Source organism: Edaphobacter sp. HDX4, assembly GCF_036877565.1.
Classification (GTDB): domain Bacteria; phylum Acidobacteriota; class Terriglobia; order Terriglobales; family Acidobacteriaceae; genus Edaphobacter.
In genome coordinates, this window is record NZ_JAEDXW010000001.1 from 457608 (window position 1) to 572950 (window position 115343).

The 115343-nt window shown below is 58.2% G+C and carries 99 protein-coding genes, 2 tRNA genes and 1 pseudogene (2 of these 102 cut by a window edge); 64 read left to right on the forward strand and 38 right to left on the reverse strand.

What is annotated here, in order from left to right:
• Both trpC and JAO29_RS01935 read right to left on the reverse strand, forming a co-directional pair.
• Positions 1 to 679 carry the 5' portion of an indole-3-glycerol phosphate synthase TrpC gene (trpC, locus tag JAO29_RS01930; protein WP_334266483.1) on the reverse strand. It extends 131 nt beyond the left edge of the window, so the window shows 679 of its 810 coding nt (coding positions 1–679); the start codon lies at positions 677 to 679; the stop codon falls past the left edge of the window.
• Positions 680 to 788: 109 nt separating this feature from the next.
• Positions 789 to 875, reverse strand: a tRNA-Leu gene (locus JAO29_RS01935).
• Between the two features lie 131 nt (positions 876 to 1006).
• Here JAO29_RS01935 and JAO29_RS01940 point away from each other — a divergent pair.
• On the forward strand, positions 1007 to 1273 hold the full coding sequence (locus JAO29_RS01940; protein ID WP_334266484.1) for a hypothetical protein: 267 nt from the start codon (positions 1007 to 1009) through the stop codon (positions 1271 to 1273).
• 50 nt (positions 1274 to 1323) lie between these two features.
• Here JAO29_RS01940 and JAO29_RS01945 read toward each other — a convergent pair whose 3' ends face one another.
• Positions 1324 to 1875 carry a response regulator gene (locus JAO29_RS01945; RefSeq protein WP_334266485.1) on the reverse strand — a complete coding sequence of 184 codons (552 nt, stop codon included), beginning with the start codon at positions 1873 to 1875 and terminating at the stop codon, positions 1324 to 1326.
• 343 nt (positions 1876 to 2218) lie between these two features.
• Between JAO29_RS01945 and infC the strand changes: the two genes are divergently transcribed.
• The 3 genes from infC to JAO29_RS01960 all read left to right on the forward strand — a co-directional run bounded on the left by infC (position 2219) and on the right by JAO29_RS01960 (position 4410).
• Positions 2219 to 2794, forward strand: coding sequence for a translation initiation factor IF-3 (infC, locus tag JAO29_RS01950; RefSeq protein WP_334266603.1), 576 nt, complete (start codon positions 2219 to 2221; stop codon positions 2792 to 2794).
• A 403-nt stretch (positions 2795 to 3197) separates the two neighbouring features.
• Positions 3198 to 3371, forward strand: a complete 174-nt coding sequence (locus JAO29_RS01955; RefSeq protein WP_334266486.1) for a hypothetical protein — start codon at positions 3198 to 3200, stop codon at positions 3369 to 3371.
• Between the two features lie 205 nt (positions 3372 to 3576).
• Positions 3577 to 4410 carry a hypothetical protein gene (locus tag JAO29_RS01960; RefSeq protein WP_334266487.1) on the forward strand — a complete coding sequence of 278 codons (834 nt, stop codon included), beginning with the start codon at positions 3577 to 3579 and terminating at the stop codon, positions 4408 to 4410.
• Positions 4411 to 4515: 105 nt separating this feature from the next.
• Here JAO29_RS01960 and JAO29_RS01965 read toward each other — a convergent pair whose 3' ends face one another.
• Positions 4516 to 6426 (reverse strand): 30S ribosomal protein S1, encoded by a 1911-nt coding sequence (locus tag JAO29_RS01965; RefSeq protein WP_334266488.1) that lies wholly within the window; start codon positions 6424 to 6426, stop codon positions 4516 to 4518.
• Between the two features lie 304 nt (positions 6427 to 6730).
• Between JAO29_RS01965 and JAO29_RS01970 the strand changes: the two genes are divergently transcribed.
• Both JAO29_RS01970 and JAO29_RS01975 read left to right on the forward strand, forming a co-directional pair.
• A complete protein-coding gene (locus JAO29_RS01970; protein ID WP_334266489.1) occupies positions 6731 to 7339 on the forward strand; it encodes an HIT family protein in 609 nt (202 codons plus the stop codon).
• A 41-nt stretch (positions 7340 to 7380) separates the two neighbouring features.
• Positions 7381 to 7674 (forward strand): hypothetical protein, encoded by a 294-nt coding sequence (locus JAO29_RS01975; protein ID WP_334266490.1) that lies wholly within the window; start codon positions 7381 to 7383, stop codon positions 7672 to 7674.
• An 82-nt stretch (positions 7675 to 7756) separates the two neighbouring features.
• On the opposite strand, the gene JAO29_RS01980 is transcribed toward JAO29_RS01975, so the two are convergent.
• The 3 genes from JAO29_RS01980 to JAO29_RS01990 form a co-directional block, all read right to left on the reverse strand.
• Complete coding sequence (locus tag JAO29_RS01980; RefSeq protein ID WP_334266604.1) at positions 7757 to 8269, reverse strand: nuclear transport factor 2 family protein; 513 nt, start codon at positions 8267 to 8269, stop codon at positions 7757 to 7759.
• 149 nt (positions 8270 to 8418) lie between these two features.
• Positions 8419 to 8706, reverse strand: a complete 288-nt coding sequence (locus JAO29_RS01985; RefSeq protein ID WP_334266491.1) for a putative quinol monooxygenase — start codon at positions 8704 to 8706, stop codon at positions 8419 to 8421.
• 8 nt (positions 8707 to 8714) lie between these two features.
• Positions 8715 to 10025, reverse strand: coding sequence for an adenylosuccinate synthase (locus JAO29_RS01990; protein WP_334266492.1), 1311 nt, complete (start codon positions 10023 to 10025; stop codon positions 8715 to 8717).
• Between the two features lie 138 nt (positions 10026 to 10163).
• On the opposite strand from JAO29_RS01990, the gene JAO29_RS01995 reads away from it, so the two are divergent.
• Positions 10164 to 10823 carry an NAD-dependent epimerase/dehydratase family protein gene (locus JAO29_RS01995; protein WP_334266493.1) on the forward strand — a complete coding sequence of 220 codons (660 nt, stop codon included), beginning with the start codon at positions 10164 to 10166 and terminating at the stop codon, positions 10821 to 10823.
• Between the two features lie 118 nt (positions 10824 to 10941).
• Positions 10942 to 13011, forward strand: coding sequence for a fused MFS/spermidine synthase (locus JAO29_RS02000; RefSeq protein WP_334266494.1), 2070 nt, complete (start codon positions 10942 to 10944; stop codon positions 13009 to 13011).
• A gap of 243 nt (positions 13012 to 13254) precedes the next feature.
• On the opposite strand, the gene JAO29_RS02005 is transcribed toward JAO29_RS02000, so the two are convergent.
• Positions 13255 to 14250, reverse strand: coding sequence for a YVTN family beta-propeller repeat protein (locus JAO29_RS02005; protein WP_334266495.1), 996 nt, complete (start codon positions 14248 to 14250; stop codon positions 13255 to 13257).
• 96 nt (positions 14251 to 14346) lie between these two features.
• Here JAO29_RS02005 and mutM point away from each other — a divergent pair, with 96 nt between their 5' ends.
• Together mutM and JAO29_RS02015 are read left to right on the forward strand one after the other, a co-directional pair.
• Positions 14347 to 15177, forward strand: coding sequence for a bifunctional DNA-formamidopyrimidine glycosylase/DNA-(apurinic or apyrimidinic site) lyase (gene mutM / locus JAO29_RS02010; RefSeq protein WP_334266496.1), 831 nt, complete (start codon positions 14347 to 14349; stop codon positions 15175 to 15177).
• A 39-nt stretch (positions 15178 to 15216) separates the two neighbouring features.
• The gene (locus JAO29_RS02015) at positions 15217 to 16281 is read left to right on the forward strand and encodes an SDR family oxidoreductase (protein ID WP_334266497.1); all 1065 of its coding nucleotides are present in this window, start codon (positions 15217 to 15219) and stop codon (positions 16279 to 16281) included.
• Between the two features lie 22 nt (positions 16282 to 16303).
• Here JAO29_RS02015 and JAO29_RS02020 read toward each other — a convergent pair whose 3' ends face one another.
• Positions 16304 to 17200 (reverse strand): ROK family protein, encoded by an 897-nt coding sequence (locus JAO29_RS02020; RefSeq protein ID WP_334266498.1) that lies wholly within the window; start codon positions 17198 to 17200, stop codon positions 16304 to 16306.
• Positions 17201 to 17244: 44 nt separating this feature from the next.
• Positions 17245 to 18642: a Si-specific NAD(P)(+) transhydrogenase gene (sthA, locus tag JAO29_RS02025; RefSeq protein WP_334266499.1), complete on the reverse strand. Its 1398-nt coding sequence runs from the start codon at positions 18640 to 18642 to the stop codon at positions 17245 to 17247.
• A 279-nt stretch (positions 18643 to 18921) separates the two neighbouring features.
• On the opposite strand from sthA, the gene JAO29_RS02030 reads away from it, so the two are divergent.
• Together JAO29_RS02030 and JAO29_RS02035 are read left to right on the forward strand one after the other, a co-directional pair.
• Positions 18922 to 19545 (forward strand): thiamine phosphate synthase, encoded by a 624-nt coding sequence (locus JAO29_RS02030; RefSeq protein ID WP_334266500.1) that lies wholly within the window; start codon positions 18922 to 18924, stop codon positions 19543 to 19545.
• A gap of 88 nt (positions 19546 to 19633) precedes the next feature.
• Positions 19634 to 21466, forward strand: coding sequence for a tetratricopeptide repeat protein (locus tag JAO29_RS02035; RefSeq protein ID WP_334266501.1), 1833 nt, complete (start codon positions 19634 to 19636; stop codon positions 21464 to 21466).
• 17 nt (positions 21467 to 21483) lie between these two features.
• Here the strand turns inward: JAO29_RS02035 and JAO29_RS02040 are convergent, their stop codons facing one another.
• Both JAO29_RS02040 and JAO29_RS02045 read right to left on the reverse strand, forming a co-directional pair.
• Entirely contained in the window at positions 21484 to 21999 is a 516-nt protein-coding gene (locus tag JAO29_RS02040; RefSeq protein ID WP_334266502.1) for a DinB family protein, read from the reverse strand.
• A 330-nt stretch (positions 22000 to 22329) separates the two neighbouring features.
• A complete protein-coding gene (locus JAO29_RS02045; protein WP_334266503.1) occupies positions 22330 to 22596 on the reverse strand; it encodes a hypothetical protein in 267 nt (88 codons plus the stop codon).
• Positions 22597 to 22641: 45 nt separating this feature from the next.
• Between JAO29_RS02045 and JAO29_RS02050 the strand changes: the two genes are divergently transcribed.
• Positions 22642 to 23835 carry an LssY C-terminal domain-containing protein gene (locus JAO29_RS02050; protein ID WP_334266504.1) on the forward strand — a complete coding sequence of 398 codons (1194 nt, stop codon included), beginning with the start codon at positions 22642 to 22644 and terminating at the stop codon, positions 23833 to 23835.
• A 106-nt stretch (positions 23836 to 23941) separates the two neighbouring features.
• Here the strand turns inward: JAO29_RS02050 and JAO29_RS02055 are convergent, their stop codons facing one another.
• Genes JAO29_RS02055 through JAO29_RS02065 form a run of 3 tightly spaced genes read right to left on the reverse strand, consistent with a single transcriptional unit; the run spans position 23942 to position 27352 of the window.
• Complete coding sequence (locus tag JAO29_RS02055) at positions 23942 to 24286, reverse strand: L-rhamnose mutarotase (protein WP_334266505.1); 345 nt, start codon at positions 24284 to 24286, stop codon at positions 23942 to 23944.
• Positions 24287 to 24300: 14 nt separating this feature from the next.
• Positions 24301 to 25689 (reverse strand): oligogalacturonate lyase family protein, encoded by a 1389-nt coding sequence (locus JAO29_RS02060; protein WP_334266506.1) that lies wholly within the window; start codon positions 25687 to 25689, stop codon positions 24301 to 24303.
• Between the two features lie 25 nt (positions 25690 to 25714).
• The gene (locus JAO29_RS02065; protein ID WP_334266507.1) at positions 25715 to 27352 is read right to left on the reverse strand and encodes a GH35 family beta-galactosidase; all 1638 of its coding nucleotides are present in this window, start codon (positions 27350 to 27352) and stop codon (positions 25715 to 25717) included.
• A gap of 202 nt (positions 27353 to 27554) precedes the next feature.
• Between JAO29_RS02065 and JAO29_RS02070 the strand changes: the two genes are divergently transcribed.
• From JAO29_RS02070 to JAO29_RS02100, 7 genes are all read left to right on the forward strand, one after another.
• Positions 27555 to 28124: a YceD family protein gene (locus JAO29_RS02070; RefSeq protein WP_334266508.1), complete on the forward strand. Its 570-nt coding sequence runs from the start codon at positions 27555 to 27557 to the stop codon at positions 28122 to 28124.
• 66 nt (positions 28125 to 28190) lie between these two features.
• Entirely contained in the window at positions 28191 to 28376 is a 186-nt protein-coding gene (gene rpmF / locus JAO29_RS02075; protein WP_334266509.1) for a 50S ribosomal protein L32, read from the forward strand.
• A gap of 39 nt (positions 28377 to 28415) precedes the next feature.
• Entirely contained in the window at positions 28416 to 29468 is a 1053-nt protein-coding gene (gene plsX, locus JAO29_RS02080; protein ID WP_334266510.1) for a phosphate acyltransferase PlsX, read from the forward strand.
• A 319-nt stretch (positions 29469 to 29787) separates the two neighbouring features.
• Entirely contained in the window at positions 29788 to 30639 is an 852-nt protein-coding gene (locus JAO29_RS02085; RefSeq protein ID WP_334266511.1) for a hypothetical protein, read from the forward strand.
• 47 nt (positions 30640 to 30686) lie between these two features.
• Positions 30687 to 33362, forward strand: coding sequence for a ribonuclease R family protein (locus JAO29_RS02090; RefSeq protein ID WP_334266512.1), 2676 nt, complete (start codon positions 30687 to 30689; stop codon positions 33360 to 33362).
• A gap of 58 nt (positions 33363 to 33420) precedes the next feature.
• Complete coding sequence (locus JAO29_RS02095) at positions 33421 to 33693, forward strand: oxidative damage protection protein (protein WP_334266513.1); 273 nt, start codon at positions 33421 to 33423, stop codon at positions 33691 to 33693.
• Between the two features lie 65 nt (positions 33694 to 33758).
• A tRNA-Pro gene (locus tag JAO29_RS02100) sits at positions 33759 to 33835 on the forward strand.
• 73 nt (positions 33836 to 33908) lie between these two features.
• On the opposite strand, the gene JAO29_RS02105 is transcribed toward JAO29_RS02100, so the two are convergent.
• Positions 33909 to 34598, reverse strand: a complete 690-nt coding sequence (locus tag JAO29_RS02105; RefSeq protein ID WP_334266514.1) for a tyrosine-type recombinase/integrase — start codon at positions 34596 to 34598, stop codon at positions 33909 to 33911.
• A gap of 348 nt (positions 34599 to 34946) precedes the next feature.
• On the opposite strand from JAO29_RS02105, the gene JAO29_RS02110 reads away from it, so the two are divergent.
• Entirely contained in the window at positions 34947 to 35552 is a 606-nt protein-coding gene (locus JAO29_RS02110; protein ID WP_334266515.1) for a hypothetical protein, read from the forward strand.
• 9 nt (positions 35553 to 35561) lie between these two features.
• On the opposite strand, the gene JAO29_RS23340 is transcribed toward JAO29_RS02110, so the two are convergent.
• The gene (locus JAO29_RS23340; RefSeq protein WP_442886291.1) at positions 35562 to 35843 is read right to left on the reverse strand and encodes a nuclear transport factor 2 family protein; all 282 of its coding nucleotides are present in this window, start codon (positions 35841 to 35843) and stop codon (positions 35562 to 35564) included.
• A 359-nt stretch (positions 35844 to 36202) separates the two neighbouring features.
• On the opposite strand from JAO29_RS23340, the gene JAO29_RS02115 reads away from it, so the two are divergent.
• The 5 genes from JAO29_RS02115 to JAO29_RS02135 all read left to right on the forward strand — a co-directional run bounded on the left by JAO29_RS02115 (position 36203) and on the right by JAO29_RS02135 (position 41503).
• Positions 36203 to 37516, forward strand: coding sequence for a Dyp-type peroxidase (locus JAO29_RS02115; protein ID WP_334266516.1), 1314 nt, complete (start codon positions 36203 to 36205; stop codon positions 37514 to 37516).
• Between the two features lie 39 nt (positions 37517 to 37555).
• Positions 37556 to 38575 carry a hypothetical protein gene (locus JAO29_RS02120; protein ID WP_334266517.1) on the forward strand — a complete coding sequence of 340 codons (1020 nt, stop codon included), beginning with the start codon at positions 37556 to 37558 and terminating at the stop codon, positions 38573 to 38575.
• A gap of 137 nt (positions 38576 to 38712) precedes the next feature.
• A complete protein-coding gene (locus tag JAO29_RS02125) occupies positions 38713 to 39537 on the forward strand; it encodes a SphA family protein (protein WP_334266518.1) in 825 nt (274 codons plus the stop codon).
• A 291-nt stretch (positions 39538 to 39828) separates the two neighbouring features.
• Entirely contained in the window at positions 39829 to 40887 is a 1059-nt protein-coding gene (locus JAO29_RS02130) for a metal-dependent hydrolase (protein WP_334266519.1), read from the forward strand.
• Positions 40888 to 40951: 64 nt separating this feature from the next.
• Positions 40952 to 41503: a DUF6580 family putative transport protein gene (locus JAO29_RS02135; protein WP_334266520.1), complete on the forward strand. Its 552-nt coding sequence runs from the start codon at positions 40952 to 40954 to the stop codon at positions 41501 to 41503.
• A 71-nt stretch (positions 41504 to 41574) separates the two neighbouring features.
• Here JAO29_RS02135 and JAO29_RS02140 read toward each other — a convergent pair whose 3' ends face one another.
• Positions 41575 to 42252, reverse strand: coding sequence for a YqaA family protein (locus tag JAO29_RS02140; RefSeq protein WP_334266521.1), 678 nt, complete (start codon positions 42250 to 42252; stop codon positions 41575 to 41577).
• Positions 42253 to 42267: 15 nt separating this feature from the next.
• Complete coding sequence (locus tag JAO29_RS02145) at positions 42268 to 42789, reverse strand: MogA/MoaB family molybdenum cofactor biosynthesis protein (protein ID WP_334266522.1); 522 nt, start codon at positions 42787 to 42789, stop codon at positions 42268 to 42270.
• A 171-nt stretch (positions 42790 to 42960) separates the two neighbouring features.
• Between JAO29_RS02145 and JAO29_RS02150 the strand changes: the two genes are divergently transcribed.
• Genes JAO29_RS02150 through hscB form a run of 4 tightly spaced genes read left to right on the forward strand, consistent with a single transcriptional unit; the run spans position 42961 to position 45802 of the window.
• Positions 42961 to 44025, forward strand: coding sequence for a TonB family protein (locus JAO29_RS02150; RefSeq protein ID WP_334266523.1), 1065 nt, complete (start codon positions 42961 to 42963; stop codon positions 44023 to 44025).
• Positions 44026 to 44034: 9 nt separating this feature from the next.
• Complete coding sequence (locus JAO29_RS02155; RefSeq protein ID WP_334266524.1) at positions 44035 to 44184, forward strand: hypothetical protein; 150 nt, start codon at positions 44035 to 44037, stop codon at positions 44182 to 44184.
• Positions 44178 to 45170, forward strand: a complete 993-nt coding sequence (gene miaA / locus JAO29_RS02160; protein WP_334266525.1) for a tRNA (adenosine(37)-N6)-dimethylallyltransferase MiaA — start codon at positions 44178 to 44180, stop codon at positions 45168 to 45170. The genes JAO29_RS02155 and miaA overlap by 7 nt, the downstream gene beginning before the upstream one ends.
• 23 nt (positions 45171 to 45193) lie before the next feature.
• Positions 45194 to 45802 (forward strand): Fe-S protein assembly co-chaperone HscB, encoded by a 609-nt coding sequence (gene hscB / locus JAO29_RS02165; RefSeq protein ID WP_334266526.1) that lies wholly within the window; start codon positions 45194 to 45196, stop codon positions 45800 to 45802.
• Between the two features lie 11 nt (positions 45803 to 45813).
• Here hscB and JAO29_RS02170 read toward each other — a convergent pair whose 3' ends face one another.
• On the reverse strand, positions 45814 to 46692 hold the full coding sequence (locus JAO29_RS02170) for a sulfurtransferase (RefSeq protein ID WP_334266527.1): 879 nt from the start codon (positions 46690 to 46692) through the stop codon (positions 45814 to 45816).
• A gap of 86 nt (positions 46693 to 46778) precedes the next feature.
• Between JAO29_RS02170 and JAO29_RS02175 the strand changes: the two genes are divergently transcribed.
• Together JAO29_RS02175 and ligA are read left to right on the forward strand one after the other, a co-directional pair.
• Complete coding sequence (locus JAO29_RS02175; protein WP_334266528.1) at positions 46779 to 47210, forward strand: hypothetical protein; 432 nt, start codon at positions 46779 to 46781, stop codon at positions 47208 to 47210.
• 48 nt (positions 47211 to 47258) lie between these two features.
• Positions 47259 to 49364: an NAD-dependent DNA ligase LigA gene (ligA, locus tag JAO29_RS02180; RefSeq protein WP_334266529.1), complete on the forward strand. Its 2106-nt coding sequence runs from the start codon at positions 47259 to 47261 to the stop codon at positions 49362 to 49364.
• Between the two features lie 36 nt (positions 49365 to 49400).
• On the opposite strand, the gene JAO29_RS02185 is transcribed toward ligA, so the two are convergent.
• Together JAO29_RS02185 and JAO29_RS02190 are read right to left on the reverse strand one after the other, a co-directional pair.
• Positions 49401 to 50279, reverse strand: coding sequence for an aldo/keto reductase (locus JAO29_RS02185; RefSeq protein ID WP_334266530.1), 879 nt, complete (start codon positions 50277 to 50279; stop codon positions 49401 to 49403).
• 84 nt (positions 50280 to 50363) lie between these two features.
• A complete protein-coding gene (locus JAO29_RS02190) occupies positions 50364 to 51260 on the reverse strand; it encodes an MBL fold metallo-hydrolase (protein WP_334266531.1) in 897 nt (298 codons plus the stop codon).
• Between JAO29_RS02190 and JAO29_RS02195 the strand changes: the two genes are divergently transcribed.
• On the forward strand, positions 51233 to 52519 hold the full coding sequence (locus JAO29_RS02195; RefSeq protein WP_334266532.1) for a YihY/virulence factor BrkB family protein: 1287 nt from the start codon (positions 51233 to 51235) through the stop codon (positions 52517 to 52519). The genes JAO29_RS02190 and JAO29_RS02195 overlap by 28 nt on opposite strands.
• Before the next feature lie 157 nt (positions 52520 to 52676).
• Here JAO29_RS02195 and JAO29_RS02200 read toward each other — a convergent pair.
• A pseudogene (locus JAO29_RS02200) lies at positions 52677 to 53837 on the reverse strand (alpha/beta hydrolase family protein); the annotation flags it as partial.
• Positions 53838 to 53842: 5 nt separating this feature from the next.
• Here JAO29_RS02200 and JAO29_RS02205 point away from each other — a divergent pair.
• On the forward strand, positions 53843 to 55288 hold the full coding sequence (locus JAO29_RS02205) for a sodium:solute symporter family protein (RefSeq protein WP_334266533.1): 1446 nt from the start codon (positions 53843 to 53845) through the stop codon (positions 55286 to 55288).
• A 159-nt stretch (positions 55289 to 55447) separates the two neighbouring features.
• The gene (locus tag JAO29_RS02210) at positions 55448 to 56716 is read left to right on the forward strand and encodes a diguanylate cyclase domain-containing protein (protein ID WP_334266534.1); all 1269 of its coding nucleotides are present in this window, start codon (positions 55448 to 55450) and stop codon (positions 56714 to 56716) included.
• A 15-nt stretch (positions 56717 to 56731) separates the two neighbouring features.
• Here JAO29_RS02210 and JAO29_RS02215 read toward each other — a convergent pair whose 3' ends face one another.
• Complete coding sequence (locus tag JAO29_RS02215; protein ID WP_334266535.1) at positions 56732 to 56932, reverse strand: allantoinase; 201 nt, start codon at positions 56930 to 56932, stop codon at positions 56732 to 56734.
• An 85-nt stretch (positions 56933 to 57017) separates the two neighbouring features.
• Here JAO29_RS02215 and trxB point away from each other — a divergent pair, with 85 nt between their 5' ends.
• From trxB to JAO29_RS02230, 3 genes are all read left to right on the forward strand, one after another.
• Positions 57018 to 57971, forward strand: a complete 954-nt coding sequence (gene trxB, locus JAO29_RS02220; protein WP_334266536.1) for a thioredoxin-disulfide reductase — start codon at positions 57018 to 57020, stop codon at positions 57969 to 57971.
• Between the two features lie 118 nt (positions 57972 to 58089).
• Positions 58090 to 58794, forward strand: a complete 705-nt coding sequence (locus JAO29_RS02225) for a YggS family pyridoxal phosphate-dependent enzyme (RefSeq protein ID WP_334266537.1) — start codon at positions 58090 to 58092, stop codon at positions 58792 to 58794.
• Positions 58784 to 59095: a DUF167 domain-containing protein gene (locus JAO29_RS02230; protein ID WP_334266538.1), complete on the forward strand. Its 312-nt coding sequence runs from the start codon at positions 58784 to 58786 to the stop codon at positions 59093 to 59095. Before JAO29_RS02225 ends, JAO29_RS02230 begins: the two co-directional genes overlap by 11 nt.
• 7 nt (positions 59096 to 59102) lie before the next feature.
• On the opposite strand, the gene JAO29_RS02235 is transcribed toward JAO29_RS02230, so the two are convergent.
• Positions 59103 to 60362 carry a glycoside hydrolase family 28 protein gene (locus JAO29_RS02235; RefSeq protein WP_334266539.1) on the reverse strand — a complete coding sequence of 420 codons (1260 nt, stop codon included), beginning with the start codon at positions 60360 to 60362 and terminating at the stop codon, positions 59103 to 59105.
• A gap of 246 nt (positions 60363 to 60608) precedes the next feature.
• Here JAO29_RS02235 and glpK point away from each other — a divergent pair, with 246 nt between their 5' ends.
• Genes glpK through JAO29_RS02250 form a run of 3 tightly spaced genes read left to right on the forward strand, consistent with a single transcriptional unit; the run spans position 60609 to position 64410 of the window.
• Positions 60609 to 62114 (forward strand): glycerol kinase GlpK, encoded by a 1506-nt coding sequence (gene glpK, locus JAO29_RS02240; protein ID WP_334266540.1) that lies wholly within the window; start codon positions 60609 to 60611, stop codon positions 62112 to 62114.
• Positions 62111 to 63670, forward strand: a complete 1560-nt coding sequence (locus JAO29_RS02245) for a glycerol-3-phosphate dehydrogenase/oxidase (RefSeq protein WP_334266541.1) — start codon at positions 62111 to 62113, stop codon at positions 63668 to 63670. The genes glpK and JAO29_RS02245 overlap by 4 nt, the downstream gene beginning before the upstream one ends.
• On the forward strand, positions 63670 to 64410 hold the full coding sequence (locus tag JAO29_RS02250; protein ID WP_334266542.1) for an MIP/aquaporin family protein: 741 nt from the start codon (positions 63670 to 63672) through the stop codon (positions 64408 to 64410). The genes JAO29_RS02245 and JAO29_RS02250 overlap by 1 nt, the downstream gene beginning before the upstream one ends.
• 248 nt (positions 64411 to 64658) lie before the next feature.
• Here the strand turns inward: JAO29_RS02250 and JAO29_RS02255 are convergent, their stop codons facing one another.
• The gene (locus JAO29_RS02255) at positions 64659 to 65786 is read right to left on the reverse strand and encodes an SIS domain-containing protein (protein WP_334266543.1); all 1128 of its coding nucleotides are present in this window, start codon (positions 65784 to 65786) and stop codon (positions 64659 to 64661) included.
• A gap of 319 nt (positions 65787 to 66105) precedes the next feature.
• On the opposite strand from JAO29_RS02255, the gene JAO29_RS02260 reads away from it, so the two are divergent.
• A complete protein-coding gene (locus JAO29_RS02260) occupies positions 66106 to 67626 on the forward strand; it encodes a diguanylate cyclase domain-containing protein (protein WP_334266544.1) in 1521 nt (506 codons plus the stop codon).
• A 140-nt stretch (positions 67627 to 67766) separates the two neighbouring features.
• Complete coding sequence (locus JAO29_RS02265; RefSeq protein ID WP_334266545.1) at positions 67767 to 69389, forward strand: FAD-dependent oxidoreductase; 1623 nt, start codon at positions 67767 to 67769, stop codon at positions 69387 to 69389.
• 103 nt (positions 69390 to 69492) lie between these two features.
• Here the strand turns inward: JAO29_RS02265 and JAO29_RS02270 are convergent, their stop codons facing one another.
• Positions 69493 to 72363, reverse strand: a complete 2871-nt coding sequence (locus JAO29_RS02270; protein ID WP_334266546.1) for a PIG-L family deacetylase — start codon at positions 72361 to 72363, stop codon at positions 69493 to 69495.
• 156 nt (positions 72364 to 72519) lie between these two features.
• Between JAO29_RS02270 and JAO29_RS02275 the strand changes: the two genes are divergently transcribed.
• The 4 genes from JAO29_RS02275 to JAO29_RS02290 all read left to right on the forward strand — a co-directional run bounded on the left by JAO29_RS02275 (position 72520) and on the right by JAO29_RS02290 (position 79842).
• Positions 72520 to 73755 (forward strand): ROK family protein, encoded by a 1236-nt coding sequence (locus JAO29_RS02275; RefSeq protein WP_442886292.1) that lies wholly within the window; start codon positions 72520 to 72522, stop codon positions 73753 to 73755.
• A gap of 174 nt (positions 73756 to 73929) precedes the next feature.
• On the forward strand, positions 73930 to 76836 hold the full coding sequence (locus JAO29_RS02280) for a TonB-dependent receptor (protein WP_334266548.1): 2907 nt from the start codon (positions 73930 to 73932) through the stop codon (positions 76834 to 76836).
• An 81-nt stretch (positions 76837 to 76917) separates the two neighbouring features.
• Positions 76918 to 78360: an argininosuccinate lyase gene (argH, locus tag JAO29_RS02285; RefSeq protein ID WP_334266549.1), complete on the forward strand. Its 1443-nt coding sequence runs from the start codon at positions 76918 to 76920 to the stop codon at positions 78358 to 78360.
• A 36-nt stretch (positions 78361 to 78396) separates the two neighbouring features.
• The gene (locus tag JAO29_RS02290) at positions 78397 to 79842 is read left to right on the forward strand and encodes an APC family permease (RefSeq protein WP_334266550.1); all 1446 of its coding nucleotides are present in this window, start codon (positions 78397 to 78399) and stop codon (positions 79840 to 79842) included.
• Between the two features lie 9 nt (positions 79843 to 79851).
• Here the strand turns inward: JAO29_RS02290 and JAO29_RS02295 are convergent, their stop codons facing one another.
• The 6 genes from JAO29_RS02295 to JAO29_RS02320 all read right to left on the reverse strand — a co-directional run bounded on the left by JAO29_RS02295 (position 79852) and on the right by JAO29_RS02320 (position 87413).
• A complete protein-coding gene (locus JAO29_RS02295) occupies positions 79852 to 80190 on the reverse strand; it encodes a cupin domain-containing protein (RefSeq protein WP_334266551.1) in 339 nt (112 codons plus the stop codon).
• Between the two features lie 97 nt (positions 80191 to 80287).
• Entirely contained in the window at positions 80288 to 83602 is a 3315-nt protein-coding gene (locus tag JAO29_RS02300) for an alpha-mannosidase (protein WP_334266552.1), read from the reverse strand.
• 138 nt (positions 83603 to 83740) lie between these two features.
• Positions 83741 to 84796 (reverse strand): HEAT repeat domain-containing protein, encoded by a 1056-nt coding sequence (locus JAO29_RS02305; protein WP_334266553.1) that lies wholly within the window; start codon positions 84794 to 84796, stop codon positions 83741 to 83743.
• 27 nt (positions 84797 to 84823) lie between these two features.
• Entirely contained in the window at positions 84824 to 86071 is a 1248-nt protein-coding gene (locus tag JAO29_RS02310; RefSeq protein WP_334266554.1) for a HEAT repeat domain-containing protein, read from the reverse strand.
• Entirely contained in the window at positions 86068 to 86844 is a 777-nt protein-coding gene (locus JAO29_RS02315) for a hypothetical protein (protein WP_334266555.1), read from the reverse strand. The genes JAO29_RS02310 and JAO29_RS02315 overlap by 4 nt, the downstream gene beginning before the upstream one ends.
• Positions 86841 to 87413 carry an RNA polymerase sigma factor gene (locus JAO29_RS02320; RefSeq protein WP_334266556.1) on the reverse strand — a complete coding sequence of 191 codons (573 nt, stop codon included), beginning with the start codon at positions 87411 to 87413 and terminating at the stop codon, positions 86841 to 86843. The genes JAO29_RS02315 and JAO29_RS02320 overlap by 4 nt, the downstream gene beginning before the upstream one ends.
• A 327-nt stretch (positions 87414 to 87740) precedes the next feature.
• On the opposite strand from JAO29_RS02320, the gene JAO29_RS02325 reads away from it, so the two are divergent.
• The 4 genes from JAO29_RS02325 to JAO29_RS02340 all read left to right on the forward strand — a co-directional run bounded on the left by JAO29_RS02325 (position 87741) and on the right by JAO29_RS02340 (position 91581).
• On the forward strand, positions 87741 to 89030 hold the full coding sequence (locus JAO29_RS02325; RefSeq protein WP_334266557.1) for a GRP family sugar transporter: 1290 nt from the start codon (positions 87741 to 87743) through the stop codon (positions 89028 to 89030).
• 61 nt (positions 89031 to 89091) lie between these two features.
• A complete protein-coding gene (locus tag JAO29_RS02330; RefSeq protein WP_334266558.1) occupies positions 89092 to 90120 on the forward strand; it encodes a LacI family DNA-binding transcriptional regulator in 1029 nt (342 codons plus the stop codon).
• A 49-nt stretch (positions 90121 to 90169) separates the two neighbouring features.
• Positions 90170 to 91285: a WD40/YVTN/BNR-like repeat-containing protein gene (locus JAO29_RS02335; protein ID WP_334266605.1), complete on the forward strand. Its 1116-nt coding sequence runs from the start codon at positions 90170 to 90172 to the stop codon at positions 91283 to 91285.
• The gene (locus JAO29_RS02340; RefSeq protein ID WP_334266559.1) at positions 91282 to 91581 is read left to right on the forward strand and encodes a MoaD/ThiS family protein; all 300 of its coding nucleotides are present in this window, start codon (positions 91282 to 91284) and stop codon (positions 91579 to 91581) included. The genes JAO29_RS02335 and JAO29_RS02340 overlap by 4 nt, the downstream gene beginning before the upstream one ends.
• A gap of 270 nt (positions 91582 to 91851) precedes the next feature.
• Here JAO29_RS02340 and JAO29_RS02345 read toward each other — a convergent pair whose 3' ends face one another.
• Entirely contained in the window at positions 91852 to 92403 is a 552-nt protein-coding gene (locus tag JAO29_RS02345) for a DinB family protein (RefSeq protein WP_334266560.1), read from the reverse strand.
• A 224-nt stretch (positions 92404 to 92627) separates the two neighbouring features.
• Between JAO29_RS02345 and JAO29_RS02350 the strand changes: the two genes are divergently transcribed.
• Entirely contained in the window at positions 92628 to 93146 is a 519-nt protein-coding gene (locus JAO29_RS02350) for a hypothetical protein (protein WP_334266561.1), read from the forward strand.
• 287 nt (positions 93147 to 93433) lie between these two features.
• Here the strand turns inward: JAO29_RS02350 and JAO29_RS02355 are convergent, their stop codons facing one another.
• Positions 93434 to 94696: a hypothetical protein gene (locus JAO29_RS02355; protein WP_334266562.1), complete on the reverse strand. Its 1263-nt coding sequence runs from the start codon at positions 94694 to 94696 to the stop codon at positions 93434 to 93436.
• A gap of 292 nt (positions 94697 to 94988) precedes the next feature.
• Here JAO29_RS02355 and bla point away from each other — a divergent pair, with 292 nt between their 5' ends.
• The 4 genes from bla to JAO29_RS02375 all read left to right on the forward strand — a co-directional run bounded on the left by bla (position 94989) and on the right by JAO29_RS02375 (position 102083).
• Positions 94989 to 95900, forward strand: coding sequence for a subclass B3 metallo-beta-lactamase (bla, locus tag JAO29_RS02360; protein WP_334266563.1), 912 nt, complete (start codon positions 94989 to 94991; stop codon positions 95898 to 95900).
• A 121-nt stretch (positions 95901 to 96021) separates the two neighbouring features.
• Positions 96022 to 96885 (forward strand): inositol oxygenase family protein, encoded by an 864-nt coding sequence (locus JAO29_RS02365; protein ID WP_334266564.1) that lies wholly within the window; start codon positions 96022 to 96024, stop codon positions 96883 to 96885.
• 450 nt (positions 96886 to 97335) lie between these two features.
• The gene (locus JAO29_RS02370; protein ID WP_334266565.1) at positions 97336 to 100827 is read left to right on the forward strand and encodes a TonB-dependent receptor; all 3492 of its coding nucleotides are present in this window, start codon (positions 97336 to 97338) and stop codon (positions 100825 to 100827) included.
• 92 nt (positions 100828 to 100919) lie between these two features.
• Positions 100920 to 102083, forward strand: coding sequence for a phosphatidylinositol-specific phospholipase C1-like protein (locus JAO29_RS02375; RefSeq protein ID WP_334266566.1), 1164 nt, complete (start codon positions 100920 to 100922; stop codon positions 102081 to 102083).
• Positions 102084 to 102117: 34 nt separating this feature from the next.
• On the opposite strand, the gene JAO29_RS02380 is transcribed toward JAO29_RS02375, so the two are convergent.
• From JAO29_RS02380 to JAO29_RS02390, 3 genes are all read right to left on the reverse strand, one after another.
• On the reverse strand, positions 102118 to 102870 hold the full coding sequence (locus JAO29_RS02380; RefSeq protein WP_334266567.1) for a LytR/AlgR family response regulator transcription factor: 753 nt from the start codon (positions 102868 to 102870) through the stop codon (positions 102118 to 102120).
• Entirely contained in the window at positions 102870 to 103961 is a 1092-nt protein-coding gene (locus tag JAO29_RS02385) for a sensor histidine kinase (protein ID WP_334266568.1), read from the reverse strand. Before JAO29_RS02385 ends, JAO29_RS02380 begins: the two co-directional genes overlap by 1 nt.
• A gap of 501 nt (positions 103962 to 104462) precedes the next feature.
• A complete protein-coding gene (locus tag JAO29_RS02390) occupies positions 104463 to 105602 on the reverse strand; it encodes a cellulase family glycosylhydrolase (RefSeq protein WP_334266569.1) in 1140 nt (379 codons plus the stop codon).
• A 293-nt stretch (positions 105603 to 105895) separates the two neighbouring features.
• On the opposite strand from JAO29_RS02390, the gene JAO29_RS02395 reads away from it, so the two are divergent.
• The 8 genes from JAO29_RS02395 to JAO29_RS02430 form a co-directional block, all read left to right on the forward strand.
• The gene (locus tag JAO29_RS02395) at positions 105896 to 106951 is read left to right on the forward strand and encodes a ComEC/Rec2 family competence protein (RefSeq protein ID WP_334266570.1); all 1056 of its coding nucleotides are present in this window, start codon (positions 105896 to 105898) and stop codon (positions 106949 to 106951) included.
• An 81-nt stretch (positions 106952 to 107032) separates the two neighbouring features.
• Positions 107033 to 107887, forward strand: coding sequence for an IclR family transcriptional regulator (locus tag JAO29_RS02400; RefSeq protein WP_334266606.1), 855 nt, complete (start codon positions 107033 to 107035; stop codon positions 107885 to 107887).
• Positions 107888 to 108083: 196 nt separating this feature from the next.
• Positions 108084 to 109343, forward strand: coding sequence for an efflux RND transporter periplasmic adaptor subunit (locus tag JAO29_RS02405; RefSeq protein ID WP_334266571.1), 1260 nt, complete (start codon positions 108084 to 108086; stop codon positions 109341 to 109343).
• A gap of 39 nt (positions 109344 to 109382) precedes the next feature.
• Positions 109383 to 110093: an ABC transporter ATP-binding protein gene (locus JAO29_RS02410; protein WP_334266572.1), complete on the forward strand. Its 711-nt coding sequence runs from the start codon at positions 109383 to 109385 to the stop codon at positions 110091 to 110093.
• 2 nt (positions 110094 to 110095) lie between these two features.
• A complete protein-coding gene (locus JAO29_RS02415; protein WP_334266573.1) occupies positions 110096 to 110488 on the forward strand; it encodes a hypothetical protein in 393 nt (130 codons plus the stop codon).
• A 42-nt stretch (positions 110489 to 110530) separates the two neighbouring features.
• Complete coding sequence (locus JAO29_RS02420) at positions 110531 to 113086, forward strand: ABC transporter permease (protein WP_334266574.1); 2556 nt, start codon at positions 110531 to 110533, stop codon at positions 113084 to 113086.
• A gap of 109 nt (positions 113087 to 113195) precedes the next feature.
• On the forward strand, positions 113196 to 113903 hold the full coding sequence (locus tag JAO29_RS02425) for an ABC transporter ATP-binding protein (RefSeq protein ID WP_334266607.1): 708 nt from the start codon (positions 113196 to 113198) through the stop codon (positions 113901 to 113903).
• Positions 113900 to 115343: the 5' portion of a TolC family protein gene (locus tag JAO29_RS02430; RefSeq protein WP_334266575.1), read on the forward strand. The gene runs 449 nt beyond the window's last position; the window shows 1444 of its 1893 coding nt (coding positions 1–1444); its start codon is at positions 113900 to 113902; the stop codon falls past the right edge of the window. The genes JAO29_RS02425 and JAO29_RS02430 overlap by 4 nt, the downstream gene beginning before the upstream one ends.

The window sequence follows — 115343 nt, forward strand, 5'->3', positions numbered from 1 at the left end:
CCTCAGCGGTGCGCAGTCCACTCTCGGCGACCTTTACGGTCTGCGCTGGCATATGCTGCACAAGCTCGAACAATAACTCCGGATGCATCTCAAAGGTTCGAAGATCTCGGCTGTTGACACCGATCACATCGAAACCTAACGCCATAGCTCGTTGGAGCTCTTCAGCGGAATGGACCTCGCACAGGACATCCATCTCCCAATTTCGTGCTTCGTTTCGGAGCGCATCCAAATCTGCGTCTGTGTGAGCCGCAACGATCAGCAGGATGGCGTCGGCGCCGAAGGCACGTGCCTCGACAATCTGAAAAGGATCGACGATGAAGTCTTTCCGCAGACAAGGGATTTGTACGGCGCGCGAAGCCGCCTCGAGATACTCGAGAGATCCCTGAAAGAACTTCTGATCCGTCAGGATGGAGAGAGCAGCCGCTCCAGAAGCCTCGAATGCCTTCGCCAGGGAAGGCGGATCGAAATCTTCACGGATAAGCCCCTTGGACGGAGAGGCTTTCTTGATCTCGGATAGGATCGCCGGCCCGCTGTGGCTCACCTCCGCAAGTCGCGCCTTGAATCCACGTGGACGATGGGCGGCAGCACGATGCTCAATCGAACTCAGGTTTGCGGAGGCCTTGCGCTCCTTTACCTCGTAAGAGGTATTCGCGAGAATCTCATCGAGTCGGGTCGGCATACTCTCATTCTAAGCTTGCAGCGGAGAGGTTTCTCTGGATGACGGCCAAAACAAAAGAGAAGCGCTATGCGCCTCTCTCGTCTCTTGCTCTCATGTCGATCTGAACCTTTGGTGCCGAAGGGGGGACTCGAACCCCCACACCCTTGCGAGTACATGGACCTGAACCATGCGCGTCTGCCAATTCCGCCACTTCGGCGACGGTCCTACACGTCCCGCCAATAAAGGCTGAACACCGTAACCGCGAGTCTTTAGTGTCGCAAAGCCAAGCCTGCGTGTCAATTTAAGCGATCGTCTAGACTTGTACCTGCAAGGAGCATCTCTATCGCCATGGAACAGTCCCTCAACAAGCCCTCCAAGCCTGCTAACGATGCATTCGACGCAATTCCAGCCGATGTTGCTATCGAAATACGAAAGATGGCGCACGAACTCAGTAATGCGCTTGAGATTATCGTGCAGACAAGTTACCTGTTGGGGACGGTAGGCCTGAAAGATCCAGGCTCCGAATGGCTCCGGATGCTCGACAACGGCGTGAACAAAGCCTTGGATATAAATCTTTCCCTGCGCAACTATGTAAAGGCGCACTCAGAAGCCTAACGCCACCCCAAGTACGCCACTGAGATAGGCCTTTGACTGGCAGCAGACAGTCAGGCCTTTGTCGCAGGTCGTTTGATCGCCTTCTTCGTGGTCTTCGACACAGACTTGTTCGCAGGGATCTTGGCTAAGGCTTTCTTCGACACAGACTTCTTCGCTGCCTTTGTGCCGGCAGCCACAGAGCGTGAAGAGACAGCTTTGCGCCCAACCGGCGTCGCGTTGCCGTTTTCATCGCGGCGAGCATCGTGCATCTTCATAAGCCGGTTAATCTGTTCCAGCAGCAGACGCGTATGCATCGGCTTAACCAGCATCCGATCTGCTCCCATCTCCTGCCAATCCTCTTCCGTTACCGGATAAGCAGTCAGAAGGGCGACCGCAGGCTTATAGGGAGCGGACCGTGCTGCTGCGATAACGGCGGCACCCGCTTGATCGCTCTCCATACGCATATCGCTGATCACCATGTGGTACTCGTTTGCCCGCAGCTTCAGCTTTCCCTCACGTCCCGACGCGGCTGTATCGACATCGAAACCATTGATTTCAAGGACAGCTTTCAGGGTCAACAATACTGCGACCTCGTCATCGACCAGCAAGATGCGCTTCTTCATCGTCTTTCTCTTCTCCCTGCCCTGGAAAACAAGTTGTGTCCCGTGAGGAACTTTCAACTCGCCTGTGATCGTCTCTACCATACACAAATCAACGCTGCGGAAACACTCCGCGGCGTATCTGCCTGACTGGAGGGGACCCCGCGTAAGATGCGGACGAAAGCCTCAAAGTTGGTTTCAGACGCGCCCTCGTGACCTCAGGCTGCATCCAAACAGGAGTGCTATACTTCAGCGTGCGACGCATTTTTATCGCACTAATCCAGACAGACACGCATGGCATGCCCCCGGTGGCCTGCTGTGGAGGCGACCTATTCCACCGATCGATAAACGTTCCGCTAAATCCTTCATCCGTACTAATGAGCGCATCCGTGCCCGCGAAGTCCGAGTCATCGACGAACATGGCGAACAGCTTGGCGTAATGGCTCCTTTTGAGGCCCTCAAGATGGCCCGCGAGAGATCGCTGGACCTTGTGGAGATCTCGCCCAACGCGGTTCCCCCTGTCTGCAAGATTCAGGACTACGGCAAGTTCCTCTACGAGAAGGATAAGAGCGATCGAGCTGCACGGAAGAAGCAGAAGGTCATCACTATCAAAGAGGTCAAGTTCTCCGTCACCGTTGACGAACATGACTATCAGACGAAAAAGAATCAAGCTGTTCGCTTCCTGAATGAAGGCGATAAGGTCAAGGCCTCTCTCCGCTTCAAGGGACGGCAGATGGCCCATCGCGACTTGGGTTACAAGATCATTAACCGCCTGATCACTGATATTGGAGAGGCCGGCCTGGTGGAATTCATGCCCCGCATGGAAGGAACCACCCTGCATGCGATTCTTGCTCCTTCAAAGAAGGCTGAACCAGCACCAAAGAAGCCGACCCCAACGCCTGTAAAGACTGAGACCGACGCTACAACGGCGGCTCAAGCCTGATCGAGGCTTAGTTTCATCTCAGAAGGTGAGACTAAGCCGCCGATTCTTCACCAGGGCCCTTTCTTCGAGATCCGCACTCGCGTTTGATCTCGGAAGTGACAAGCTCCCTTCTCTGCCTAATCCAATAGTTACTCCGGAATTGAATTAGTCCCTGCCTGCGCACCACCTTAGGGACCACTGTGCACTGCCTTGCAATTTTGCTTCCATGAGCAGGATTATTAGTGCACGTGTGTCGCTAATCCAGACCAGCCGATTCTGTTACGTCAGTAACTCAGGCCTATAAATACCCTTATATGTATCTCATTACATTGGACTTATATACGAGTCCATCTTATGTTTATCTCAGCTGATCTGTCCAGCGAAAAATTTTGCAACATCAGTAAATTTCTCGAGGTAAATACCCATGAAGACCATCGTTCGCACCGCCGTTGCCGCCCTCGTCCTCACCGGAGCCTTTGCTTCCACCCAGATCTCCTCCGCCACCACCAGCTCCAAGGTCGCCGTCGCCCGCAACAGCGCTATGCCTGTTCCCATGTGCGCTCCTGACGACCCCAACGCCTGCGGTATCGCTCGCTAAAAACTGCAAACAACTGCAGTTTTCGCAGAAAGTTTTGTTGTGCCCGCCCCGGAGTTGAGCTACGCTTTAAACGTCAGTCCGGGGATTGTAATCGATGACTCAAGACACGCTAGTTAGCACACTCTCCTATCTTGAACCAATTCTCTGCGGAATGGTTCTTACGCTTGTCTTGCGCAGTAAAGAAGCTAAAAGATACCGCTATCTTGTGGCGTTACTAGGCGTTAAGGTTCTTTCCTCTGCCACTTGCTTGGGGATTCTGTATTCGGCGGCAAGCTGGCGGCATGTTCTGGAGCCACATATTGCTTATCACATCTATTTTTACGTCTATTGGATAAGCTATGCTCTCGAGGCGCTCCTTTCTCTGCTGGTGATCTACAGCATCTTCAAGCTTGCGATGGCTCCATTGAAGGGCTTGCAGACCTTAGGAATACTTGTATTTCGATGGGTGGCTGTAATCTCGATCGCGGTCGCCATGGGTGTTGCATTTAGCCCACATTTGAATGGCATAAAATTCGTGGTCGCGATGATTACACAGCTTCAGCAGACGTCGAGCATTCTGACGCTCTGCCTTCTTCTGTTCGTTTGCTTTGCGATTCGCCCCATGGGACTGTCTCATCGAAGCCGTATCTTTGGCATCAGCTTCGGTTTAGGACTATTGGCTGTAACCAATCTTGTCCAATCGGCATGGCTGTCGCATGGCTCTGACATGAAAGCTACGTTCAGCATCGTCAACGGTATCGCGGTCTGCTTGACACTTTTCGTCTGGTCCGCATACTTCGCATTCCCAGAGCCCAAGCGCCGCCTCATTGTACTGCCCACAACCTCTCCATTCCTTCGCTGGAATCAGATATCGATGGCTCTTGGCGACGAGCCTGGCTATGTTGCGGTTGGTGGCATCCCCCCCGAGCTCTTTGCTCCTGCGGAGCTTGAGGTAATGAGGCGTGCTTCGTCGAAGATGGCTCCGCCGGAAGCGATCAATGAGCGTCAGTCTTCGCTTTCAGCAGGCTCCTCCGCCATCATCCACTCCATTCCTGCATAACTTGCACTCGCGGCCGATCGGAGAGTATCCTCCCGATCGGCTTTAGAAATGCAAATAAGAAGGGCCGCCCGGTAGGCGGCCCTTCTTATTTCCTGCTTATAATACTTACTCGCCGAACTCCGAACGCTTCCAATTGATCAGATCGCCAAGAGTCGTACCGCTTGAGGAAGAGGAGGATGATGAACCCTTGTGGTCACGCTCCTTATAGCTCTCCACCTCAGCACGGCTGGCCTCTTCTCCAACAGCGCGGATGCTCAAGCCGACCTTCTTCTCGTCCTGGTTCATCTTCACGATGCGGAACTCGTGCTCATCTCCTACCTCGAGCTTGAGCGGAACGTTGTTCTCGTCGACAGCCTCAGATACGTGGCAGAGACCTTCAACACCTTCGGCGATCTCAACGAAGGCTCCGAACTGCGCGGTGCGCAGAACCTTGCCCTTGACGACATCCCCTACGCGATGCTGCGCGAAGAACGTATCCCAGACATCGGGCTGGAGCTGTTTGACGCCGAGCGACAGACGACGATTCTCCGGCTCGACTCCCAGAACAACTGCCTTCACCTTCTCGCCCTTCTTCAGGACCTCGGAAGGATGCTTGATACGCTTGGTCCAGCTAAGGTTCGAGACATGGACCAGACCGTCGATCCCGTCCTCGATCTCGATGAAAGCTCCGAAGTCGGTCAGGTTGCGAACGCGTCCCTCGATCACAGCTCCGGCAGGGTACTTGTCTTCAAGCTGCTCCCAGGGATTTTCCTGAAGCTGCTTCATGCCCAGCGAGATGCGACGATCGTTCGGATTGACGCTCAGAATGATCGTGTCGACCTCATCACCCGGCTTTACCAGCTTCGAGGGGTGCTTCATGCGCTTGGACCAGGTCATCTCAGAGACGTGAACCAGACCCTCGATACCCTGCTCCAGCTCCACGAAGGCGCCGTAGTCGGTGACAGAGAGTACACGGCCGCGGACATGGGCTCCGATCGGATACCGCTCAGTAGCATCCAGCCATGGATCCGGCGTCAGCTGCTTGAAGCCGAGCGAGACGCGCTGCTTGTCCTTATCGAACTTCAGAACCTTGACCTGAATCTCGTCGCCGACATTGACCAGATCGCGAGGATGCGTCAAACGCCCCCAGCTCATGTCGGTAATGTGAAGCAGACCGTCCAGACCACCAAGATCGACGAACGCGCCGTAATCGGTCAGGTTCTTCACTGTGCCGGTCAGAACGCTTCCCTCTTCCAGGGTAGCGAGCGTGACAGACTTCTTGGCATTCTGATCTTCTTCGAGCATCTCCTTACGGCTGATGACGACATTTCCGCGCTTCTTGTTCAGCTTGATAACGCGGACTTCGATCTCCTGACCGATATAGCCGTCCAGATTGCGGACCGGACGAATCTCAACCTGAGATCCAGGCAGAAATGCCTTGATCCCGATATCGACAGTCAGACCGCCCTTGACACGGCTCAGAACCATGCCCTTGACGGGGACCTTGTCATTCGCCGCCGCTTCCAGCTTGTCCCATACTTTGTGCCGCAGAGCCTTCTCGTAGCTCACGAGGTAGCCACCTTCGGCCTCTTCGCGCTCTACAACAACCTCTACCTGATCACCGGCCTGGAACTTGGGCGCACCATTGATATCCAGCACCTGCTCCAGCGGAATGAGACCTTCAGACTTCAGCCCAATGTCAACAACAACATGCTTGTCCGTAATCTTGACTACGGTGCCGGTGACAATAACCTCTTCGGCTGTCAGGCTTTGCGCGGCGGCAGACTCGGCCGCTTGTTCACGGTCAAAGTTAGCCAATGCTTCGGCAAAGTCAGCGGAGTCGTAGTCGGGTTCCTCGGCGGTTTCATTCGCAACCGCTACAGGATGCTCGACGGGCAGGGCGGTCTCATGCTGCTGGTTAGTGGTGGATTCGGAAGACAGCTCGGCGTTCTCCGCTGTCGCTTCAGGCGCTAGGACATCCAATTCGGTGGTCAGGGGTTTGCTCTCGGTTTGATCGGGATTATGGTTATCTACCATTGATTGCGGACTCCGGGACCCAAGCCTCCGTTCCATCGCGGGTGGCTCTCTCTCGGAACCGCTCAGACCGTTTTAGGGACTGAGCTTCCATTCCTGATCGAGCGCGCAGGTAGGAACGAATTTTTACATCTTTCAAGAAGGAGCTGCTGCACTTGGGTCCCACACGCAGGGGCTCGTATTTAACGATAGAACTTCGCCGGGCTTCCGTCAACCGCAGGAACCCGCAAAATACCAGCTTTTACACGACTGTGACGCAACTCGCGGCTCCGCGCCTCACCCGTCGCCCCTTATACTCTGCTTTCATATGGATCATCTCTGGACTCCCTGGCGCTACGCATATATAACCCGCAGCGATCCGCAGGCACGCACCGGCGTCCCGGCCGAACTCGCGGACTGGCCGGCCGCTGAAGACAAGCACTGCGTATTCTGCAACATGATCGCAGCCACGGACTACGCCATAGCCCGTGGCATGCCGGTTGACATCGCCGAACGCGCATCGCATATCCTCCACCGAGGGCAGCACTGTTTCCTCTGCCTGAATGCCTTTCCCTACGCTACTGGCCATGTCCTCATCCTGCCCTACTTTCATACCGACTCCCTCGCCGCAGCGCCTCCCGAAGCAGCTCACGAGATGATCGAGTTCGCCCAGACCACTGAGCGCGCCCTCCGCTCCATCTACCGTCCGGATGGAATCAACCTCGGCATGAATCTCGGTGAGGCTGCCGGAGCCGGTGTCGCCGGTCACATTCACATGCACGTCCTTCCTCGCTGGGTGGGCGATACCAACTTCATGACGGTTACAGCCGAGACTCGGGTGCTCCCCGAAGATCTCGATTCAACATGGAGGCGACTTCGGCAATTCCTGCAGGCTCATGCAACATCCTGGAGCGGAGCAGCATCGAACCCAAGGTAACCCCTGAAAAGTCTGGGTAAATCGCCATTCGAGGGGCACTCATGAATGTTCTGAAAAAAATCCCGCCATCTTCTGTTCGGCCCGGGTCTCCGATGCCGCCCTTGTCTGCGACACGCTCCCCCGAGCCCCGCGTCCGCTCCAGCGCTGCCGGAGCCAAACTCGTCAGCAGCCCGATGAACTGCACCCTGTCGCTCTTCCCTCACGAGTCGGAGGATGCGCGACTGACCGGTGAAACGCGTTCTCTCTTCCGCAGACTTCTTGCTCTCAACCTTCCTGTAGTGCGAGAGTTGGACGCCAAACCCTCCAGTAACAGCAGCTTCGGAAAGATTGCCTGACGCAACAACTTTCCCTGCGTTTCCAATTTTCACAAAAAGACCCTGCCACGGCAGGGTCTTTCTCTTCTCTCGAATCTTCTCCCTAGCCGAACCTGGGCTCCTGGATTGACGTACGGGACGAAGAGGCGGGCGTCTCTCTGTGCTCCTTCGATCTGGAAGGCCGAATGTGCGTAGCCTCAAAGCTCGTGATCTTCCACTCTCCTGAGGGCAGCTTCTGATAGATGCGCGTATAGCGATACTTGCCCTTCACCGGCATTCCTTCGCTCGTCCCCTCTACCTCGGCCTGGCAGGTCACAATCGCGACAGAATCGACAAGCTTCACCTTCATGTCATCCAGGTCAATCCGAGTAAGCATCAGCCGGTGACTCCGGATGCGATCCAGTTGCTGGGCCTTGGTGTTCACCTGGCCTGACATCGACACCCCGATAAAGTCGTCCGCCAACATTCGGTCCATCGTTACGATGTCTCCGGCCAGCTGCGCGGTGCGCCACTTCTCCTCGAGCGTCTCGACTTCTTTTTTGGCATCGTGCTTGCGATGTTTATCCTGCTGTTGCTGGGCCGAGGCACACGCCAGAAAACAGGTCAACAGAACCACCGCCATCAGAGCGGTGCGAGAGGGTAAATCGTGTCGAAATGGATTCCCGTGGACCATAAGCGTACCGGATAGTAGACCGATTCAGGTCTCTGAGTCAAAAGAACTTTGAGAAACACTCAACGTCCGCCTGCAGTATTCCGGCAGAGCTCTTAACAGACTGCTGTAAGGTTCTCCATCTGGCGATCGAGCATCTTCTGATACAGGCCGCCCACCGCATACTGTTGGAAGTGGGGGGTGTTTCGGTGATGCTCCACGGCGGCGGCATCCACATACTGTTCGTAGATCACCACAGTGGCAGAATCGCCCTCTACGAAATGAGGGATATAGCTGACGCATCCCGGCTCTTCCCGGGATGCCGCCGTCAGCCTGCGAAGAATCTCCGCAATCTCATCATGCGCGCTCGGTTCAAACCGCATCCGTACCGTGAAACTAATCATCGCTGAATCTACCCCTTCAGTGCCGCGTCGAACTCCGGCAGCGTCATCGTCTGATCGCGATCCGGGCCGGTCGAAACCATTCCGATCTTCGCACGAGATTCTTTTTCGAGGAAACGAAGGTAGTCCTGCGCCAGTTGCGGCAGCTTCTCCCACTCCGTAATCCCTTCCGTCGATGCCTTCCAGCCCTTCAACGTGGTGTAGATCGGCTCGATCGAATCGAACCCGCGCATATCCGCTGGAATCACATCCGTCACTTTGCCGTTGATCTTGTAGGCCGTGCAGACGGGAATCTCGTCCAGCGCGTCCATCACGTCCATCTTCGTCACAACCAACCACTCCGTCGAATTGACCATGTTGCTGTAACGGAGCAGCGGAAGATCCAGCCAGCCACAGCGCCGCGGGCGGCCGGTCACTGCACCGTACTCCTGGCCGCGCGCACGCAGAACATCGGCTGTATCGTCGAATATCTCCGTCGGAAACGGACCTTCTCCAACGCGTGTCACGTAGGCCTTGGTCACGCCGATGACGGTATCGATGCGCGTGGGTCCAACGCCGGTTCCGGTTATCGCGCCGCCTGCCGTCGCCGACGACGAGGTCACAAACGGATAGGTTCCATGATCGATGTCGAGCAACGCGCCCTGCGCTCCCTCGAACATCACGTTGCCGCCATTATCCAGCTCCTGGTTCAGCAGGACCGCGGTATCCGTCACAAAGGGAGCCACCTGTTCCGCCGCACGCGCGTACTCCTCATACATGGTCTTGGGGTCGAGGGGTGCCGTGCCAAAGAGTGCGTGTGCAATCGTATTCTTCTCGTGGCAGGCGTTCTCGATATGCGTCCGCAGAAGAGCCGGGTTGAGCAGATCGATCACGCGAAGACCGCTGCGGTGCATCTTGTCTTCGTAAGCAGGACCGATGCCCCGGCTGGTGGTTCCGATCTTCGTTCGCCCCGGGGCATTCTCCGCCGCCAGCTCAATCATGCGGTGATACGGGAGGATTACCTGAGCGCGATTGGACACGAAAAGCTGCTGGTCTACCGGCAAACCGGCATCCCGTAGTTTTTTGACCTCATTGAGGAAGGCCATGGGATCCAGCACGACGCCGTTGCCGATCACGCCCTTGCACTCCGGCCGCAGAACCCCGCAGGGAATCAGCTGGAGCACGAACTTGCGGCCGCCAATGATGACCGTATGGCCGGCGTTGTGGCCGCCTGCGTAACGCGCTACGACGGAGAACCTCTCCGACAACACGTCCACAATCTTGCCTTTGCCTTCATCGCCCCACTGGGCACCCAAAATGACCGCAGATCTCGCTTGACTCACGACGGATTCTCTTCTCCAAAGATGCTTCTTAGTCTGGCCAGCCCCGAAGGGCGGTGTCGGAATGGACGCAACGTACGCAGATGGCTCCGGGACGAAGACGCGCCTCATCCATCATATCGTGTTCGGTAAGATCACCTCATGCGCGTCGTCCTCACTGGAGCCACAGGTATGGTTGGGCAGGGCGTCCTACGGGAGTGCCTCCTCGATCCTGAGATCACCGAAGTCGTCGCTGTCGGTCGAACTCCCATCCCCCAGCAACATCCCAGACTGCGCCAGCTGACCGTCTCCGACCTCGCCAAACCGTCCCTTCGCCCAGAGGAACTAGCAGGTTTCGATGCCTGTTTTTTCTGCGCCGGGGTCTCGTCCTTTCGGATGCCCGAGGAGCAGTACACCCACCTGACCTATGAGCTTACCCTCTCCTTTGCTCGAGCCCTGCTTCCGTTCAACCCTGCCATGACCTTCCTCTACGTCTCGGGAGCCGGAACTGATTCGACGGAGAAGGGACGCGTCATGTGGGCTCGGGTCAAAGGCCGCACCGAGAACGCCCTGCTTCACCTCGGCTTCAAGGATGCCTACATGTTCCGCCCCGGATTCATCCAGCCGCTCCATGGAATCCGCTCGAAGACCCGCCTCTACCAGTTCTTTTACGATCTGCTAACCCCAGTCCTGCCTATCCTCACACGTCGCCTGAAGAACAGCATCGTTACGACGGAACAGCTGGGCCGGGCGATGATCGCGGTAGGGCGGACAGGGTATGCCCGGTACATTCTGGACCCGGCCGATATCAACTCATTCTGATCGGTAACCCTTGAGGGCGTAGTCATCGCCTCTATCGTTCTTGCATTGTTGATTTAAAACTTGAGTATGAGTTGAGACACCAACGCTGTCAGAGACGTATTCTTGCTGCACCTTTCCCATGCCCTCAAGACGACTCCTCTACGGAACCACCGCCTTCCTGTCTGCGTTTCTGCTTTTTCTCATCGAGCCGCTCGCTGCCAAGCAGATCCTTCCCATCCTGGGGGGCTCGTCTGCTGTATGGCTTACCTGCCTGGTCTTCTTCCAGACCACCCTTCTGGTGGGCTATCTTTACGCACATTGGCTTACCCGGGGTCGGCGCAATTCCGACCTCAGGTTTCAGCGGCGTACCCACCAGGCGATGCTTACCTTTGCCTGTGTCGCGCTGACCTTCGGTCTACTCTTCGGTCCGGGGCTCAGCAGCTCGACGCATCCCGTCGCCACGATCTTCTGGAGCCTGACCCGAACGATCGGACTTCCCTTCCTGATGCTCGCCTCTACCAGCCCGCTCCTGCAGTTGTGGCTGTCGCGCTCTGAAGCGGATACATCCGGGCGTCCGGCGCCGGTCTGGTTTCGCCTCTTCGCTCTCTCGAATGTGGGATCGCTGCTGGCGCTGCTGGCTTACCCTGCGCTGATCGAACCTCATCTCACTCTCAGACTTCAGCGGGCACTGTGGGCTTTGGGTTTCTGTCTCTTCGTCGTTCTCTCATGGTTCGTCATACGAAGCCAGAGCTCCTCCGCAACGGTGTTCGCACCTGAGGCAGACTCCGCATCGGAGCCGAGCCCGCGCCACCACCGCTGGCTCTGGTTTCTTCTCCCTATGGCTGCGGCGATGCAGCTCTCGGCGGTCACTGCCCACCTCACCATCAACATTGCGGCGATCCCTCTGCTCTGGGTTCTTCCCCTCGCGGTCTACCTGATCACGTTTATCCTGGCCTTCGATCGTCCGGCTTTCTACCGGCGCCCCATCGTTGTTCGGCTTCTCGTCGTCATGCTGGCGAGCCTCGGATATGCGATGACCAAGACCGACTTCTCGCTTCCGATCACCCTGACCATCCTCTTCTTCCTCATCGAGTGCTTCGTAGCCTGCCTCTTCTGCCACGGCGAAACCTACTCTCTGCGCCCGCAGCGAGCCTCCGAGTCCACCCTCTTCTATCTCCTGATCGCCGGCGGCGGAGCCACTGGAACCTTCCTCGTGGGGATTGCCTTTCCCCTGCTCTTTGATGGCAACTACGATCTGGCCATCGCCTTTTTTGTCACCGCTTTGGTGGCCCTGGCGGCAACGTGGCGCGACGGGTGGACGCAGCGCCTGCTCTGGGGCACAGCAACTGTCCTGCTCTTTAGCCTGACGTTTATGCTTCACCTCTACTTCACCCGAAACTCCCTGGCAGCGATGCGGGATTTCTATGGAAGCCTTCGCGTCACGCAGGGTTTCGCACCGGTGCAGCAGGCTCCCATGCGTACGCTGCTCCACGGAACCATCCAGCATGGGACCCAGATCTTCTCTCCGGAGCTTAGCCATCATCCCACCACCTACTATGCGGCTGACTCCGGGATCGGGCTGGCGCTCCGCTTCTGCTGCAACGATGCTACCCGGCCGCGGAAGATTGGCGTCATTGGTCTGGGCACAGGAACGCTCGCTGCTTTCGGGAAGGCCGGCGATCAGATCGAGTTCTACGAGATCGACCCACAGGTCGAACCCATAGCTCGTAATCTCTTCACCTATCTGCGTGACTCTCCCGCAAAGATCACGGTGGTACCCGGCGACGCGCGAACCTCCCTCGCGTCCGAACCTCCCCAGCGTTTCGACGTTCTGGCGATTGACGCCTTCTCCGGCGACGCGATACCGCTCCACCTGCTGACCGCGGAGGCCATTCAGCTCTATCTGCGCCATCTCGCGCCCGATGGAATCCTGGCCTTCCACGTCTCCAACCAGTACCTGGATCTCCCGCCTGAGCTTGCGCTGCTGGCAGAGAATGCACATCTGCAGTCGCGTAACGTTGTCACGGGATCGAACCAGGCCCGCGGTGAATTTCGTGCGGAGTGGGTCCTGATGACCGCTGATCCCGCATTCTTCGATAGAAACGAGATCGCCTCGCTCGCGGACCACATCCACCGAAGACCCCACCTGAGGCTTTGGACGGACGACTACTCAAGTCTCCTGCCGATCCTTCAGACCGGAGATCAATAAGTTCATTCTTACTTCGCTCAGCAATCTTCGCCCGGCGCGCACCCGCGGAAGTGTCATCCTGAGCGGAGCGGCAAAGCCGCGAAGTCGAAGGATCTGCGGTTCCAGGTATAGCCGTCAGCAGGGGCAACCGGAGATCCTTCGACGCCAATGGCGATGAGACTGCCCTTGGCTGCGCTCAGGATGACACTTTTAGGAAGGTAAACAGGCGTTCTGAATGAGAACTGCCCCGGACAGTCCGGCGGGCTACTTAACCATCGCCATTCCGTCGGCGTACTTCCCTGCTTCTATCGTCTTCACAACCTTGAGGGAGCCAAGATCGATTACCGAGATCTGATTGGAGGCGTTACAGGCAACATAGGCCTTGCGGCCATCGGAGCTCAACACGATCTCAGAAGGTGCATCGCCTACATCGATCGTTTTGGTGACCTTCATGGACTTCAGATCCACCACGGCAACCTGCTTTGCTCCCCGGAGTGTGACCAGCAGCGAGCGGCCATCTGGCGTCGTCGCCGTGCCATAGCCACTCGAAGGAAGCTCCACCCAGTTCTTGACCTTGTTAGTGGCCGTGTCAATGACCGCGAGCTGAGGCTTCTTCTGGTCGGCGGTGAAGACCATGCTGCCGTCGCGCGAGATGTTGATGCGTTGCGTATTGCCTGAGATAGGGATAATCGCGAGCGTCTTGCGGCCCACCATATCCAGCACAGAGACCGTTCCCGGTCCGACATTGGCAGTGTAGCCACGCTTGCCGTCCTTTGAGAGGACAAGCATGTGCGACTGCTCCTGGCCGGTCGGAACGGAGCCGACGATCTTCAGCGTTTTAGGGTCGATGATGCTGACGGTCTTATCCAGCTCCGTCGTCACGTACAGCATTCCGCTGTTTTTGTCGTAGATCGCGCAGTGCGGACGCACGCCATGACCGAAGTCGATCTTGTGAACGACCTTGCGGCTGCCCAAGTCGATCACGGAAATCTCCGTCCCGTCGGTCCCCGCACGCCCCACGCCAGCGTTTCCGTAGATGGGAACGAACGCCGTCTTGCCGTCGGGCGAGACCGCAAGCTCGTGCCCGGTGATTCCATCCACCGGGATGGTCGCCACAACCTTCGCCGAAGCCGTGTCGATCACGGAAAGATCGGCATCCTTTTGATTCGCCACCAGCAGCGTCTCGGAACGCGCTGCTCCAGTCGACGCGCAGATTGCAGCGCCGCACACTACCACCATCCAGATATTCGAGGTTTTCATAGCGCTGGCAAGTATAGAGAGCCGCCTGTAGCGCCGTCAGCCGAAAACTTCGCGGCCACAAAAAAAGAAGCCCGCAACCTATACTGGAGGCAGGCTATGCCCGAGCTTCCTGAAGTCGAAACCGTCGCAAACGGCGTCCATCAGCGTGTCCAGGGACAGACAATCCTCTCCGTCTGGACCAGCAACAAGCCACAGACCTTCAAGTCCCCTCCGAATGAGATCGCGGACGTTCTGACCGGCTCCCGCATCGAGCAGGTTCGTCGTGTCGGAAAGACGATCGTAGCCGACGTGACTCGGAACACCGCGGGAAAGCCGGACAAGAGGACCGTAGATGCGCAGTTCCTCATCCATCTCGGGATGACAGGCCGGCTCCTTGTCTCCACTCCGGATACCGAGGTTCCGCCCCACACTCACGCGATCCTCGCACTCAGCGGAGGCAAAGAGCTTCGGTTTGTCGATGCGCGGCGCTTCGGACGGCTCTCGGTTGTGACCGAGCCTTATACCGGTCCGGGCAGCGAGCCGCTCACCATCTCCAACGAAGACTTCATCGCCCTCTTCCGCAATCGCAAGACAGCCATCAAGGCCGCGCTTCTGAACCAGTCGCTGCTTCACGGCGTGGGCAACATCTACGCGGACGAAGCTCTCTTTCACGCCGGAATCCACCCCCGCCGTCAGGCCGGGCGACTTACCCGCAACGAGCTTACCCGTCTGCGCACAGCCTTGATCAAGGTACTCAAGCAAGCCATTAAACTCGGCGGGTCTTCCGTGTCCGACTACGTCGATGCGGAGGGAGTTGCGGGATTCTTCCAACTGCATCACCGTGTCTACTCAAGAACCGGCCAGCCCTGCCGCACATGTTCCACGCCGATTGAACGCATCGTCGTGGGAGGCCGAAGCACGCACTTCTGTCCCGAGTGCCAGAAGTAGACGGCAGCCGGAAGGGTGCGTTCCAAGCCAAGGAGAGCCATGAACAAGACAGCTTTGATTATCGGAGTATCCGGCATCGTCGGAGGCAACCTCGCGGATTATCTGCTTACCCAGGAGGACTGGACGGTATACGGCGTAGCGCGACGTCCCGGCAGCCGCACCGGGATGAACGCCCTTGCAGTCGACCTGCAGGATTCAGCCGCAGTGAACGCCACCTTGCAGAGCGTCAAGCCGACCCATATCTTCCTCTCAACGTGGCTACGACAGTCGACCGAAGCAGAGAACATTCGGGTAAACGCCGGGATGGTGCGCCATGTCCTGGACGCCGTCTCCGGGACGAAGACAGTCAAGCATGTCGCTCTGGTGACGGGACTGAAGCACTATCTCGGGCCGTTCGAGGCATACGGCAAAGGCAATCTCCCCGCTACACCCTTCCGTGAAGAGCAACCGCGGCTTGATCTCGAGAATTTTTATTATGCGCAGGAAGACGAGGTCTTCTCCGCTGCGGAGCGCGAGGGCTTCAGCTGGAGTATTCACCGCCCCCACACGATCATCGGCTACGCGGTCGGAAACGCGATGAACATGGGAACGACACTCGCCGTCTACGCCAGCATCTGTAAGGAGCTGGGAAAGCCGATCGAGTTCCCGGGTTCGTCGGTGCAGTGGAGAAGCCTGACCGACATGACCGACGCACACCTGCTGGCAAGACATCTGGTCTGGGCTGGCACCGCCCCGGCGGCGCGCAACCAGGCCTTCAACGTAGTCAACGGCGACGTCTTCCGCTGGAGCTGGATGTGGAAGCGCATCGCCGATTGGTTCGGCGTAGAGGCTGCGGAACTTCAAGGAGAGGGAGTTCCTCTGGAACGGCAACTCGCAGATGCTGAGCCGATCTGGAAAGCGATGTCCGCGAAGTATGGCTTGACGGAGACCAATCTGGACAAGCTCGTCTCTGCCTGGCATACCGATGCCGACCTCGGCCGGCCGATTGAGGTTGTGACCGATATGTCAAAGAGCCGGAAGCTTGGCTTCACCGACTACCAGCCGACCGATGAGAGCTTCTTCCAGCTCTTTGAAAGACTGAGAAAAGATCGCCTGATCCCTTAGATAAAGGGCGGGAGGTTCTTCTCTAAACGCCTGCCGCCTGCTCCGCGCTTACAGCCGAACCGATGATACGAGTCTCGGGATTTTCGTCCACGATCTCGAGCGAATACCCCTGCAGCGGACTCATCTTCACCATCTGCTGGGTATAGTCCTTCAGCATTGGCATATCCACAAAGCCGACGTAGGGCCCCGTAAGAAAAAACTTTCCCGGCCCGGCCATATGAACGGAGCTCGCCGTAGCCGCGGCCAATGCCTTGTGATACGTCTTCTTGAACTCCACACAGCGTGGCTCGCCCTTCTTCGCCCCCTCGAAGACCTCTTCGGGCTCCATGTCCAGGAAGCGCAGGCGCATGGAGCGATGGCCCATGACCCCTTCGAGGTGTCCGCGACCACCGCAGCCGCAATAGGACTCTTTTTCATCGAGCGTCACAATGGTGTGACCTCCCTCCCATACTCCGGGAGTGAAGGGATAGCGGCCAAAGCCGATGCCCATGCCAAGGGTCCATACCCGGATCATGCTGTCGAGCTTGCCATGCCGGGCTGCGAGTCCCGCAGCGACTCCGTCGGCGTCGTTGAGAATCGTGACCGGCGCTTGAATGCCATGTTCCTTGAGACGGGAGAGGATAAGGTCACGCAGCCGCGCACCCTTCAGCTGCGGAAGATTCGGAGCCTCTTCGATTACGCCGTTCTTTACCAGTCCCGGTACCGCGACACCGACGGCATCAAGCTTGCTGTTTCCCTGGGCAACTGCAAATACCTGTTTGCAGATAGTCTGTACCAGCTCTTCGGTCGGCATTTCGACCAGCGCGCTGTATTCGTCGTCGCCCTCCGGGAAGCGTCGAATCTCTCCGACCAGCCTGTGATCCACCACAAATCCCGTAAAGACCTGCTCCGATAACGTAACGCCAACTGACTTCGCCATTGCTTCCTCTGTCTTGTGTCTGACTCTCGTCCAGAAACCGCGTCTCAGTCAAACTTGCTTACGCGATTCAATCCGTTGAAAGCCGCCACTTTATAACATTCCGCCAGAGTTGGGTAGTTGAAGACTGTATCCACAAAATATTCGATGGTTCCACCCAGCGCCATCACCGCCTGGCCAATGTGGAGCAGCTCGCTCGCGCCCTCACCGATGATGTGCACTCCGAGAATGGAATGGTTCTCACGGTTGAAGATCAGCTTCAGCCTTCCCGTCGTATCGCCGCGAATCTGGCCACGCGCAATCTCACGGTAGTACGCCACGCCTACCTCGTAGGGAACATCCTCTTCCGTCAGCTGCTCTTCGGTCTTCCCGATAAAGCTGATCTCCGGAATCGTGTAGATGCCGTAGGGATAGAAGCTCGGATTGGAGACGATCGACTCGTCGCCGAAGGCGCGCGCCGCTCCAATGCGGCCCTGCTCCATCGAAACCGAGGCCAGGGAAGGAAAGCCGATGACATCGCCCACGGCAAAGATGTGCGGATTCTTGGTGCGGTAGTCCTTATCGACCGGAATGCGGCCGCGCTTGTCCGCCTCAACTCCCACTGCCGCCAGATTCAGCTCGTCAACATTGCCCTGGCGGCCGACCGCATACAGCAGAGCGTCGCCCTGGACCTTCTTCTTACTCTCGAGATTGGCGACCACACCGCCGTCCGGCAGCTCTTCGACCGACTCCACCTCTTCGTTCAGACGCATCGTCACGCGGGCATCGCGGAGATGGTAGCTCAGCGCTTCGACGATCTCCTGATCGGCAAACTCCAGAAGCCTGGGCCTGCGTTCAATCAGAGTTACGCGTACGCCAAGCGCGGCGAACATGCAGGTGTACTCCACGCCGATAACGCCACCACCGACTACGATCATGGTCTTGGGCAGGTTCTTCAGCTCCAGCACCTGGTCGCTGTTGATGATAGTGGTTCCGTTGATCGGAACCTTCGGAGAGCTCGCCGGCTTCGTTCCTGTCGCAATCAGCGTGCTCTTGGTCTCATAGACGGTCGAGCCGCGCGAGTTCGTCACCTTTACATGGGTCGGATCTTCAAAGCTCGCCACCCCCAGCAGCATCTCGACGTTATTGCGTGACAGCTGGGCTTCGGTGACGTCAATCTCGGTCTTGATGACATGCTGAACCCGAAAGGCAAGGTCCGCCATCGTAATCCGTTCCTTGACCCGGTAGTTCATGCCATAGATGGACTTATAGTTGTAACCCGACAGATGCAGAACGGCCTCGCGCATCGTCTTCGATGGGATGGTCCCGGTGTTGATGGAGACTCCACCGACTACCTCGCGCATCTCGACCAGGGCGACCTTCTTATTCAGCTTGGCGGCATAGATTGCCGCACGCTGTCCAGCGGGGCCGGACCCGATAACGATCAGATCGTACACACTACCCATAAACTCCAGACTCTTTGCGGCACCACTTGCCGCCAGTTCCAGTTAGCGAAATAGCCCCTCTTCAGCCGCTTTGCGGCGATGGACGCAAAACTCCCGTCCCTTGAGACCAGTCTCTTCCTGTGTGCCTTTCAACTCTCAGCGTTACTGCTCTCCGGCACAGTCTTCAGAACACACTCGTTGCCTCAAAACTACCACACGACCCCTTCGCGAGTTACCGTTGACGTACTCTCTCGAGCCTAGCCACGCTTCCAAATCTCTCCTGCTAATAAACTTATCGACGTGCTCCGCTACGCCATTACCGACCGCACACTCTTTCCCGGCGATGAGTCCCAGCAACAGGCGAAACTCGTCGAACAGGCCAGACTCTGGGCTCGAAGTGGCGTCGATCTCATCCAGTTGCGCGAGAAAGATCTTGCCCCCGCCGATCTCGTGGAGCCGACGAAGAGAATGCTTGTGGCCATCGCAGAAGAGGCCTCAGCGACCCGGCTTATCCTCAATGGATCACTGGCGATTGCCGCTGAGGTGCAGGCCCATGGAGTCCACCTCTCCACGCACTCTCCTCTGCGGCCCTACGATGTCCGGCGCCGCTATGAGAAGTTCCACCTGCCATCGCCGGTCGTCACCGTCTCCTGTCACACGCTGGCTGAGGTGCAGATCGCGCGCCGCAATCATGCCGATGCAATTCTCTTCGCGCCGGTCTTCGGCAAGACCGTACGCGGTGAGATCGTCACCCCGCCGGCAGGCCTGGACGTACTCCATCAGGCCTGCCTCGCCGCCGCGCCCGTTCCTGTCTACGCCCTTGGCGGCGTCACAGCAGAAAATGCCCCGCAGTGCCTCGCCGCGGGAGCAGCCGGGATAGCTGGAATCAGATTATTTCTCGGTTATACCTGCCCCGTTGCATAGCGACGCATCTCTCTTCGCTGAAATCACTCTCCTGCACCAGTGAGAGTCCGATCGCACTCAGATCATTCCAAACCACTATCATCAGCACATGGCCCAGCCGCGAGCCGCAAAACATCGCCCCACTCCCCTCCACTGGACCGAAACCCTACCCGGCTGGGTGTGGCTTCTTGTCATTGCTGGCTGGACGTTGCTGCTCTATGGCCGCGTTCTGCAGGCGCCCTTCGTCTACGATGATCTCGATCAGATCGTCCGCAACACCAGCCTCGCCTCCTGGCACACCGTCTTCACGCGCTTCGTGGCCGCGCCCGTCGCCTTCACCTCCGAGCTCCGAGCTGCCAGCGCCGGCTCGTCCTATCGCCCTCTCTACTGGCTCTCTCTTGCCATCGATCGTCATCTTTGGGGACTCAGCCCCGCGGGATTCCACTTCACCAGCCTCGTTCTGCACGCTCTGAACGGAATCCTTCTTGTACGCCTGCTTCGCCGCCTGCGCCTCTCTTCCATCGTCGCTGCAGCGATCGCGCTTCTCTGGATCAGCCTGCCCATCAACTCGGAGGCCGTCGCCTGGGTCAGCGCTCGCGCCTATCCTCTCTGCCTCTTCTTCCTTCTGCTTGGCCTTCTTTGCTCACTGCACTTTCTCGAAACCCGTAAGCCTCACCATCTGGTCGCAGCGTCTGTATGTGCCCTCGCCTCCCTGCTCTCACACGAGTCCGGCATCCTCATTCTTCCGTTCACCGCTCTTGCAATCCTTCTGTACTCCCGCGGCGATACAACCCCGCCCCGTCGTAGCTTCGCAATCATCATTCTCGGTGTAGATCTCGCGGCCATCGCTCTCTTCTTCGCCATCCGCTTCGCCGTCGGTGCGCACGGAGCCTCCGGTCCCGCCTCTCCTTTCGCATTTGCCTCGGAGTTATGGAAGTACATCGGCTGGACGCTTCTGCCCATCCACATGAGCGTTGAGCGCTCTACCTCGATGCCCGCCAACGCGCTATCAGTGCCCGCGATACTCGCCTGGGTGACACTGCTCATGCTGACGGCGCTCCTTGTGTGGATAAGCAGACACCGCCCAGTCAGCGCGTTCGGCCTTGCATGGCTTCTTGTGGCTCTCGTCCCCTTCTGCGGACTCATCTTCCTCTATCAGGGCATGGCCGAGCGATTTGCCTACATCGCCTCCGTCGGTGCAGCCATCGCGATCGTTGCGGCCATCACATACACGAAGCCGCCCGCGCGAAACATCGTCATCGCCGCCGCTGCCCTCTGGGCGGTGTGGGGAATCACCCGCCTGGAGAGTCGACTCTCTGATTGGAACTCGCCCGCTGCTCTCTACAGCAGCTCGCTTGAGGCCACTCCCTCAAGCCCGACCCTCTACTTCAATCTCGGCTTCACCCTCCGTGAAGATGGAAAGCTCACAGAAGCCGTGCAAGCCTACCAGAACGCCATCCGCCTCAATCCTCACTACCAGCGCGCCTACTCCAGCCTGGGCGAGACCTACGCCCGCCTGGGTCAACTTGACGATGCGCAGGCGGCATATAGCCGCGCGCTCGATCTGGATACGAAAGACGCTGGAACAACTCTCAATCTCGCAGTCGTCCTCAATCAGTCCGGACACAGGGAAGAGGCGGAGACCGAGTTCCGACGCGCCATCGCTCTGTCTCCGAACGACTCCGCCGCCTATACCGACCTTGGCGTGCTGCTCTATCAGCAGGGACACACCGATCAGGCTGCAGCGATGTTCCAGAGCGCAATCGATCATCGCTCCACGGACCCAACGCCTTACTTCAATCTCGCCATTCTCTACCAGCAGTCAGGCCATCCCGACCGCGCGCTCGCCCTCTATCGCAAGGTTCTCGAGCTGCGTCCAAACGATCCGGATACTCTGGCCAACATCCAGCGGCTGCAGGCCAATCCCGGAAGCAGCCGCTGATTGCGCGCTCTCGAGCATCAGAAGAATTTCTCATCTGCCGAGGGCCCATAGAGCGCCGGAACCGCAGCCTGTAGCAGCCGCAGATAGACCGTCAGCTGCCCACGGTGATGGGCCCAGTGCATCAGCATTCCCTGCTGGATGTTGATGTATCGAGGCTCATCGGTAACCAGATACCCCGCGGCCTTCAGCTTCCAGTTAGTAAGCAGATGTTCGTCCGTGGTCGACGTGAGGGCCGCGAGCGACTTCTTCATGCTGTCGTCGAAGATCGCCAGCAGATCCGCAGTGGTCTTCCACTCCGCAGGTTTAGACTTGTTTTCACCCACGGGAGCAAAGTCCAGCTCATCCTGCTCGATCATCCAAGCAATCCAGTTCGGCATCGACGCCACCAGCGAGGCAAGATACCCGAGCTTCATCGACTTCTCATGAGGTACCCAGTCGTTGTGCCCTTCAGGCACGCGCTCCAGCATCTTGCGCGTTCCGGCCTCTTCACGCTTCAGTGTTTCCAGGAAAAGATCCTTCATTGCGACACTCATCGAGTGAGTCCTCCATTTCGTATCTCAAATTGCCGGAATCCATCTTCGCATTCATTCGAGAAGCTGTCGTCGCACCCATGCCTCACAGTGCGGACCTCCGGAGATCTCCCCCGGGATCGCCTAGGCCATCTGGCACTTTCAGACAAGAACCCTGCTTCTCTGACACAAATCGGAGCGAGTTCTATCGTCCCCAACTCACAGCAAAGGCTTTTTGTAACAGCATCTTTATCCCGCCGAATAGCGGGACCCTCATTCTCTTGTTATCTTTAGAGGAACGGAGGGCTCGTCATCAGGAAAACCCCTCTTTATCTCCGTCGCGCGCTCTCCCTGCTATGCCTTCTGTACTCCGCGCGTGCGGTACTTGCCTGCAATACTCTCCAGACAAGCCAGCCACTCTGGATCCGCCTCTCTGCGCCGGTCTCTACGTACACTGCGAATCCAGGCGATCCCATACATGCCATCCTCACCCGGGATGTGGTCTGCGGTAACGATGTCCTTCTTCCGGTGGGTTCCTCTATCGAAGGCGTGGTCCGCAGCAAACGCAAAGTCGGATTTGGCATAAGGCATGAGACCGCCGCTCTCGAGCTTGAATTTCATCGCGCCGTCACCACCTCGGGCACGAGCGTACCGATCGACGCTAAAGTGGCCGAGGTTGAGAATGCTCGTGAGTCGGTCCGCAATGGAGTCATTCAGGGGATTCGCAGCTCCGATACCTTCCAGGGGAGCATCAGCAGCCGGCTTATCCATCTGCCTACGTGGAATCCATACTCCGACCCTGTGCTGATTGCGTTCAAAGCTGTCTTCCCCATCTTCCCCGAGCCAGAGATCTACTATCGCGCCGGAACCGATATCCGCCTGGAGACGACGACGGCGTTCTCACTCCCCGACAGAGCCATCTCCGATGAGCTCGTGCCGCAGAACACCGCACCTACCGAAGAGCTCGACCATCTCGTCAGCCAGCTTCCCGCCAGAGTCGTGACCAGAAAAGATGTCGATGCCGACATGATCAACCTCGTCTTCATCGGTTCCGCATCGATGGTTCGCTCCGCATTCCTCAGTGCCGGATGGAGAAACTCCGATCCCGTCTCCCGTCGCTCTGTCATGAAGAATCTCTACGCCCTTCTGAACAACAACGGATATGCGCAGCAGCCCATGAGGACCTTCTACCTCGATGGCAGACCCGAAGATATGAACTGGCAGAAGAGTCTCAACAGCTATGATCGGCGCGACCACCTTCGCATCTGGAGCTGGCAGCCGACAGGCTCGCCCGATCCCGTCTGGATCAGCTCTTCCACTCGCGATACCGGCGCAGTGCTTGCGGTGAAACAAAAAGGCTTCATCCACCACATCGCCTCAGACATCGACCAGGAACGCTCAGCCGTCATTCGCGACCTAAGCTTCGCCGGATGCGTTGAATCGGTCCACTACGTCTCCCGCTCCGACTTCCCCGTCTCGGTGCAGAACGCTACGGGCGACGTAATGCATACCGACAACTTCGTCGGCGTCGTCAATCTCAAAGACTGCAACCCCACCGTACCCCAGCCTGCCGGCGGACCGGAACAACGCAACTACAGGCCTGGCAACCACCTCTTCCGCTTCGCTCGACGGCAGATCCTCACCTTCCGCAACGATATCTTCCGCGCCAATATCATCTATGGATCGTACGAAGGCACACGAATGGCGATCACCGCCCTCCGTCATCCCAATCTCCCTGCTCCCGTGGAAACGGCCTCGCAGTATGCTCCTGCGCACGAGGCCTTCACCAGTCTCTCTCCCGAACAGACGGGCTCGCAGAAACCTCTCCGCAAGCCTCTCCAGCTCCGCACGATTCACTAGATCGGGCGGACGCCGGCAGCGCTCATGGTCAGTCGACTCCCTGAACGCCAGCTCCGGCACTCTCGAGAGTACGACCCTGCCCAATGCCGGGTTCGCCACCAGTGAACTAGCTCTTTACCACCGGTGCTCCGTCGAAGTGGAAGACCTCCGGAATCTCCAGCCAGCGCTTGCCCTCAGCTGCAGCCGACACCGGCTCCTGCATGGGATCCATGATCGACCACCAGCGCTGCGTCTCCGGATCGGCAGCCATGCGCTGCATGTCCGCCTCATAATCCTCGCCGTGGTACTCGAAGTAAGCCACCAGCAGCGAGTCATAGAGGAAGATCGAATAGTTGCGAATGTTGCAGGCTTCGATCGTGGCCAGAACCGTCGGCCAGACTTTCTCGTGGTACCGGATGTACTCTTCTCGGAACTGAGGCAACAGCTGAATAACTTGTGAGTAGCGTCGCATATCTCTCTCTATTTTTACTTGTCCGCTGGAGTAGATGTGGGAGCCGGCGCATACTTTGCAGCCAGCTCAGGAGTGGACTCAAGATCAGCAGCCCCGGGAGCAGCCTTCTCCACCTCGACGGCGAAGACATAGCTCGCGCCGAACATGTTCGAGGTAAAGAAGATCAGCTTGCTGTCCGGTGAAAAGCGCACATTCGGCTCAAGCCTGTAGTTGTGGTGCGCCATGTTCACCAGCTTCTCACGATGAAAGACACCCGGCTTCCAGAAAGTGGGCTCGTTCAGGCTGTCATCGTTCTTGCGCCACTCCGGATGAAACAGGTTGATCCACTCGCCGTTCTGCGAGTGCGCCACCTGGCCCGGATCTCCACCATCTCCACAAAACAGCGTCGCGCCCTGGTTGACGTTGAAGTGTATCGACCACTCATCGCGCTGCAGATGATAGGCGACGCGCTTATTCGTCGAGATATCGAAGCCGGCCAGCCAGAAGTCCTCGCCCTTGGGAAACTGCCAGTCGTACCAGACCGTCTGACCATCCTGCCCCCAGAACTCGTGGCCAGCAATCTCCATCAGCATCGTGCGCTTGTGCCGCAGCTCGTTGTGGGTTCCATCCGTCCGGATCGTCCAGATGCGGTCCACCTTATGCCACGGCCCTTCATGGCAGTACATCAGCAGCGTGGGATCGACTGGAGAAAACAGCAGATGCCCGATCCAGTCCGTCGAGTGAAACAGCTGCTTCACCTTGCCCGTATTCAGATCGACCGTAAACAGCACCACCGGGATGCGCGTAGCCAGACGGCGCTCCATCATCGCGCCCTTACCCTCCGGCTGAACCAGCGGACCGGGTCGCGCCGCACCCCGTCCATACTCCTGCTGCGCTCCTGCCTCCGTCTCCGTGTACACACCGGCGCCCAGCGTCTCATCTGCATTGACCGTCGAGATCGTTGCACGCGGAGGAAGCGTTGCCAGCTTCGTAACCTTCCCGGAGATCAGGTCCGCCTTGAAGATCGTCTGCAGATGCGTCGCCGCATCCATGCGCGAGAAGAACACGCTGTTCGTCTTCCGGCCCACGACGATGGCGTGATTGCCGTCCCGCATACGCTCCTGCGGCGAAGCACTCTCTGCGCTCCCGGGATTCGGCACCAGCAGCCGCGTCTTCCGCGTGGCCAGCTCCATCGTGTGGATTCCATCCGGAGCCGTATAAACCATGATGCTGCCGTCGGGCGAGTAAGCATTCACGTTGAAGTAAAAGCCCGAAGACCCCGGCTCGTCCGTGACACGAAAGACACGATGGCCCGTGTCGCGATCCACCCACGTCTTCGGAGGAGCCGTCGCCGTCTGCGCAACGGCAAACGCTCCACTCAACAAAACTGCGGCTACCCCCGAAACTGAAAAAATCCGCATCATCCGCCCCTCTCCTATCCTTTCGCACTCAATACGTACCAAGCTTCACCCGGACCACGCTGCCCGGCGCCTTGAAGTTCAACCCCGCATCCGTCTCGTCGCCGTTCCATAACCGACTCGGCTGCCACTTCGTTCCCGTGTACGTTCCCTGTTCCACCGTTAGCAGCTGCGCCTGCTTCTCTCCCGCGGGAGGTGTCACCCGGAAGTTCACTCTCGCATCGATACCAGCCACCAGAAACTCATCCGGACCAAGCTGCGCCACCATCACCCGCCCCATGTGCAACGCAGCCGTTAGCGAAAGCCCACCCGTATCCGCGCTCGCCGCATACGCGGGAGGGAAGCTGACCAGAGCACTCCACCGGCCGAACGTCAGCTCCACCTGTTCCAGCCCTGGCTCCTCTACCGCGGTCCGCACCTTCCCCGCGAACTGCAGCTGCGCCAGCTCATCGGCGATGGGGCTCAGCAGCTCATAGTTCTGCGCCAGGCCTGTCTGCTCGTAATCCGGCTTACCGTCCGCACTCACAGGCGCAAAATTATCCAGCCCGAAAGGAGCAAACCCGATCGTCCCCGCTCCGATCGCCAGAAAAAGATTTCTTGCCGCTCCCTGACTTCCCGGAAAATGCCCGAACCCATGTGTCTCCGGAATGAACAGCGGATTATCTGGCCTCTTGAACTGCTCCATCACATCGCGATACCGCTCCGTATTGGGAACGTAGATATCAGGGGCGAGAATATCGATCGCAGGAGCCGCAACCTTCCACACCGCCAGCATGTTGCTTGTCGGGCCGCCGCTCGGGTAATCCTCTCCCGGAATCGTCAGCACCGGGTATCCGCGCGGACTCTTCAACCAGTTGTTCACATACATCGGCAGAGCCAGCTCCTGTTTTCCCGCCGCCGCAATCTGGCCGATATAACGCGCTACACTCCAGGCCTGGAACGTCTCGTCCGCATCCTCCGCAAAGACCTGCCTCCACGTCCCTGCCGTCTTGCCCAGCGCCTTCACCAGAGCCTCTGGCACTGCACCCTCGAACTGTCTCTGCGCTGCAGGCGAAAAATCCCGCACGCTGCCCAGGGCTCCGGACTCGTTCTCCACCTGCACCATCACGACGGTGTGCTGGTCTCCATCCGTCTGCTTCAGTACGCGCATCAGGTGCACAAATGCCTTGCGATCTGCGTCCAGATTCGCCTCGGAGTTCGCACTCAGCACATCGATCTTCTGTCCGCCGCGCGTCACCATCCGTGGAAACCGCTGGGTATCCTGCTTCACCCAATCAGGAACGTAGTGCATCTTCCCGTTCTTCCACGTCCCGAACCACAGCAGCACCAGCCGCACATGATGCGCTCGTGCCTGTCGAATCACGTCCTCGACCACCGTATCGTCGAAGACTCCCTCGCGCGGCTCCATCTGTTCCCAGTAGATGGGAACTTCGAGCGTGTTCAGGTGCAGCGCCTCAGCCTTGGGCCAAAGCTCCTCGAGCATCGCCGGCCACCCGCTTGAGTTCCCCACCTGCGCTCCCAGCGGGAAGTAAGGCCGTCCATCGACCACCAGCGTGTAGCGCCCATCGGCGTGCTCCAGCCGCGGGAGATCCGCTGCGCGAGCCGATGCAACAAGCGCGCCCAGCGCAAAGATCATCCCGGCTGCTCTTCCAAACAGGTGCAATCTCATGCCGATGGAGTTCATCCGCACCACATTAAAACAGTCACCCTATGATTGTCTGTATCAAAAGAGAAATTTTTTCTCCATTGCTAATCCGAGATTCGGATCGTCGCCTGCCAGCAGAGAGCTCACCGCCTCTGTGTCGGCATGCGAAGCCTAGCTTGGGCTCGCCCATTTGACCCCGCCCCACCAAAGTCCTACCCTTAAAGACGTGCTCATTACCCCCGTTCAACTCTTCGACGAACCCCTCCAGATCGACGAGACCATCGCTCCCGGACTCCTCGAATACGGCCCCGACATCCGCCAGGTCTCTCCTCTTCCCGTAAAAGGGCAGGCCGATCTGCTGGTGGAGCACCGCAGCGAAGAGCGCGGCAGAAACTCCCAGGTAAACGACATTCGCCTCCGGGCCTCCTATAACGGCGAGTTCGAGATTCTCTGCGCCCGCTGTGTCGAGCCCGTTCCCCAGAACCTCTCTGGCGAGTTCGACCTCGTCTTCCGCCCCACCGAAGCCGATAGCGAGATGGGCGAACACGCAATTACCCCCGACGAGACCGAAATCGGTTATTATGAGGAGAGCGGTCTTCTGCTTGAGGATGTCGTGCGTGAGCAGGTGTTACTCTCCCTGCCCCCTCGAACCCTCTGCAAGCTGGACTGCAAGGGCCTCTGCCCTCGTTGTGGTCAGAATCAGAACCTCGCAATCTGCTCCTGCGAACAGACACCGTCTGATCCGCGTTGGAATGCTCTGGCGGGACTGGCTGACAAGATCGAGGTTAAGCACTAAAAGAGTTTTTCCGCTCCGCGTCCCGCGCCTTCGCCCGGGTCCGGGCGAAGCGAAAGGGATACTGCAATGCCTAATCCAAAACGGCGCCACTCCAAGCAGCGCACCGCCAAGCGCCGCAGCCATGATTTCCTCACCCCCACCGGTCTCTCCGAGTGCCCCAACTGCCACGAGCGCAAGCTGCCTCATCGCGCCTGCCGCAAGTGCGGAACCTACAAGGGTCGTGATGTCCTTACGGTCAAGGAAGCCAGCTAAGTACCCTTCTGCCAATAGAAATCCTGTTATTGTTTCCTGATGCCGATCGACATCGTCGTTGACGCGATGGGTTCCGACAAGGCCCCCGATCCAGAGATCCGCGGGGCCGTTCTAGCGGCACGCCACTACGACGTGCGTGTGCACCTGGTCGGACCAGAAGAGATTCTGCGCCCCATCCTCCGCCAGCACGTCCGACATCAGAAGCACCTTCCCATCTTCATCGCCCCCGCCTCCGAGTGGATCACCATGGGCGATAAGGCCGCCCAGGCAGTCCGCAGCAAGCGCGACTCCACCATGCGTGTGGGCCTCAAGATGGTTCGCGAAGGGGTCTCCTCCCGCGCAACCTCCGGGCACGGAAAAGCCGCCGGCTTCTTCACGGCAGGAAATACCGGCGCCGCCATGGCCACCGCCAAGATGGTCCTGGGGATGCTCTCCGGCGTCGACCGTCCCGCCTTGGCCAGCACCGTCCCGACAACGCGCGGAACCCCTTCCCTCATCCTCGACGTCGGAGCTAACGTCGACTGCGACCCCGACAATCTGGTCCAGTTCGCCGTCATGGGCCACATCTTTGCCCAGAACGTCCTCAAGATCCCCAACCCTCGCGTCGGCCTGCTCTCCATCGGCGAAGAAGACTCCAAGGGGAACTCCCTCACCCGCGACACCCTGCCCCTCCTGCGTGCGCTTCCGGGAATCAACTTCGTCGGCAACGTCGAGGGCCGCGATATCTACAACGGAAACTGCGACGTCACCGTCTGCGACGGCTTCGTCGGCAACGTCGCCCTCAAGGCGTCCGAAGGAATCGTCCGGCTGGTAAGTCACACCCTCCGCGATGCCCTTAAATCCACAGTCACCTCCCAGGTGGGAGCCCTGCTCTCCCGTCGCGCCTTCGGCGACTTCAAAAAGCGTCTCGACTACAACGAGTACGGCGGAGCGCCCCTGCTCGGCGTCCGCGGCGTCTGTATCGTCGGCCACGGCTCCTCGAATGAGAAAGCCATCATGAACGGCATTCGTGTCGCCGCCGAGTTCGCGCACGCCGAGGTCAATCCCGGCATCGAAGCTGCCCTGGACACCTCCGTAGCTACCCAGCCGTAGCTCTGCCGCTACGGCAGTCAAGGGTATTTTGATGCAAGCTGCTGATTCGGCGTGGCTTAAATCTGCCGTTTCACCCAATCCGGGCGCCTATACTTAAGATTAGCTGGATTAGCGCCGAAACTCAGGCTTCCCGGATGGCGGGATCTTGGGCAGTTTCCGTAAGTCTTTGCAAATCAATAATTTAGCCCCCGAGGTCCGGACCTATGTCGTTTTGAATCAAGAATTTGCGCAAAAACAGGGTACCCTGCCACCCCTTTCGGGATGACAGTAAGCTGTCCATTTGCATCCTATCTTCAGAGAAAGAGGGTCGCGAAAAGGAATGATATTCGGCAAGCTTTGCAGCACCTTTGCTGTCTCGGTTCTCTCCTTCGGTCTGTTGGTTCCTCCCGGACTCGCTGAACAACGAAGCGACGCTCACGCTCAGCAGCTGGTCAAGGTCGCTGTTGATACCGAGATCGCTGCCGATTCTAACGATCACTCCCGCTGGCGCTATCGCTCCACCGTCCGCCGCCCCGAGGGAGAGTTCGTCTACGAAGTGGTCGAGACCGATAACGGCTCCATCAAAAAGAAGATCCGCCAAAACGGCCAGCCGCTCAGTCCCGCTGATCTCGACAAGGAAAATCAGCGTATCCAGTCCTTTATCCACGATCCCTCCCAGCAGGAGAAGCAACGCAAGGACAGCCAGCAGGACGATAAGCGGGCCGAAGAGATGCTGCGTCTGCTCCCGAACGCCTTCCTCTGGACGATCAAGTCAGACACTCCTCAGGAGACGACGTTTTCCTTCGTCCCGGATCCGAACTTCAACCCTCCTTCGATGGAGGGACGAGTCTTTGCCGCCATGGCCGGAGAGATCACCGTAGCCAAGCCGGAAAACCGCATCCAGCGCATCTCAGGGAAGCTGATCCATGACGTAACCTTCGGATTCGGTCTGCTGGGACGAATGGAACAGGGTGGAACCTTCAATGTCGAACGCCGCTCGCTCGCACCGAAGATATGGCAGATCACTGAATCCCACGTCCACATTCAGGGTCACGTTCTGCTCTTCAAAAACATCAGCGAGCAGGAGGACGAGATAAAGACCGACTTCCGCCCGACACCGCCCGCAACCACGCTGGAACAGGCGGCAAATCTTCTTCGCGGCGAACCCACGGCTCTTTCGGCAAGACGCTGAACCTGCCAGAGTCTCGTCAGAACAGCTCCGCAGTCTATTCTTGGTAAATGCCCGGGCATCCGTATAAATTCACTGACCGCGAACTCCTCAACCGCATCGAGCGCTCGGCGGGACAGCGTGCTGGATACAAACAGCTGGTGCGGGAGCTGGGCCTGGGAGGCGGACGAGAACGGCGCCTGCTGCTCGAACAGCTCACTCGGATGGCGGCGCGAGGAGCCCTTGTCAAGATCGATAAAGAACAGTGGAGCCTTCCCTCCGCGACCCCGTCACGAACGGCTCGCGCTCCGCGAAACACGTCGTCGACAACTGAAGCTCATCCCACCCGCGATCGCCTCGTCGCCGGACGGATCGACCTGCACCGCGACGGATATGCCTTCGTCCGCCCCAACGGAAGCACAAATCGCGAAGACGACCTCTTCATCCCGCCCAACGAGATCAATGGAGCCATGCAGGGTGATGAGGTTCTCGTCGACGAGGCTCCACGCGATCGTGAAGGACGCCGTTCGGGCAGGGTCGCTCGCGTGCTTACACGCCGCAATCCGACCGTCGTCGGGATCTTCCACTACGCAAAGTCCCATCGCCGCAGCCCATGGGAAGACATGCCGCTGGCGAAAGGCAACTACGTTATGCCCTTCGACGAGCGCACGACCCAGCCGATCCTGATCGTCGAGGGTGATGAGATCGTCCCTGAGTCTACCGCAACGCCGCACCGTGTTCTTGGCGAAGAGGCCCAGGAGCAGAAGCGGCAGTGGACTGCGGCAGAAGATCCGCTGCGCCCGCTCGAAGGCCTCGCCGTGGACGTCGAGATCACTGGCTATCCCACGCCGGGAAGACCTGCTCGCGGACGCGTGATCGAGGTCCTCGGGCCGCCGGATGCCTTCGGGGTCGACGTCGAGATTGTCATTCGCAAGCACCATCTCCCGCGAGTCTTCCCCGCGCAGGTCCTCGCCGAGGCCTCTGCCTCCGCGAAACAGACGGTCGATACCCTGGCAGCCGATGAGATTACAAGGCGCCGCGACTTCCGCGGTCTTCCCATCGTCACGATCGACGGCGAAACGGCGCGGGACTTTGATGACGCGGTGTACATAAAACCGCTCGCGAATGGAAACTGGCAGCTGCAGGTTCATATCGCAGACGTGAGCCACTATGTCAGACCCGGCACGGATCTCGATCTGGAAGCACGGCTGCGAGGCAATTCCGTCTACTTCCCGGATCGCGCGATTCCGATGCTCCCGAATGATCTGTCGAGCGGGATGTGCAGTCTGCGCCCGGACGAAGATCGCCTCGTCCAGAGCTGCCTGATGGAGATCGACCCACGCGGCGAGGTGGTCGGCTTCGAGGTATGCGAAGGCATCATCCGCAGCGCTCGGCGCATGACCTACACGCAGGTGCAGGCCATCCTGGATGGCGATGCGGCAACGCGTCTTCAGTTCAGCGATCTGGTGGGAGAGTTTGAGCAGATGCATCAGCTTGCGCTTCTCCTGAATGCAAAACGAAGGCGTCGTGGTTCCATCGACTTCGACCTGCCGGAGCCAGTTGTGCAGTTCGACCCGGACGGCAACATGCAGGCCATCGTTCGCTCCGAGCGAGGCTGGTCTCATCGCCTAATCGAAGAGTTCATGCTCGCGGCCAATGAATGCGTTGCCCACTGGATTGAGAGCAATGGGATTGCGGGCATCTATCGCATCCACGAGACTCCTGACCCGAAGCGCATCGTCGATTTCGAGGAGACGGCCGCGCAGTTCGGATACACGCTCGGTTTCAGCAACCTCCCGGTCAAGCGGGTGCAGACGCGAGGAGATCGTCGCGATGTGCGCGGACGTGGTCGTCAAGCCCAGACACATGAGATTCCCGACGCAATTCCGGTAACGCCGCAGATGTACCAGAAACTGACTGCGAAGATTCAGGGTAAGCCGGAGGAGCGCATTCTCTCGTACCTGATGCTGCGCTCACTGAAACAAGCCAGGTACAGCGAACAGAACGTGGGACACTTCGCACTTGCCTCGCCCAGTTATACGCACTTCACCTCGCCGATCCGGCGCTACCCTGACCTGATCGTTCATCGCCTGCTTCGGTACCTCCTCCACAGTGGAGCCGACTCGAAGGGATTTCCCATTCCGAGTAGCGAGCCGCAACCGTGGGGCGTCGAGAAGCCGACCAAGAAAACAATTCCCTCGCCTCGATCGGAACGGGAAGGTCCTCTACCGCAGGACGAGCTGAACGCTATCGCTGCCGAGTCCAGTCAGACCGAGCGCAGGGCGGACGATGCTGAGCGCGAGCTGATCGAGTGGAAAAAGATTCGTTTCATGCAGGACCGTGTCGGCGACGACTTCACCGGCATTATCCTCTCGTGCACAAAGTACGGCTTCTTCGTCGAGCTGGACGAGCTGTTTATCGAGGGCATGGTCCCTCTGGCCGGCCTGCAGGATGACCGCTACTTCTTCCGCGACACGGACAGAACGATCGTGGGGGGAAGGAACGGACGGGTCTTCAAGATCGGACAGCGCGTTCACGTCCTGCTTGACCGTATCGACCGCCAACAGCGTCGCCTGCAGTTCGCTCTGCTGCCCTCGGAATATGAGAACGCTGCTGCCCCACGGTCTCTGCGGCGATCGAAGCGAGAGGATAGTCATACCAGCCCGGACCGGTCAGGAAAGCCGAAGCGAAAAGGCAAGACGAAGAAGCGCCTTCGCGATCAGAAGGCAAAAGGAAAACGTGGTTAGACGAGCTGAACGAGGAATCATCGTAGAATAGAGGTGTTGAAGGAGCGATAGAAGACTCATGGCGCACATGGTGTTTTGCACGAAGTACAAGGCAGAGATGGAGGGTTTGGACGAGCCGCCGTTCGACTCTGACTTCGGCCAGAAGATCTACAAAAACGTATCTAAGAAGGCATGGGGCGAATGGGTGGAACGGCAGAAGATGCTGCTGAACGAATACCGTCTGCAGCCATGGACACGCGAGGCACAGGAGTTCCTGGTTGAGCAGATGAACGAGTTCTTCTTCGGCGAGGGAGGTTCACTCCCGAAGGAATACGTTGCTCCCACGAACTAAGGTCGCTCGTGTACACTTAACCTAAATAACCCCGCTGCCGTCCGCCCGGACTGCAGGCAAAAAGTCGGGACGTGGCTCAGCCTGGTAGAGCGCACCCTTGGGGTGGGTGAGGTCGCTAGTTCGAATCTAGTCGTCCCGACCATTTATTCCAATCAGTTACCAATCTCCGACACAGCAAATAGGTGCAAATAAGGGTGCAGAAGGGTTCAGTTAGCCTAAACCCTTACTTCTGCCCTTTGAACTGCCTCGCCATTGATGAGTGCAGCGAGTGCGTTCTGTGCCATTCGCTTATCCTCGGTGACAGCCTGAGCGTACAGCTCAAGAGTAATGTCTGCCGTGGCGTGCCGCATGAGTTCCTGAGCCGTCTTCACGCTTGCCCCCAACGACATTAGAAGAGTCGCAGCGGTACGCCTGAAGGTGTGCCATCCAATGCGTTTCTGGATGCCTAGCCGTTTTGCTGCCGGGAGGATGTGTCGGCGAAGCAGCATATCCGGCCAGTAGGGACGTTCTCCAAACGAGATAGGAGACGCAAATACCCAGTCAGAGGGCTTTGTGTACTCTGCCTTCTTACGCCAGTCTACAAGGGCCTCTGCAAGGTCGTCCGACATCGGCAGAGGCTTCCGTGATGTTTCCGTCTTCGGCTTGCCTTCGATCTGGTCAACCAGACTCCGAACGACACGGATAGTACGCCGCTCGAAGTCGAGGTCTTCCCATTTCAAACCGAACAGTTCACCACGCCTCATGCCTGTGATGGCTGCAAGCATGGTGACAGTTCGGGCAGGTTCGCAAAGTTCATCTAGGATTGCGCGAATCTCCACCGGAGTAAGGATCTCCGGTTGTTCTACGCGCTTGCTGCTGCATCGTACAAGTGAGATGGGATTGCTAGCTGCCCACTTGTAACGCATAACCGGCTCAGGCTTCCCAAGGAAGAAGAGGTCAAATCTATTAGGGGTTGCCCTAGTTGTCCGGGCACAGCGGCGGATCTATTTTCAGGCCAGTAGTGAATGACTCGTTCTGGAATCTCCGCCCGTCTCGCCAGCGAACCGAAATGAAGAATTCGAGCGGGTGCGGGACCACCTGATCGGTTCATAAGCGATTGAGTTTCGCGATCCTATCAAGATCGAGTGGATGCGTGCGAAGGCACTCACGTTTTTAGGATCTTCTTCAGGCCGGGTATCGAGAAGGCTTTTCGGATCGAGCGGGAAGACCGTTTCCGTGTGACTCGTGAAAAGTAAGTCAAAGGAGAAAAGGATATGGCAACACAAGCAATGCCAAAGAGCAATTCGCAGCCGGTGGCCCTCGCGCAGATGCAAAGCGACTGGACGAAACCATCGGCAATGGCGATTCCGAAAGAGGGATATTTCAAACCCGAGAATGGACGATACGGAGCTGTCTATCCGAAGACACCAGCAAACTACGGCTTCACGATTATCGCAAAGATCAAGCCGGGAACCGAGAGAGCTATTCGCGGATACGGGAACAAAATCCAGGAGACGATAGCAGGTCTGCCTGAGGCTCTTGAAGTGTTGAAACTTCACTACCTCAGGTGGGTCCTCTTCGATATAGGTAGCGACAAATACTTCATGTACCAGGGAATCTTTGATACCGATTTCGATAAGTACACCGAAGACGCGGTAGCTCTCTTCGGCAAATACGGACTGAACACAGTTTTCGAGAACCTTGAAGGTTTTCCGGAGGACTGGAAGACGAACGTCCCGGCATTCATCAAATTCGTTCGCGAACACCAGTGCCCAAGCTTCCTGGAATACGCGGAGTATCCTTATGCCTCGGCCGATGAGATTAAGAAGGCATTGCAGCTAAAGGCGAAGTTTTCCGAAATGCTCGACCTGATGCAGTAGAAGCCAGGTTCAGGTCGAAGAAGCTGCACGCTCATCGCCGTTTTCATTGTCCGGCGACATACGACACGGCCTTACGAACGGAGAAGATAATGGCGGCACAGGTGAGTCCGCGGCTCCTTCGTGCTCGCCAGCAACCATTGCATCCCTATACCAATCCTCGCAGGCTGTAGGGCCATTCCACACGTGCGGGGCAAGACCGTCGAGGATCGATCCATGCGCGGCGAAAAGAGCTGTCATGGCCTTCACGTCACCTCTGTTATAGGCCTCGATGTAATGGCGCACCGCAACCACCGGATCTGCTTCAGATATGTTACAGGAATAGCCACATAGGCACTATCACTCGCCACGTTGGCGTGCTATGTGGTAACGCTAGGCACCCCCATGCTATGGGATTCAAATTACATGGCAAACAGATCACGCAATCGGGTGCGATGTTTACGGTAGCTCTTCGGAAACTCGCAGATGTTTGGCTCATCGTTTCCTGGGCATGGACTAAAGGCACTGTGAGGGCAACATAGGCGGCATGAGTTGGGGTCAAGCATCGTGCCCTTGAACCGGTGCTCACAAGCGTCCCCGCCCAAGCGGAGATAGGGGTTGATGAGGTGGATTTTCCTTCTACAGTGACTTGCAAGAGCTTCCAAGAGCATCCGATGCCTGAGCTCGAAGACCTTCAGCACTTCCTTATCACGCGGCCCCACGCGCTTGTTGCCCGCTACGAGTTCTTATCGTTTCGCAAGGCAGAGGCAGGACGTGCGTGGCTGAACGGCCTCATCGATAAGGTGGGTACGGCAAGCTCGGTCGCCTCCAGCAATCTCGACTCACGATGGGTGACGGTAGCATTCACGTGGAACGGCCTGCGGACATTGGGTGTCGATGAATCGTCGCTGACCAATTTCCCTGAGGAGTTCCAACAGGGAATGGCAGCGCGCGCGACGATTCTAGGTACGACCGGCGCAAACCACCCTGATCATTGGGTTGGAGGGTTGGGCAGCCCTGAACTCCACGCCATCGTCATCTTGTTCGCACGCGACGTCGTCGAACGCGAACGATGCCGGAGAGAACACGAAGAATATCTCAGGGGACTTCCAGATGTGGAGGTTCTCTCGTCTCTCGACCTTGAAGCCATCGCACCGTACGGCCATGCACATGAACACTTCGGATATCGGGATCGTCTCTCCCAACCTGCGATCGAGGGATTCGGTGTCGAGCCGACGCCCGGGTCAGGTCCGCCGATCAAAGCGGGTGAATTTTTTCTAGGCTATCCCGACGAAGAAGGCTCCTGTGTATTGCCACAACCTGAGATTCTCACCCGCAACGGAAGCTACCTCGCATACCTCATGATGGAGGAGCACGTAGGCAGGTTTCGTGATTTCCTTCGACAAAACGGAGCGACGCGGGAAGAGCAGGAGCTCGTAGCAGCCAAGCTGATGGGACGCTGGCGCAGCGGCGCACCGCTCGTACTGGCGCCGGACAAAGATGATCCTGAACTTGGCGGGGATTTGCAGCGCAATAACGATTTCAATTACGGAGAGATGGACCCTCATGGTTATGGCTGTCCGCTTGGGGCACACGCCCGCCGGATGAACCCGCGCGACACAGCGGCGAACATGCAAAGGCGCAAGATGATCCGGCGCGGAGGCACCTATGGACCGGCCCTGCCGGAAGACGCCCCCGAGGATGGCATCGAGCGAGGCATCGCCGCCTTTATCGGTTGTGCCAGTCTGGTCCGCCAATTCGAATTTGCTATGAATGTCTGGGCAAACGATCCTAACTTTCACGAGTTAGGGAACGAACGGGATCCGATCTTCGGCACGCAGGACGGTTCTTATGACATGACGATCCCGAAACGGCCGATTCGACGGAAGATCAAGGGCCTGCCAGCCTTTACGACGATACGTGGAGGAGCTTACTTCTTCCTGCCTGGCATCAGGGCACTTCGATACCTTGCGGCGCTGGGAAATTAACACAAGAGCCGGCCGTTGGAGCAATGAAAGGATCCTTCGATGAGTGCATTGAAAGCTTCAGCAAGGACGTACAACCAGACTCATGTTCCGCGAAGATACGCACCGGGCAAACGTCGCATCAGCATCTACTGGACGTGGAGCTACCCATGGGAGTCGCAACGTGATACCGCGGCGATGGAAAATCGTTTTTCCACGATAACCGAGGTCCGTAACGTCGCGTGGCCAGCCTACGAAACGCCTGAGTTTAGCGCCGCCCAGTTTCTTCAGGGCATCGCCGGAACACTCGAGTTATTCCACCGCTCCACGCTCAGCTTTCAGCAGATCGCCGGCGAAGTCACAGGCTATCCCGTTGCCGTATTCCAGCGCATTGACCAGGCAGGATACAAACTTCCGATCGACGAACGAATCCTCGAAGACACCGACACGCTGATGGTGTTTGGCCTCGACCATCTGCTCTCTGAACAGGAAGCCGCGCCGGAAGAGATCGCAGCCATACGCGAGTGGCTCCAACGAGAAGGCACTTGCCTTTTGCTCGCTCCGCATCACGACGTCGGCTTCACTAGCAATATGGAGCAGCGCCAGATGGAATACGAGCACCACGGCGACCGGCTTGTCCCACGTCAGCAGCGATTCAGCCAATACACCCGTTCATTGATGAAGGCACTTGATGTCCCGGTGATCAACCAGTATGGGCTACGTCCTGCGGTGGTCAAGGACACCAAAGAAATCGCGCCGCTCACGACCTTTCGAGACTTCGACAAACTTGGGCTACTCAATCATGTCCCAACGTTCAATTTCCATCCTCACCTGCCGCACTACGAACTCATCCCCCAAAACGGCGAATCCGTGCATGTGCTCGCCCGCCAGCCCATTGATCCGGATCGCCCGCATCCCTTTACGGCGGCGGGCAATAAAGAGTTCAACTGCCTGCTCTGGATGCCTCCCAAGGATCAGCGGGGCGGTAATCTTCTTCTCATTGACTCGACGCACTTCACCACGCTCTTCGGTGGAACTGACAGCCTTGAAAATCTCTGGCGAAACCTGGCTCTGATGAAATGAGATGTAAGGGAGATTGGGGAGTAGTGGGAACCCGCAAATCCACCGCATCCATGTGGATAGTCTCGTTCATTCTGGCTGCCGTTTGTGCCTTGAACCGCCCTACTCAAGCGCAAGTCAGAGGTGTCTACCCAACGGGAATGAGCGCCACAAACTCAGGGGTAACACCAGAGCCCGGATTTACTTACGCAAACCTCTTCCTGTTTTACGGACGCGACACACTCCGTGGGACCGATGGCGAGATCACCGCCACAGGACGACACTCACTGTTGATGGACATGAACAGCTTCGCTTGGGTAAGCAAGCCCCTACGGACATTGGGAGGAGCGCTCTATTCGGCATCTGCCACCCTTCCGGTTGCCGATAATTCGCTCAGCTCCGATGAAGATGGTTCGATCAGTGGAGGCGGCGGATTTGCCGACTCGTACTATCAGCCGCTGATTCTCGGTTGGCGGAAGAAACGCGCTGACATTCGGACAATCTACGGTTTCCTGGCTCCCACGGGCAGATTCAATGCTGGCGCAAATGATAATGTCGGCTCCGGCTATTGGACGCATGTGTTAGCGGCAGGCGAAACCGTCTACCTGACGAAGAACAAGGCAACTGCGATCTCGGCCTTCGAGATGTACGAATTTCATGGGGTGCAGCAGGGCACCCAGATTCATCCTGGCGAGACCTTCGACCTCGATTATTCGTTGACCCACGTCTTCCCGCTGCAAAGTGACCTGAGCCTGCAACTAGGGCTGGTCGGCTATGGGCAATATCAAACCACGGACAAGACCGGACCAAACATCACGCTGGCCCAGTCCACCGCACATTACAAGGTCAACGCCCTTGGGTTCACATCGAATGTGACCTTACCGGCCCGGAAAGTGAGCACTGGGGTTAAATTCTTTAAAGAATTCGCTGACAAGTCGACGTTCCAGGGATATTCAGTACAGATTTCGATCGCAGTCTCTTTCTAGCGTAGATGTGCGAGTTCGATTTTCTGAAATCCTATCTCAGGCTGATAAATCTATCGTCAGGCAATTGGACGCAGGCGTCGTGTGGCAGGTGCAAAGGGTATCCAGAGCGACGAAGATCGCTAGCGGCGAGGGGTTACGCGGCAGACCATTTCTATACGTCGCTGTCGATGCGGTTCAATTGCCCCCGTGCTCAGGCACTGATCTATTCGAGCACCGGAACCAGAGTCATGTCGGAGTCTGAGAAGACTAAACGGAGCAGATCTTCGCCGCCAAGGTATGCTGGAGTCCTACATGGAACCAGTCACCCACTTCATGACCGGCGCCGTTCTGTCGCGCAGCGGCTTCAATCGCAAAGCCGCTTACGCAACTCTGGCGATGACGCTGGCTGCGGAAGCTCCGGACCTGGATGTGCTGTGGTCCTTAAAGGGGCCGGTCGCGGGGCTTGAGTATCACCGCGGATGGACTCACACGTTTTTGGGAGTACCGTTCGAGGCGGCCATCGTAACCGGCGCGGTGTGGTTGATTCATCGTCTCCTGCAACGAAGGGCAATGCCGAGAGCTTCTCATTATGGTGAACCGGATCCGCCTGTGCGATGGATGCGAATCTACTGGTTTTCCGTGATCGCGCTCCTCTCGCATATCCTGCTGGACTGGACAAACAATTACGGCGTACGGCCGTTCTTCCCTTTCAATCCACGTTGGTATGAAGGATCGATCGTCTTCATCTTCGAGCCGGTGATGTTTCTTCTGCTGCTGGCAGCGCTGACTGCACCCGCTCTCTTTGGTCTGGTGGGAAGCGAGGTCGGCGCCCGGCGTTCGCCGTACCGTGGACGGGGCTGGGCGATTGCTGCACTGACAGGAATCGTCGGATTGTGGAGTCTGCGTTTTGTAGAGCGCCAGAAGGCCATGGAGCTGACCCGGCAGGCAGGTCTGCGACAGGAGCAGATCGTGCGGATGACCGCAGACCCGTTTCCCGGAAATCCGTTCCGCTGGCAGACGGTGACGGAGACGCCGCTGGCATTCCAGGTGGCAAGGGTCAACACGCTGACCGGCGAGGTCAGCTCAAGTTCGCAGGCCGATGTGTACTATAAGCCGCCGAGCACCCTGGCGGCGCTGGTTGCAAAGCGCAGTTGGCTTGGTCACGTATACCTGGACTGGTCCCAGTTTCCCCTGGTCAACGACATCGGCGAGACTGAAGACGGCCTCACAACCGTTACCTTTCGCGATCTCCGCTTCCTGTATGGAACCTCGATCTTGGGGCGGGACGGGGTGCCTCTCGCCGGCACCGTCTTCGTCAACGGCGACCGTCGCGTCGACCACATGGAGATGAACGGACACATCCAGCGCTAGCGATCGTAGCTTTTCTGCAACCGCCGCTCTCCAGTTCGGCTAGAATCTAGAGACCGAGGTTTCTATGGCTGCCTATTTCGCTCTACTCGTCGCTGTTCTAAGCCGCATCCTGCCGCATACCTTCCAAGCCACGAGCGTGGGTTTCACCGCTGTGGGCGGAGGCCTGCTCTACTTTGGTGCGCGTCGCAGCCGATGGCATGTCATCCCTGCCGTCCTGACATTGATGGCGACTGACGTCTACCTCACGCTGTACGTCTATAACTACCCCTTCCACGTGAGCGAGTATGTCGTCACCTGGCTCTGGTACGCTGCCGTCTTCCTTATGGGCAGCCAGGTCCTGGCTCACAAGCAATCTGCCCTGCGCGTTGCGGGAGCTGTGCTTGCTACTTCGACCTCCTTCTTCATCCTCAGCAACATGGTGGTCTGGTGTGCAGGAATGATGTATCCGCACACTGCAGCCGGACTGCTCGCCTGCTATGTTGCCGCAATTCCCTTCTACGCCAACGATCTGATGTCGACGGCAATCACGGCAGGTGCCTTCTTCGGTCTTCCGGCGCTGGCGCGCAACATCACTGTCAACCTGCGCGAGAGCCTCCACAATCAGCGGCCTGCGTAAACGTTCTTACCTCGGGCAAACAGAAAGGGCTGCGATCATTCGCAGCCCTTTCTGTTTGCGCTAAAGAGCGCCTAGTCGGGAATATCGCTGACGTCGCGTTCGGAGGCTAGAGAGTCACCTTTTCGCCGATCGAAGACCTTGCGCATCACCCAGATCCCAATGAGAAGGATGAGCGCACAGGCAAAAGCCAGGACATAGCCCAGATGGTCCTTCATCGCCGTACCCATCGTTGCCACGATCTTCGGGCCGTAGAGGATGGTGATGATGGCCTCGGCCATAAAGCGAATGAATTTCCCCAGCAGAATGGCGCCGAAAAAGGACAGGGTACGCATCTCGAAGACACCGGCGGCGATCTCAAACAGCTTTACCGGCATCGGCGGAGGCATCATCGCCGGAATCATGATGGCGAGGAACTCCTGGCGTTCGAACTTGTCCCGAAGCTGCTCGTAGCGTTCGCGATTGATGCGCTTCAGCAGGAACAGCTCCCCACCAGCACGGCCCAGATAGAACGGAAGCATGCTGCCGATGGCAGAACCCAGGGCAGCCATAAAGCAATACAGCACAAACCGCGCATGGTCGTGCACAACAAACTCGATGACCATGGCATCGAGGGGGACAGGGATCGCCGCCGAGTCAATAATCGCCAGACCGCCGAGTCCCCAGGCGCCGAAAGGCGTGAGAGCAGCCATCAGGCCGGCATTCAAAGCGTTCAATTTATGGAGCCAAGCGCTTGCAGGGGCAATCTTCACGGGATAGCTCTTATTTTACATTTGCTTAGATGCGTCGTCCCGTCCATGGTCCGTTCTTCCCCGCAGTAACTCCAGCGCATGAGGAAGCAGGGGCAGGACTGCCTGGAGGGAGTTCTGTGCGCCAGCTGGACTTCCGGGCAGATTGACGATCAGCGCAGTCCCAACGGTCCCGCAGACCGCCCGGCTGAGGGCAGCGAGAGGAGTCTGGAGAGCACCTGCCGCACGCATCCTTTCGGCCAGGCCTTCGACGAGGCGCTCGCAGACCATCCGGGTGGCCTCAGGGGTCACATCTCGAGGTGCAAGTCCTGTGCCTCCAGTAGTTACGATAAGATCCGCCGCCTCGGTTCCTCGTCTCAACGCGGAGATAATCATCTCCAGCTCATCCGGCACAATCTCGCTGACAACGGGATTGAGGCCTGCCTCCTGGAGTAGGGCAGCCACTGACGGACCTGAAAGGTCCTCCCTGGATCCTCTGAAACAACTATCGCTTACGGTGATGACCAAAGCGCGAGTATCCACGGCGAATCCTGAGTTCATCTGGTAAGTCTACGATCTTTCGGATCTTTGTCGTATGGAACCTCTCGCCGAGGCCCTGCGAATGATGAGAAAATGAAAGTAGACGACGTGGTTACCTGCAGAGGACGGGTTAAGCATCTTTTTAGTAACAGCAACTTCAGCGCGTCTCAGCCGTCTGACCAATGATACCCGATGCCTTCACTCGAGACTCCACCCAGCTCCGCGCCACCGACCCCTCCTAATAGAGTACGGACGAACCGGTACGGCGACCTTGAAGAACATGAGCTGATTCATCTGCTCGATGCTCTCGATGATGAGCGCGCGCGTGCGCGGTTTCGTGAGGCAGTTTACATCTCCATCATCATCTGGCTGGCCATCGGATGGTTCGTGCTCTACGGGCCTCAGGTCATCTTCCACCAGCCCCACCTGATCAATCCTGCGGATGTCCTCAAGGAGCGCGACAAGCAGCTGACGTACCTCGACATGCCAAAGGATATCGGCAAGCATCTTCCGAAGAAGCCGACCGACGTCATCAGCGATAAAGATCGCGTCCAGCAGACGAAGAAACCAAGCATCGATCGCAAGACCTTAGAACAGCTGCAGGCGATGCGCCGGTCCGGCGCACCAGGAGCCATAACGGCGCCTCCTGCACCGCAGCCAGCGACGCCCGCACCGGCTCCCCCTCCGCAACAGCAGGCACAGCAGCAACCCCAGCAGCCGTTGCCGCAGCATCCTCCACAGCAGCCCCAGCAGGCCACAATTGAGGCACCACGGCCGGCTCCTACGCGGCCAAACTTCGGGAACCAGCCTCTCTCCGCAGGCGACGCGATCCGGCAGGCGGCCCAGCAGGCAGCGCAGAATCCCGGCCAGGGCGGAGACTATGGTGCAAATATCCCAGTCGAGCACCAGGGACTCAATACGGGCGTCGATATTCTCTCCGATACGATGGGAGTCGACTTCAACCCTTACCTCCGCAGGATTCTGCGCCAGATCTACAACACCTGGCTTCCACTGATTCCAGAAGAGGCCCGTCCCCCGCTCAACAAATCCGGCGAGACCCTCATCCGCTTCTCCATTCTTCCGGACGGCCGCATCGGAGCCATGAATCTCGACGGATCCACGCAGGATCAGGCGTTAGACCGCGCTGCCTGGGGCTCCATCACCGGAGTAGGGCAGTTTCCTCCGCTCCCCAAGGAGTTTCACGGTCCGAACCTCGAGCTGCGGATCCACTATCTCGTCAACAAGAGGACGGAGTAGACATCCTCGATGGCCCTGCCTCTTCCGGAACGTCTTAGCCGGGAACGCCGCCAGCAGATTCGAGGATTGATACTGCTGGCTCTGGCCGTCCTGCTGTTCAGCATATTCCGCGCCGGGCCGCACCGGGTCTTCCCCATGGGATGGTGGAGACTTTGGTGAGCTCCGAAGATGTGCCCCTGATTGTGCTGGCGGGACCAACCGCCAGCGGAAAGACCTCTCTGGCCATCCGCCTGGCGGAGCGCTTCGGCGGCGAGATCGTCTCCTGCGACTCCGTCGCGGTCTACCGAGAGATGGAGATAGGAACGGCCAAACCGACGCATGAGGAACGCAGTCTGGTTCCTCACCACATGATCGACATCGCCTGGCCCGATGAGCAGGTCACTGCCGGAGAATACAGCCGCCTTGCCCGCGAGGCACTGGCCGGAATCTCATCGCGAGGAGCTATACCTATCGTCGCAGGAGGAACCGGCCTCTATCTGCGCGCCCTGATCGATGGTCTCTTTCCTGCGCCTGCCGCAAGACCGGAGCTGCGAGACCGTCTGCGTCGCCGGATCCAGACTCTTGGACCTGACCGGGGGCCCGCCCACCTGCACCGGATCCTCTCCCGGCTCGATGCCGCAGCAGCCGCGGAGATCCACCCCAACGACGTTCCGAAGGTGATTCGCGCCATCGAAGTCTCCCTTGCGGCGAACGCCGATGGACCTGGACGAACGCCGATGAGGGAACAGTGGAAGCAGGGACGAGACCGGCTGACGGGCTATTGCATCCTCCGGCTCGGACTCAATCCGCCGAGAGCGAGACTCTACGAGCGCATCAATGAACGAGCAGCAGCGATGTTCGGGCGGGGCCTTATGGAAGAGACCTCCAGGCTCCTTGAGCGATATGGCCGTGACTGTAGAGCTCTGGGTTCTCTCGGCTACGCGCAGGCTGCAGCCGTACTCGCAGGAGAGCTAACTCTCGATGCGGCGGTTGCGCAGGCCCAGCAGGGACACCGCAACTACGCAAAGCGGCAACTCACCTGGTTCCGCCGCGACGAGCAGATGCACTGGCTTACTGGTCTTGGCAGCGAGACGGATATAGTCGAAGAGGCCTTCCGCCGGGTGGAGGAGTTCCTTAGACGGCATCGAGACTCGCTCCCGCAATAACCCCGCGCTTCTACAATAGTCCTATGAATTACTTCGAGGTATTTGGCCTTCCTGAGAAGCTTGTCATCGACACCGCGGCTCTTGAAAAGCAGTTCTATGGCCTCAGCCGCAAACTTCATCCCGACCGCTTTGCGGCGCGACCGGCCGAGGAACAGGAACAGGCATTGAAGCAGTCTTCGCAGCTGAACGACGCCTATCGAACGCTGAAGGACCCCATCCTTCGCACCCAATACCTGCTGAAGCTTCATGGCGTCGAGCTGGAAGAGCAGTCGAAGGCAGCCACCGATGCCGCGCGGCAGGGCGGTGGGGAGAAGAAGCAGATCGTTCCTCCTGAGCTGCTGGAAGAGGTCTTCGAGCTGAACATGCAGCTCCAGGAGATGCGGATGGCGAAGCAGATGGGCGAAGACGAACCCGAGTTACGACGCGACCTGATGACCGCTAAGGACACCTTCGACGCAAGAATGGTGGAGACGCAGGAGGAGCTTGAGGAGCTTTGGAAGAAGTGGGATGTGGCTGTGGACGCCGATGACGATACCGCCAAAGCAGCGACCCGCGACGCTATGGTTAACCTTCTCAACAAACGAAGCTATCTGCGGAACCTCGTGCGCGACGTCAACGAGGCTCTCGAATAGCGATCCTGGACCTACTTCACCACTTCCCCTCGATTATTGGTCGCCCAGTCCTGAAAGGAACCGTCGTACAACATGACTGGGTGGCCGAGGACACGTGCCGCAAAGAGCGTGGCCGTGGCCTGTGCGCCCAGGTGGCAGTAGGTGACGATGGTGTCGCCAGTCTTGACGCCAGCGTCTGAAAAGACCTTGTTCAACTGCGCCAGGTCTACCTCGGAGTTGCCGCTGAAGACCTGGTTGAAGGGAATGTTGACCGCGCCGGGAATATGCCCAGACTTTCCGAAGGTGGGATCGGCACCGTCATAGAAGTTTGGCGTGCGGGAATCGATCAGCTTATAGTCCGGGTGTTCTGCGATCGAGCGCACCAGGTCCGCATCGGCAACAAGGTTCTTTGCCGGACCGATGGTAAGTCTTCCCGGCGTGACATCGGGAACCGTTGTCGTCACCGGTTTGCCCGCAGCGGTCCACGCAGCCAGCCCGCCGTTCAGCAGTGACGTGTGGTCCCCAAGACCCATGTATTCGAGAGCGAAGATGACGCGGGTGGTCAGCTGAAAAGGGCCGTCCTTGCCCGAGTAGACAATGATGTGGCTCCCGTCCGAAATTCCTACGGAGGTTAGCTTGGTACGAAGCTCCTCCGGCGGCAAGAGCTCCAGCGACAGCTTGCCGGGCGCTGCCTTCATCGGTGAGGAGACATCCTGGACAGTCAGCAGACGCGCCCCTGCGATATGGTTCGTCGCATAGGATTTTTCTGAACCCACTTCAAGGATCACGGTATTCGGATCGTTCTGATGCTTCGCGAGGTAGTCGACGTCCACCAGAAGCGGAGCCGCTGGACGCTGGGCCAGCATGGAACTTGAGAAGAGGAGAATCAGGAGAAGACGAAGAGTTCTCATCGCAACCGGCCTTTCGTTCATCGTGTGCAGGGAACCTCTGGGATGAGACAAGATCATAATTCAGCCTCTCCGTTTATGCTCGAAAGATGCCGTCGCTTCCCTCTACAGAAGCCGAGATCGATGACTTCATCAAAGCGTTCGAGGAATGTACGCTGCCGAAGTCAGAGTGGACCCATGCCGCTCATCTCCTGACCGGTGCATGCTATGTGCATCGGCACGGACGCGAAGCTGCACTCGAAAAGATGCGGAGCTGCGTCCGCAGATATAACGAATCCGTGGGTGGAAAAAATACCGCCACCAGCGGGTATCACGAGACCATCACGGTCATGTGGATCCGCCTGCTGGCCGCATTGCGCGGCGAACATCCAGCGCTTGACCGGGCCGCCTTTGCGCTGCTTGCGGTCGAGCAGTACTCCGATAACCGCGACATCTTCCGCCAGTACTATGACTTCGATCTGGCCGCTTCTACCCAGGCGCGGCTCGAATGGGTGGAGCCTAATCTTAAGCCGCTGGACTAAGCCTGCTCCAATCCCATCCACTGCGCTTCGCTCTCTATAATCTTCGCTATGGCGACCGCCCCTACGGCCGAAGAACAGATCGAGAAGCTGCGCGAAGATATTCGTCACCACGAGTATCTCTACTATGTCCTGGACGCGCCGGAGATCACCGACGCGCAGTACGACGCAATCATGAATACCCTCAAGAAGCTTGAGGCGGAGCACCCGAATCTCATCACGTCGGACTCTCCCACACAGCGGGTCGGAGGCAAACCGCGCGAAGGGTTTGCCAAGGTCGCACATTCGCGGCCCATGCTGTCTCTCGACAATGCCTATAACGAGGAAGAGCTGCGGGCGTGGGATCAACGCGTTCGCGCAGGGCTTCCAGCGTCCGACACCGTCCAGTATGTCTGCGAGCTAAAGCTCGATGGCTTGTCCATGGCTCTTCAATACTCGCCCGGCGCCAACGGAACATCGCAGCTGGAACGCGGGCTTACCCGTGGCGATGGCACCACCGGCGAGGACGTCACCACCAACGTAAGGACCATCCGTTCCGTGCCCTTGAGCGTGAGCACGAAAAAGCTCAGTGCAGCGAAGCTTCCAGCTTCGTTCGAAGTGCGCGGCGAGGTTGTGTTGCCCCAGGCAGCCTTCCTGAAGATGAACGAGGAACGGGTCGCCCAGGGAATGGCTCCTGCTGCCAATCCGCGCAACGCTGCGGCAGGAACGATCCGAACGCTGGAGCCCAATATCGTTGCACAACGACGGCTCGATCTCTACGGTTACTTCCTTCTTCGCGAGGGTGAGACCTTCCTTCCGTCTCACAGCCAGACACTGGACGCTCTCAAAACTTCCGGTTTTCGTGTCAATCCGCACACCAAAACGGTAAAGACTATTGACGGCGTTCTGGACTTCATCACGAAGGCAGAACCGCTCCGCGAGACGCTTGGGTACGAGATCGACGGCGTGGTGATCAAGGTGGACTCGACCGCACAGCAGCGCCGTCTCGGATTTACCGGCAAGGCACCACGCTGGGCTATCGCGTATAAATTCGCCGCTCGTGCCGCCGTTACCCGGCTTGAAGATGTGCACTTCCAGGTGGGGCGTACGGGGAAGGTGACGCCGGTCGCTGTACTGGTCCCGGTGCTGATCGGAGGAACGACCGTCACGCGGGCGACCCTGCACAACGCCGACGAGATCGCCCGCCTCGGTGTAAAGATCGGCGACTTCGTCCAGGTTGAGCGGGGCGGCGACGTCATCCCCAAGATCGTCGAAGTCGTCGAAGACAAGCAGCATCCGCGCGGCAAGACCGAGATCGTGTTTCCCGCCGTCTGCCCCATATGCGGAAGCGAGCTGATGCGGGTCGAGGGCGAGGTGGACTGGCGGTGCGTCAACAACTCCTGTCCGGCACGCGTGCGGGAAGAGCTGCTGCACTGGGCTGCGCGCAGCGTGATGAACATCGAAGGGCTCGGCGACGCCATGGTGGCGCAGTTGCTTGGCCAAAGCGCTTCCTTCAACGGCGATACAGAGGCCGTAACGGAAGAAGGCGCTCCCATAGCAACCCGCAAACCGGTGATCCATACCATCGCGGACCTCTACCGTTTGAAGCGCGAGGACCTCCTCGGGCTGGAGCGTGTAGGAGAAAAGACAGCGGACGCCCTGCTTGGGCAGATTGACCGGTCAAAGAACGCCGGGCTGGCTCGCGTGCTGCTCGGTCTCGGAATACGCTTCGTAGGCGAGCGCACCGGCCAGTTGCTCGCGCAGCATTTCGGCTCCATGAAGGCCCTTCGCGAGGCATCGGCAGAGGAGTTGGAAGCGGTTAACGAGGTGGGTCCGAAGGTTGCGCAGGCGATCGTCGAGTTCTTCGCCGTCGAGAAGAATCTGCAGCTGATCGATGATCTCGAGTCGCTTGGACTCAACATGACGGCAGAGAAGAAGGTCGTAGGTACCACGCTCGAGGGCCTGACCTTCGTGCTGACCGGAACGCTGCCTGATCTCACCCGCGACGAAGCAAAGGAAAAGATCGAAGCCGCGGGCGGAAAGGTCTCGGGAAGCGTGAGCAAAAAGACCAGCTTCGTAGTGGCAGGGGAAGATGCGGGCTCGAAACTGGATAAAGCGCAGGCGTTAGGGGTGAAAGTTCTGGATGAAGCAGGCCTGCTGGAGCTGCTGAAGGGATAACCACCAAAATCAACTTTGGTGGTTATCCCGGAAAATCTACTTTGCGGCTGCTTCGATCTCTTTCCACTCGGTGTCGCTGAGCTTTACGGACGCCGCTCCCACGTTTTCCTCAAGGTGTTCGACAGACGACGTCCCGGGGATGGGCAGCATGACCGGCGAGCGATGCAACAGCCATGCCAGTGAGAGCTGCGAGACCGTCGCATTGTGCCGCTTCGCGGCCTCGTCCAGGGCTCCGCCGGGCTGGGTCAGCTTCCCCGCCGCTACTGGGAACCATGGGATAAAGGCGAGATTGTTCTTTTCGCAGTACTCCAGCACATCCTCGTGCCTGCGGTCAGAGATGTTGTACTGGTTCTGCACGCTTACGATCTCTATTACCTTCCGCGCCTGATCGATCTCGTGCGGCTTGACCTCGCTCAGACCGACATGGCGGATCTTGCCCTGTTCCTGCAGCATCTTGATGACGCCGAGGGATTCTTCGACCGGAACCTTGGGATCGATGCGGTGTAGCTGCCACAGGTCGATGCGCTCTACCTTCAGGCGGCGCAGGCTCATCTCAACCTCCTGCTGGAGATACTCCGGCCTGGCGACCGGCAGCCAGCGATCGGGACCCTGGCGAGTCAAACCTGCCTTGGTGGCGATGACCACCCCCTGCGGGTAGGGAGCCAGTGCCTCACCGATCAGGCGTTCGCTCACCTCAGGACCATAGGAATCAGCGGTGTCGATGAAGTTCACCCCCAGCTCCACCGCGCGGCGGAGCACCTTCTTCGCGCCCTCGATGTCCTGCGGTTCACCCCAGATACCTTTGCCGGTTATGCGCATCGCGCCATATCCCAGCCGGTTGACCGGCATGTCGCCGCCGATCGCGAACGTTCCACTCGCCTTTGCGTCTGCTACAGAATTTCCTTGAGAAGTCATACGGGATTCGATGCGCTTCACTGGGTCGACGATTGTGAAGAATCAGCTATCGCGGGCGAAGGAAGACATCTCCACTGATGACAATCAGGTTCGGAGAGTTTCGCCCTCTTCAAGGACCCGGATGCGGTCCCCAATTCCCAGACGGGCGGCCTCGGCGCGTAGGCGCTTCAGGGGTTCGTCCATGGGCTCGCGTCCCAGCCGAAAGGTTCCATAGTGCATGGGAACCATCACGCGGGCGCCGAGCTCGACGAAGCCGCGCACAGCCTCCTCCGGGGAGGTGTGAACGGAACGGTAACTATCCGGGAAATAGGCTCCAATCGGCAGCAGAGCAACTTCAGGAGCAAGGCGTCGACCGATCTCGGCGAAGCCATCAAAGTAGGCCGTGTCACCGGAGTGATAGATTGAGCGGTTTCCGGAGCGGATCACGTATCCGCCGAAGCCGCGATGGGTGTCCTTAAACATCCGCGCGCCCCAGTGCCGACAGGGAGTCATCGTGACCCGCAGACCGGCAACCTCAACCTCCTGCCACCACTTGAGCGTCAATACTTTTCGGAATCCTAACTGGGAGACAAGATCTTCCACCCCATGCGGGACAACGATCTCCGGAGCGCGGCCTCGAAGCCTGCGCGTGGAACGTATGATCTTTCTCAGCGAGGCGATGTTGAGATGGTCCATATGCGCATGGGTCACGAGAACAACATCGATGGCGGGAATGGTTTCTACCCGAATGCCCGGGTGCCGCTGACGGCGAAGCAGGATGAGGCGCGTCGCGAAGACGGGATCCACAAGCACATTTCGGCCGCCGATCTGGAGAAAGAAAGACGAGTGTCCGATGAAGGTGACTCCGGTTTCACCCGGCTCTACAAGTTCAGCCTGCCTGGACTGACCTTCGATTGGCTGTTCATGGCTCTCGCGGACGAGCCGCCAAAGCTGACCGACTTTTGTGACTGCAAATGGCTTTCTCCGCCACAACTGAGTCACCCCACCTCGATGGATACTCACACTTAACTAGATGCTTTCAGCAAGCCAACGATGCGACCCAGCGCCCATCTTGCGGCATCTATGTTAAAGAACTTTCCCAGGAGAAAAACAAGGCGGGCGAAACGCTCGTCCGGGCAAAAGGAGGGTTTATCGTACACTTCGGTCCAACTACGGCAAACCTGTCCAGCGAGGTCCAGCCCAGCGTCTGGGACTACGTCTCCCGCTCTCCCTTGCACTCTCTCTGGAACCTGGAAGGTGTACCGTTTCGAACGATCGCAAGACGAACGTGGCGATCTCTGCTATCTGACAATCTCTTAGGACGTGCGGCAGAGCTGGCGTTCTTCTTTCTATTCGCGCTGTTTCCGACGCTCTTCAGCGCCAGCTCCATTCTTGGACTGGCCGCACAGTCTGCGTCGTCCATCTACTACAAATTGCTGGAGTATCTGGCCCTGGTGGTGCCTACGTCAGCGCTGGGCATGGTGCTGACCACGTTCAACGAGACGACGGCACACGCTACGTCGGGCAAACTGACCTTCGGGCTGATTGCTGCTATATGGTCCGCCTCGGTGGGAGTTTCAGCGATTCAGGACGCGCTGAATACGGTGTACAACATTCATGACTCCCGGTCCTATCTTCGCGCTCGACTGTCAGCCATCGGAGTCACGATCATCCTTGTAGTGCTTGCCTCGCTAACGCTGGCATCGCTGCTGGGAGGCGACTTCGTTGCCGCAATCGCCCACACTAACGTGCAGAGCCGCTTTGTGGCATTTGTGCTCGCTTCGATCTCGAGATTGATCTTCTGGAGCATCTCCACCGCGCTGCTGACCCTGTGCTTCGCTGTCATCTACTATTGGGCTCCCGGAGTACGCAGACGGCGATGGCGATGGCTGACACCAGGTGGTGCCGTAGGCATTCTGGCCTGGGTCCTGGTCTCCCTCGGCTTCCGTCTTTACCTGCACTTCTTCAACTTCTACTCCGTCACCTATGGGTCACTGGGAGCGGTGATCATCCTTCTGATGTGGTTCTACATAACGGGTTTTATGCTGCTGTTTGGCGCGGAGATCAATAGTGAGATCGAGGCTGCAGCGGCGGAGCAGCGTCTCTCGAGTAAACCGCGCGAGATGGTCCTGCGAGTCAGCGATGCTGCGCCGCCTGCTTCTGAGCCTGCATCGTCTTCGCCGCCCACGCCTCGTAGGTCAGACGATCCTTATTCTTCTCCCATTCCGCTGGAGGAAGAACCATTAGATCCTCCCGCCTGATGCCGGGAAAGCCAGTGCCGAGTGCATCGAGACCTCCCTCGCGGTCTTCACGCATATAGTTCGGGGCGATATCGACATCGTTGGCCCCGGCCCAGGTGCTGATGTGGGTGACGGGAGCGGAGGCGATCTCCGCCTCGGTCCAATTGGCGAAGTGTACCTGTCTGCCCAGCCAGGCCACACCATCTCTGTCCACCCAGGAGGTGCGGTGGCTTATTCCTGGATAGCGGATAGTGGTGAAGATATTCCTGTCGGTTCCCCGGAGAGCGATCGCTCGCTGACGTACGGACTCAAACCATTCCGGGCCGTGATGCGCCATATCCATCACCGTATCGGCATCTCCATTCATGACCAGCATGGGACCACGAGCAGCGTTGAGGGCATAGAGGACGGCTCCGCGGTCACCGAGAACAGACAATGATCGATAGGGCGGCGATTGACACGGCAGGGGGTTGGAGTCGAAGTAGCCGCCGGGACCGTCGTAGTCGCCTCCTCCGCTGAGAATGACGGCGTGGATACGCGGGTCGATGGCACCGGCAATTCCGGAGATGAAAGAGCCCATGGAGTAGCCAACCACAGCGATCTGTCCCGGGTCTACGTCGGACCGAGACCGAAGATAGCTGACTGCCTGCATCAGGTCGACCTGCATGAGGCCGGCGAGGCGCTGTCCCCAGTCGGTGTCCGAGACGCCTGGGGGCGGAGGAACGATCTTGTCGTGCGATCCGGCGCGGGATCTCTTGTCCAGATTGCGCTCGCCCTCGCCTATAGGGTCATAGGTAACGACCACTGCTCCGGCGCGGGCGAACATCATGCCGCTCCAGAAGGCATACCAGCTGAATTTGTCGCCGCCGTGGCCGTTGACGACGACGATACCGGGAATCTTCCCTTTGCTGTGTTCCGGTCGATAGACGATGGCGGGAACCAGCATGTTGGCAGAGGTCTGGTAGGTGACTCTTTCAGCGATCACACCCTGGACCGGGCTGAAGCTGGACCAGGTTCTGGCATCGAGCGCGGGCAATCTGGCAGGAATATAGAGCTGATGCCGGATCTCAGCTCGCCACTGCTGCTCCCGGGCGGTACGCTGGGCCGAGCTGAGGCTGCTTGCAGGTGGAAGCGAGGCCACGGGAGCGCCCGTCCCTGCCGTCGCACGGGAGCTCCCCGGCTGCGCCTGTCCCCACATAAGAGTCCCCGAAATACAGAAGGCCAAAAGCAGAATCTTCATGAAGTCCTCTCGCTGCAAGATCGATGATTGGGCTAGCTCGGGTCGATGGATCGGATCCCAGATGGGATCGAGGACCGCAAGGGCTACAATTTTCACCATACCTCATGAATCTTTATGCATCGGTCCTCGCGGTCATCGTCACAACCCTGCTCGCAGTCTCACTAGCCCGGCTGGGCAAGGTCAAGACCAAGGCAGATTACCTTGTAGCGGGTCGATCGCTTCCGGCCTTTGTGCTGATCTTTACCCTGCTGTCGTCGTGGGTCGGGTCGGGATCGTTGCTGGGAGGAGCCGAAAACGCTTACAAGCATGGCTTTGCTGCCCTGTGGCAGGCGGCCGGTGGATGGGCCGGGCTGCTGCTGATCTACTTCATCGCCCCAAGGGCAAGAAAGTTTGCGCAGTTCACGATCCCCGATCTGCTGGAGGCGCGTTATAACCAGCAGGCACGTGTCCTGGGGGTGATCGCTATCCTGCTGACCTACACGGCGATCACAAGCTATCAGCTGATCGGCGGCGGGGACATTCTCCACCTGATCTTTCCCCAGGTCATTACACCGATCCTGGGGCGCTATATCCTGGCTGCCTTCGTCATCCTGTTTACGGCGATCGCGGGCATGTCGTCAGTCGCTTACATGGACCTCGTGATCGGGCTGATGGCGACCGCAACCATGTGTCTTGCCCTGCCGGTGCTCATCCACAGGGCGGGAGGATGGCAGGCCGTTCATACGGCGCTCCCGGCGACGCACTTTGAGTGGTTCGGCGATCTGAGTGTGATTCAGTGCCTGGAGCTCTTCCTGCCGACCTGTCTACTGCTGCTGGGAAATCAGTCGATGTACCAGAAGTTCTTCTCGGCTAAATCGGAGAAGGATGCCCGGCGCGCCGTGGTCGGCTGGATTATCGGCACCGTGATTCTGGAGACCGTCATTGTGGCGATCGCCGTAACCGGATCGGCGCTCTTTCCGAGCGGCGAGGTGAGCAAGGCTCCGCGCGAGATTCTGGCGTACTGCGGGATGCATGGCTTCAGTGACGCGTCGCCCGTACTTCGGCTGCTGGGAGCGCTGCTGATGGGAGCGATCTTCGCCAAGATCGTCTCGACGGCGAACAACTGGCTGTTTTCACCGGCGACCAATCTGGTCAACGACATCTACGTGCGCTATATAAACCCCAAAGCCTCGAACAAGAAGATTCTGATCGTAAGCAGGCTGATGGTGGTCTTGCTGGGAATCTGGGCGCTGGTTCAGTCCTTGGGGACCGAATCTGTGCTGAAGAAGGCGCTGTATGCCTATACCATCTACTCGGCCGCTCTGACACCCGTCATTCTGGCGGCATTTTTCTGGCAACGCGCGACGGCGGTAGCCGCCGTCGCCAGCATTGCCGTCGGCACGATAGTCACGGTCGGTTGGGAGTGGGTAGCTCCACATCTGCCGGCCGCGATCGGCAATCGGGATGCGATCTTCCCTGCCCTGCTCGCATCGCTGACGTGTCTGGTTGTCGTGAGCATGATGACTCCGGCACCAAATCGGGAACAGCTGAGAGCGCTAAGCGAAGGATAGGGTGCTTTTGTGGGATTCACTCTTGCACCGCCCGCGGGGTATTGTCGAGAATCGTTCGCACTCCCCCTTAGGCTGTGACTGCGGAAGATCACTTTTATCTGTTTGGAGAGATTCGGGAATTGCCATGATGCGAAGGATGCAGGCCCCGGGGGAGGGTCGATGAATATCGCTCTTCTGCCCGATCTGGCCGCGATGGCCAGTCTGCTGACAATTCTGTACTTCCTGCGCCGCCGCCACCTTCAGGAGGGAGTGGGGCTCTGGATCATCGGGCTACTGTTTATCTTTGTTGAGGCGATCGCCTACGCGTTTTACCAGCCTTCGGGTCCGCTCCACGTTCCAAGTCACGTCATAGCGCTGGACTCATACGTCGCGGCCGGGATCATCTTTCTCTGGGCGGCGGCGAAGCCGCTCTTTCCACGACGGCAAAGCCTGATCTATCTGTCGGTGAATACGGCCTCCTTGCTGATACTGGAGACGACGTATGCATTCGACGTCCATCAAAGGGAAGCCTATCGTCTGGTTGCCGGCTGTGGGCTCGCCGTGGGCCTCGCGCTGCCGTTTCTGATCGTTCGAAGCTACAGGCTGGGCAGGGCATGGTGGCTGATCATCGTGCAGCTGCTCCTCTGGGTGCCAATCCGGGCCTCCGGTTCAGCCTGCATGTTTCGTGACGCTGCCTACTATCCGCTCTTCTTTCTCTATCTGTTGGTGGCCATTCTCTTCAGCACGAGCCTGCCGAAGGAGAGCCTGGGAAGGGTGGTGATTGTTGCGGGTTTCATCATGTGGTCGGTGATCTTCCTGCTTCATTCCTGGATCTCGACCCAGCCCAGCTATATCGCCCTCGCAGCCGAGGTGTGGGACTGGCAGAAGTTCCTTGTGACGATCGGTATGCTTCTGGTGCTGCTGGAGCGGCAGGTTGCCGTCAATGAGTGGCATGCCCTGCACGACCAGCTGACCGGGCTGGCAAACCGCCGCTGCTTTGAGGACAAGCTGGATCAGGCGATCAAACACTCCCAACGGACAGGGCTGCAGGCGGCAGTCGTAATGATCGACCTGAACGGTTTCAAAGCGGTGAACGATACGCGCGGACATGAGACCGGCGATCGACTGCTGCTGTTTATCGCCAAGAACCTGCAGCAGGTCATTCGCAGGGTGGATACGCTGGCCCGGCTCGGCGGCGATGAGTTCATCCTGCTGCTGACGAATCTACCGACGAGTCTCACACGATCGGAGATCGTCGCGATCGCCAACCTTCGCGTCAGCGAGAGTCTCAGCAAGCCGTTTACGTTCCGAAATGAGAGCTTTGTGGTGAGCGCAAGCGTCGGGGTTTCCATCTACCCGGAAGACACCACTGACGAGGTCCTTCTCCGTCGGCTCGCCGACCAGAGGATGTATGAGCAGAAAGCTTATGGGCCGGTCGTCCAGGTGTGAGGATCTTCTTCTGCGCTAGATCTCAGGGTAGAAGTCGAAGAAGGCATCGAGGCTCATCCGGAGCTGTGCTTCGATCTGCTCGCGGCTTCCCTCAAGCACATGCATAGTCACCTGGGCCTGATTGCCGTTCTTAAGTTCCACCGGGGCGTCGCCCACACGAGCGATCTCGTCGGCGGGTAAGAGTCTCATTCCATAGACCAGCGTTAGATTTGCCATGATCCCATTTTAGATGCCGGCCGACAGGGGCTGATGGGGACTATGCATCCTTTTGGCCGGTGACGCATTTACACTAAGGAAGCTTATGAGCGAAAATACGACTCGCGATACTGTCATCCTCGGTTCCGGATGCTCGGGCCTTACTGCTGCCATCTACACGGCGCGGGCCAACCTGAAGCCCCTTGTCCTGGAGGGCCACGAGCCCGGAGGCCAGCTTTCGATCACCACCCTGGTGGAGAACTTCCCCGGATGGCCCGAAGGTATCCAGGGCCCGGAACTGATCGAAAACATGAAGAAGCAGGCGATGCGCTTCGGCACGGAGCTGCGCATGGGGCACCTTAGCTCGATCGACCTGACCAGGCGTCCGTTTTCTCTCCACGTCGGGAAAGAGGTCATTCATACGCGAACCCTGATCATCGCGTCCGGAGCGAGTGCACGCTGGCTGAACCTGCCGAGTGAGCAGGCCCTGATCGGTCATGGCGTAAGCTCCTGCGCAACATGCGACGGATTCTTCTTCTCCGGCAAGGAGATCGCTGTGATCGGTGGCGGCGACTCCGCCATGGAAGAGGCGCTGTTTCTCACCCGCTTCGCCACCAAGGTGACGCTGATCAATCGCAGCGATCGATTCCGCGCCTCGAAGATCATGCTCGAGCGCGCAATGGCTCATCCCCAGATTGAGTTTCTCCCCGACACCGTGGTCGAAGAGGTTCTGGGCGTCGAAGAGAAAGACGTGAAAGGACTGCGCGTGAAGAACAGGGTCACTAACGTTGAGTCTGTCCTTCCAGTCTCGGCCATGTTCCTGGGAATCGGACACGAGCCGAACGCCAAGGCCTTTGCGGGAATGATGGACCTCGATGATGACGGCTACATCCTGACGAAGAACAACGTTTTGACGACAAAGAACGGGGAGGTCATCCCCGGCGTGTTTGCCTGCGGAGATATCCAGGATCGGCGTTATCGGCAGGCGATCACTGCCGCAGGGTCGGGCTGCATGGCTGCCCTTGAGGTCGAGAAGTATCTCGAGGAGCACGGGCGCTAACTCTCACAAGCACGTAAGAGAAGGGCCAGCCGTAATCGGCTGGCCTTTTCTGTTGGCGGGGCCTGCGCAGCGTGGGCGCATGAAATTGATGGTCGCAAGCAAGTAAGATGCAGATGAGATGAGCATCAATGAAAACATTGCACGCGTGAAGCAGGAGATCGCCACCGCCTGTCAGCAGACGGGCCGGAACGAGAGCGACGTCGCCCTGATGGCCGTCAGCAAAGTTCACCCGGCAGAGGCCATTCTGGAGGCCTATGAGGCGGGCCAGAGGCTGTTTGGCGAAAACCGGGTGCAGGAGTTTGAGCAGAAGTCCGCAACACTCACCGGCCTGCACGACGCCGCGTTCCACCTGATAGGACCGTTGCAGTCCAACAAGACCAACAAGGCTGCGGAGCTGTTTGACGCCATCGACGCCGTAGATTCCCTGAAGATCGCGCAACGGCTGGATGCAGCCGCAAAAGCACGGAACAAGCGACTCCCCATCTTGATTGAGGTCAAGCTGAGCCACGAGGAATCGAAGCATGGCATCGCTCCCCCGGAGCTTCCCGCGCTGCTGGATGCAATCGGAGAACTGACCTCCGTTGAAGTAAGCGGTCTGATGACGGTTCCGCCGTGGTCAGAAGATGCCGAAACAGCGCGGCCCTACTTTTCCGAGCTGCGCCGTCTTCGGGATGAGGCCGTCAAGAAGCATCCCAGGGTGACTCAGCTCTCGATGGGGATGTCGAATGACTTCCGCGTCGCTATTGAGGAAGGCAGCACCTGCGTTCGTGTGGGCACGGCAATCTTCGGAAAGCGAATCTACCCGGCCGCGAATGAATCCTGAAGACGATTTCGCGCGTGATGTCCCCGATGGCTGCACGGTAAGCGTGCGGGTTCATCCGGGAGCAAAGCGCAACGCCGTGACAGGATTGCATGCGGGAGCGGTGAAGATTGCCCTTACTGCTCCGCCTGTAGATGGAAAGGCGAACGAGGCACTGATCGCGTTTGTAGCGGAACGCCTGAGGCTGCCGCGTGCGCAGGTCTCGCTGATCGCCCGCACCAGCAGCAGAAGCAAAACGCTCCGCATCAGAGGAAAGAGCGCGGCTGAGATCCAGGCCGCGCTCTCACCGGAGATCGACTGCTAAGACAGCGTTACTTGAGGTCCACCTTGGCCGAAGGAGCCACCGTCATCGGCTCTCCCGTAGCGGAGACAACGTGGACACCGAAACCCTTTACATCGGCGTAGGCGATCGTCATGCCTTTCTCGGCAGAGATGTTGATGTTCTTCAGCACCACGTTCTTCACGGGCGATTCAGGCAGACCGACGATCACGCCTGCGGTTTCTCCCTTTACCGAGTTGACGTTCTCGATGGTGATGTCATGGAAGAAGGGCGTAAGGCGTGTGACCGGAGCGGCTGCCACATCTCCCTGGGGAAGAACCTTCGGGTAGTACTCGCTGATAAGGATCGAGGTCTTTACCTCTTCCATCGTGATGTCTTTGAAAGAGATGTTGTAGACCTGGTTTCCGCGGTCACGATTAGCCTTGATGCGGATTCCCTGATCCGTTCCCTTGAAGTGGATGCGTTCAGCATGGATGTTGTTCGCTCCTCCGGCGATCTCGGAGCCGATCGAGAGACCGTGCCCATGCATGAAGTCGCAGTCGGTGATGACGATATTTTTGCTTGGTTCGTCCGGCCCGGGTGAGTTGATGATGCCGCTCTTGATCGCGATATTGTCGTCACCAACATCGGCGTAGACGTGGTCGATGATCATGTTGGAAGAGCTGAAGGGATCGATAGCGTCCGTGTTGGGCGAGTGTTGCGGCGCAAGGATGCGAACGTTTCGGATGACCGTGTCGTCGGTGTAGTACGGTACCACCTGCCAGCTCGGCGAGTTCTGGATGGTTACTCCTTCGATCCGCACATGCTTGCAGTGATCGAAGACCACAAGGCGGGGGCGGAACTGAACCGCACCCACTACGCCGGCGTTACGAGTGGACCGGGCCTCGACCCACCAGCTCTCTCCATTTCCGTCGATTGTGCCCGAGCCGGTGATGGCAACGTTCTGCGCGTTGGTGGCGCTGACGAGAGACTGGGTTCCCGGTGCACGGAACTCGCTCTTGGCGGGATAATCTGCGTGGTCTGGAGAGCCAAGCAGAGTCGTCCCTTTGGCAAGGTCGAGGCTCACATTGCTCTTAAGCACGATAGGCCCAGACACAAAGACGCCACCGGCAAGCTCGACAGTTCCTCCACCTGCCTTGGCGCAGTCATCGATAGCAGCCTGGATCGCCCTGGTGTTTTTGGTGGTTGCGTCCGCTTTCGCACCGTAGGCCTCAACCCGGCAGACCTTCGCGGCCGCCGGCAATGACGCGGCGAGAAGCAGTGCGGTAAACGAGATGCTTCGACGATTCATGAATCCTCTTCCTGTTGCTGAATGTTAGGGGGAATCATACTCGAAATTGGTCCTACCACGCTTGTGTTCTTTCGTAAGGTGAGATCATCCCTCTCCAATGCCTTTCCACCGGCGATACCTTTCTGTATTCGTCCTGCTCGCGAGGAGGGAAACAGCTGCTTTTCGGCACAAAGTTAGCGCTAATCTTATACATTGGCTCGTGGCTTCATGACGGCCAGAAGGCTGGTTGGGAAGCAAGGAGGCGGCTTGGCTGCACAAAAGTTCATCCTGGCCCTGGATCAGGGGACGACGAGTTCACGGGCGATGATCGTCGATAGCGCGGGATCCGTTCGCGCGATCGCTCAAACGCCCTTTCGCCAGATCTTTCCTCATCCCGGATGGGTCGAGCACTCCCCTACTGAGATCTGGTCGTCGCAGAGCGGAGTGGCGACCGCGGCCCTCGCGAAGGCGGACCTGACGGAACGCGATATAGCCGCAATCGGAATTACGAACCAGCGCGAGACTACGATCGTCTGGGATCGTGGGACCGGCGAGCCGGTCTACAACGGGATCGTGTGGCAGGACCGCCGCACCGCGGAGTTCTGTGAGTCACTGCGCCGGAGCGAAGGGGAGGCAATCCAGGCAAAGACCGGGCTCATTCCCGACGCATACTTTTCGGGCAGCAAGATCCGATGGATTCTTGAGAACGTTGTAGAGACGAGAACAAAGGCTGAGGCAGGCCGACTGGCGTTCGGCACAGTGGACAGCTGGCTGATCTGGAAGATGACCAAGGGTGCACGGCATGTCACGGACGTGACGAACGCATCCCGGACCATGCTCTTCAACATCCACACCATGGATTGGGACGATGACCTCCTGCGACTGCTGGAGGTGCCGCGCTCCATGCTCCCTGAAGTCGTTGCATCGAGCGGCGAATGTGCAACGACTACCGGCTTGCTCGAAGGAATTCCCATCGCCGGAATCGCAGGCGATCAGCAGGCGGCGCTGTTCGGGCAGATGTGCACCAGGCCGGGAATGGCGAAGTGTACCTATGGGACGGGCGCTTTCATGCTGCTGAACATCGGCTCGGAGCCCATCGCCTCAAAGCACAGGCTGCTGACCACGGTGGCCTGGAAGATCGGAGATCAGGTCGAATACGCCTTCGAAGGAAGCATGTTGATGGCTGGCGCTGTCGTGCAGTGGCTGCGCGACGACCTGCAGATGATTCGTACCTCGGCAGAGATAGAGGCGCTGGCAGCCTCCGTGAACAGCGCAGACGGAGTGATGGTGGTGCCGGCGTTCGCCGGATTGGGAGCTCCACACTGGGATCAACACGCCAGAGGAACCATCGTCGGGCTGACACGGGGAAGCTCCCGCGCCCACATTGCGCGGGCTGCGCTGGAAGGGATCGCGTTACAGGCGACGGATGTTCTGGAGGCGATGCAGGCGGACTCCGGTCTTCCGTTGGCCCAGCTTCGCGTGGATGGTGGAGCGGCTGCCAATAACCTCTTGATGCAGATTCAGGCCGATGTTCTGGGCATTGAAGTGGTGCGCCCGAAGAACGCGGAGGCAACGGTACTGGGCGCGGCATATCTTGCCGGACTGGCCGTGGGATACTGGCCTGATAAGGAAGCCATCGCGAGTCAGTGGCAGATGGACCGCATCTTCCGTCCCGCCATTGACGCGGAAGGACGCAGGAAGGTGCGCGCGGTCTGGAGACGAGCCTTGGAACGCGCAAGGGACTGGACACGCGAGGAGGAGAGCGCAGGTTGAGTGATCGCGCCGGAATTTTGCGCAGACTTGGCGAGCAGCTGCAATGGGATGTGCTCGTCATCGGCGGCGGAGCCACAGGGCTGGGAGCCGCAGTCGAGGCTGCTTCCAGGGGCTATAAGACCGTTCTGCTTGAACGGGCCGACTTCGCTAAGGGAACCTCCAGCCGGAGCACCAAGCTTGTGCACGGAGGCGTGCGATACCTGGAGCAGATGAACATCACGCTGGTGATGGATGCCCTGCGTGAGCGCGGCCTGATGCTCGAGAATGCTCCGCATCTTGTTCACGACCTCTCGTTCGTCGTTCCCATCTATGGGACGTTCGGACTTCCCTACTACGGCTTCGGCCTTAAGGTATATGAGTGGCTTTCGGGCAAGTTTTCTTTTGGTCCGTCCCGCATGTTGTCGAAGCGGGATACTGTGGCCATGCTGCCTGGAGTCCGCGAAGAGGGATTGCGAGGAGGCGTACTTTACCACGATGGCCAGTTCGATGATGCGAGATATGCGATCTCGCTGATGCGGACGTTCGAGGCGTTGGGGGGCACAGCCATCAATTACGTCGAAGCAAGGGGTCTGATCGAACAGAACGGCAAGGTGCTGGGCGTCAAGGCTCACGACCTGGAGACCGATGCCAGCTTCGAGCTGCAGGCTAAAGTCGTCATCAATGCGACGGGCGTGTTCACAGAGCAGGTACTCGCGATGGACGGAGACCGGGAGAGCCTGCTGTCAGTAAGCCAAGGAAGCCACTTCGTCCTGCCGGGAACTTTCCTGCCGACCTCGTGCGCCATGATGATCCCCAAGACGTCGGATGGAAGGGTGCTCTTTGCGATTCCGTGGCATGGCGCGACCGTCGTGGGAACGACAGATGAAGCCGTCAAGGGTGCGATGCTGGAGCCGAGAGCGATGGCTTCAGAGCGCAGCTTTCTTCTGGAACACATCGGTCGATATCTGGGACGGCGCCCGAAGCCAGATGAGATTTTGAGCATGTGGTCGGGCCTGCGCCCGCTGGTGCGAAAGGGCGGAGGCTCAACCTCAAAGCTTTCGCGCGATCACACCATCCTGGTCCGGCCCTCCGGGTTGGTGACCGTCACGGGCGGCAAGTGGACAACCTACCGAAAGATGGGCGAGGACGCGATCGATCATGCCGCCGAGGCAGGAGGGTTGCGGAAGGAAGAGTCGCGGACGAAATCTCTCCGGCTGCATGGCTGGAGTCGCGATCTTCCCGCCGCGGAGTCGGAACGGGTCTATGGGTCTGATCTCCCCGCGCTCGAGCAGCTGTCGGTGAAGGATCCTGCGCTGGATGCCCCACTGCATCCTCGGCTTCCTTACAAGCTGCGCGAGGTCGTGTGGGCTGCGCGATACGAGATGGCGCGCACCGTCGAGGACGTGCTGGCACGGCGAACGCGCGCTCTGTTTCTGGATGCGAGGGCGGCGTTGGAAGCTGCGCCCAGAGTCGCCGATGTGCTTGCCCGGGAGCTGGGTCGCAGTGAAGATTGGAAGACTCGCGATCTTGAGACTTTTCGGACGGTGGCGGCTGGCTATATCTATGAGGGCGAATAATGGGTGGTGGCTGGTCAGCTGTAATTGGTGAGTTCTTCGGGACCTTCGTCCTGATTGTCCTGGGCAACGGCGTCGTGGCGGGAGCTCTCCTGAACCGATCCAAGGCGCAGAATGCCGGTTGGATCTCGATCACAGCGGGCTGGGCGGTCGCTGTGTTTGCAGGCGTGGCTGTAAGCGCCGCTCTCGGCGATACCGATGGTCACCTGAACCCCGCGTTTACCGTTGCCTCCGTCATGATGACCGGGCACGCGGAGCGTCTGCTGACGTACATTCCGGCGCAGATATTGGGAGCGCTTTGCGGCGCTGCGGTCGTGTGGCTGCACTATAAGCCGCACTGGCAGCTGACTGAGGATGCGGAGGCGAAGTTCGCCTGCTTTGCTACGGCACCCGCAGTCTACTCGCCGGGCTGGAATCTGCTGAGCGAGATTATCGGAACCTTCGTTCTGGTGCTGGTGGCGACGGCCCTGTTCTCCAAACGGATCGCTCCGGCGGGTGTCGCACCCGGCCTGGGTCCGATGCTGGTGGGCGCCTTGGTGTGGGGGATCGGCCTTTCGCTGGGAGGAACAACCGGTTACGCCATCAATCCGGCTCGTGACCTGGGACCACGTCTGGCCCACGCTCTGCTGCCGATTGCGGGAAAGGGCAGCTCGGGCTGGGCCTATGCCTGGGTTCCGGTAGCCGGCCCGGTGATCGGCGCGATGCTGGCTGCAGCGGTGATACGGGGGCTGAGCGTCAGCTAGGGTCCCCCCCCGCCTATTTTGCGCAAAATCTTCACAAATAAAGACTTAGGTCTGGACCAGCATACGGGATCTGCAAGTCAGGGTGCCTGGTCCCCCGGGGCGAATGTCTCCCGAAACAGAAAAGCTCCCCGGAGAGAGCCTTCTATTCCACAGATTCTATTTTATCAACTTCGGATAACTCCTCGGCAGTCGTATCTATTGTGGATGCAATAACTTGACTCCGGGCACGACTTGACAGATCCGTCCGGCTACTCCTGAACCACAGCCTTGACGAGATTGCGGGGGTTGTCGACATCGATTCCACGCCCGATCGCCATGAAGTATGCAAGAAGCTGGAGCGGAACGACCTCGTACAGGGGAGCGATATACTCCGCCGCCGGAGGAACCTCGATGACGTGGTCGCTCAGCTCCGAGATGCTGGTGTCGCCCTGGGTAACAATGGAGACGATCTGGGCTCCCTGCTTGCGCATATCGCGGACGAGGTTAACCGCCTTCTCATAACGAAGCACCGAGTCCGGCGCGTTGGGATCGCAAGTGGCAAGAACGATAAGAGGATTGTTGCGGTTAACCAGCGCGTTGGGTCCATGCTTGAGTTCGCCGGTGGGGTAGCCTTCGGCCTGGATGTAGGCGGACTCCTTGAGCTTGAGGGCACCTTCGCGAGCGATGGGATAGTGGACCCCGCGACCCAGGAAGAGAAAGGTCTCGGCATCTTTGAGAGCGGTGGCGATCTCTGAGACCTTCTGTTGCCAGCGCGGAAGGGCCGCTTCCATGGCAGCAGGAACGGCGAAGAGGCGTTCGAGATGAGATTCGACCACGGCGCGGGTCATACAGCCGCGAATGCGGGCGGTGTAGAGCGCCAGCAGAGAGATGACTGCGAGCTGCGTGGTGAAACTTTTGGTGGCAGGGACGGCGCGCTCTACGCCGGCGAGGGTCGGCAAAGAGCAGCCTGCGAGCTTTGCCATGGATGACTCAGCCTTGTTGGTGATGGCAATGGTCGAGCTGCCACGGGCGACAGCTTCGCGAAGCGCCTCGGAGGTATCGGCGGTTTCGCCGGACTGGGAGATGACGAGGAAGCAGGGATTGTGGAGGGTCTGGGTCGAACGGTAGATGTACTCACTCGCGTATTCGACATCGACGGCGATTCCAGCCATGTCTTCGAAGAGAATCTCACCTGCAAGTCCGGCGTGGCGACTCGATCCTGAAGCAGCGATAAGGATGCTGTCCCGGCCCACAAGGGCCTGACGAGCAGCGGCGAAGACCTCTTCCCGAAGACTTATGCCATCCGCATAGGCGGAGAGAGTCTCATTGATGGCTTTGGGCTGCTCAAATATCTCGCGCAGCATGGCATGTGGAAACGTGCGAGTAGAAACATCCATTTTCGTGGTCTATACCTCGATACCAGTTTACCGGGTCAGCGGCGCATCTACCGGTGCGGCTCCTGTGTGAGAACTTTGATCATAATTTAATGAGGAGATCCCAGCAGGTATAAGCGAAGGCTGAACAGCGATATGCCCAAATCGAGTGATTGAGACTGTACCCCGAAAGCGATACAACAAGCACAAAAGCCTTGCAAGGGAACTTTCAGTAGAGTAAAACGCCATCAACATCGGAGACGGGCGCTCACGGGGGCGCCAGAATCAGCCGATAGATGATGATGGTGGGCATCTCAACTACTCTGCAAGTGATGGGATAGGAATGCGGAGCATCGATACGGAGCCTCATGAACGCGCTCCACGGCTAAGTGCAGGCTGGCTTCCAGAGTGGGGCCGATGGTGTGGGCTCTTCGTTGGAAGAGTTGCCGCCCGCGGAACGCTGCTTCGCGGAGGGAGCTGGTCTGTCAGGGAGATATCCCCCATATCCCGACGGGCCGGGCTTGGAGGGTACCTGTCTCTGTTCGCCCTTGCGACGTTCGTTCTGCTCTTCTATCCCGTAGCGGGTTCCATACAGCCCTTGCACATGGATATGGGCATCTCAGCCGCCCTGATCGAGACGACAGCCTGGCTGATCTGCATCCCCTGCCTGATGATGATGTGGCGGATGATGCAGGTGCTGGAGGATCGCCTGCCCCATGTTGTTTTACGGGCGGTGCTGCTTCTGCTGGTCGTGTTTTTTGCTGTCGAACGTCTCACGGTAGTGGTACTGGGTCTTTTTTTTCTACACCCGTCGATCCAGGAACTTGTCTGGATCCAGGTTGTGAGTGCGCTGATTGTGGCTGGAGGAGCTGCCGCGGCTTTTCCCCATATCCGAGGTGTGAAAAAGACTCTTGGACTTGCCCTGCATGAGCAGGCGAGATTTCTGGCCGCGATGGAGAGCAGTCTGGATGACTTTTACATCTTTGAAGGAGTTTCGGACGGCTCCGGAAAGATCACCGATTTTCGGTTCGGCTATATCAATCCTGCCGCAGAACGCAGACTGAAGGTGTCCCGGGAGGTGCTCCTGGGCAAGATTTTGACCGAGGTTCGGCCTTACATGCTTGCCTCGAACCTCATCGAACGATACCGCGAGGTGGTTCAGACGGGTGAACCGCTGACCTGTGAAGTCTATATCGATGACGAACGCATCACGGCTACCTGGCTGAACATTCAAGTGGTCAAGCTGGGCGATGGAATCGCGGTGACCAGTCGCGATATCACGGAGAGCAGACGGATGGCGGAGCATGTGCAATACCTTGCCCACTATGATCAGCTCACCGGCCTGGCGAACCGCACCTTATTCCAGGATCGGCTGCACCAGGCCATCCTTCGGGCCCGACGCTACAAGCATCGGGTCGCTCTCTTTGTCGTCGACATCGACCACTTCAAGCAGGTAAACGACACCCTTGGACATGCAGCCGGAGACAAGTTGCTGGTAGCCGCAGGAAAACGGCTGATCTCCGTCATCCGCGAGACCGATACCGTAGCCCGCATGGGCGGGGATGAGTTCGTGATCGTGATGCCCGATTTCAAGAGCATGGAAGACGTGAGGCACTGCGGCCTGCTGATTGCGAAGAGAGCATCCGAGCCTATCCCGCTGGACGATCATGATGTCAAAATTACGTTAAGCGTGGGCGTCTGCACCTTCCCCGACTATGCCGACGGAGAGGACGACCTCTTCAGAAATGCCGATGCTGCGATGTACAAGGTGAAGGAAGGCGGCCGGAATGGGCTCTACGTCTATGGCGAAGATGCGGTGACGAGAAGCGATTCGGAGATGGGACTGAGCGAGAATCGACGTTGAGTCTCTCGATCGAGAGATAGCCGCCGGTCTTTGGCTTGGTCGAGGCAATGTGACGCGAGCCTTCAAAGTTCGATGTAGCAGCCAGTCCATACCGCCGGAAAACGTGCGAAGGCTGAGCGAACGTGACAATATCTTCCAACATGAAAATTTTCCGCTCGTTCGTCGGTATCTTCGCACTCACTTTTGTATCGGCTCCGATCTACGCGGCTCCTCAACCGAGGCGGGCGCAGGCCGATCTGATTGTCTATGGGGGAACTGCCTCAGGCGTGATGACGGCGTACTCCGCTGCACGGGAGGGATTGCACGTTATTTTGCTGGAACCTGGAAGTCATCTGGGTGGCATGGTGACAGGGGGCCTGTCGGCGACGGACACCGCACACTTCCAGATCATCGGAGGCTACGCTCGCGACTTCTATCGGGAAGCCGCCGCGCACTATGGAGTTCATGATCTTCTCAAGCGCTCCGACTGGCTGTCGGAGCCGCACGTGGACGAGGCAATCTTTACTGCGTGGCTGAAGAAGGCAGGAGTCGAGGTCCACTTTCATGAGCGACTGCAGGAATCGCACGGTATAACGAAGACGGGAACGCATGTCGTGGCCGTGACAACAGAGGACGGAAAGACGTGGCGAGCGAAGGTGTTTGCCGACTGTACCTATGAAGGCGATCTGATGGCACAGTCAAAGATCAGCTACACGGTGGGCCGGGAGTCGACGAAGGTTTACGGAGAGGATCTGGCCGGGGTGCGTGTCGACACGCCGAAACATCAGTTCCAGTGGAAGGTTTCGGCCTATGACGATCAGCATCACCTGCTGCCGTATGTCGATCCCGGACCGATGGGAGCGAATGGAGAGGGTGACAAGAAGGTTCAGTCCTATAACTTCCGGCTGATTCTGACGAAAGACCCAGCCAATCGGCTGCCGTGGACGAAGCCTGAGGGATACGATGCATCGAGATTCGCCCTGCTGGCGAGATATCTCAAAAGCTTTGAGCAGCACATGCATCGCCTGCCGGGCATGCAGGATGTGATGAATCCGGTGGCGATTCCCGCGGGGAAAGCAGACTTCAACAATAATGGGCCGTTCTCGACGGACTATATCGGGAAGAGCTGGGCGTATCCGGATGCGAGCTATAGCGAGCGGCAACGAATCTGGAAGGAACATCTGCTCTATACGGAGTCCTTTTTGTGGTTCCTCTCTCAGGATTCGCAGGTTCCTTCGTCTCTGCGGGCAGAGGTCAACACGTGGGGCCGGGCCAAGGACGAGTTTGCTGATACGGACCACTGGCCGAATCAACTGTACATACGCGAGGGTCGACGGATGGTGGGCGAGTATGTGATGAAGCAGTCAGATCTACAGACGGATCGAACGAAGTCGGACTCGATCGGCATGGGTTCCTACAACAGCGACTCCCACAATATTCAACGAGTGGCCATGCCTGACGGATCGGTTCGCAACGAGGGCGATGTGCAGGTCCCGGTACAACCGTATGAGATATCCTTCCGCGCCATCCTGCCAAAACCGGCGGAGGCGGACAACCTGCTGGTGCCGGTGTGTCTGTCGGCGTCGCACGTCGCCTATTCTTCTGTCCGGATGGAACCGCAGTACATGATCATCGGACAAGCGGCTGGTGTGGCGGCCGCACTTGCGATCTCCGGCGATGAATCTGTACAGAAGATCGACGTCCCTACACTGCAGAGACGCCTTCGAACACACGGCGCCATCCTTCACCTGGATCAGCAGGCCTCAGGCGGAGCGCAGGAGTAGAGCGAATGCTGAGGGGTCGATCAGTGGAATCACAGTAAATGCTACTCACCAAAAAAAGCGGTGCAAGGGAATGCTCCCCGCACCGCCGTGGAGAACTGTTTTCTTAGTGGGCTCCCCCTGCTGCGGGACCTGCGGGAGCCTCTTCCTTGCCAAGCGCGAGGGTAGGGTTCTTTGCCATGCTGAGGAGGTTTGCCATGATACGGAAGGAGCCGGGAACTCCCTCGGGCATCTCCCGGAAGAAGGCATACGAGAGATAGACGTACGCTCCCTTTCCGTACCGCGCGTAAAGCAGGCCGCCCTTCTGGGGATCCTGATCGGTGTCGTGCATCTCGGTGAGCGCGATGTAGTGCGGATCCCAGCTGCGCATATAGCCGTGTCCGCGCTCCTCGACCCAGTGATCGAAATCAGCCGTGGTGATCTTGTTCGGCCAGTTCAGAACAGGGTCGTTGGGGGCGAGGATCTGAACCTTGCTATCCTCTTCCACGACCTTCTCGGGATCGCTGGAGAGGGTCAGGGGGTAGGGTCCGTAGTTGTGGTCGTACTCCTGCGTCTGGTACTGCACGACCACCGTTCCACCGTTGTGGACATACTCCAGCAGGCGGTTGTTGAAGGTCTTCAACTCGGGGCGTGCGGCGTAGGCGCGGATGCCCAGAACGATGGCGTCATACTTTGAGAGATCCCCGGAGGCGATCTCTCCGGCGGAGAGCATCGTGGGATGAATGCCGATGTCTCCCAGGGAGTTGGCAACATCGTCTCCTGTGCCCATGACATACCCGATGTTGAGGCTGGGCGCGGTCTTCACGTCCACGCCGGTGGTCCTGTACGTAGCGGGGCGATAGTGCGGATAAGGACGAAGTCCGGGATAGCCGACGGTCTTGAACCCCTGGGTGAACTTCTCGCCATTGAATTCAGCCACCGCAGTGATGACGTATGGCTTGGTCTCGACCTGTTGCGGCTGCACATGGAAGGTTACGTTCTGATCTTCGCCCTCACGGAGAGTGGCAAAGTTGGCCACCTCAGGTGTGGACTTCCAGCCGGACGGGAGATCGAGGCGGATGGTTCCCTTCGCAGGTCCCTTGACGCTGCTGTGTAGTTCGACATGGAGATCGATACCAGAACTGTTGAGCGAAACGACGCCAGCGTATGGCGAGACGGAGAGCGAGATGGCAGGCGCGATCAGCAGAGGCTCGAGGACCGGGCCTTCTCCATTGAAGCGATGAACAGTCTGAACGACACCGGCAAGGTTGATCGCGACGCCATGAAAGGTGACGGTCGCAGTCGCAAGCAGCGGGTAAGGACGCGTGGGCAGGTTGAGATATCGGGGATCGTTGATGTTGTAGTAAGACTGCTCGAGGCTGGGCCTGCTGAAGTATGGTTTGGTGAGTTCGGCTGTCTGCGGGACCATGACATCGAAGGTCTGATCGCAGGCTCCTCCAGAGGAGAGCTGAGCGACCGGTGACGACTTTGGGGTGACGGTAAAGCCCGACCCTGCTTCGGACACAACATTGACAGCAGTGAGCGAGACGGCTTCGGAACCCTGGTTGGCGACGTGCACCGCTACCGAGACTTTTTCTCCCGGAACGACGGTCTGCGAGGTTGGCAGCTGAGTCGACATGTCGCCGAATGGTCCCATGTGGCCCTGTGCTCCCGAGCCTTCGGTGGTGTTGGCAAGAAGCGCCAGACCGAGCGATTGCTGCAGCGCGAGATTGAACTGGCGCTGCTTGATCGTCAACTCATGCGTCATGTTGTAGCGCGCCTCTGCGGGGAGGTCGCTGGCGGCGACCTCCTTCAGCAGGGCGGTCACCTGGGAGAGACCTTGAGCGAGCGTTGGTGCGATACCTGCTGGATTTGCCGCGTTGAATTCTTTCGTTGCCGATTCAACTGTGGCGTTAAGGGCGTTCAGCTTTTCACGCCAGGCTTCCTGCTGGTCCTTCGGGGCATAGGTTGCGATGCCGGCCAGCGTGACGTCAATGCCATCGAAGAACGTCTTCTCATGTGCAGCTGCTGAAACGCGCGAAGCATAAAGATGGTACGGAGTGGAAAAGGCATGCGGCAGTGGAACCGCGATGCCGCCATTCTGAGTCTTCTGCTCGTTCAGGCCCTCGCGGGATAGCTGCATGTAGGAGAGACCGAGCATGGGGTTATAGGTGCCACTGGGGACCTCAAGGGTCGTGGAAGGAACTCCCTCGATCCAGGTCTTGTCCACATAGTTGCGGAAGCGGACAGGAGCGTAGTGTCCGGTGGCGTAGTCATAGATGCCCTTCGGAGAGACGCGGGCAAAAGGAACGCGCGCATAGACCTTGAGAGGAGACCAGGGCAGAAGGCCAGCCTTGATCTGGTCGGGGAAGACCTTGGGATCTCCGGCCATGACATAGACTCGCTGTGCCATATATCCGGCGACCTGATGATGGCCATGTCCGTCAGAGACGTTTCCGGCAAAGACGCTGGTCACGACCAGAGGTCGCTGAATACGGATCGCGCGAACGACATCGTAGAGAACGCGATCCTCTCCCCAGGTCTTGAGGGCTTCCTCAATCGTCTTCGAGAAACCGAAGTCGGCAACGCGGGTCCAGTACTGGTGAACGCCGTAGTAGTCTCCAGCCGCCAGCAGTTCCTGTGTACGGAGCGTACCAAGCTGATCCCAGTAGTCAGCCGTCATTACATTCTGACCGCCCTCGCCGCGGTTCAGCGTAAGCAGGGTAGTATCGACACCCTGACCACGGCTCTCATAGGTCAGCATCCCGCCATCTTCGTCGTCAGGATGTGCCGTCACCATCGCCAGGGAGGCCCGAGTGTGGAGCTTCTGAAGTGTCTGCGAGAGACCTGTGGAACCGCTATCAACGGGCAGTGGACGAGCGTATGCAGATTGATAAGGGGCAGGCTGAGGTTGCTGCGCTGCTGCGGCGGCTCCCTGCAGAGAGAAGGAAAGAGTGAGGATCGTGGCGACGGCCCCGCGACGGACTTCAGATCTCATGAACGAAGGACTCCTGGAGATGCGACTGTTAGTAGTATCTGGTCTTTGCGACCACTGGGAAAGGATTGTTTCGTTGTTGGTAATGGAATATCAGAGAGCTTTAACTTTGTAAAGATTATTAACAAATTTAGGATATGATGTCTCGACAGACGACCCATGCGATTCCAGACCACCACACCAGTCCAATATCCATCAGGGGCCGGGACCCCGCCATCGCGTCCATCGCACCTCCGGCAGGCAAATGCGCGAGGGCTTCTGCGATTACTGCGCCAGCATAGTCCGTGTTCCAAAGCAGATCTGGTGCGGCTCTCGGGCTTGAGCGCGCCAACCGTCTCAAGCGCTGTGGCGCACCTCGAATCACTGAACCTGGTTGAAAATCTTGGCGACGGAGAGTCCAGCGGCGGAAGACCTCCGGAGATGTTGCGCTTCAATGCGAATCGAGGCTTTGTGGCCGGCGTGGATATCGGGGGCACACGTCTGCGCATGGTGCTTGCGGACCTTAATGGACGCATCGTGACGCAGTGGGCCACACAGTTCACGGATCGGCAGAGGACGCCGAAGGCTGTATGTACGCTGATCCATGAAAGCCTCAAGACGATGTGCCAGGATGCGTCGACGTCGATCAAGAAGGTGCTGGACCTTACCGTCGGAGCCCCTGGCGTGACCAACGTGAATTCCGGAACGGTCCTTTCGGCACCGAATCTGCGCGATTGGAACAACGTGCCCCTGCGCTCCATGCTCGAGCGCGAGACCGGTATTCCCACGACGATTGAAAACGACACCAATCTTGCGGCAGTAGGCGAGCACTGGAGAGGATCGGCGGCCGGGGTGGAGGATTTTCTCTTCATCGCTTTAGGTACCGGAGTCGGCGCGGGAATCTTTCTTCGAGGACGGCTGCATCATGGGGCTAACTGGAGCGCAGGCGAGATCGGTTATGCAGCGGTGAACGGTCAGCCGCGTGAACCCCTGCAGGTCAGTTCGACGGGCCAGATGGAGCGATTGATCGGGGGGCTGGGGATCGAAGCGGAGTGGAGAAGGATCCTGACGCGCGAGCGGCATGCAAATAGCAGCGAACTGGCAAAACTTCGCGCCACCGAGATCTTCGACCTTGCAGTAGACGGGGATCGGCTTGCTTCGCAGGTGATGCAGTACTCAGCTCAGATCCTGGCGGATTGCATTACGGACATGTCTCTGACGCTCGATCCCGAGGTTGTGATCCTCGGCGGCGGTGTCGGCTTGCATCCTGAGCTCTGTAGAGTCACCGAGAAGCTGCTGGCTCGCAACGAATTTGCCAAGCCACAGATTCGATCGAGCTCCCTCGGTACCCAGGCACAGCTTCACGGTGCAATCTATCTCAGCCTGACCGCCTCAGAGGCTCGCCTGCTCGATTAGCTTCAAAGACCCACAATTTTATTGACAGTGCAGGAATGTTTCACTAGTGTGAAGGCACCTAAACACTTCCTAAATAGGTTTTACTAAGTTTCCGTTCCAAGGACCGGCACCTTAGCAATAACCAGATCAGTTTCCAGATTGGACCATTCGCTTAGTAGTCCCAGGAGGCACACCTTGTCGACCCTTCGTAGCTTTCGAAGCTCTCTTCTAGGAGCAGCGCTCCTTGCGGGGCTCCCTCTCCTCATCACTTCCCCTGCAGCCTGGGGCCAGTCGCAGTCTATCAACGGAACCATACGTGGACACGTGACGGATGCCAGTGGAGCTTCCATTGCAGGCGCAAATATAACCATCTCCAACTCTGCGGTCGGCTACAACAGAACGATCCAGACCGGCACGGATGGCTACTACGTTCTGGTTAATCTGCCGCTGGGCAACTACAAGGTCTCGATTGCAAAGGACGGATTCTCGACTGCGAACTACGACGAGGTTGTCCTGACTGCAGGCAAAGAGGCCGTGCTGGACAGTGCGCTGAATATCGGCAGCACATCCGAGCAGGTCGAAGTGACCGCCACCACGATTGGGATCGATCCTTCGACGCTGAACATTCAGCGCACTCTGGATTCCCGGGAGGTCGAGAATCTTCCGCTCACCTCACGCAATCCTTACAACTTCATCCTGTTTCAGCCGGGGGTCAGCGGACATCCGAATCAGGAACTTGGGATTCCCCGCACCATCAACACCAACGGACTTCTGGACCGCATCAACTACCAGATGGACGGCATGACGAATACACAGAGCGACCGCATCGGCCTGCGCCTGTTCCCCATCGGCAATATCTTCGTCAAGGAAGTACAGACTGTCTCCAACAGCTTTGCTCCGGAGTATGGCTGGACCTCAGGGAACGTCTACAACGTAATCTCGAATAGCGGCACGAACAACTATCACGGTCTGTTCCAGTGGATTCGGCGCTGGCAGGACGCGACTGCCTATCCCTTCTTTGCCGACAAGACGAAGGCTAAACCCAACCTGGAGCTGGAAGATTACTCGGCCAATATGGGTGGTCCTGCAATCAAGGACAGGCTGTTCTTCTTCGGATCCTATGAACACGTCGTGCGCGGACAGCCTGCCCCTGTAACGATCACACCGGCGAATGCACAGGCTCTGGGCCTGAGCGCGGACCAGGTGGCGGCGGCCCCGGGACTGTTGCATGGAACCTTCGTGCTTGGCAGAGGCGACTGGACCATAAACTCGAAGAACTCCCTGTTCATCCGTTACAACTACTTCAAGAACGACTTCCCGTACAACACCCAGGTCGGCGGTCTGAACGCAAGAAGCACGGGAGTCGACTTCTTGGATCGCGCGCATGTCATCGGCATGCAACTGACCTCGACGATCAACGACCATCTGCTCAATGAGCTTCGCTTCTCCTGGCCCTTCCGCAACAACTCGCACTTTCCCGGGCCCCAGGGCGGAAAAGATCCGGCGATCGTGATCTCGGGCGTGGCGAACATCGGCGCATCGAGCAACGGCGGCGACCAGTACACGGACAAGGTTCCGAGCGGAAGCGACAACGTGACCTACATCCGTGGCGCCCACACTATCAAAGGCGGCTTCAACCTGGCGCAGCTGATCAACCGCCAACGTCTTGTGAGCTACAACGAATACACCTTTACGTCGCTCCAGAAGTATCTCGACGCGAAGAATGGAATCAATCCTTACGGATACAGCCAGTTCCGAAGCCAGCAGGACGTGAATGGAATTGGTTATGCCTCGCTGTTCTTTGGCGCATATATTCAGGACACCTGGCGCGTCACTCCGCGCCTGACGATGATCTACGGGGTCCGCTACGATCGCTTCAAGGGACCACAGGCAAACCACAATGCGCTGTTTGTGAACTCCCGCAGCTTCAACACGCCAAACACAAACTTCTCTCCACGGCTGGGATTCTCCTACCGGCTGGACAACCAGACCGCGCTCAAGGTTTCGGCGGGTATGTTCTACCAGGCTACTCCGACGAATCTCTGGTTCAATGCACTGAACCTGGATGGTTCCAACCGCACCAACAGTTTCACGATCACGCAGCCCGCTGGCGCAACCAGCGGAACACTGGCATTTCCGAACATTCCCGCGAAGGGAACGACGGCTGCACAGAATGTCAGCACCGTCGCGCCGAACTTCAAGAACGAATACACGTGGAATGCGACGGCGCAACTGTCGCATGAGTTCAGCAGGTTCGATACCTTCACGCTCGGCTACATCATGACGAACGGTCGCAACCTGATGTACCAGCACAACATCAATCCGCTCACCACGCCGTCGAACATCACGGGGCACCTTGCGGACGGACGGCCGATCCTCGGGCCAGCTCGGCTGGACTCTCGCTTCAATCAGATCAACCAGGTTGAGTCAGGAGCCAACACGAGCTTCAACGCGTTGCTGGTGAGCTACGTTCGCAGCCTGTCGCACGGGATCCAGCTTAACGCTAACTACACCTGGTCGCATACCATCTCGGATGCGCCTGAGGTCGATACCTTCGAGCAGAACCTCAGCATCCAGGACACCACCAACCTGAAGCGCGATCGCAGCAACAGCATCGTCAATCATCCGCATTCGTTCAACCTCACGGCAGTGATTCAGCCGGAGTTCAGTCTGAGCAAGGGCTTCTGGAACACACTGGCGAACGACAACATGGTTGCACTGCTGACCAACCTGAGCTCGGGCGACCAGCAGAACATCATTACCAATGTCTCGCTCAACGGCGATTCGTCTGTAGCAGGCGTGACCCGTCCATTGTTCGTAGGAAGAAATTCGCTACGCTCGCCGAGTGTCTATCAGGTCGACGGACGCTATACGAGGACCTTTCCGAAGCTGTTTGAGCGCATCTCGCCTTCGTTCCTGCTGGAGGCAAACAACCTCTTCAACCACACCAATGTCACGAGTCTCTCGCCGACCCAGACGGTTGTGCAGACGGCGAACTCTCCGCTTGGGCCGATCGGAACTCCTATCGGTGCTCCGACGATCGTTCGGGGGTCAGTGCTCGAAGCGCGAATCGTTCAGTTCGGCATAGCTGCCCGCTGGTAGTCAATCGTGGTGGCGTAAACCGATAATGGTTTACGCCATCTATTTTTTTGCCAAAAATCAGATGCGCTTTAAGGAAGATTCATGAACAGCTCCGGACAGAGCTCCAAGTTTCCGGCTCCTATCTATCGCGATACCGTTCTGGCGCCTGTCTTCGCCGATGCAAAACGATACTTCCTGGACCCCCTGCTCGAGATCGAATACGCCCATACGCTCATGCTGGCGCGCCAGGGGATCATGCCTGCCCAGGAGGCTGCCGCATGCATACGCGCTGTCGATGATCTGGACCGCGACGAGGTCCGAGCCGCGGAGTATGACGGCAGTTTCGAAGATCTCTTTTTCTATCTTGAGAAGAAGTTTGCAGCCGCCTGCGGGGAAGAAGTTGCCGGGAAGATGCACACCGCGCGCAGCCGCAACGATATCGACCTCACCATGTACCGGATGGTGCTGCGTGAACGATTGCTGCAGATCGTTGAGTCTCTTCTGGGACTTCGACAGCTGCTCCTCGACCTTTCGTGGAAGCATCGCGATGCTCTGATGCCGGCATACACGCACAATCAGCCGGCGCAACCAACCACGCTCGGCCATTACCTGTTGGCCTACATCGAAATCCTGGAGCGCGATACCGAGAGAGTCCGCGAGAGCTATGTTCGCGTAAACCGGAATCCACTTGGCGCCTGCGCGATCACTACTACCGGCTTCCCTATCGATCGGGAGTTTACGGCCCGGCTGCTTGGATTCGACGGATTGCAGTTGAATTCGTACGGGGCGATCGCCTCGGTCGACTACCTGATCGAGTGCTGCGGAGTGCTGGTAACGGCAATGCTCAGCATGGGCCGATTTACCCAGGACCTTCTGCTTTGGAGCACCGTAGAGTTCGGATATCTGCGGTTGAGCGATGCGTACGTTCAGATCTCGAGCATCATGCCGCAGAAGCGCAATCCGGTACCGCTCGAGCATGTTCGGATCCTCGCAAGCCGGGCGCTGTTCGAGGCGCAAGGCGTTGTCGGAAGTCTTCACAACACTCCCTTCGCCGATATGAACGACGCCGAAGATGACCTGCAGCCTCTGGTCTACACCGCCTTTGACGATGCAGATCGCAGTATCCGCCTGCTTCAGGGAGCACTCGGGGACGCGGATTTCAACACGGAGAGAATGGCTAAGGCTGCCGATGGAAATTTCCTCCCGGTCACCGAGCTGGCCGATACCCTTGTACGCGCTACCGGGATGAGCTTCCACACAGCCCATAGCATTGTCAGCCGCGCGGTACGCGAGTTGGATGGAGATTACAACGCTGACCTTATGGCGACCATCGTTGAACGCGAGCTCCAAGGGAAATACGCGCTGCCGCATGACAGGATTCGTGGAGCTCTGAGCGCGCGGAACTTCGTCGCGGTGAGGAAGATCGCAGGGGACCGGCGCCGGAGGCACTGGAGCCTCAGATCCTTCGTGCACGCGCAGCCGTTAAACTCGACGAGATGTGGCTGCAGGAGAGAAAGCGTACGCTTGCTGCAGCACACCAGTTGACGAGAGAGGAATGCGACAGACTGACGGGACAGCCTGATGGAAACTAACCGCTCGGGACCTACGCTCACTGCCGAACAAAAGCCCGCTGAGCTGCAGCGGGGGCTGTCAACGTCTTCTGCACTCGGGCTCAATGTCATCGGAATGGTGGGCGTTGGCCCGTTTGTCACGCTTCCGTTGATTGTGGCTGCGATGGGCGGTCCACAGGCCATGCTGGGATGGATTCTGGGCGCGGCTCTGTCGCTGTGCGATGGAATGGTATGGAGCGAGCTGGGAACTACTTATCCAGAAGCAGGTGGCTCCTACGCCTATCTGAAGCATCTGTACGGCGAGCGGAGATTGGGCCGGGTCTTATCGTTTCTATATGCTTGGCAGATCCTGTTCAGCTCACCTCTGTCGATCGCCTCAGGCTGCATTGGCTTTTCGCAATACATCTCGTTTTTTGTCCCGAGGTCGGTGCACCCGCTTTTTTCCGGGAGACTCCTCGGCGTACCGATCGTTCTGAGCGGACAGACCTTGATTGCCATGGGCGCGTGCGCGCTCGCATTGATCGTTCTTTACCGCAGCATTGTGGCGATCGATAAGATAGTTCGCTGGTTGGGGATCGCCGTCGTGCTGACGCTGGTGTTTATCATCTTTGCAGGATTCGCCCACTTCAACGCGCAGATCGCCTTTGACTTTCCTGCCGGGGCCTTTCATCTGGACAACGCCTTCTTTATGGGCCTGGGAGCCGGGCTGCTGGTTGCGGCGTACGACTACGGCGGCTATTACAGCGCCTGCTTTATGGGCGCCGAGGTTCGCGATCCACAGCGTACCATTCCGAGGGCTGTGCTCGGTTCTGTTGTGATCGTCGGAACGCTGTATCTCCTCATGAACATCAGCGTGCTGGGCGTGCTCCCATGGCGCGAGATGATGCACGACAATGGCAGCCACGCGCGGATGTTTACGATGGCCGTTTTTATTGAGCGACTGTACGGCCACGGAGCGGCGAGCATCACCGTCCTGCTGATTGCCGTAGCTGCGCTCTGTTCCGTGTTTGCGTTGTTGCTGGGGCAATCGAGGATTCCGTTTGCCGCTGCGCGTGACGGAAACTTCCCTTCGTGGTTCGGAGCGATCCATCCCAAGCTGCGCATGCCGCATCATGCCCTGCTGACGCTAGGTGCGATGACGATGATCTGCTGCGTCTTTCGCCTGCAGGAGGTCATCACGGCGCTTGTCGTGATTCGCATTCTGTTCCAGTTCCTTTTACAAGGGCTCGCGGTTCTGATGCCAAAGCACAGACGGGAACGGAAGGTACGAGGATTCCGGATGCCTCTTTATCCACTCCCCGCGCTTCTGGCGCTCGCCGGATTTCTGTTCATTCTCTTCTCGCGTCCAAACTTCTCGCGAGAGATTCGAACAGCAGGTCTGATTCTGTTGGCAGGACTGGCCGTCTACAGCGTTCGCTTTTTCAGCAGCCGCCGCTCCACTCAGCCGAATTCATAAGCCGGGGAACTACTGCTTCAGAAGTTCGCGGTAGTCCTCCCGGGTCGGAGTAAACACGTCCAGAACCTCTGAGGCTTCAAGGGCCGAGGCTTGATGTTCGACTCCTCCATCCACGATAAAGCTGTCCCCGGCGTGGGCGTCGAAGACCTTGCCTGCAACATCGACACGGATCGCTCCGCTGATGACATAGACGAGCTGATGGTGCGGATGGCTGTGACGCGCGCCCACCCAATCTGCATCGAAGAAGTGTCGAATGAGCATGAGCTGATCAGTATTGGCGAGAACCTGACGGCGCATACCGGGTTCGGGAGTAAAGGTCTTCGGATCTTCGTTACGTACAAGACTCATGCTGGTTCTCTCCTCTGGCCAGTCTACGTGACGATGCCGCAACAAAAAACAAAGGGCGAGCCGACCTTCGGCTCACCCTTTGGCGGTTGAAATTGCTTTATTGCCCGGAGGAGTGTGGGTAGTCCACACGCACCGAAAGAATCTCGTAGGGGAGAATGTGCGCGGTGACTTTGTCGCCCGACACCGTGAGAGCTGACCCCGTAGACTTCTCCATCAGGTTGGTCTCCGTGGCGGCCGTGGCTCCTGCCGGAACGGTAAAGGTGACATCGCCTTGCTTGCCTGCCCACTCAAAGACACGGAAGATGAGCGCGTTGTCATCCTCAGACTTTTTGAGGGCGGTAAGCACAACGTTGTCCGGCGCGACCGAAGCATAGGAGTGCTCGAGCGGCAACGGGCCACCGTGTGCTGCTACCTGCTGGGCACGCAGCTCGTAGTTATACTCATAACCCTTGCGCTCGGTCATCGCCTGCTTCCAGGTTCCGGCGTGGGGATAGAGAGCATAGCTGAAGTGCTGATGTCCGCGATCCGCGTCCGGATCAGGCCAGGTTGCAGAGCGCAGAAGAGTGAGCCGGAGCGTATTACCCACTGCATCGTAACCATACTTCGCTTCATTCAGCAGGCTTAAGCCATGGTTCGCATCTCCCAGGTCTGCCCAGCGTAGCGCTGGAACCTCGAAGCGCGCCTTCTCCCACGAATTGTCGCGAGTCGTCGGGCGCTCGATGGTGCCGTAAGGAATCTCATAGGTCGCCATCGGACCGGATGCCGCCAGAGGAAAGGCGGCCTTCAGCAGAACATGGGTCTCGTGCCAGTCGATATCGTTGATCACATCGACCGTGTCGCTATTGGCGTAGAGCTGAATGTCCTGAACGAACTTCGAGTGCTGCCATGTACGGCTCACCCGAATGACCGCACGCATCGGCCCTTGCTCCACCAGCTGAACGGAGTCAACCTGCTCGATGGGCGTCATGTGATCGAGCGTTCCCGGATCGATATTCCAGGCATCGTAGTTCTTCGGGAGATCGGCAAAGGTCTGAAGCTGATTGCCACAGGCTCCCCTGGCGATGGACTCGAAGTTTGTCTTCTTGTCGTAAAGACTGGTGATGCAGCCCGTCTTGGGATCCACCTCTACACGCAGGTTTCTATTCTCCATTGTGGTGCCAGAGGCCTTCAGGTCTGTTTTGAAGGGTTTCTCTCCAGCAACAGCATGCAGAACCTGATACCCAAGCGACGGGACATCCTGCGCCTCAACCAGCACCTTGTAGGTGCCGTTCTTAGAGTCCTTCGACAGCACCCTCGTCGGCACGACGTTGTTGTGTTGATCCAGTAACGAAACTCCGTTACCTGAAGCCTCGGGAAGCTGCACATTTACCGTGGTCACGCCGGTATGGTTCCAGGCAAGCGGGTTGAAGATCAGTACGGGAACATCACCAGCCGATTTCGTGTCGATGTTCTCGGCCAGCGTGTGCAGCGACTTTGATGAGATCTCATTGGTCTCCAGCCGCACCTGATCGAACTCCGCCTGAGCTTCCTTATAGATGACGCCGATTCCCGAACCTGCAGCGAGATCGTGGAAGTCGTTGAAGGTGACCTTCTTCCATGCGTCGGTCAGTTGATCGTTGGGATATGCGTTTCCATTGAGCCACGCGAGAGAGGCATACTTTTCCGCGTTGAGCGTCTGCTCTTCGCTCTCGCGCATATTGCGCTTGTGCTGCGCCTGCGTGGTGAAGACGCCGCGATGGTATTCAAGGTACATCTCGTCTTTCCAGGTGGGGATGCTGATCTTTCCAGCATCCGCTGCAGGAGCCTTGTAGCCCTTGGCGATCGAGGTGTAGTCCCAGGTCTGCGACTCAGGAGCAAGCTTTGTCTCAACATTGCTGAAATAGCTCTGTGCCGTTCCGAACTTCATCTTCGGAACGATCATGTTGTCCTTCGCCCAGTGATTGCCCTCGTCGAGCATGGCGCGCGTAGGGCCACCGCCGTGATCGCCTACGCCGTAGAGGTCCATCATCTCCTCCATGCCGGGGGCACGCTGTCGAGCAGTGGCAAGATCGGCAGAGAGGCGAACGGGATTCAGATTGTTATTCGCATAGTCGTGCGGAAAGTACGTCAGGACCTTGCTGCCGTCCGGAGACTCCCACCAGAAGAGCTTGAAGGGAAGCTGGTTGGTATCGTTCCACGTCATCTTCTGGGTGACGAAGTAGTCGACGCCCGAGCGCTTATAGATCTGCGGAAGCTGCCAGTTGTAGCCGAAAGAGTCAGGATTCCAGCCGATGCGAACGTCGACACCGTACTCCTTCTGGTACCAGCGCTTGCCGATCAGCAGCGAACGCACCTGCGACTCGCCATCGGGCATGTTCAGGTCGGGCTCAACCCACATGCCACCAACGACCTCCCAGCGGCCTTCTTTGATGCGCTTCTTGATCTCTTCGTTGATGGCCGGATACTTCGTCGCCATCCAGTCGTTGTATGCAGCGGCCGACTGAGTGTAGGTGTAGTCGGGATATTCGTTCATCAACTGCAGCGCGGTCGAGAAGGTGCGCTTGACGACATCGACCGTCTCCGAGACCGGCCAGAGCCACGCTGCGTCGATGTGCGAGTTCCCCGTAAGATGCAGGGTAGCCTGCTGCAGCGTCGGCTTGAGGATCTCGAGCTGCTGTCCAGCAGCTTTCAGCGAGGCGTCAAACTTGGGCTGATTGTTGGCATCGAGCGAAGCCAGATCGACGGTAGCGATGGACTTCTCGAGCGTAGCCATATCCTGCTTCGGCTGTTTCGACAGCGATGGGATAAGAACGGCAGTCGACAGGAATTCAAGCCGCAGGTCGGACGGATTCGGACGCCCCTTGGCAAACTCGATGCGCATGGTGGCGGAGGCGAAGTTTTTAGTGTCCACTGTCTGCAGCAGCTTCACTGCTACAAGAATCTTGTCGCCAGGCTTGGCCTGATCGAAGAGCACGATGGGCTCGAGATCGTCTCCCAGCGCGACGCGGCGACCGTTGAAGTAGATGATCTCCGGGACGGGGCCGTTGGCGTTGGCGCGGAACTGAAACCAGATGCGCGCGCCGGTAAGGTCGTACCCGTTGAGAGTCTTGGGAACCTCAATCGAGCGGCGATACCAGACTGCCTCAGTGGGAGCCTTGCTATGCGGCTTCGCTGTAGGCCATGAAGCATCGCTGAGCGCAGGATCCTCTCCGTGCGCCAGATCGCCGACGTGATAGTGCCACTCATCGCCGGGCAGATTTTCAAAGGTGGCCAGACGTTCGATCGTCTTCTGCGACTGCTGCGGCAGCGTGTGCAGTATCTCAGAGACCTCTTTCGCCGACTGTGCGTAAAGAAGTGGAGAGGCAACGAACGAGATGGCAAACAGCGCCTTTATCGTAGTTCGCAGCGCAGGAAGGCGAAGAGGAACGATCAACGTATGCGGCTCCTTGTTGGGCTGGTTCGGCGTCGATTTCGACGGGGTTAGCGGTGAAGCTGAACCACAGGGAGTCTAACGCAATTTCGCCCTCCTTGTGAGAGGGCGAGGTTAGTGTGCCGCGCTACATTTCGCAAACTACTGTTTCAAGACCGATTCCAGATAAGCAAGTGCGCGGGGATCGCCCGACTGCCCCAGCCAGAAGAAGGCCTCTTTCCGCACCGTCGGATTCGAGTTGGTCTGCGCGACATGGATCAGCTGTGGGATGCCCTCGTCTTTCGGGAGTTGACTGAGCGCAAATACGGCCTTCTTCTTCACCTGCTGATCTGGGTCGTTCTCGATGGCATTGGTTACTGCGGCGCTTGCCTTCTTCCCTGCCTTTTGCGCCAGCCAGAAGATGGCCTGGCTGCGGACGCCTGGGTTGCTGTCGGATTTAGCAAGCGCCAGCAGGTCATCCGCTGCAGCCGGATCGTGGTTGATCGAAACGTCGAAGACGAGCTTTTCGCGAAGTTTAGAATCCTGTTCGGTGCGAAGAAGCTTCTCCAGCGCGAGCAAACCATCGTGACCACGCGCTGCTCCAAGCCAGAAGGCCGCCTTCTCGCGCAGCCGGGTGGAATCGGACGAGGTCGCCAGCTTCGCAAGTTCAGTGGTCGCCGCCGGTGTGGCGTGCTGTGCGAGAGCAGCGAAGGCACTTTCCATCACACGATTCTCCACCCCGGCCTGGCTGGCGAGTTGTGCCAGGAAGTGAACGCTGTCCTCCGGCTGCACTCCCGTGAGCCACGTAAAGGGAACACCACCAGCGTTGAGGCGGCAGCCCGCATTTGTCGCTCGCACCTTGACGACAGCGCCGTGGTCAAGACGCAGGAGAACATACATTCTGCCGGGCTCCTTCTGTTGCGCGGCGTCTGTCATACCCTCTCGAGATTGCTCGAGCTGAACTTCACCGCAGCATCCATCGTCAGACGAGGATCCAGATGAATCGCCACATGCAGACGAATGGTTTCGCGGAAGAGACGGCACCTCATATCCAATCCAAAGCTGCTGGCTGGAGTGCTGAAATCGCGTCACCGTCGCGGACAGTCCTGAGCCCACAGACTCAGTGTTCAAGTGCGTGTCGGAGACTCGCGGCTGCTGCCCGGAAAAGGCGATCGCAGACGCACTAAGGACGAGAGCAATAACGAGATTGCTGTTCATGGACGTTCCCTCCTTACAGGGACGCTGCTATTTGTTGAGGATCTCCATCATGTAATCGGTGGCTTCCTTGCTGTGCATAATGCTCAGCTTCGAGACGATGGCCTGCTTCAGTTCGGGATTTTTTTCCGCGCGCGCCAGGGCCACCAGGTCGTGCGCGTCCCCGGAGAGGAAGAGGCCATCGACTGCAGCCTTCTTCGACTCGGCATCGGAGCTGCTCTGATAAACCGTCAGCAGTTGAGGAGCTGCCGAAGCGCCCCCAGTGATTCCAAGGTTGCGAATTGCCTTGCGGCGAAGTTCAGGGTCCTGCTCTGTCTTTGCAATCTCGCTGAGAGCCTCCATTCCCTTCGGTCCTGAAGCCACCAGCGATCCAAGGATCCCTGACTTGATCTGCGGGTCCTTTGTCTCGTGGTAGAGCTGCGTCAGTGCCGAGACAGCAGCCATAGCTCCGAGCTCCTGAATGGCTGTCTTCGAGAGCATCGGATTCTGCTCCGCTCGTGCGGCCTCCACCAGCTTGTCCTGCGAGCCGGAGATCAGGTACGACTGCAGGATGGCGCGCTTTACCGCCTCATCTGCCGTGTGCTGATAGACGTCGGCCAGGGTCGCGACCGACTGCTTGCCCTTGATAGCGGCATACATCCGGACGGCACGCATCTGCAGCGCAGGATTCGACTGACCGCGAGCGATGTCGGCGATCAACTTCTGCGCCTCGGGCGAGTTGCTGTTGGCCAGCACGAAGAGCGCACGCTCCTTCAGCCTCTCCGAGCCGTTGCCGTTGAGAATCTGTTGAATCGCAGGCATAGCGCGAGCCTCATCCTGCTGCATCAGCGCGTTCAGAGCAAGCAGCTTCAGCTCGTCGTCACCTGTAGATTGCGGAGAGATCGGCTGTCCGCTGCGGCCTCGAATCTCAATGCGAAGCGCATCGCATTCGGTGATCCATCGGCTCTGCGGGTATTTGTGGCCAAGATTGGCGCAGGTCTCCAGCGCCCTGCCCTGCTGGCCCTCTTTGTTCTGCGCATACGCGGTCCAGTAGAGTGCGGCGTCCGCACGGTCTCCGCCCTGCGAGGCAATCTTTGTAAAAGTCGCCTCCGCGTCAGACCATCGGGCTTCATTGATGGCTCGTGTGCCGTCGGCGTAGGCATTGGATCTCTGATCGTCTCCAGGCATCTCGATGAGAGGATCAGGCCCGCTTAGGACGACAGGCTGAAGGCAAAAGGCTGCGGGTGCGGCGAAGATGGACGCCAGAAGTGCGGTCGATAAGATCGATGTAGTTTTCATATCGTGGAAACCCCTTTTCTTGCTGCTGCGCCATTGCTCTTTGGATTTGTGTCTTCCTGCACCCGGGAGCGGAGGACACGGACCTCGAAGAGAAGGCCGTCGGTGTTCATCTCTTTCTGTAGTTCATCGAGCTTTGCCTGCGACAAGCCGGCAGGCTCGTTCGAGACTTCAATCAGTACGCGCTCCAGATGGTCGAGCGCGGATGAGAGCGCAGGATCCTCCTGTTGCTTCACACTCTCGCGATACAGGCGATTCGCCGAGAGCAGGTCTCGTGCCTCCGCCTGCAGTGGCGCCTCCGTCGAGGGCTCAGCGTGCTTCAGTTCGACCAGAAGCCGTTCCGAGCGATCCAGGTGATCCCCAAGGACCAGCAGCACAACACGCTGCTTGCCCTGCTCTCCGTTGGCGCTGTTTGTTGCGATCGCTGCATTGCGATGCTCCCACTGACGCCCGGCGAAAAAAGCCGCGGCTATGAGGAGACAGGCTGTGGCGGCGGCAGCAAGACTCCAGTTCAGGCTGAGCCAGCCCCAGCGCGATTCATTCCTAGGCGCCCTGTATGCAGGTACCGATCCGCGAATTGATTGCCAGACCTCTTCGCTGTAGCCGTGATCGCGTTGAGGAACAGCCACCGGCTCGATCTCGGACAGGTCGCGGACCAGCGATGCGTAACTCTGCGCACAGTTGCTGCATGCCTCCATGTGCTGGCTGATCGCAGCGGGCGAGTCGGCTTCGCCGTAGTAGTAGTCGATGAACTGTTCTTCGCTGATGTGATTCATGGGTTCACCCGGAGTGGAGCAAGGCTGCGACGAAGCTTCTGAACGGCGCGAAAGACCGCCTGCTTGGCAGCGTTGGGAGCGATCTCGAGCGCGGCTGCGATCTCGGTTGTGGAGCGGTCCTCCATGTGCCGAAGGATGAAGGCGGTGCGCTCGGTGGGTGTCAGGGCTGCCATCGCAGCGGTCTGCAGGGACTCGATCTCGCGGCTCAGCAGCGTTCGCTCCGGACCGGCTGCGGTATCGGCCACCTGCACCTCGTGCTTTGCCGGGTCACCGTCTTCGCCAATCTGGCAGGTTGTTTCGAATTTGCGTTTGTTGACCATATTGAGTGCGCAGTTCACTGCGATTCTGTAGATCCAGGTTCCAAACTCCGACCGAGACTCAAAGCCCTGCAGCCGCTGATAGCCTCGGAGGAAGGCCTCCTGGACTACCTCGTCGGCATCGGCCTCGTCGCCGGTAATGCGGAAGGCGACGCGAAAGACGTTTTGACTGTGGCGCGCGACTAGCTTGCCATAGGCGTCTTTCTCTCCGGCCAGCACATCCCGGATGATTGCTTGGTCGTTGACGTCCATTCAGCGCATTAGACAAGCAAACAGCCTGCCGGTTAGGAAAGAATTTTTGTGGGATGCTGGGAGAGGACTTCGATGGAGCAGAGGCGACTCCTGGCCCCGAGCCGCAAACCTGTTGACAGTCCCGAGAACGGGTCTATAGGGTGAAGCGCGAGCGTAAGCGCTTACGTAGACCTCAGTGAGGAATCCGGAGAGATAGGGAAAGATCATGGGATTAGGGCGTTCGACAAAGACAATCCTGACTGACAGCCATTTTCTGGTGCCGTTTTTTGTACTTCTGGCCGGTATCGTGTTGCTGGTAGTGCTGCACTGAGATTTTGAGGAGACCAGGTGGCAAGCGTGGTTGAAAGAGCAAAGCAGCACGGCATGTCGCTGCACGGACTTGGGGTCATCTGCGGTTTAACCGCAGGTGTGTGGCTGGGCGCCGCTGAAGCTCCTACAAAGTTGGTCAATACCGGGCTTTCGCCCTTTGCAGTCTCTCTTTGCATGGTGGCCGGCGTCTTCACGGCGCGCTGGACCTTCCCAACCCTTCTCAAGGGAACCAGCTACGTCTTTACCGATCTGATGGAGAAGAAGCACCTGATCGTATGGGCCCTGCTCGCCGGTGCTCTCTGGGCCGTCGCCAATACCCTTACCGTCTTTGCGATCCGCGACGTTGGGCTTGCGGTCGCCTTTCCTCTCTGGAATGCGAACTCCCTGATCGGCCTCTTCTGGGGACGCGTTCTCTTCAAGGAGCTCGAGGGAGCGAACGCGGGCAATATCAGTAAAGTCGTGCTGGGAGCCGTAGCCATCGTGATCGCCGCGGTGATGCTCGGTTTCAGCACCATTCACGGGCAGACCTCAGCCGGCCAGCACGCCATGCGCGGAATTCTTGCGGCCGCCGGAGCCAGCCTGATGTGGGGGACGATGTACGTTCCTTACCGCAAGGCATATATCAGCGGCATGAATCCGCTGTCGTTCGTGACGGCATTTACGGTGGGCGAGCTTGGAACAGTCTTTGGGCTGACAGTGGCTCTGGACGGCGGTCTGCACTCGCCCTCGTTCAAGCTGTTCCATCAGCCGGGCCTGGTCTTCTGGCTCTTTCTCGGCGGATTTGTCTGGGTAATCGGCGATCTCTTTCAGCAGTTCGCGGCAAAGTATCTCGGCATCGGACGCGGAATCCCGCTCTCGAACACCAACCAGCTGTGGGGGCTCGCGTGGGGAGCTCTAGTCTTTGGTGAGCTGGCAGGAGCAGACAATCGCCATCGGCTGCTCGTGATTGCAGGTTCGCTAATCATGATTCTGGGAGCTCTTGCCATCGGAACCGCCGTCGCCTCTGCGCGGGAGCAGACCTCAAATAACGAAGCCGTTCTGCGCGAATGCGAACGCTACGGTCTGGACTACAACCGGACCCTCGCAGCCCAGGCCGGGGACGAGTTCGGCGGCCGCAACGAACGGCGCCGGTGGTGGGACTACGCCATCGTGGCCGCGGCGACCGGCTTCTTTATCTGGCTGGGGACCAAGGCGATCGTTCCACCGCTCGCGATGGATCGGCGCTGGGTTGCAGGACTTGGCGTTGTGCTGGCGGTCAGCCTGGTCATCGGCGGATGGACGCTCGGGCGCAGGACGCGTTTCTCCTAAAGTGAGGCGGGGGAGGTTTGTTTCCTTTCCATCCGGAGGCTCGCTGTAAGATGATGCTGCTATGGCAGTCAGGCTGAAGGATATTGCACGAGACCTCGGCGTCTCCGTTGTCACTGTCTCGAAGGTGTTACGCGGAAACAGCGACATTGGAGAGGAGACGCGGAAGCGCGTCCTGAAGCGCATGAAGGAGCTGAACTATCAGCCCAACATGCTGGCGCGCGGTCTGGCGAGCGGAAAGACCTACACGGTAGGCCTTGTAGTTCCCGATCTCGTCCATCCCTTCTTTGCCGAGTTCGCAAAGTCTTTGAGCGGTGTGCTGCGCAAGAGCAATCGCGCGGTCATCCTGGCATCGTCGGAAGAAGATCCGGAGATCGAGCGGCAGGAGATTCGAACCCTGCTGCGGCGCGGCATCGATGTTCTTCTGATCGCGTCGTGTCAGCCGAATCTGCGCAACTTCTACGAACTGGGTGACGAACGGACGCCCTATCTTCTGTTCGATCGCAACTTCCCCCACCTGGCGGCCCACTTTGTGGGGTCCGATGACCTGATGGTGGGCGAGATGGCGACCAACCATCTGATCGAGATTGGGCGCACGCGAATCGCGCACATCGCGGGTCGAAACACCAGCCCGTCCTTCGACCGGTTGCGCGGCTTTCGCAGCGCTATGGCCGAGCATCGTCTTCTGGTTCCTGACGATTACGTCGTCGTCTGCGATCACATGGAGGAACGCGGCGATAAGACAGGTTACGAGGCGATGCAAAAACTGCTCGCGCTTCCCGAGCGTCCGGATGCGGTCTTCTGCTACAACGATATGACCGCGATCGGGGCGATTGCGGCCATCCATGCTGCGGGCCTCAGCGTTCCTGAGGACGTTGCCGTGATCGGCTGCGGCAATATGCCTTATAACGACTACCTCAGGGTTCCGCTTAGTTCGATCGATCACGGAACACCGGAGCTTGGCCGGATCGCCGGTGAGCTGGCGCTGGAGCTGACCACTTCCCCGGAACAGCCGCCAAAGAATATTCTGGTCCCGCCCACGCTGGTCGCGCGGGGTTCGACGGGGCACCCATCAGGTTGGCACTCGAATTAGATCTCAGGGGCGAGAAGCGAGATCGCCCGTGACGCGAAGGAGTCGGATGATGAGCAAGGTTCGGATTCTGGTTGGCACGCGCAAGGGAGCGTTCATCCTTACGTCTGACGGCAAGCGAGAGAACTGGAAGGTCGATGGACCTCACTTCGCCGGCTGGGAGATGTATCACCTCAAAGGGTCGCCGGCGGACCCGAACCGCATTTATGCCTCCCAGACCAGTGGATGGTTTGGCCAGGTGATACAGCGGTCCGACGACGGGGGCGCAACGTGGAACCCTGTCGGCAACAAGTTCACCTACGAAGGTGTGGCCGGAACGCACCAGTGGTACGACGGCACGCCGCATCCGTGGGAGTTCAAGCGAGCGTGGCATCTGGAACCTTCGCTTAGCGATCCGGATACCATCTACGCCGGAGTGGAAGACGCTGCGCTGTTCCGTTCCACCGATGGCGGGCAGAACTGGCAGGAGCTGCCGGGACTGCGCAAGCATGGCTCCGGGCCGCACTGGCAGCCGGGGGCAGGCGGGATGTGCCTGCACACCATCATCCTGGACCCGAGCGATGCGAAGCGGATCTACATCGCCATCTCGTCGGCGGGCGCGTTTCGCACCGACGATGGCGGCGAGACCTGGAAGGCGATCAACCAGGGCCTGCGGTCCGAGCATATTCCGGATCCGACGGCGGAGGTCGGGCACTGCGTTCATCACATCGCGATGCATCCGTCTCGGCCGGGAACGCTGTTCATGCAGAAGCACTGGGACGTGATGCGGTCGGACAATGCTGGCGACCACTGGACCGAGGTGAGCGGAAATCTTCCGACGGACTTCGGCTTTGTGATCGACGTGCATGCGCATGAGCCGGAGACGATCTACGTGGTTCCGATCAAGAGCGACGGCGAGCACTTCCCTCTCGACGGTAAGCTGCGGGTCTATCGCAGCCGCTCCGGAGGCAATGAGTGGGAGCCGCTGACCAAGGGCCTGCCGCAGGAGAACTGCTACGTCAATGTTCTGCGCGATGCGATGGCGGTCGATTCGCTCGACCAGTGCGGCGTGTACTTCGGGACGACCGGAGGCCAGGTCTACGTCTCTCCGGATGCGGGCGAGAACTGGAAGTCGATCGTTCACGATCTTCCCGCGGTGCTTTCGGTCGAGGTTCAGACGCTCGCATGAGGGTACGGGTGCTGCTTCCGGCCCACCTTCGCACCCTGGCGCGGGTTCCGGGGGAGATTGGTGTCGACGTGGAAGGCACGGTAACCCAGCGCTCGGTGCTGGATGCGGTGGAAGCTGCCTATCCGATGCTCTGCGGAACCATCCGGGATCACGTCACACTGGAACGAAGGTCGTTCCTTCGGTACTTCGCCTGCGAGCAAGATCTATCGCACGAGCCGCCGGAGGCTCCTCTGCCGGATGCGGTGGCATCCGGGAGGGAGCCCCTGCTCGTGATCGGCGCGGTCGCCGGGGGGTAGCCCCCACTTTTTGTGCAAAATCTTCAATGGATTGCACTTAGGTCCGGACCTCGGTGTTCTTCCTACTCCGAATCGGAGCGCCCTTCGCACCCGCAATCCATGATCGTTGCTTGCTGCCCGATCTTTTAAGGATAACGCCTGGACCAGAATTGATCGGCACTCAATCTCCGTTTGGATTCATGGAGTTATGTTGTTTTGGGGCTTGACAGCTTCCGAAGAACCACGATCGTGTCGATTCGGCTGTGAATGACGAAGTATCAGCCAACGATGTTATTTAACTCCCTTGGCGGGATCCCAGGAGCCCTGCTCTTTGCGTACGAAGACGATCTGGCCGATGTGGTAGGCGTTGTGGGTTCCGATGTGGGCGATGAGGGAGGCGTTTTTGGCGATGGTTGCGTCGTCAGCTGCCTCGACAGCGTTCTCCCACTCAGTCATGCCCTGGTCGAACTGCTTCACGAGATCGTCCCACTGCTGCGGGGTGAAGTTGTTGAAGGTCTCGTCGTTGTTGCCGCTGAATTTTGCGGGCGTCTCACCCTTGAACTTCAGGAGAGAGCGCTTGTTCCAAAAGACGAGGTGATAGGTGAGCTGCCCGACGGAGTGGTTGCCTTTGCCGTCGGTCCAACGGGCCTGCTCGGCGGTGATGCCATGGATGGCGGTGTTTCCGGAGGCGAACCAGTCCTGAGAGTTGTGCGTGGTTCGAAGCTGCTCGAGAAGGACGGCTTTGAGAGTGGTGGGCGGCTCGGGTGCGGGTGCCTGAGCGGAGGCAGCGAATGGAAGAGAACAAAGAGCAAGAAGCGAGAGGTTGAGGGAGATTTTATTCATGTGGGGTGGACCTCCTCGAAAGAATGGCGGACTGATTGTCGTGCTTGGGTGTCAGCCAGTTTAGGAGGAAATGAGTATAGATGCGTGTTCTAAGAGGCTTTTCCCGAGGGAGATTGTGACGAATGACAGGACGCCGAGTGTAACGGGATAACCCACAAGTGTTACACCCCAGGACGGATGTCCGGATATATCCTCGACTCATCCAAAGTTCACAGAGGTCCTACTTGAGATCTACGCTCGCCCTCCTGGCGTTTGGCATTGCCACGGCTGTCCCCAGCCACGCCCAGCTTGCCGTCTATAGTGGTTTCACAACCTCCAAGTTGACGACCTCCAACACCCCACGCCTGAACGGAGCTACCTTCGGCGCGTACTACGACAGCCAGCGGTTCCCCGTTATCAATTTCGGCATCGATGTGCGCGGGACGGTGATGCCAGTCAAGGACAACACAGGTGTGACCCTCGTTACAGCCGGCCCGCGGGCCGTCTTTCATCTGCCTCTCATTCCCCTCCGCCCTTACGGCGAAGCCATGGTTGGCGGTGGCAAGGTTCAGTATGGTTCGGGAGGTATCGGCACCTATAACAGCGGGGGCTTTGCTGCTGGCGTGGCCGCCGGAGCTGACCTCCACATACTGCCTCTGATCGATTGGCGCGTCATCGATTACAGCTTTATTCGCCTTGAGGGCCCCAGAGCCAATCAGAACAGCATCACCACTGGAATTGTTGTTCGCATTCCCTTCAGTTGATCGTCGTGGGCCTGAGCCGTGCGGCTACCCCGTTGGCTCAGGCGCGCTACTGCTGAGTTCGTGATGATTTTTCCCGCGATCGACTTCCGACACACACTGATGACATTAGGAAGTCCCGTTTCGTAGCACTGTCCTAATTCCTAATTCCCAACCAATAAGCGGACTTATGGGACGTATCCTTGAACTTCAACCTTCCGTACTGCCTACGATACGGCAACTTCATGCAGATGCACTCCGCTCTCGGCAAATCTCCCAGGAACTGGGTGTCAATGAGGACGTAGCGCTTATTAGTCGGGGATAAAGTTACCCGCATTCGGATTTGGATAACGGATGCGGTCGTTGTGTACGATGCCTCGTTGCAGTTCTGCTCTAATCTCGGGAGTATCGGGGAGGACGAGGCATCGCTCTAGTTTTAGAGGCTCCGGCTTTTTTTCGCCTTGTACCGAGAGAAGCAGAAAATGCTTTCCGGGAGTTAGGGGCGTCTCAATTTTCAATGGCGCGTATTCGAATTGACCGTAGTACCTAAACGTACTAGTTATTACATCGATCGATTCGCCGGGGTTATATTCGGCAGAGCCTTTGAGAACGCTGTCTAGGCGCACGGTGGCTTTCTCATCCACCTCAATTAGTCGCTGCTCCTGAGATTCCTTTAAGGAAGTTACGCTGAAAATCTGATCTGCTTCGCGAGCTCGAGCGAAAATTGGAACACGGCACTCAACAGGAAGCACAGTCAGCTTGGTGTTCTCTTGATTTGCGGGCGCTGGCCTGCCTCCAAGAGTGCCGTCATCGCGATGCCAGTCATAGAGATGCCAGCCTTCGGATGCGGGATAGATATCCTCAAGATCGTGGCAGGGCATGAAATTCGTGAGGCAGGCCAGATTGAAGGTAGTCAGCCAACGTATCTCCGACTCGGGAGCATCTGGAACGAACGATACCCGTGCCATTTGGCAATTGCAGCCGTCGGGACGGTTGTACGTATAGTACGGATGTTTGGCTAGCTGGTCGCTGTAGGTGAGGAGATACTCGTCCGAGCTTAGGCGGCTCGTTGCACGGCTGGTGGTGATAAGCGCGTATCCGTTATTCAAGTTACCAGGAGAGAAGACCTGATAAATGAAGACTGCGCTCTTTCGCAAAACGATGGCGTCCTGAACGACGAAGGTGACCCTCAAGTCCGCATCCCTGCCGCCGAGAAGCCAATAGAGCCTGGAGAGGCTCAATTCAATCGGATAGATCAGGCGATTGTCCCACGCTCGTCTATATCGCGCTGCCATTTCCTCTACGGGACTCCTGAGATCGATGGTGTAGCGGCAGAAAGAGGTGTTGCAGTCCCCCTGATAGTGCCCGTACGTACCCCATTTACGAGTCAGACTCGCTGCTTCGGGCCACTTGGTCTGGCGAAGCTTCAAGGTTTGGAAATCCGCCATCAGATTCTCGGCCTGTCGCCTGAAGAGGTAGGACTGAGTACGGAGGATGGCTCCAAGCAGAAGGAGAAGGCCGAGCATCGTTACGGCTGCGCGGCGAAATTTACGGACTGTCGTGGCCCATTTCATGCGTCATTAACATCACATAATTGTCGTCTATCCGCATTAGAAATTATCGTTTTGCGTGCCGGGCCTCCTGTGGTACCTGACAGATCGGCATCAGTATTCAAAATAATCGCGGTATTCGGTTGGGGTATAGACGTATCACCGGCAATAGGGAAGTTTCGGATTAGTCCTGATAAACGCCCTTCTCCAACCATCGTTGTGCGGGCAAAATTGTGATGGACTGCGGGATCGAAAGAGATAACAAGAAGGCACAAGTTAACAGAAAATCCTCGGCTGGAGGTGCGATGCTTTGCGCATGACGAGTAAAACGGTATTCCGGCTGCGAGCAGCGACGATCCCAGTACTTCTATCTTTGTTCCTGTTGCTGACGGCGGGGCGAAGCCAGGCGCAGAACAATCCTGAGTGGAGGGAGACCTTTCCACCGCATAAGATCGCGGGGAATCTGTATTACGTCGGCGGCAAGGATCTGGCGGCGTTCCTGGTGGTAACGCCAGAGGGTAACATCCTGATCAACAGCAATCTGGAGAGCTCGGTTCCGCAGATCAAGGAGAGCATAGAGAAGCTGGGATTCAGGTTCAGCGATACGAAGATTCTGCTGATCAGCCATGCGCACCTGGACCACGCGGCCGGAAGCGCCACCATCAAGCGGCTGACACGGGCGAAGTACATGGTGATGGACGCCGATGTTCCCGTCATTGAAGACGGCGGAAAGACGGACTTCGCCTATGGACGCGAGGCGGGCTGGAGCTACAGGCCGGCGAAGGTAGACCGGGTGCTGCACGATGGCGACGAGGTGAAGCTGGGCGGAACGGTGCTGGTGGCCCACAAGACCGCGGGGCACACGCGCGGGTGCACAACCTGGACGATGAAGGTCACCGAGAACGGAAAGACCTACGATGTGGTGATTGTGGGGAGTCCCAACGTGAACAGCGGGTACAAGCTGGTGGGTCAACCGAGCTACCCGGGGATTGAAGCGGACTACGAGAAGACCTTCCAGACGCTCAAATCGCTACACTGCGATATCTTCCTGGGAGCCCATGGAGGCTACTACGGGCTTCCAGCAAAGTATTTCCGGCTGAAGAGCGGAGACCAGCTCGCCTTTGTCGATCCGGCGGGCTATGCGCGCTATGTCTCTGAAAGGGAAGCGACTTTCCGCAAGGAGCTGGAGCGCCAGCGGGCTGCGCTGGTAACGGCGAAGGGTTTCTAACAGGCGGTCTGGGCGGGAGGCAAAATTTTAACAAAGTCTGTCGATTTTTCGCTTGCCATTTGCCTTGCGCGCATCCTATAGTTAGCGCTAACTTGATGACAGGTAGCGACTGGAGGATGAGATGGCCGCGACAACAATAGCACCGAATGCCCCGCTCGATAAGGACATGGAAGACTGGGACGAGTTTCTGAAGGGGCGTTACAAGGAAGGCAAGAGCCAGGAAGAGTTTCGTCAATATGACGAGACGGCCACGCCGGGTGTCGCTGAGTTTTATCGGCTGAATCATGCACACCAGAGCTTCGACTATGTGATGGGCAAGGAGAAGGAATACTTCGGCCTGAACAAGGGAATGAAGTCCCTCTGGGAGGCAGCGGAGTTTCTGAACACGCTGGTGGATGACAGCGATCCGGATACGGACCTGACTCAGATTGAGCATCTGCTGCAGACGTCAGAGGCGATCCGGGCGGACGGGCACCCGCGCTGGTTTGTGCTGACGGGGTTTATCCACGACCTGGGTAAGGTTCTTTGCCTTTATGGCGAGCCGCAGTGGGGGGTTGTGGGAGATACTTTCCCGGTCGGATGCGCGTACTCGGACCAGATCGTGTTTCCGGAGTACTTCAAGGCGAATGCCGACTACAATCACCCGATCTACAGCACCAAGTATGGGATCTATGAGCCGAACTGCGGCCTGGACAACGTGCATATGTCGTTTGGGCACGACGGTTATATCTACGAGGTGATGAAGAACTATCTCCCGGATTCGGCGCTGGCGATGCTGCGCTACCACTCGTTCTACGCATGGCACCGCCATGGAGCGTACCAGCACCTGATGAATGAGAAGGACAAAGAGAGCCTTCACTGGGTGAACAAGTTCAACCCGTATGACCTGTATTCCAAGGGTCACACGAAGCCGGATCTAAAAGAGTTGAAGCCTTATTATGACGATCTGTTTGCGGAGTTTTTCCCGGAAAAGATCGCCTGGTAAGTAAGCAGTATCTGCAACATTGTCCGAGAAGGTATTCTAAAGACCCCGGAGATCCTCCCAAAGAGGCTCCGGGGTTTCTGTTTTTGTGATGAGAGTTACCGCTTATTTACCAGCAATTTACATGAGGGCGTCATGATCAGTTCATACGCTCATCTTCGCGAATCCTCTTACCTCCAGCGAGGGTGTGAGTTTTCGCTAACCAAAGGCCAGTATCACCAGCTAACTCGCTTGTTTTCTGTCAATTGAATTCGCCGGAAGAGGTATTTTACGTTATCGGTACCGTAGACGTATTTCGATTGACAGTGCTCAACGGCAGTGGGTAGTGTTTTGCCGGTCCCGCAGAAACCAGTATGGATCGACGCTCCCGCAAGAAGAGAGCTGACGAGAGAAGTCCAGCTGCAAATGAACAAAGACGAAACGGGTTACAGACATGCAAGAGAGGCACATTCCATGAAGAACCTAAAAGACAGTAGATTTGCTGCTTTGACGAAGCCTCGACTCTCTCCCAGCGGTTGTGAAGAAAAGACCAGCGCGGGACGAATGAGTACGAGAGCGAAGGCGTGGCTTTCGCTGATGGCAGCAGTACTTTTGATGTTGAACGGCACCTCGGCCTGGGCACAGTTTGAGTCAGCTTCAGTGCTTGGTTACGTTCACGACAGCTCGGGAGCGGCGATTCCCAACAGCACGGTGACGCTGACGAATGCAGCGACCAGCATCTCGCAGACGAAAACGACGGATTCGGACGGCAAGTACGAGTTTGCCAGCGTGCAGATCGGCAGCTACAAGGTCACGGCCGAAGCACAGGGCTTTAGCCGGGCGGTAACGGAGCCCTTCGCCGTCCAGACGAACGCTCGTCAGCGTGTAGACGTGACACTGCAGGCAGGATCGGTCTCGGAAGAGGTCACGGTGACCTCAGCCGCACAGCTTCTGGATACCGAGACGAGCTCGCACTCGACCGTGATCGGCACGAAGCAGGTTGAGGATCTCCCGCTGAATGGACGATCGTATGCGGACCTGGTTCTGCTGGTTCCGGGCGCACGCAAGTCGGCGCTCGAGAACAATGGAACCTCAAGCCGAGAGGGTTCGTTCAACATCAACGGGCAGCGCTCGGCGTTCAACAACTACCTACTGGACGGTCTGGACAACAACAACTACGGCACGTCAAACCAGGGCTTCGCGAACGAGAACATTCCTCCCTCGCCGGATGCTGTAAGCGAGTTCCGGGTGGAGACGAATAACTACGGCGCGGAGTATGGCCGATCGACCGGTGCGGTGATCAACGCCTCGATTCGCCGCGGTACGAACCAGTTCCACGGACGTGCGTGGGATTACAACCGCAACACGGTGTTCAACGCTATCGGACCGTTCCTGGCTCCGGGAGCAACGAAGCCGAAGTTCATTCAGAACCAGTTTGGCGGAACCTTTGGCGGACCAATCTGGAAGGACCACACGTTCTTCTTCGCGGACTATGAAGGTCTGCGGCGCATCTTCAACAACGCAAACACCACCTCTACACTGCCAACGACGAACCAGCGCAATGGACTCTTCTACTTCAACGATGACCCGTCGAATGCGGCGAACGCGATTCCTCTCAAGAACCCTATAACGGGTAAGACCTATCTGGGACAGATTCCGCGGGCAGATATGAGCCAGTTTGCGCGTGCGGTTCTCGATGCACTTCCGCAGCCGAATGTTCCTGGACGTCTGGCAAGCAACTTTGCGATTACGCCGCGCGGAACCATCAACGATGATAAGGGCGATGCACGCGTCGATCACACTTTCAACGATCACTGGAGCATCTTCGGACGTTACAGCGAGCACCGTCAGAGTCTGTTCGATCCTCCAGGAATCCCTGGACCTGCGGGCGGAAACTCGAACGGCAATGTAAGCATTCAGAACCGCAATATTGCTGGCGGCGCAACCTGGACTATCTCGGCGAACAAACTGCTCGACATTCGCTTTGGATGGTCGCGCAATCTTGGCGGCAAGTTCCCGATCGGGCAGGGGCAGACCTCGCTGCTTGCAGAGAACGGAATCACCGATGGACTCCCCACGGATCCGCTGGTTGTTCGTTCTCTGAACGCGCAGTCGGTAACGGGCTACTCGCAGTTCGGCGCGCAGAGCTCGAATCCGCAGTTCCAGAACCCAACGATCTACAATCCGAAGGCGAACTTCACGTGGATCAAGGGCAAGAACTCGATGAAGTTCGGCTATGAGTACCAGGCCGTCAACACCGAGGTCAACGACTTCAACCCGAGCTACGGGCAGGACAACTATAACGGCGTCTATTCGAAGAACGGTGATATCGCTTCCGGCAATAGAACCAGCGTCGATCCTTCCACCAGTTATGCTGCTCAGCTCCAGCAGGCACAGAACCTTGCCGACTTTGCCTTCGGCAATCGCGCACAGTATTCGCTGACCACTTATGCCATTGTGCATCTGCGGCAGCGTTACAACTTCATGTACTTCCAGGATGACATCAAGATCTCGCCGAAGCTGACGATCAACGCCGGCCTTCGGTATGAGATTGTCACGCCGCAGTACGAGAAGGACAACCGCCTGTCGAACTTCGACCCAGGCACCAACTCACTGATTCATGCGCGTAGCGGAGGCATCTACAGCCGTTCGCTCGTCAATACACCGCTGAACAACTTCGCTCCTCGTTTCGGCTTTGCCTACTCGGCAGACGAGAATACCGTGATACGTGGAGGCTACGGCATCGTCTACTCGCAGTGGAACCGGGCCGGCGGCGAAAACAACCTGACCTACAACGGTCCTGACGTCGTGAATGCGAGCATTACGCAGGTCACACCCACGACCTCGAACCTTTGCACTAACGACACGCAGCTGCAGTCGGCATGCTTCCGTCAGACCCAGCAGGGTTATGCCCAGAACCTGACGAGCCCGGCCTACTTCAACCCGCTGAACGTCCTGTCGCGTTACATTCCACGCAACTTCAAGACAGGCTACGTGCAGCAGTATCAGCTTGGGGTTCAGCGTCAGCTGGGTCATGGCTTCGTCGCCGACATCGCGTATGTTGGCAACAAGTCCACGCATCTGCAGACGCTTGCCGATTACAACCAGGCAACTCCCTGCGTCTCGGGCACCTGCGGTAACCTGCAGTCGCGCCGGCCGGTCAAGAACTTTGGTGGAATCGAGATCGCTTATGGCATCGGTTCAGCCAACTACAATTCGCTGCAGTTCAAGCTGGAGAAGCGTGCCACCCACGGGCTGTATCTCCTGAACTCGTTCACCTATAGCCGCGTCTTCGATATCTCGTCGGGTCACCTTGAGACTTCGAGCGGCGATAACTCGCGCGTAAATTATGCCAACCCAAGCAATGACTACGGTCCGGGCGGATACGATCAGCCGCTGGCAGATACTGCCTCGGTCGTCTACGACCTGCCCTACGGTCATGGACGCCGATGGGGAGGAAGCACGGGACGGCTGACGAACACGGTACTGGGTGGATGGCAGGTTACGCTGATCAACACCATGACCAGCGGACTTCCGGTCAACATCACTTACTCGATCCCGAGCTCGTCCGGACTCTACGTCTCCGACCTGGTCACCTATCGCCCAAATCGCATCAACAATGGAGCGATCAAGGGACCGTCGTCCGGCCGCGTGAAGACGGCTACGGCTCTGAACAACTACTTCATCAACACCAACCTGGCACCCCCTTCGACCTATCCCTGGGGCAACGTCAGCCGCAACTCGGAGCGTTCGAATGCGTTCTACCAGGCTGATCTTGGTCTGCATAAGGCGTTCCCGCTGTGGAGCGAGAGCTCGAATCTCGACTTCCGCGCCGAAGCGTTCAACGTGCTGAACACGGTCAACTACAGCTCTCCGAACAGCACGTTTGGAGGGTCGAGCTTCGGACAGATCACGAGCGCGTTCCCGGCTCGTCAACTTCAGCTCGCGGCGAAGATTATCTTCTAAGCGACGTAACCTTCCAGAGTGGATCGGCGCCGTGTCCTTACGAACGGCGCCGTTGTTTTTGAGAAGCAGAACCAGAGACGAAGGAGCAGAGGATGTTTCGAAGTGCAATGGGAAAGATGGCGTTTGTCGCTTTTGCTGCAGTTACAAGTGCGGGCATGGCACAGCAGACGACGCAGGCTGAGCAGGACAAGACAGTCAGGATTAATCAGATCCAGGTGATCGGCTCGCACAACAGCTATCACGCAGGATTTGCGCCGAGCGAGCGGAAGTACCTGGAGATGAAGAATCCGAAGGCGCTGCGAGCGCTTGACTACAGACACGCACCGCTTCCGGACCAGTTGAACAGTGGCGTGCGGCAGATCGAGATCGACGTCTTCGCGGATGCGAAGGGCGGCCGGTATGCTCATCTTCCTATCGACGACGCTGCCGTGAAGGCGGGACTTCCTGCAGATCCCAACTTTGACCCGAACCACGAGATGGATAAGCCGGGCTTCAAGGTGATGCACGTGCAAGGAGTGGATGAGCGCAGCACCTGCCATACTTTCGTCAAGTGCATGACGGTCGTGCGGGAGTGGTCGCAGCAGCATCCGCAGCATCTGCCGATCTTCATCCTGGTGGAGACCAAGGAGGACGGCGGCAAGCCGCGGCCCGACATGCCCGCGACCGAACCGTTTACTTCGCAGGTATTTGATGCACTCGATGCGGAGGTTCGCTCGGTCTTCAAGCCGGGTGAGTTCATCTCACCGGACGAGGTTCGCGGTAATGCCGCAACGTTGAATGATGCGATCACCGCCGGGGGCTGGCCGACGCTGGCAAAGGCTCGCGGAAAGGTAGTCTTCCTGCTGGATCAGCGCAAGGTCGAGACCGTGTACACGGAGGGGCACCCCTCGCTGAAAGGCCGCGTGTTCTTCACGAATGCCGAACCGGGCCAGCCGGATGCTGCGTTCACCGAGCAGAACGATGGCTCCAAAGAGACCATTGATGCGCTCGTGAAGCAGGGATATCTTGTTCGGACGCGCACGGATGAAGGAACCGAGCAGGCACGCACGAACGATACGACGCGACGAGATCTCGCACTTTCGACGGGAGCGCAGATGATCAGCACGGACTATCCTCCGGGAGAGCCCTCGCAGTGGACACCGTTCGTAGTGAGATTCCCGGATGGTCTGATAGCACGATGCAATCCGGTCAACAAGCCGGAGGGCTGCGTCGATCGGCTGCTGGAGACTCCGTCTACCGCAATGGCACAGAAGTAAGGCCGTTCGAACGTTGATCGAGACTGGCTGGGGCTTAGCGCTCCAGCCAGTTTTTTATGCGGGAACGGTAGGTGCGGCTCATGGCAATCTTCTGACCGTTGAGCAGGTGGACACCGTATTCTCCGTCGACCTCGGGGCGAACCTCTTTGACGTACTGCAGATTGACGATCGAGGAACGATGAACGCGGAGGAAGGTATTGGGATCGAGCTTTTCCTCGAGGTGCGTCATGGTCTCACGGAGGAGATGCGTCTCCGACTGCGTACAGATGCGGACATAGTTCTCTTCGGCACCGATCCAACATATCTCGGAGACGGGAAGGAAGAGGATGCGTCCCTTGGATTTGAAGACGATGCGCGTGGTGTAAGGCGTGCCATTTGAGTTGGCGGGCGCAGCTCCGGAAGGGTTCTGCCTGGACGCGTTGATGTGGTCAAGAGCGCGTTGGGTCGCCGAACGAAACCGCTCGAGCGTGAAGGGCTTGAGCAGATAGTCCACGGCGTGAATCTCGAAAGCCCTTAGAGCATAGCGATCGTACGCGGTAGTAAAGATGATGGAAGGCATCACGGGAGCACCGGCTGCGGTAAGCTCGCCGACGACGTCGAAGCCGTCCATATCGGGCATGCGGACATCGAGAAAGAGGAGGTCGGGCTTGGTAGCACGGACCAGAGCGATGGTTTCTGAAGCGGTTGCACCTTCTCCTACCACTTCAATCTCTGGAAATTCGCGTAGCAGTTGCCGAAGCTTTTGCCGTGCCAGGACTTCATCGTCTGCGAGAACAGCCTGAATCATCACGCACCGTATCCTGTCGTTTGTTCTGTTGGACGTTCTGAGAACCGTAGGGGGAGCGTGATGACGACCTGCACCAGATTGCCCTCAAGCTCCGACATGGAGAAAGTGTGATCGTTACCGTAGTGCATACGGAGACGATCCTGAACATTGACCAGCCCAACACCGTTGCCGGAGGTACTCTGTGCGGCTCGGAGTCCCAATCCGGTGTTGGTAACGCTGAGACGAAGAAACGATCCTTCAGACGAAGCATCGATTGAAAGCACACCATCTGCACTGAGCCGCGAGAGGCCGTGCGCGTAGGCGTTTTCGACGATGGGCTGCAGAATCATAGTGGGTACGATTGCATCGTGGACGTGAGGGTCGATGGTCGTCTGCTGCAGCACGCGACCTGCAAATCTCCGATCCTGCATGGCCAGATACATCTCGATGAACTCCATCTCGTCGCTTAATGGGATGAACTGCGACTCCCCGCGATGCAACGTTATACGCAAAAGGCGACTGAGTTGTTCCAGCATGAGATCAGCCGCTGCGACATCGATCCTCATGAGGCTGGAGATACCGTTCATCGTATTGAAAAGGAAGTGAGGGTTGAGCTGCATGCGCAGGGCACGCATTTGTGCCTGTACCAGTTGCGATTGCAGTTGCGAGGCTATGCGCTCTTTCTCTCGATATCGCTGGTAGTATCCGAGACCGCGAAAGAGGAAAAAGGCGCACCAGAAGAGGACGAGCGAGTCGATCAACTCCGCGTCGAGGTGAAACGACAGCCGTTGCCAAAACGGCATTGGTGGTCTACCCATCGGTAGACGGGGAAAGAGCAGGACCCAGATTGTCTCTTCGAGGACGCTGGTAAGGATGCTGAGGGGGAAGAAGACGATGAGGATGGTCTTGAGATTCGCCGTGTTGATCCGGGATCTCAACGTCCACCAGAGGATCCAGCAGAGAACCCCCCAGAGGAAATACTGCGCACCCCAAGCCTCAAGCAGGAGGCTGAGATCGACGTGGTAGTTCCAGAAGCGGGAGCCGATCCATTCCTGCAGCGCAAAGAGCATCCCCAGCGAGGTGGCTGCAGCGATGAAGATGAGGGGGTGCATCCATACAGGCTGGTGAGTTTCGACCTTCCAACGTTTGAATGTCAGTTGCGTTTCCTCTTTCCCTGCCTTTGGATATGGTCTTCCGTCAACAACCCCGTGCGCTTTAGTGCGTCATCGAGAAGCAATCGTGTAGACCGGACATCGTTCGATCGTTCTCGCAGGAATGAGTCGAAGGCAGATGAACCACGGCAGCGAAGAGAAGTAGCGAAATTAAAACCGGTTGTTTGTAGAACAGTGAACGCATCGCAAAGATCCTCCAAGGAGATAGCTTCCCGACCCGAGTGCCAGTTCCTGGGCAGAAACCTTACTGTCTTACTTCCGCGGACAGAGAACCTGGGGTTCGATATAGCTTCGGCGGCAGAGTTCCGATTTCAGCGCGAGGGACGACTACAGTGACCCCGCGGGCGGAAACAATGCCAGCTCCAAGCTTAATCTTCGGAAGCGGGCGATATTCCGTTACTGGTCACAAATCTCGCGAGTTTGGCGTGGCACGTTGAAGCCTTAGTTGGTCGAACCAGTTGGCGGAATTCCTCTGCCGGTCAGTTGTCGCATGAGGTCAACTTCTCTCTGACGGTAGGGCGTGTCGTCGTGCCGGAAGACCTCGTGGAACCAGATGGTGGGTTGCGAGAGAACATAGGGGTGCTGCCAGGAGTCCCACGGGAGCCAGGTCTGGGTCTTACCCGCGACCAATCCCCAGTTAATCGCTGCCACGTTGAGTTGCTTCGCAAGCGGAAGGATGGTGTCGAAGGTACTGCCGCTGCCGCGTGCCATGTACTCGGTGCAGATGATTGGGCGATGGAGCGACTGGAGAGAACGAACCCGCGCTTCGAACTCCTCGGGCCATCCATAGTTATGGAAGCTGATGACGTCGCTTTCGGCCAGCTGTATCTTCGTGACGGCGCTCTCCTGCGCGGGGTCGCTCCAGTTTCCTGTCCATACACCGCTGGTCAGGGGCTGGGAAGGATGAGCTGATCTTGCCCACTCGAAGGCCCTGGGAAGCATGGCGGCAACGAGCTCTACCTTGTTTGCGGGCTCGTCGAAACGACTGCCGTTTGTGTTGTCCGGCTCATTCCAGATGTCCCAGGCGAGGACTCGGTCGTCATTGGCGAAGGCAGAGACTATGCCGACGACGTACTCTTTGAGATGAGGCTCGTAGGAAGTGTCGGAGAGCTCGCGAGCGCCAGGGCTCTGCACCCAACCGGAGTTGTGAACGCCAGGAATAGGCGGATGCTGAGGACCGAGATGCGGATTGGACTCCCAGCAGGAGTCGAAGAGAACCAGAATGGGCTTGATGTGATGCCGGGATGCGATAGCGAGGAAGGCATCGAGACGCTTGACGAAGCCTTGGGGATCCTGTTGCCAGAGCTGGTCCTGGAGAAAGACGCGCATGGTGTTCATGCCGATGGATTCGGCCAGGCCAAGCTCGCGATCATTGATGGCGGGATCGAAGGTCGCCGCCTGAAACATTTCGAGCTGGTTGATGGCGTCGGAGGGGACGTAGTTGGCTCCCACGAGCCATGCCTGACGGGCGTACCAGGCGTTGGCCTGATCTTCGCTCCAACGGGAGGAAGATGACGGCTGAGCAAAAATAAGAGGCGCTACGAAGAGCAGAAAGGCGAGCAGCGGTGTACGAATCAGCATCCGCACCATGATACCTGAAGGGGTTGCCCAGGCAGAGCTGGAAGTTACCACCGGACACCTGAAAGGGATGTCCCAGCCGAAAGGTTGGGCGAGTGGTTGCCTGGGAACAGAATAAGACACTGTACGAAATGGAAGGGGAATGGAATTATCTGATGAATTGTACTGGTTCGAAGACTGAGGTCGGCGGCCGCGAGGACGTCGTCAGCTGAGCAGCATCAAAGAAAGAGCGAGTCAAGAGAGGGACCCCGCACAAGATCTCAAGAGAAGGTTACGGCGGAAAGGAAGATCGAGAGATGAGATGGCAGCATTGGTTTGCATCGGCAGGATTCCTGGCTGTGTTAAGTATTTCCTGTTGGGGGCAAGGTTCCAAGGGAGTCGGGGGAAAGCTCAAGGTCTATTTCATCGATGTGGAAGGAGGACAGTCCACATTATTTGTTACCCCGGCGGGCCAGTCTCTCCTTGTGGATGCTGGATGGGGCGGCAATGAAGGACGGGATGCGGATCGAATCGTCGAGGCGATGAAGGATGCCGGACTCACCAAGCTCGATTACGTGCTGATTACGCATTACCACGAAGATCATGTGGGCGGAGTGCCGGCTCTGCTCGAAAAGGTTCCGGTAGGAGCTTTTATCGATCATGGGCCCAACCGTGAGACAGAGCCTGCGACCGAGCAGAGATATGCGAACTACGTAAAGGCCGGCACGGTGAAGAATGTCCGCCGGATTCTGGCCAGACCGGGAGACGTGTTACCTATCGTGGGAATGAAGGCAGTCGTCGTCAGCTCGGATGGCAACCTGATCCGACATCCGCTGGATAGGAAGGCTATGGAGAATCCATTCTGCGCAGAAGCAGAGACCAAGCCTGCCGACACGACGGAGAACGCCCGTTCTGTAGGGATTGAGATCACCTTTGGCAAATTGAAGCTTCTTGACCTGGGAGATCTGACCTGGGACAAAGAGATGCAGCTGGTGTGCCCTGTCAACAAGCTGGGACACGTGGACGTCTATATCGTCTCGCATCACGGTTCGAACCAGAGCTCCAGCCCGGCGCTGGTCGACGCGATCGGGGCGAAGGTTGCCATCATGGGAAACGGCGCAAAAAAAGGCGGATCGACCTCGGTTCTGGACACGATCGCGAAGGCTCCGGGAATAGAGACGTTGTGGCAGCTTCACTATTCTGAAGAGGGCGGTGCGGAGCACAATACGGAGCCTCAATATATCGCTAACCCGCAAGGAGCCGAGGATGGACGGTTCCTGGAGCTGACAAGCGCGGGCGATGGCAGCTTCGATATCCTGAACTCGCGCACGGGAGCCTCCAAGCATTACGAGACCGAAGCAACGACCCCTTAGCTGAGGGATCGACTGTGTCCGCTGGCGTTCTCGACGAAAAGGTTCGAGACGCCAGAGGCCTTTTTTGTTACCTTGTCTGAGATGCGATCGACTGCTCCCCGGACTGTGACTGCAAAAACACAGGGAAAACGCTACTATCCCACGCCGGCCCTTGAAAAAGGTCTGGATATTCTTGAGCTGTTTGCAAGCACGCCTGAGGGCATGACGGTCAGTGAGGTGGCACGCCGTCTTAATAGGACTATGTCGGAGATCTTCCGCATGCTGCTGTGCCTGGAGCATCGCGGCTACCTTGCGCAGAGCGCCAATAAAGATCGCTATCATCTGACACTGCGTCTCTTCCGGCTTGGGCAGGAGCACCCGCCGACCAAGCGCATGGTAACGGAGGCGATGCCGGTGATGCATTCGGTCTCCTATCAGCTGCGGCAGTCTTGTCATCTAGGTGTTCTGGATGGGAGCCATGTGGTGATCCTGGCGCAGGTCGATTCTCCGGAGTCCACAGGGTTCTACGTCAAGGTCGGTTCGAAGGTGGACCTTATGCATGCGGCCACCGGCCATGTCATCCTCGCTCACCAGACGAAGGATTCCTGCGAACGCGCTATCGAGGAGTGGATGCGGGAGACCGACAAGAAGAAGCCGGTCGATCTGGATGAGCATCTGGAGAAGATCCGCGGTCGCGGCTATGAACGCCGGGCCAGCTATGAGGTCACCGGAGTTATGAACATCAGCTTCCCTGTGCTCAATTCTCAGGGAAACGCGATCGCTGGCCTGACCGTTCCATACGTGAAGCGGATCGAGGATACGATCGGCGTGCCTGAGGTCGTGGAGGTTCTGCGAAAGGCGAGTCAGCAGATCTCGGAGGCGATGGGGGCTCTACCTGAGGGAAACGCGGTTCCAGAGATCGCAACCGCGGCTAAAAAGGCACGGACCAAGAAGTAAGTAGGCTGGACCCGGAGAGGGTTAACTCCGGCGGGACACGGCTTGTGTCTGTAGACTCTCGTTCCAAGCCTGAAGTGGCTGTCCGGAACTGGACAGCGGGTTCGGTTTGCGGACACCCTCCTTCTCCTCTCTAGCCGCAAACCATTGAAAACAGGTCGGCTGAATTGGCACATCACTTGCGATTAGAAGTGTTGTCATGGACATCCAGCGACCAGATATCAAACGAAAGAAGGTCCGGCGGCAATGGATCTTCGGCGGGATTGGCGTAGCGGCCCTTCTGTTAGCGGCAGCTTTTGTCTCGAAGTTAAAGCCGGCAGCTCCGACCGTTGATCGGGCCACAGTATGGACCGATACGGTGAAGCAGGGACCGCTGCTTCGGCAGGTTCGGGGCCCAGGATCCCTTATCCCCCGAGAAGATCGGATCCGGCTGATTCCGGCTGAGACGGAGGCGACCGTCGTGCGGATCCGGGTTCTCCCGGGCGCGCACGTAGAGCCCAATACAGTGCTGATGGATCTTGTCGATCCCACGGTGCAGCAAGAGCTGCTGGATGCACAGCTGCAGTTGAAGGCGGCACAGACCGACCTGACAAATATCAAGGCGAAGCTGCAAAGTGACCTGATGACGCAGAAGGCCGCTGCGGCAACGGTCCGAGCCGACTATAACCAGGCAAAGTTGCAGGCGCAGACCGACAAGTCGTTGTACGACCTGGGAGTGATCAGCGGGTTGACCTATAACGCGTCCAAGGGCAAGGCGGATGAGCTGACGACTCGGGATTCGATCGAAAAGGAACGGTTGACCGTCAACGAAACGGCGATTGGGACACAGGTTGCCGTACAGCTGACCAAAGTAGCCCAGGCAGAGGCGATGCTGGCTTTAAAGCAAAAGCAGCAGGACGCGCTGAGCGTGAAGGCCGGGATCACAGGTGTTCTCGTCGATCTTCCCCATCAGGTGGGCGAGCATGTGGCTCCCGGAACCACATTGGCGAAGGTGGTGCAGCCGGACCAGTTGAAGGCGAGTCTGAAGATCGCCGAGACCCAGGCCAGGGACATCCAGATTGGTCAGCCTTCCGAGATCGACACGCATAACGGGGTAATCGATGGCAAAGTTATGCGAATTGATCCCGCCGTAGTGAACGGAACGGTGACGGTTGACGTAGAACTGGATGGCGCTTTGCCCCAGGGAGCCCGGCCCGACCTGAGCGTGGACGGAACGATCGATCTGGATCGCATGGCAAACGTGCTTTATGTAGGCAGACCAGCATTCGGCAATGAGAACAGCACCATCAGCCTGTTCAAGCTAAGCCCGGACGGCAAGACTGCAGTAAGGGTTCCGGTGAAGGTAGGCAAGGCCTCCGTCAATGCGATCCAGGTGATTGAAGGATTGCAGCCAGGAGACACGGTCATACTTTCGGACATGAGCCGGTGGGATAACACGGATAGGATTCGCCTGGAGTAAGACAGCGCAGAACACGAAGACTAAAAGGAGAAAGAGCGAATGGCGGAGTCAATTATCGAGATCGAGCAGCTAACCAAAGTCTTCTACACCGATGAGATCGAGACGCATGCGTTGTCGGGAGTACACCTGCAGATTAGAAGAGGCGAGTACGTTGCGATGTCGGGCCCGTCGGGCTGCGGCAAGTCGACCCTGCTGTCGATTATCGGGCTGCTGGACACCCCAACAGCCGGACGCTACCAGCTGAATGGGAAAGAGGTCGCCAACCTGGACTTCGCCGACCGCTCGCGAATCCGGAACCAGGAGATCGGCTTTATCTTTCAGAGCTTCAACTTGATCGGAGATTTGAGCGTCGCCGAGAACGTGGAGCTGCCATTGACCTACCGCACTGGTATGCCTGCAGCGGAGCGCAAGAAGAGAGTGCAGGAGTCGCTGGAGAGAGTAAATATGGCGCACCGGATGCGGCACTATCCTGCGCAGCTCTCGGGCGGTCAGCAGCAGCGTGTTGCGGTAGCGCGTGCGCTTGCCGGATCTCCCTCGATCCTCCTGGCGGACGAGCCTACGGGAAACCTTGACTCTAAGAATGGTGAGGCTGTCATGAAGCTGCTGAAGGAGCTGCATGATGAGGGCGCGACAATCTGCATGGTGACACACGATCCCCGATTCGCGGCACACGCCGAACGGCAGATCCATCTGTTCGACGGCAAGGTAGTGGCGGAAGGGGAGCTGAGCCAGTTGATGGCGGAGGCATAGTCATGATTTGGGAAGTGATGGAAGAAGCACGACAGATTATGCGAGAGATGCCGGGTTTTACGGCGGCTTTTGTGGTGCTGCTCGCACTGTGCATAGGAGTTCGTTGCGCCATCTTCTACGAAGCGGATGGCGAACACCTCAAAGTGACTGCAGACAGGCATACCCATCCAGCTGAATGGGAAGAGCGCACTCTCACAAGCGCGAGCGATGCGTTTACCCGGATGCGCGCGCATACAGCATGCCCCCTGAAGACGCCGGGCTTCACCCTCATCGTAGGTTTGCGGCAGTTCGATATGGAAGTCAGCGTTCCCCTGACCGGCGTAAGGGCTCTGTTTGAGGACGCACACATGGATGTTGTCGCGCTGTTCACACACAGGTCGCGAATAACGGCGTGAACGAACAGCTGTGCGGGAGATGTGACGAGATAGGAGCAGGTAATGAACCGACTGATTCAGGACATTAAATTCGCGCTGCGGCAGTTAAGGAAGGCTCCTGGCTTTACGATGACTGCGATTATCACTCTCGCACTGGGCATCGGAGCCAACGCCGCCATCTTCACACTGGTTCACGCCGTCCTGATGAAGAATCTTCCCGTCGCCGATCCGGCGATGCTGGTGCGTGTCGGAGACCAGGACGATTGCTGCGTCAATGGCGGTGTTCCGGACGGAAACAACTACTCGATCTTCGCCTGGGAGCTCTACGAGCATCTGCGCGATCAAACACCGGAGTTCGAGAATCTTGCTGCCATGCAGGCCGGTTATGGCCTGGGAGGCATCACGGCGCGCAGCAATCGTCCAGGAGATCTGCCGAAGCCCTCACGGGGAGAGATGGTCACTGGGAACTACTTCCAGGTGTTCGGACTGAAGCCATACGCCGGACGTCTGATCGTGCCTTCGGACGACAAGCCCGGAGCTCCGATGGGCGTGGTGATGAGCTACCAGACCTGGCGGCGGGACTATGGGGAAGATCCTTCGATCGTGGGCAGCACCTTTGTGCTGAATACTTATCCGGTATCCATCCTGGGAATCACGCCGCCGAGTTTTTACGGCGACCGCATGACGGATTCACCTCCGGACTTTTACATCCCGATGGTGCTGGAGCCGCAGTTAGGCCCGGCTCATCCGACGACCCTGCTGAAGGATGCTAGAGGCTCAAACTGGCTTTATCTGCTTGGAAGGGTAAAACCGGGCACCGATGTCAAGAAGCTGCAGGGAGAGATGAGTGCCTCGCTGCGGAATTACCTGGCGACCCTTCCGCTGTACCAAAAGAAGGACCAAGCCAAGAACCTTGCGAACTCCCACGTCACGTTGACGCCGGGGGGCGCCGGGATTGAAAACATGAAGCAGCAGGTGGGCGCAGGGCTGAAGATGCTGATTACGATCTCAGCTCTGGTACTGCTGATTGCATGCGCCAACATCGCCAATCTTGTACTGGTGCGCGGTATGGCACGCAGAACAGAGACCTCTATCCGGATGGCGCTTGGAGCGCAGAGGTCACGGCTGATCCGCCAGATGCTGACAGAAAGCGTAGTGCTGTCGTGCCTGGGTGGTATTGCCGGTATCGCAGTCGCTTATGGGGGAACCCGAGTCCTTCTGTCGATGGCGTTTCCGAATGCACACAATCTTCCCATCGATGCCACCCCCGCTCTGCCGGTGCTTGGATTCGCCTTCGGATTGTCGCTGCTGACGGGACTGATCTTTGGCGTGGCTCCGGCGTGGGTGACTTCGCACTCGCAACCTGCCGATGCTCTAAGGGGATCAAACCGATCTACGAGCGATCGCTCTGGCTGGGTGCAACAGTCCCTTGTGATTCTGCAGGCCGCGCTGTCGCTGGTGCTGCTGGTAGGCGCGGGACTGATGGCCAAGAGCCTGAGCAAACTGGAGAATCAGGACTTCGGTGTCGTGACGGCCAATCGCGTTGTAGCGCACTTCAGTCCCGAGAACGCAGGATACAAGCCGGAGCAGTTGCAGGCACTCTACGACAAGATCACAGATGACCTGCACGCGCTGCCCGGCGTGGAGCGCGTCTCGCTCTCCCTGTACACACCGCTTGAAGGAAACAACTGGGGTGAGGGCGTGTTTCTCCAGGGTCGTCCGGAGCCGGGCGCCAACTCACAGGTCGGTGCTTCGTGGCTGCGGGTGGGGCCGGAGTACTTCGATATCGTAGGCCACCGAGTGGTTCGCGGGCGCGGCATTACTCCGCAGGACACAGCCACCTCGACCCCTGTGGTTGTGGTCAACGAGACCTTCGTCAAGAAGTTCTTCCCCAACGGAGGGAATCCAATCGGCGCTCACTTCGGAGTGTCGGGTATGGAGAGTGCGGGCGACTGGGAGATCGTCGGCGTGGTCTCAGACATCAAGTACAACAATCTGAAGCAGCCGACGCGTGCGATGTACTTCCGGCCGTTGCTTCAGTTGGCGCACACCAAGCCCGAGGGGGACACCCGCTCGCTATATGCGGGCGCAATCATGCTTCAGACTAAGGGTTCGGTAGAAGGCCTGGAGTCTCAGGTGCGACACACCCTGGCGAACATCAATCCGAATTTGACACTGACTAACTTCGACACCTTCGCGGGTCAGATACACGGACAGTTCAATCAGGAACGGCTGATCGCCCGTCTGACGCTGATGTTCGGTATCGTTGCGCTTGCGCTGGCGTCGGTGGGCCTCTACGGTGTCACTGCCTATTCAGTAGCGCGGCGCACACCGGAGATTGGAGTACGTATGGCGCTGGGAGCCAATCGCAGCAGCGTAGTTGGCATGGTGCTTCGTGAAGCCATGCTGCAGGCGGGCATTGGATTGGCGATTGGAGTACCCGCCGCGTGGATCTGTTCTCGACTGGTGCAGTCGCAGCTTTATAACGTGAGCGGGCATGACTCGACCGTGCTTGCGCTTGCGGTTCTGGTACTCGCGTTCGCGGCTTGCGCTGCGGGGCTGATTCCAGCACAGCGAGCCGCATCGACTGATCCAGTCAAGGCACTTCGAACGGAATAGAACAAAAGACTTCTTGACGGGAGTGCACTGCTCTTCCCGAAGCCGAGCCTTTGCTTTGTCTTTTCGACGCACCTGAAACATGTACACGATCCTGACCGGGGTAAAAAGCATGATCGAACTGAGGAATGTAGAACGCAGCTATAAGACAGGACATACGGAGACCTGGGTTCTGCGCAGAGTGAACCTGACGATTCATCCATGGGAGTTCATCACGGTGATGGGCCCCTCAGGTGCAGGGAAATCTTCGCTGCTGAATGTGCTTGGGATGCTGGATGATCAATGGCGCGGGGAGCTCCTGTTTGATGAAGCGGAGGTCCACACCATGAACCGCAAGCAACGTGCGGACCTGGCACGGAGGCGCATCGGCATGGTGTTCCAGAGCTATCACCTTCTGGATGATCTTACGGTCGCGGAGAATATCGACCTTCCGCTGTCTTACAAAGACATCCCCCGGCAGGAGCGGCAGGGACTTGTGGCCGACACTCTCGATCGTTTCAACATCGTGGGGAAGAAGGATCTCTATCCGCATCAGCTTTCGGGGGGCCAGCAGCAGCTGGTTGGAATCGCGCGCGCGATGATCCATAAACCTGCTCTGCTGCTGGCTGATGAACCGACAGGAAACCTGCAATCGAAACAGGCCAAGGAGATTATGGAGATGTTCCGGCAGTTGAACGAAGAAGGCACCACGATTGTTCAGGTGACGCACTCAGAGGCAAATGCCGCTTACGGTACTCGCACAATTGAGCTGAGGGATGGATGGATTCATTCCGATACTGCGGGCGAGGCGACCGATATTCCGGTGGAGGTTCGTCCTTGAGGAATTCCCTGCTCCAATTTGCAACTTCAGCAGCGTTGCTGGCTACTTTGCCGGCCTGGTCCCAGACGGTGCAATCCCCACAGGCTCCGACGCCAGCGCTGCGCCTGGATATTCCTCACTCCCATAATCCGATCGACACGTATCGGGCGACACTCGTACCTCAGCCTAACCTCGCAAACACAGGGAAGATTGATTCTCTGGTGCGCAATGGAGTTCTGGAACTAAGCCTGAACGATGCGATTGCACTGGCGCTTGAGAATAATCTTGATCTTGCGATTGCGCGTTACAACATACCTATCGCCGAGGCAGATATCCTGCGCACCCGCGCCGGAGCATCGTTCCGCGGCGTGAATACGGGTGTTGTGCAGAATACGCCTGGCGGAGGTGTAGGAGGATTCGGTTCAGGAGCAAGCGGGGCAGGAGCTGGCGGAACCTCCAGCGGCGCGGGTGGTGCAGGCTCAGGAGCCTCGGGTTTAGTGCAATCGACACTCGGAGCCGGAACAGTGGTGCAGTCCTATGATCCGATCCTTAAGGGCACCTTCGACAACGAACATTACACTCAGCCCCTGTCGAACATCTCGATCTACGGCGTGCAGACGTTGCAACAGAACACGACCGACGGGGATATCAGCTTTTCACAGTCGTTTCCAACCGGCACGACGATCTCGGCGGAGTTTGACAACAATCGGGGCGCGACAAACAGTCCGCGGAGTTATCTGAATCCAACCCTCAGCACCTACTATCACGTTGCGTTGCAGCAGCAACTGCTGGCAGGCTTCGGCTTTGGACCCAATCTGCGCTATCTAAGGATCGCGAAGAACAACCAGAAGATCTCCGACCAAGCCTTCCGGCTGCAGGTGAGTACCACGATCACGCAGATAGAAAACATGTACTGGGATCTCGTCGCTGCTTACGAGGATGAAGGCGTGAAGAGCCGCGCCCTGGATTTCGCGAACCAGACACTGGACAGCGGGCGAAAGCAGCTGGCGCTCCAGGCGATTCCCGCGATGGATGTGATGAAAGACGAGGCGGAGGTGGCCAATCGCGAGCAGGATCTGACGATTGCCAAGACAGCTCTCCAGTTTCAGGAGCTTCTGATCAAGAATGCACTGACCAAGAACCTGGACGACCCCATTCTGGAGGCGATGCCCGTCCGCCCGACGGACTCGATCGCGAGTGTGGGCACTCAGACTACGAGTTCGACAGAGGACAGGATCGCGGAGGCACTCCAGAACCGGATCGAACTGAGCGAATCGGATATCGACCTGGAAAACCGCCGGATCAGCCGAAGTGCAGCACGAAATGCGTTGTTACCCACGGTCGCATTGACCGCCTACTACGGGGGAACGGGTCTGGCCGGACCGCCCAATCCCAGCGCCGGCGTTCCTTCGACCTCTCCACCGGACTGGCATGGAGCTGTGAGCAACGCCTTCAACAATA

What these genes read in the sequence shown, in the direction of transcription:
- JAO29_RS01940 (WP_334266484.1), top strand. Translation starts at nt 1,007, where the DNA reads ATGGAACAGTCCCTCAACAAGCCCTCCAAGCCTGCTAACGATGCATTC.
- JAO29_RS01945 (WP_334266485.1), bottom strand. Translation starts at nt 1,875, where the DNA reads ATGAAGAAGCGCATCTTGCTGGTCGATGACGAGGTCGCAGTATTGTTG.
- JAO29_RS01955 (WP_334266486.1), top strand. Translation starts at nt 3,198, where the DNA reads ATGAAGACCATCGTTCGCACCGCCGTTGCCGCCCTCGTCCTCACCGGA.
- JAO29_RS01965 (WP_334266488.1), bottom strand. Translation starts at nt 6,426, where the DNA reads ATGGTAGATAACCATAATCCCGATCAAACCGAGAGCAAACCCCTGACC.
- JAO29_RS01970 (WP_334266489.1), top strand. Translation starts at nt 6,731, where the DNA reads ATGGATCATCTCTGGACTCCCTGGCGCTACGCATATATAACCCGCAGC.
- JAO29_RS01975 (WP_334266490.1), top strand. Translation starts at nt 7,381, where the DNA reads ATGAATGTTCTGAAAAAAATCCCGCCATCTTCTGTTCGGCCCGGGTCT.
- JAO29_RS01985 (WP_334266491.1), bottom strand. Translation starts at nt 8,706, where the DNA reads ATGATTAGTTTCACGGTACGGATGCGGTTTGAACCGAGCGCGCATGAT.
- JAO29_RS01995 (WP_334266493.1), top strand. Translation starts at nt 10,164, where the DNA reads ATGCGCGTCGTCCTCACTGGAGCCACAGGTATGGTTGGGCAGGGCGTC.
- JAO29_RS02000 (WP_334266494.1), top strand. Translation starts at nt 10,942, where the DNA reads ATGCCCTCAAGACGACTCCTCTACGGAACCACCGCCTTCCTGTCTGCG.
- JAO29_RS02005 (WP_334266495.1), bottom strand. Translation starts at nt 14,250, where the DNA reads ATGAAAACCTCGAATATCTGGATGGTGGTAGTGTGCGGCGCTGCAATC.
- mutM (WP_334266496.1), top strand. Translation starts at nt 14,347, where the DNA reads ATGCCCGAGCTTCCTGAAGTCGAAACCGTCGCAAACGGCGTCCATCAG.
- JAO29_RS02015 (WP_334266497.1), top strand. Translation starts at nt 15,217, where the DNA reads ATGAACAAGACAGCTTTGATTATCGGAGTATCCGGCATCGTCGGAGGC.
- JAO29_RS02020 (WP_334266498.1), bottom strand. Translation starts at nt 17,200, where the DNA reads ATGGCGAAGTCAGTTGGCGTTACGTTATCGGAGCAGGTCTTTACGGGA.
- sthA (WP_334266499.1), bottom strand. Translation starts at nt 18,642, where the DNA reads ATGGGTAGTGTGTACGATCTGATCGTTATCGGGTCCGGCCCCGCTGGA.
- JAO29_RS02035 (WP_334266501.1), top strand. Translation starts at nt 19,634, where the DNA reads ATGGCCCAGCCGCGAGCCGCAAAACATCGCCCCACTCCCCTCCACTGG.
- JAO29_RS02040 (WP_334266502.1), bottom strand. Translation starts at nt 21,999, where the DNA reads ATGAGTGTCGCAATGAAGGATCTTTTCCTGGAAACACTGAAGCGTGAA.
- JAO29_RS02045 (WP_334266503.1), bottom strand. Translation starts at nt 22,596, where the DNA reads ATGAAATTCAAGCTCGAGAGCGGCGGTCTCATGCCTTATGCCAAATCC.
- JAO29_RS02055 (WP_334266505.1), bottom strand. Translation starts at nt 24,286, where the DNA reads ATGCGACGCTACTCACAAGTTATTCAGCTGTTGCCTCAGTTCCGAGAA.
- JAO29_RS02060 (WP_334266506.1), bottom strand. Translation starts at nt 25,689, where the DNA reads ATGATGCGGATTTTTTCAGTTTCGGGGGTAGCCGCAGTTTTGTTGAGT.
- JAO29_RS02065 (WP_334266507.1), bottom strand. Translation starts at nt 27,352, where the DNA reads ATGAGATTGCACCTGTTTGGAAGAGCAGCCGGGATGATCTTTGCGCTG.
- rpmF (WP_334266509.1), top strand. Translation starts at nt 28,191, where the DNA reads ATGCCTAATCCAAAACGGCGCCACTCCAAGCAGCGCACCGCCAAGCGC.
- plsX (WP_334266510.1), top strand. Translation starts at nt 28,416, where the DNA reads ATGCCGATCGACATCGTCGTTGACGCGATGGGTTCCGACAAGGCCCCC.
- JAO29_RS02085 (WP_334266511.1), top strand. Translation starts at nt 29,788, where the DNA reads ATGATATTCGGCAAGCTTTGCAGCACCTTTGCTGTCTCGGTTCTCTCC.
- JAO29_RS02090 (WP_334266512.1), top strand. Translation starts at nt 30,687, where the DNA reads ATGCCCGGGCATCCGTATAAATTCACTGACCGCGAACTCCTCAACCGC.
- JAO29_RS02095 (WP_334266513.1), top strand. Translation starts at nt 33,421, where the DNA reads ATGGCGCACATGGTGTTTTGCACGAAGTACAAGGCAGAGATGGAGGGT.
- JAO29_RS02105 (WP_334266514.1), bottom strand. Translation starts at nt 34,598, where the DNA reads ATGCGTTACAAGTGGGCAGCTAGCAATCCCATCTCACTTGTACGATGC.
- JAO29_RS02110 (WP_334266515.1), top strand. Translation starts at nt 34,947, where the DNA reads ATGGCAACACAAGCAATGCCAAAGAGCAATTCGCAGCCGGTGGCCCTC.
- JAO29_RS02115 (WP_334266516.1), top strand. Translation starts at nt 36,203, where the DNA reads ATGCCTGAGCTCGAAGACCTTCAGCACTTCCTTATCACGCGGCCCCAC.
- JAO29_RS02120 (WP_334266517.1), top strand. Translation starts at nt 37,556, where the DNA reads ATGAGTGCATTGAAAGCTTCAGCAAGGACGTACAACCAGACTCATGTT.
- JAO29_RS02125 (WP_334266518.1), top strand. Translation starts at nt 38,713, where the DNA reads ATGAGCGCCACAAACTCAGGGGTAACACCAGAGCCCGGATTTACTTAC.
- JAO29_RS02130 (WP_334266519.1), top strand. Translation starts at nt 39,829, where the DNA reads ATGGAACCAGTCACCCACTTCATGACCGGCGCCGTTCTGTCGCGCAGC.
- JAO29_RS02135 (WP_334266520.1), top strand. Translation starts at nt 40,952, where the DNA reads ATGGCTGCCTATTTCGCTCTACTCGTCGCTGTTCTAAGCCGCATCCTG.
- JAO29_RS02145 (WP_334266522.1), bottom strand. Translation starts at nt 42,789, where the DNA reads ATGAACTCAGGATTCGCCGTGGATACTCGCGCTTTGGTCATCACCGTA.
- JAO29_RS02150 (WP_334266523.1), top strand. Translation starts at nt 42,961, where the DNA reads ATGCCTTCACTCGAGACTCCACCCAGCTCCGCGCCACCGACCCCTCCT.
- JAO29_RS02155 (WP_334266524.1), top strand. Translation starts at nt 44,035, where the DNA reads ATGGCCCTGCCTCTTCCGGAACGTCTTAGCCGGGAACGCCGCCAGCAG.
- hscB (WP_334266526.1), top strand. Translation starts at nt 45,194, where the DNA reads ATGAATTACTTCGAGGTATTTGGCCTTCCTGAGAAGCTTGTCATCGAC.
- JAO29_RS02170 (WP_334266527.1), bottom strand. Translation starts at nt 46,692, where the DNA reads ATGAGAACTCTTCGTCTTCTCCTGATTCTCCTCTTCTCAAGTTCCATG.
- JAO29_RS02175 (WP_334266528.1), top strand. Translation starts at nt 46,779, where the DNA reads ATGCCGTCGCTTCCCTCTACAGAAGCCGAGATCGATGACTTCATCAAA.
- ligA (WP_334266529.1), top strand. Translation starts at nt 47,259, where the DNA reads ATGGCGACCGCCCCTACGGCCGAAGAACAGATCGAGAAGCTGCGCGAA.
- JAO29_RS02185 (WP_334266530.1), bottom strand. Translation starts at nt 50,279, where the DNA reads ATGACTTCTCAAGGAAATTCTGTAGCAGACGCAAAGGCGAGTGGAACG.
- JAO29_RS02195 (WP_334266532.1), top strand. Translation starts at nt 51,233, where the DNA reads ATGGCTTTCTCCGCCACAACTGAGTCACCCCACCTCGATGGATACTCA.
- JAO29_RS02205 (WP_334266533.1), top strand. Translation starts at nt 53,843, where the DNA reads ATGAATCTTTATGCATCGGTCCTCGCGGTCATCGTCACAACCCTGCTC.
- JAO29_RS02210 (WP_334266534.1), top strand. Translation starts at nt 55,448, where the DNA reads ATGAATATCGCTCTTCTGCCCGATCTGGCCGCGATGGCCAGTCTGCTG.
- JAO29_RS02215 (WP_334266535.1), bottom strand. Translation starts at nt 56,932, where the DNA reads ATGGCAAATCTAACGCTGGTCTATGGAATGAGACTCTTACCCGCCGAC.
- trxB (WP_334266536.1), top strand. Translation starts at nt 57,018, where the DNA reads ATGAGCGAAAATACGACTCGCGATACTGTCATCCTCGGTTCCGGATGC.
- JAO29_RS02225 (WP_334266537.1), top strand. Translation starts at nt 58,090, where the DNA reads ATGAGCATCAATGAAAACATTGCACGCGTGAAGCAGGAGATCGCCACC.
- JAO29_RS02230 (WP_334266538.1), top strand. Translation starts at nt 58,784, where the DNA reads ATGAATCCTGAAGACGATTTCGCGCGTGATGTCCCCGATGGCTGCACG.
- JAO29_RS02235 (WP_334266539.1), bottom strand. Translation starts at nt 60,362, where the DNA reads ATGAATCGTCGAAGCATCTCGTTTACCGCACTGCTTCTCGCCGCGTCA.
- JAO29_RS02250 (WP_334266542.1), top strand. Translation starts at nt 63,670, where the DNA reads ATGGGTGGTGGCTGGTCAGCTGTAATTGGTGAGTTCTTCGGGACCTTC.
- JAO29_RS02255 (WP_334266543.1), bottom strand. Translation starts at nt 65,786, where the DNA reads ATGGATGTTTCTACTCGCACGTTTCCACATGCCATGCTGCGCGAGATA.
- JAO29_RS02260 (WP_334266544.1), top strand. Translation starts at nt 66,106, where the DNA reads ATGCGGAGCATCGATACGGAGCCTCATGAACGCGCTCCACGGCTAAGT.
- JAO29_RS02265 (WP_334266545.1), top strand. Translation starts at nt 67,767, where the DNA reads ATGAAAATTTTCCGCTCGTTCGTCGGTATCTTCGCACTCACTTTTGTA.
- JAO29_RS02270 (WP_334266546.1), bottom strand. Translation starts at nt 72,363, where the DNA reads ATGAGATCTGAAGTCCGTCGCGGGGCCGTCGCCACGATCCTCACTCTT.
- JAO29_RS02275 (WP_442886292.1), top strand. Translation starts at nt 72,520, where the DNA reads ATGCGATTCCAGACCACCACACCAGTCCAATATCCATCAGGGGCCGGG.
- argH (WP_334266549.1), top strand. Translation starts at nt 76,918, where the DNA reads ATGAACAGCTCCGGACAGAGCTCCAAGTTTCCGGCTCCTATCTATCGC.
- JAO29_RS02290 (WP_334266550.1), top strand. Translation starts at nt 78,397, where the DNA reads ATGGAAACTAACCGCTCGGGACCTACGCTCACTGCCGAACAAAAGCCC.
- JAO29_RS02295 (WP_334266551.1), bottom strand. Translation starts at nt 80,190, where the DNA reads ATGAGTCTTGTACGTAACGAAGATCCGAAGACCTTTACTCCCGAACCC.
- JAO29_RS02305 (WP_334266553.1), bottom strand. Translation starts at nt 84,796, where the DNA reads ATGAACAGCAATCTCGTTATTGCTCTCGTCCTTAGTGCGTCTGCGATC.
- JAO29_RS02310 (WP_334266554.1), bottom strand. Translation starts at nt 86,071, where the DNA reads ATGAAAACTACATCGATCTTATCGACCGCACTTCTGGCGTCCATCTTC.
- JAO29_RS02315 (WP_334266555.1), bottom strand. Translation starts at nt 86,844, where the DNA reads ATGAATCACATCAGCGAAGAACAGTTCATCGACTACTACTACGGCGAA.
- JAO29_RS02320 (WP_334266556.1), bottom strand. Translation starts at nt 87,413, where the DNA reads ATGGACGTCAACGACCAAGCAATCATCCGGGATGTGCTGGCCGGAGAG.
- JAO29_RS02330 (WP_334266558.1), top strand. Translation starts at nt 89,092, where the DNA reads ATGGCAGTCAGGCTGAAGGATATTGCACGAGACCTCGGCGTCTCCGTT.
- JAO29_RS02335 (WP_334266605.1), top strand. Translation starts at nt 90,170, where the DNA reads ATGAGCAAGGTTCGGATTCTGGTTGGCACGCGCAAGGGAGCGTTCATC.
- JAO29_RS02340 (WP_334266559.1), top strand. Translation starts at nt 91,282, where the DNA reads ATGAGGGTACGGGTGCTGCTTCCGGCCCACCTTCGCACCCTGGCGCGG.
- JAO29_RS02345 (WP_334266560.1), bottom strand. Translation starts at nt 92,403, where the DNA reads ATGAATAAAATCTCCCTCAACCTCTCGCTTCTTGCTCTTTGTTCTCTT.
- JAO29_RS02355 (WP_334266562.1), bottom strand. Translation starts at nt 94,696, where the DNA reads ATGAAATGGGCCACGACAGTCCGTAAATTTCGCCGCGCAGCCGTAACG.
- bla (WP_334266563.1), top strand. Translation starts at nt 94,989, where the DNA reads ATGACGAGTAAAACGGTATTCCGGCTGCGAGCAGCGACGATCCCAGTA.
- JAO29_RS02365 (WP_334266564.1), top strand. Translation starts at nt 96,022, where the DNA reads ATGGCCGCGACAACAATAGCACCGAATGCCCCGCTCGATAAGGACATG.
- JAO29_RS02370 (WP_334266565.1), top strand. Translation starts at nt 97,336, where the DNA reads ATGAAGAACCTAAAAGACAGTAGATTTGCTGCTTTGACGAAGCCTCGA.
- JAO29_RS02375 (WP_334266566.1), top strand. Translation starts at nt 100,920, where the DNA reads ATGTTTCGAAGTGCAATGGGAAAGATGGCGTTTGTCGCTTTTGCTGCA.
- JAO29_RS02380 (WP_334266567.1), bottom strand. Translation starts at nt 102,870, where the DNA reads ATGATTCAGGCTGTTCTCGCAGACGATGAAGTCCTGGCACGGCAAAAG.
- JAO29_RS02385 (WP_334266568.1), bottom strand. Translation starts at nt 103,961, where the DNA reads ATGCACCCCCTCATCTTCATCGCTGCAGCCACCTCGCTGGGGATGCTC.
- JAO29_RS02390 (WP_334266569.1), bottom strand. Translation starts at nt 105,602, where the DNA reads ATGCTGATTCGTACACCGCTGCTCGCCTTTCTGCTCTTCGTAGCGCCT.
- JAO29_RS02395 (WP_334266570.1), top strand. Translation starts at nt 105,896, where the DNA reads ATGAGATGGCAGCATTGGTTTGCATCGGCAGGATTCCTGGCTGTGTTA.
- JAO29_RS02400 (WP_334266606.1), top strand. Translation starts at nt 107,033, where the DNA reads ATGCGATCGACTGCTCCCCGGACTGTGACTGCAAAAACACAGGGAAAA.
- JAO29_RS02405 (WP_334266571.1), top strand. Translation starts at nt 108,084, where the DNA reads ATGGACATCCAGCGACCAGATATCAAACGAAAGAAGGTCCGGCGGCAA.
- JAO29_RS02410 (WP_334266572.1), top strand. Translation starts at nt 109,383, where the DNA reads ATGGCGGAGTCAATTATCGAGATCGAGCAGCTAACCAAAGTCTTCTAC.
- JAO29_RS02415 (WP_334266573.1), top strand. Translation starts at nt 110,096, where the DNA reads ATGATTTGGGAAGTGATGGAAGAAGCACGACAGATTATGCGAGAGATG.
- JAO29_RS02420 (WP_334266574.1), top strand. Translation starts at nt 110,531, where the DNA reads ATGAACCGACTGATTCAGGACATTAAATTCGCGCTGCGGCAGTTAAGG.
- JAO29_RS02425 (WP_334266607.1), top strand. Translation starts at nt 113,196, where the DNA reads ATGATCGAACTGAGGAATGTAGAACGCAGCTATAAGACAGGACATACG.